This is a genomic window from Dactylosporangium darangshiense, from assembly GCF_039537565.1.
Taxonomy (GTDB): Bacteria; Actinomycetota; Actinomycetes; order Mycobacteriales; family Micromonosporaceae; genus Dactylosporangium; species Dactylosporangium darangshiense.
On record NZ_BAABAT010000004.1, the window covers coordinates 1 to 114,614 of the forward strand.

96 protein-coding genes, 2 tRNA genes, 3 pseudogenes and 1 riboswitch (1 of these 102 running past the window's edge) are annotated in these 114,614 nt (G+C 72.3%); of the genes and pseudogenes, 54 read left to right on the forward strand and 47 right to left on the reverse strand.

The window, feature by feature from the left end; genetic code table 11:
* From ABD901_RS09815 to ABD901_RS09825, 3 genes are all read left to right on the forward strand, one after another.
* A partial coding sequence (locus ABD901_RS09815) for a TCP-1/cpn60 chaperonin family protein (protein WP_345123630.1) occupies nt 1-331 on the forward strand: 331 nt, incomplete at its 5' end.
* Between the two features lie 468 nt (nt 332-799).
* Complete coding sequence (locus ABD901_RS09820; RefSeq protein WP_345123632.1) at nt 800-1,669, forward strand: GNAT family N-acetyltransferase; 870 nt, start codon at nt 800-802, stop codon at nt 1,667-1,669.
* A gap of 118 nt (nt 1,670-1,787) precedes the next feature.
* Entirely contained in the window at nt 1,788-2,867 is a 1,080-nt protein-coding gene (locus ABD901_RS09825; protein ID WP_345123634.1) for a dipeptidase, read from the forward strand.
* A 270-nt stretch (nt 2,868-3,137) separates the two neighbouring features.
* On the opposite strand, the gene ABD901_RS09830 is transcribed toward ABD901_RS09825, so the two are convergent.
* Nucleotides 3,138-5,465, reverse strand: a complete 2,328-nt coding sequence (locus ABD901_RS09830; RefSeq protein ID WP_345123636.1) for a S8 family serine peptidase — start codon at nt 5,463-5,465, stop codon at nt 3,138-3,140.
* Nucleotides 5,466-5,527: 62 nt separating this feature from the next.
* Here ABD901_RS09830 and ABD901_RS09835 point away from each other — a divergent pair, with 62 nt between their 5' ends.
* Entirely contained in the window at nt 5,528-7,099 is a 1,572-nt protein-coding gene (locus ABD901_RS09835) for a phytoene desaturase family protein (protein ID WP_345123638.1), read from the forward strand.
* Here the strand turns inward: ABD901_RS09835 and ABD901_RS09840 are convergent.
* Nucleotides 7,096-7,533 (reverse strand): SRPBCC family protein, encoded by a 438-nt coding sequence (locus ABD901_RS09840; protein WP_345123640.1) that lies wholly within the window; start codon nt 7,531-7,533, stop codon nt 7,096-7,098. The two genes, ABD901_RS09835 and ABD901_RS09840, sit on opposite strands and share 4 nt — an antisense overlap.
* Before the next feature lie 82 nt (nt 7,534-7,615).
* Here ABD901_RS09840 and ABD901_RS09845 point away from each other — a divergent pair, with 82 nt between their 5' ends.
* Both ABD901_RS09845 and ABD901_RS09850 read left to right on the forward strand, forming a co-directional pair.
* The gene (locus ABD901_RS09845) at nt 7,616-9,442 is read left to right on the forward strand and encodes a glycerol-3-phosphate dehydrogenase/oxidase (protein WP_345124559.1); all 1,827 of its coding nucleotides are present in this window, start codon (nt 7,616-7,618) and stop codon (nt 9,440-9,442) included.
* Nucleotides 9,443-9,496: 54 nt separating this feature from the next.
* Nucleotides 9,497-10,102 (forward strand): HD domain-containing protein, encoded by a 606-nt coding sequence (locus ABD901_RS09850; protein ID WP_345123643.1) that lies wholly within the window; start codon nt 9,497-9,499, stop codon nt 10,100-10,102.
* On the opposite strand, the gene bfr is transcribed toward ABD901_RS09850, so the two are convergent.
* From bfr to ABD901_RS09865, 3 genes are read right to left on the reverse strand one after another with little or no spacing between them, the layout of a single operon-like run.
* Nucleotides 10,080-10,559 carry a bacterioferritin gene (gene bfr / locus ABD901_RS09855; RefSeq protein WP_345123645.1) on the reverse strand — a complete coding sequence of 160 codons (480 nt, stop codon included), beginning with the start codon at nt 10,557-10,559 and terminating at the stop codon, nt 10,080-10,082. The two genes, ABD901_RS09850 and bfr, sit on opposite strands and share 23 nt — an antisense overlap.
* Nucleotides 10,560-10,589: 30 nt before the next feature.
* Complete coding sequence (locus ABD901_RS09860; RefSeq protein WP_345123647.1) at nt 10,590-10,775, reverse strand: (2Fe-2S)-binding protein; 186 nt, start codon at nt 10,773-10,775, stop codon at nt 10,590-10,592.
* 40 nt (nt 10,776-10,815) lie between these two features.
* Nucleotides 10,816-11,127, reverse strand: a complete 312-nt coding sequence (locus ABD901_RS09865) for a DUF4031 domain-containing protein (protein ID WP_345123649.1) — start codon at nt 11,125-11,127, stop codon at nt 10,816-10,818.
* 19 nt (nt 11,128-11,146) lie between these two features.
* On the opposite strand from ABD901_RS09865, the gene ABD901_RS09870 reads away from it, so the two are divergent.
* Nucleotides 11,147-12,550: an FAD-binding oxidoreductase gene (locus tag ABD901_RS09870; protein WP_345123651.1), complete on the forward strand. Its 1,404-nt coding sequence runs from the start codon at nt 11,147-11,149 to the stop codon at nt 12,548-12,550.
* 27 nt (nt 12,551-12,577) lie between these two features.
* Nucleotides 12,578-12,922, forward strand: a complete 345-nt coding sequence (locus ABD901_RS09875; RefSeq protein ID WP_345123653.1) for a hypothetical protein — start codon at nt 12,578-12,580, stop codon at nt 12,920-12,922.
* 90 nt (nt 12,923-13,012) lie between these two features.
* Here ABD901_RS09875 and ABD901_RS09880 read toward each other — a convergent pair.
* The 3 genes from ABD901_RS09880 to ABD901_RS09890 all read right to left on the reverse strand — a co-directional run bounded on the left by ABD901_RS09880 (nt 13,013) and on the right by ABD901_RS09890 (nt 15,230).
* Nucleotides 13,013-13,086, reverse strand: a tRNA-Pro gene (locus ABD901_RS09880).
* A gap of 84 nt (nt 13,087-13,170) precedes the next feature.
* The gene (locus tag ABD901_RS09885; RefSeq protein ID WP_345123655.1) at nt 13,171-14,340 is read right to left on the reverse strand and encodes an alpha/beta hydrolase family protein; all 1,170 of its coding nucleotides are present in this window, start codon (nt 14,338-14,340) and stop codon (nt 13,171-13,173) included.
* Nucleotides 14,337-15,230, reverse strand: a complete 894-nt coding sequence (locus ABD901_RS09890; protein ID WP_345123657.1) for a metallophosphoesterase — start codon at nt 15,228-15,230, stop codon at nt 14,337-14,339. Before ABD901_RS09890 ends, ABD901_RS09885 begins: the two co-directional genes overlap by 4 nt.
* Nucleotides 15,231-15,294: 64 nt before the next feature.
* Between ABD901_RS09890 and ABD901_RS09895 the strand changes: the two genes are divergently transcribed.
* On the forward strand, nt 15,295-15,747 hold the full coding sequence (locus ABD901_RS09895; RefSeq protein WP_345123660.1) for a GatB/YqeY domain-containing protein: 453 nt from the start codon (nt 15,295-15,297) through the stop codon (nt 15,745-15,747).
* A 95-nt stretch (nt 15,748-15,842) separates the two neighbouring features.
* On the opposite strand, the gene ABD901_RS09900 is transcribed toward ABD901_RS09895, so the two are convergent.
* A complete protein-coding gene (locus ABD901_RS09900; RefSeq protein WP_345124561.1) occupies nt 15,843-18,272 on the reverse strand; it encodes a transglycosylase domain-containing protein in 2,430 nt (809 codons plus the stop codon).
* A 397-nt stretch (nt 18,273-18,669) separates the two neighbouring features.
* On the opposite strand from ABD901_RS09900, the gene ABD901_RS09905 reads away from it, so the two are divergent.
* Entirely contained in the window at nt 18,670-18,975 is a 306-nt protein-coding gene (locus ABD901_RS09905) for a WhiB family transcriptional regulator (RefSeq protein ID WP_345123662.1), read from the forward strand.
* A 57-nt stretch (nt 18,976-19,032) separates the two neighbouring features.
* Here the strand turns inward: ABD901_RS09905 and bagB are convergent, their stop codons facing one another.
* From bagB to ABD901_RS09920, 3 genes are read right to left on the reverse strand one after another with little or no spacing between them, the layout of a single operon-like run.
* Complete coding sequence (bagB, locus tag ABD901_RS09910) at nt 19,033-20,175, reverse strand: ArsA family ATPase (RefSeq protein WP_345123664.1); 1,143 nt, start codon at nt 20,173-20,175, stop codon at nt 19,033-19,035.
* Nucleotides 20,176-20,203: 28 nt separating this feature from the next.
* Nucleotides 20,204-21,181: an ATPase BagA gene (bagA, locus tag ABD901_RS09915; protein WP_345123666.1), complete on the reverse strand. Its 978-nt coding sequence runs from the start codon at nt 21,179-21,181 to the stop codon at nt 20,204-20,206.
* A 30-nt stretch (nt 21,182-21,211) separates the two neighbouring features.
* Entirely contained in the window at nt 21,212-22,141 is a 930-nt protein-coding gene (locus ABD901_RS09920; RefSeq protein ID WP_345123668.1) for an Rv0361 family membrane protein, read from the reverse strand.
* A gap of 127 nt (nt 22,142-22,268) precedes the next feature.
* Between ABD901_RS09920 and sp36 the strand changes: the two genes are divergently transcribed.
* From sp36 to ABD901_RS58995, 5 genes and pseudogenes are all read left to right on the forward strand, one after another.
* Complete coding sequence (gene sp36, locus ABD901_RS09925) at nt 22,269-22,427, forward strand: Sp36 family protein (protein ID WP_345123670.1); 159 nt, start codon at nt 22,269-22,271, stop codon at nt 22,425-22,427.
* A gap of 1 nt (nt 22,428) precedes the next feature.
* Nucleotides 22,429-22,887, forward strand: coding sequence for a RidA family protein (locus ABD901_RS09930; protein WP_345123673.1), 459 nt, complete (start codon nt 22,429-22,431; stop codon nt 22,885-22,887).
* Between the two features lie 216 nt (nt 22,888-23,103).
* A complete protein-coding gene (locus ABD901_RS09935) occupies nt 23,104-23,889 on the forward strand; it encodes an MBL fold metallo-hydrolase (protein WP_345123675.1) in 786 nt (261 codons plus the stop codon).
* Nucleotides 23,886-27,374 (forward strand): annotated as a pseudogene (locus tag ABD901_RS09940) (adenylate/guanylate cyclase domain-containing protein); the annotation flags it as partial. The gene ABD901_RS09935 and the pseudogene ABD901_RS09940, both read left to right, overlap by 4 nt.
* Nucleotides 27,375-27,495: 121 nt before the next feature.
* Nucleotides 27,496-28,413: pseudogene (locus tag ABD901_RS58995) on the forward strand (serine/threonine-protein kinase); the annotation flags it as partial.
* A gap of 1,259 nt (nt 28,414-29,672) precedes the next feature.
* Here the strand turns inward: ABD901_RS58995 and ABD901_RS09950 are convergent.
* The 8 genes from ABD901_RS09950 to ABD901_RS09985 form a co-directional block, all read right to left on the reverse strand.
* A complete protein-coding gene (locus ABD901_RS09950; protein ID WP_345123677.1) occupies nt 29,673-30,833 on the reverse strand; it encodes an acyl-CoA dehydrogenase family protein in 1,161 nt (386 codons plus the stop codon).
* An 18-nt stretch (nt 30,834-30,851) separates the two neighbouring features.
* On the reverse strand, nt 30,852-32,873 hold the full coding sequence (locus ABD901_RS09955; protein ID WP_345123679.1) for an ATP-binding protein: 2,022 nt from the start codon (nt 32,871-32,873) through the stop codon (nt 30,852-30,854).
* Nucleotides 32,874-32,901: 28 nt separating this feature from the next.
* On the reverse strand, nt 32,902-34,479 hold the full coding sequence (locus tag ABD901_RS09960) for an acyl-CoA carboxylase subunit beta (protein ID WP_345123682.1): 1,578 nt from the start codon (nt 34,477-34,479) through the stop codon (nt 32,902-32,904).
* Nucleotides 34,480-34,482: 3 nt separating this feature from the next.
* Entirely contained in the window at nt 34,483-35,592 is a 1,110-nt protein-coding gene (locus ABD901_RS09965; RefSeq protein WP_345123684.1) for an acyl-CoA dehydrogenase family protein, read from the reverse strand.
* Nucleotides 35,589-37,283 (reverse strand): acyclic terpene utilization AtuA family protein, encoded by a 1,695-nt coding sequence (locus tag ABD901_RS09970; RefSeq protein WP_345123686.1) that lies wholly within the window; start codon nt 37,281-37,283, stop codon nt 35,589-35,591. The genes ABD901_RS09965 and ABD901_RS09970 overlap by 4 nt, the downstream gene beginning before the upstream one ends.
* The gene (locus ABD901_RS09975) at nt 37,280-38,086 is read right to left on the reverse strand and encodes a TIGR03084 family metal-binding protein (RefSeq protein WP_345123689.1); all 807 of its coding nucleotides are present in this window, start codon (nt 38,084-38,086) and stop codon (nt 37,280-37,282) included. The genes ABD901_RS09970 and ABD901_RS09975 overlap by 4 nt, the downstream gene beginning before the upstream one ends.
* Nucleotides 38,087-38,094: 8 nt before the next feature.
* Nucleotides 38,095-38,679 (reverse strand): TetR/AcrR family transcriptional regulator, encoded by a 585-nt coding sequence (locus ABD901_RS09980; RefSeq protein ID WP_345123692.1) that lies wholly within the window; start codon nt 38,677-38,679, stop codon nt 38,095-38,097.
* 171 nt (nt 38,680-38,850) lie between these two features.
* On the reverse strand, nt 38,851-39,528 hold the full coding sequence (locus tag ABD901_RS09985; protein WP_345123694.1) for a Crp/Fnr family transcriptional regulator: 678 nt from the start codon (nt 39,526-39,528) through the stop codon (nt 38,851-38,853).
* Nucleotides 39,529-40,074: 546 nt separating this feature from the next.
* On the opposite strand from ABD901_RS09985, the gene ABD901_RS09990 reads away from it, so the two are divergent.
* From ABD901_RS09990 to ABD901_RS10010, 5 genes are all read left to right on the forward strand, one after another.
* The gene (locus ABD901_RS09990) at nt 40,075-41,274 is read left to right on the forward strand and encodes a CapA family protein (protein ID WP_380139832.1); all 1,200 of its coding nucleotides are present in this window, start codon (nt 40,075-40,077) and stop codon (nt 41,272-41,274) included.
* Nucleotides 41,275-41,360: 86 nt separating this feature from the next.
* On the forward strand, nt 41,361-42,038 hold the full coding sequence (gene nth / locus ABD901_RS09995) for an endonuclease III (protein ID WP_345124565.1): 678 nt from the start codon (nt 41,361-41,363) through the stop codon (nt 42,036-42,038).
* Entirely contained in the window at nt 42,035-42,631 is a 597-nt protein-coding gene (locus ABD901_RS10000; RefSeq protein WP_345123698.1) for a TlpA family protein disulfide reductase, read from the forward strand. Before nth ends, ABD901_RS10000 begins: the two co-directional genes overlap by 4 nt.
* Before the next feature lie 85 nt (nt 42,632-42,716).
* Nucleotides 42,717-43,370, forward strand: a complete 654-nt coding sequence (locus ABD901_RS10005) for an NUDIX hydrolase (RefSeq protein WP_345123701.1) — start codon at nt 42,717-42,719, stop codon at nt 43,368-43,370.
* Nucleotides 43,371-43,374: 4 nt separating this feature from the next.
* Nucleotides 43,375-44,568, forward strand: a complete 1,194-nt coding sequence (locus ABD901_RS10010; protein WP_345123704.1) for a MarP family serine protease — start codon at nt 43,375-43,377, stop codon at nt 44,566-44,568.
* A gap of 86 nt (nt 44,569-44,654) precedes the next feature.
* Here ABD901_RS10010 and mycP read toward each other — a convergent pair whose 3' ends face one another.
* Both mycP and eccCa read right to left on the reverse strand, forming a co-directional pair.
* Nucleotides 44,655-45,902, reverse strand: a complete 1,248-nt coding sequence (gene mycP, locus ABD901_RS10015; RefSeq protein WP_345123707.1) for a type VII secretion-associated serine protease mycosin — start codon at nt 45,900-45,902, stop codon at nt 44,655-44,657.
* 701 nt (nt 45,903-46,603) lie between these two features.
* Nucleotides 46,604-50,620: a type VII secretion protein EccCa gene (gene eccCa / locus ABD901_RS10020; RefSeq protein ID WP_345123709.1), complete on the reverse strand. Its 4,017-nt coding sequence runs from the start codon at nt 50,618-50,620 to the stop codon at nt 46,604-46,606.
* A gap of 132 nt (nt 50,621-50,752) precedes the next feature.
* Here eccCa and eccD point away from each other — a divergent pair, with 132 nt between their 5' ends.
* Nucleotides 50,753-52,192, forward strand: coding sequence for a type VII secretion integral membrane protein EccD (gene eccD / locus ABD901_RS10025; protein ID WP_345123711.1), 1,440 nt, complete (start codon nt 50,753-50,755; stop codon nt 52,190-52,192).
* A 220-nt stretch (nt 52,193-52,412) separates the two neighbouring features.
* On the opposite strand, the gene ABD901_RS10030 is transcribed toward eccD, so the two are convergent.
* The gene (locus tag ABD901_RS10030) at nt 52,413-52,952 is read right to left on the reverse strand and encodes an inorganic diphosphatase (protein WP_345123715.1); all 540 of its coding nucleotides are present in this window, start codon (nt 52,950-52,952) and stop codon (nt 52,413-52,415) included.
* Between the two features lie 57 nt (nt 52,953-53,009).
* Here ABD901_RS10030 and dacB point away from each other — a divergent pair, with 57 nt between their 5' ends.
* The 7 genes and pseudogenes from dacB to folE all read left to right on the forward strand — a co-directional run bounded on the left by dacB (nt 53,010) and on the right by folE (nt 62,505).
* The gene (gene dacB / locus ABD901_RS10035) at nt 53,010-54,437 is read left to right on the forward strand and encodes a D-alanyl-D-alanine carboxypeptidase/D-alanyl-D-alanine endopeptidase (RefSeq protein ID WP_380137114.1); all 1,428 of its coding nucleotides are present in this window, start codon (nt 53,010-53,012) and stop codon (nt 54,435-54,437) included.
* Between the two features lie 88 nt (nt 54,438-54,525).
* Nucleotides 54,526-55,608 (forward strand): annotated as a pseudogene (locus ABD901_RS10040) (zinc-dependent metalloprotease); the annotation flags it as partial.
* Nucleotides 55,609-56,131: 523 nt separating this feature from the next.
* Nucleotides 56,132-57,214, forward strand: a complete 1,083-nt coding sequence (gene tilS / locus ABD901_RS10045; RefSeq protein ID WP_380137112.1) for a tRNA lysidine(34) synthetase TilS — start codon at nt 56,132-56,134, stop codon at nt 57,212-57,214.
* Between the two features lie 84 nt (nt 57,215-57,298).
* Nucleotides 57,299-58,909, forward strand: a complete 1,611-nt coding sequence (locus ABD901_RS10050; protein WP_345123719.1) for a gamma-glutamyltransferase family protein — start codon at nt 57,299-57,301, stop codon at nt 58,907-58,909.
* Nucleotides 58,910-58,979: 70 nt separating this feature from the next.
* Nucleotides 58,980-59,555 carry a hypoxanthine phosphoribosyltransferase gene (hpt, locus tag ABD901_RS10055; RefSeq protein ID WP_345123721.1) on the forward strand — a complete coding sequence of 192 codons (576 nt, stop codon included), beginning with the start codon at nt 58,980-58,982 and terminating at the stop codon, nt 59,553-59,555.
* 212 nt (nt 59,556-59,767) lie between these two features.
* The gene (ftsH, locus tag ABD901_RS10060; RefSeq protein ID WP_345123723.1) at nt 59,768-61,771 is read left to right on the forward strand and encodes an ATP-dependent zinc metalloprotease FtsH; all 2,004 of its coding nucleotides are present in this window, start codon (nt 59,768-59,770) and stop codon (nt 61,769-61,771) included.
* A 62-nt stretch (nt 61,772-61,833) separates the two neighbouring features.
* The gene (gene folE, locus ABD901_RS10065; protein ID WP_345123726.1) at nt 61,834-62,505 is read left to right on the forward strand and encodes a GTP cyclohydrolase I FolE; all 672 of its coding nucleotides are present in this window, start codon (nt 61,834-61,836) and stop codon (nt 62,503-62,505) included.
* Nucleotides 62,506-62,537: 32 nt separating this feature from the next.
* Here folE and ABD901_RS10070 read toward each other — a convergent pair whose 3' ends face one another.
* Nucleotides 62,538-64,589: a hypothetical protein gene (locus ABD901_RS10070; RefSeq protein ID WP_345123728.1), complete on the reverse strand. Its 2,052-nt coding sequence runs from the start codon at nt 64,587-64,589 to the stop codon at nt 62,538-62,540.
* Nucleotides 64,590-64,766: 177 nt separating this feature from the next.
* On the opposite strand from ABD901_RS10070, the gene ABD901_RS10075 reads away from it, so the two are divergent.
* Nucleotides 64,767-65,393: a hypothetical protein gene (locus tag ABD901_RS10075; protein WP_345123730.1), complete on the forward strand. Its 627-nt coding sequence runs from the start codon at nt 64,767-64,769 to the stop codon at nt 65,391-65,393.
* Between the two features lies 1 nt (nt 65,394).
* Here ABD901_RS10075 and ABD901_RS10080 read toward each other — a convergent pair whose 3' ends face one another.
* The 7 genes from ABD901_RS10080 to ABD901_RS10110 all read right to left on the reverse strand — a co-directional run bounded on the left by ABD901_RS10080 (nt 65,395) and on the right by ABD901_RS10110 (nt 73,860).
* Nucleotides 65,395-66,024, reverse strand: a complete 630-nt coding sequence (locus ABD901_RS10080; RefSeq protein ID WP_380137106.1) for a hypothetical protein — start codon at nt 66,022-66,024, stop codon at nt 65,395-65,397.
* Nucleotides 66,021-67,160 carry a M23 family metallopeptidase gene (locus ABD901_RS10085; RefSeq protein ID WP_425556683.1) on the reverse strand — a complete coding sequence of 380 codons (1,140 nt, stop codon included), beginning with the start codon at nt 67,158-67,160 and terminating at the stop codon, nt 66,021-66,023. The genes ABD901_RS10080 and ABD901_RS10085 overlap by 4 nt, the downstream gene beginning before the upstream one ends.
* 2 nt (nt 67,161-67,162) lie before the next feature.
* Entirely contained in the window at nt 67,163-67,447 is a 285-nt protein-coding gene (locus tag ABD901_RS10090; RefSeq protein ID WP_345123734.1) for a hypothetical protein, read from the reverse strand.
* Between the two features lie 264 nt (nt 67,448-67,711).
* Nucleotides 67,712-69,601: a DMT family transporter gene (locus tag ABD901_RS10095; RefSeq protein ID WP_345124571.1), complete on the reverse strand. Its 1,890-nt coding sequence runs from the start codon at nt 69,599-69,601 to the stop codon at nt 67,712-67,714.
* Nucleotides 69,602-69,642: 41 nt separating this feature from the next.
* On the reverse strand, nt 69,643-72,354 hold the full coding sequence (locus ABD901_RS10100; RefSeq protein WP_425556674.1) for an ATP-binding protein: 2,712 nt from the start codon (nt 72,352-72,354) through the stop codon (nt 69,643-69,645).
* 806 nt (nt 72,355-73,160) lie between these two features.
* Nucleotides 73,161-73,535 carry a hypothetical protein gene (locus ABD901_RS10105; protein WP_345123738.1) on the reverse strand — a complete coding sequence of 125 codons (375 nt, stop codon included), beginning with the start codon at nt 73,533-73,535 and terminating at the stop codon, nt 73,161-73,163.
* Nucleotides 73,536-73,545: 10 nt separating this feature from the next.
* Nucleotides 73,546-73,860 carry a hypothetical protein gene (locus ABD901_RS10110; RefSeq protein ID WP_345123739.1) on the reverse strand — a complete coding sequence of 105 codons (315 nt, stop codon included), beginning with the start codon at nt 73,858-73,860 and terminating at the stop codon, nt 73,546-73,548.
* Between the two features lie 330 nt (nt 73,861-74,190).
* On the opposite strand from ABD901_RS10110, the gene folP reads away from it, so the two are divergent.
* The 7 genes from folP (at nt 74,191) to ABD901_RS10145 (ending at nt 78,933) form a co-directional block, all read left to right on the forward strand.
* The gene (folP, locus tag ABD901_RS10115) at nt 74,191-75,018 is read left to right on the forward strand and encodes a dihydropteroate synthase (protein ID WP_345124573.1); all 828 of its coding nucleotides are present in this window, start codon (nt 74,191-74,193) and stop codon (nt 75,016-75,018) included.
* The gene (folB, locus tag ABD901_RS10120) at nt 75,015-75,395 is read left to right on the forward strand and encodes a dihydroneopterin aldolase (protein ID WP_345123740.1); all 381 of its coding nucleotides are present in this window, start codon (nt 75,015-75,017) and stop codon (nt 75,393-75,395) included. The genes folP and folB overlap by 4 nt, the downstream gene beginning before the upstream one ends.
* An 85-nt stretch (nt 75,396-75,480) precedes the next feature.
* Entirely contained in the window at nt 75,481-76,002 is a 522-nt protein-coding gene (folK, locus tag ABD901_RS10125; RefSeq protein WP_345123741.1) for a 2-amino-4-hydroxy-6-hydroxymethyldihydropteridine diphosphokinase, read from the forward strand.
* A 101-nt stretch (nt 76,003-76,103) separates the two neighbouring features.
* Nucleotides 76,104-76,613, forward strand: coding sequence for a DUF3180 domain-containing protein (locus ABD901_RS10130; RefSeq protein WP_345123742.1), 510 nt, complete (start codon nt 76,104-76,106; stop codon nt 76,611-76,613).
* A gap of 140 nt (nt 76,614-76,753) precedes the next feature.
* Nucleotides 76,754-78,109: an ABC transporter permease gene (locus ABD901_RS10135; RefSeq protein WP_345123743.1), complete on the forward strand. Its 1,356-nt coding sequence runs from the start codon at nt 76,754-76,756 to the stop codon at nt 78,107-78,109.
* Nucleotides 78,110-78,119: 10 nt separating this feature from the next.
* On the forward strand, nt 78,120-78,407 hold the full coding sequence (locus ABD901_RS10140; RefSeq protein ID WP_345123745.1) for a hypothetical protein: 288 nt from the start codon (nt 78,120-78,122) through the stop codon (nt 78,405-78,407).
* Nucleotides 78,408-78,510: 103 nt separating this feature from the next.
* Nucleotides 78,511-78,933 (forward strand): hypothetical protein, encoded by a 423-nt coding sequence (locus tag ABD901_RS10145; RefSeq protein ID WP_345123747.1) that lies wholly within the window; start codon nt 78,511-78,513, stop codon nt 78,931-78,933.
* Nucleotides 78,934-78,981: 48 nt separating this feature from the next.
* Here the strand turns inward: ABD901_RS10145 and ABD901_RS10150 are convergent, their stop codons facing one another.
* Nucleotides 78,982-79,995, reverse strand: a complete 1,014-nt coding sequence (locus ABD901_RS10150; protein ID WP_345123749.1) for an ABC transporter ATP-binding protein — start codon at nt 79,993-79,995, stop codon at nt 78,982-78,984.
* 2 nt (nt 79,996-79,997) lie between these two features.
* Here ABD901_RS10150 and ABD901_RS10155 point away from each other — a divergent pair, with 2 nt between their 5' ends.
* From ABD901_RS10155 to ABD901_RS10170, 4 genes are all read left to right on the forward strand, one after another.
* Nucleotides 79,998-80,681, forward strand: a complete 684-nt coding sequence (locus tag ABD901_RS10155) for an ABC transporter permease (protein ID WP_345123751.1) — start codon at nt 79,998-80,000, stop codon at nt 80,679-80,681.
* A gap of 136 nt (nt 80,682-80,817) precedes the next feature.
* Nucleotides 80,818-81,504 carry an ABC transporter permease gene (locus ABD901_RS10160; RefSeq protein ID WP_345123752.1) on the forward strand — a complete coding sequence of 229 codons (687 nt, stop codon included), beginning with the start codon at nt 80,818-80,820 and terminating at the stop codon, nt 81,502-81,504.
* A gap of 167 nt (nt 81,505-81,671) precedes the next feature.
* Nucleotides 81,672-82,652 (forward strand): glycine betaine ABC transporter substrate-binding protein, encoded by a 981-nt coding sequence (locus ABD901_RS10165; protein ID WP_345123754.1) that lies wholly within the window; start codon nt 81,672-81,674, stop codon nt 82,650-82,652.
* An 86-nt stretch (nt 82,653-82,738) separates the two neighbouring features.
* Nucleotides 82,739-84,583, forward strand: coding sequence for a hypothetical protein (locus ABD901_RS10170; protein ID WP_345123756.1), 1,845 nt, complete (start codon nt 82,739-82,741; stop codon nt 84,581-84,583).
* Between the two features lie 248 nt (nt 84,584-84,831).
* Here ABD901_RS10170 and ABD901_RS10175 read toward each other — a convergent pair whose 3' ends face one another.
* From ABD901_RS10175 to ABD901_RS10195, 5 genes are all read right to left on the reverse strand, one after another.
* On the reverse strand, nt 84,832-85,968 hold the full coding sequence (locus ABD901_RS10175; protein ID WP_345123758.1) for an NADH-quinone oxidoreductase subunit D: 1,137 nt from the start codon (nt 85,966-85,968) through the stop codon (nt 84,832-84,834).
* Nucleotides 85,969-86,219: 251 nt separating this feature from the next.
* On the reverse strand, nt 86,220-86,510 hold the full coding sequence (locus ABD901_RS10180; protein WP_345123761.1) for a type II toxin-antitoxin system PemK/MazF family toxin: 291 nt from the start codon (nt 86,508-86,510) through the stop codon (nt 86,220-86,222).
* Nucleotides 86,497-86,754 carry a DUF6364 family protein gene (locus ABD901_RS10185; protein ID WP_345123763.1) on the reverse strand — a complete coding sequence of 86 codons (258 nt, stop codon included), beginning with the start codon at nt 86,752-86,754 and terminating at the stop codon, nt 86,497-86,499. Before ABD901_RS10185 ends, ABD901_RS10180 begins: the two co-directional genes overlap by 14 nt.
* 50 nt (nt 86,755-86,804) lie before the next feature.
* Nucleotides 86,805-87,719: an SAM-dependent methyltransferase gene (locus ABD901_RS10190; RefSeq protein WP_345124574.1), complete on the reverse strand. Its 915-nt coding sequence runs from the start codon at nt 87,717-87,719 to the stop codon at nt 86,805-86,807.
* 17 nt (nt 87,720-87,736) lie between these two features.
* A complete protein-coding gene (locus ABD901_RS10195) occupies nt 87,737-88,945 on the reverse strand; it encodes an amino acid deaminase/aldolase (protein ID WP_345123765.1) in 1,209 nt (402 codons plus the stop codon).
* 193 nt (nt 88,946-89,138) lie between these two features.
* Here ABD901_RS10195 and tmk point away from each other — a divergent pair, with 193 nt between their 5' ends.
* Together tmk and ABD901_RS10205 are read left to right on the forward strand one after the other, a co-directional pair.
* Entirely contained in the window at nt 89,139-91,223 is a 2,085-nt protein-coding gene (gene tmk, locus ABD901_RS10200; protein ID WP_345123767.1) for a dTMP kinase, read from the forward strand.
* Nucleotides 91,220-92,422 (forward strand): DNA polymerase III subunit delta', encoded by a 1,203-nt coding sequence (locus tag ABD901_RS10205; protein ID WP_345123771.1) that lies wholly within the window; start codon nt 91,220-91,222, stop codon nt 92,420-92,422. The genes tmk and ABD901_RS10205 overlap by 4 nt, the downstream gene beginning before the upstream one ends.
* A 252-nt stretch (nt 92,423-92,674) precedes the next feature.
* Here ABD901_RS10205 and ABD901_RS10210 read toward each other — a convergent pair.
* Nucleotides 92,675-92,750 (reverse strand) — tRNA-Thr (locus ABD901_RS10210).
* An 87-nt stretch (nt 92,751-92,837) separates the two neighbouring features.
* Between ABD901_RS10210 and ABD901_RS10215 the strand changes: the two genes are divergently transcribed.
* Nucleotides 92,838-94,652 carry a metallophosphoesterase family protein gene (locus ABD901_RS10215; RefSeq protein WP_345124576.1) on the forward strand — a complete coding sequence of 605 codons (1,815 nt, stop codon included), beginning with the start codon at nt 92,838-92,840 and terminating at the stop codon, nt 94,650-94,652.
* Nucleotides 94,653-94,658: 6 nt separating this feature from the next.
* On the opposite strand, the gene ABD901_RS10220 is transcribed toward ABD901_RS10215, so the two are convergent.
* The 5 genes from ABD901_RS10220 to ABD901_RS10240 all read right to left on the reverse strand — a co-directional run bounded on the left by ABD901_RS10220 (nt 94,659) and on the right by ABD901_RS10240 (nt 98,435).
* Nucleotides 94,659-95,465, reverse strand: coding sequence for a WXG100 family type VII secretion target (locus ABD901_RS10220; RefSeq protein WP_345123773.1), 807 nt, complete (start codon nt 95,463-95,465; stop codon nt 94,659-94,661).
* A 105-nt stretch (nt 95,466-95,570) separates the two neighbouring features.
* On the reverse strand, nt 95,571-95,861 hold the full coding sequence (locus tag ABD901_RS10225) for a hypothetical protein (protein WP_345123775.1): 291 nt from the start codon (nt 95,859-95,861) through the stop codon (nt 95,571-95,573).
* Between the two features lie 233 nt (nt 95,862-96,094).
* Complete coding sequence (locus ABD901_RS10230; RefSeq protein ID WP_345123777.1) at nt 96,095-96,415, reverse strand: YbaB/EbfC family nucleoid-associated protein; 321 nt, start codon at nt 96,413-96,415, stop codon at nt 96,095-96,097.
* 99 nt (nt 96,416-96,514) lie between these two features.
* The gene (locus tag ABD901_RS10235) at nt 96,515-97,018 is read right to left on the reverse strand and encodes a hypothetical protein (protein WP_345123779.1); all 504 of its coding nucleotides are present in this window, start codon (nt 97,016-97,018) and stop codon (nt 96,515-96,517) included.
* 316 nt (nt 97,019-97,334) lie between these two features.
* Entirely contained in the window at nt 97,335-98,435 is a 1,101-nt protein-coding gene (locus ABD901_RS10240) for a S8 family peptidase (protein WP_345123782.1), read from the reverse strand.
* Nucleotides 98,436-98,517: 82 nt separating this feature from the next.
* On the opposite strand from ABD901_RS10240, the gene ABD901_RS10245 reads away from it, so the two are divergent.
* The 3 genes from ABD901_RS10245 (at nt 98,518) to ABD901_RS10255 (ending at nt 103,199) form a co-directional block, all read left to right on the forward strand.
* Nucleotides 98,518-101,175: a CHAT domain-containing protein gene (locus tag ABD901_RS10245; RefSeq protein WP_345123784.1), complete on the forward strand. Its 2,658-nt coding sequence runs from the start codon at nt 98,518-98,520 to the stop codon at nt 101,173-101,175.
* 141 nt (nt 101,176-101,316) lie between these two features.
* Complete coding sequence (locus ABD901_RS10250; protein WP_345123786.1) at nt 101,317-102,978, forward strand: cellulose binding domain-containing protein; 1,662 nt, start codon at nt 101,317-101,319, stop codon at nt 102,976-102,978.
* Nucleotides 102,969-103,199 (forward strand): hypothetical protein, encoded by a 231-nt coding sequence (locus ABD901_RS10255; protein ID WP_345123788.1) that lies wholly within the window; start codon nt 102,969-102,971, stop codon nt 103,197-103,199. Before ABD901_RS10250 ends, ABD901_RS10255 begins: the two co-directional genes overlap by 10 nt.
* A 66-nt stretch (nt 103,200-103,265) precedes the next feature.
* On the opposite strand, the gene ABD901_RS10260 is transcribed toward ABD901_RS10255, so the two are convergent.
* Nucleotides 103,266-104,102: a PSP1 domain-containing protein gene (locus ABD901_RS10260; RefSeq protein ID WP_345124577.1), complete on the reverse strand. Its 837-nt coding sequence runs from the start codon at nt 104,100-104,102 to the stop codon at nt 103,266-103,268.
* A 142-nt stretch (nt 104,103-104,244) separates the two neighbouring features.
* The gene (locus ABD901_RS10265; protein WP_345123790.1) at nt 104,245-104,484 is read right to left on the reverse strand and encodes a hypothetical protein; all 240 of its coding nucleotides are present in this window, start codon (nt 104,482-104,484) and stop codon (nt 104,245-104,247) included.
* A 194-nt stretch (nt 104,485-104,678) separates the two neighbouring features.
* On the opposite strand from ABD901_RS10265, the gene ABD901_RS10270 reads away from it, so the two are divergent.
* From ABD901_RS10270 to ABD901_RS10290, 5 genes are all read left to right on the forward strand, one after another.
* On the forward strand, nt 104,679-105,071 hold the full coding sequence (locus ABD901_RS10270; protein WP_345123792.1) for a winged helix-turn-helix domain-containing protein: 393 nt from the start codon (nt 104,679-104,681) through the stop codon (nt 105,069-105,071).
* A gap of 115 nt (nt 105,072-105,186) precedes the next feature.
* Complete coding sequence (locus ABD901_RS10275; protein ID WP_345123794.1) at nt 105,187-105,669, forward strand: MarR family winged helix-turn-helix transcriptional regulator; 483 nt, start codon at nt 105,187-105,189, stop codon at nt 105,667-105,669.
* On the forward strand, nt 105,666-107,222 hold the full coding sequence (locus tag ABD901_RS10280) for an MDR family MFS transporter (protein ID WP_345123796.1): 1,557 nt from the start codon (nt 105,666-105,668) through the stop codon (nt 107,220-107,222). The genes ABD901_RS10275 and ABD901_RS10280 overlap by 4 nt, the downstream gene beginning before the upstream one ends.
* A 136-nt stretch (nt 107,223-107,358) precedes the next feature.
* Nucleotides 107,359-109,008, forward strand: coding sequence for a fatty acid--CoA ligase (locus tag ABD901_RS10285; protein ID WP_345123798.1), 1,650 nt, complete (start codon nt 107,359-107,361; stop codon nt 109,006-109,008).
* Nucleotides 109,005-109,472, forward strand: coding sequence for a hypothetical protein (locus ABD901_RS10290; RefSeq protein WP_345123800.1), 468 nt, complete (start codon nt 109,005-109,007; stop codon nt 109,470-109,472). Before ABD901_RS10285 ends, ABD901_RS10290 begins: the two co-directional genes overlap by 4 nt.
* Nucleotides 109,473-109,577: 105 nt before the next feature.
* Here ABD901_RS10290 and ku read toward each other — a convergent pair whose 3' ends face one another.
* Nucleotides 109,578-110,501, reverse strand: coding sequence for a non-homologous end joining protein Ku (gene ku, locus ABD901_RS10295; RefSeq protein WP_345123802.1), 924 nt, complete (start codon nt 110,499-110,501; stop codon nt 109,578-109,580).
* A gap of 97 nt (nt 110,502-110,598) precedes the next feature.
* Between ku and ligD (ABD901_RS10300) the strand changes: the two genes are divergently transcribed.
* Nucleotides 110,599-111,528, forward strand: coding sequence for a non-homologous end-joining DNA ligase (gene ligD / locus ABD901_RS10300; RefSeq protein ID WP_345123804.1), 930 nt, complete (start codon nt 110,599-110,601; stop codon nt 111,526-111,528).
* Complete coding sequence (gene ligD / locus ABD901_RS10305; protein ID WP_345123806.1) at nt 111,521-112,408, forward strand: non-homologous end-joining DNA ligase; 888 nt, start codon at nt 111,521-111,523, stop codon at nt 112,406-112,408. Before ligD (ABD901_RS10300) ends, ligD (ABD901_RS10305) begins: the two co-directional genes overlap by 8 nt.
* A gap of 47 nt (nt 112,409-112,455) precedes the next feature.
* Here ligD (ABD901_RS10305) and ABD901_RS10310 read toward each other — a convergent pair whose 3' ends face one another.
* A complete protein-coding gene (locus ABD901_RS10310) occupies nt 112,456-113,643 on the reverse strand; it encodes an aminotransferase class V-fold PLP-dependent enzyme (RefSeq protein ID WP_345124578.1) in 1,188 nt (395 codons plus the stop codon).
* Nucleotides 113,644-113,665: 22 nt separating this feature from the next.
* A riboswitch (SAM riboswitch) is annotated at nt 113,666-113,783 on the reverse strand.
* A 314-nt stretch (nt 113,784-114,097) separates the two neighbouring features.
* On the opposite strand from ABD901_RS10310, the gene ABD901_RS10315 reads away from it, so the two are divergent.
* On the forward strand, nt 114,098-114,614 hold the 5' portion of the coding sequence (locus tag ABD901_RS10315; protein WP_345123808.1) for a PrsW family intramembrane metalloprotease. The gene runs 860 nt beyond the window's last position; only the first 517 of its 1,377 coding nucleotides appear in the window; it begins with the start codon at nt 114,098-114,100; its stop codon lies off the right edge, out of view.

Consider the following 114,614-nt stretch of genomic DNA (forward strand, 5'->3'; position numbering starts at 1 on the left):
CGGCGACGAGGCGACCGGCGCGAACATCGTCAAGGTCGCGCTCGACGCCCCGCTGCGGCAGATCGCCGTGAACGCCGGCCTCGAGGGCGGCGTCGTGGTCGAGCGCGTCCGCAACCTGGAGGCCGGCTACGGTCTCAACGCCGCGACGGGCGAGTACGTCAACCTCCTGGCCGAGGGCATCATCGACCCGGCCAAGGTGACGCGTTCGGCGCTGCAGAACGCCGCTTCCATCGCGGCCCTGTTCCTCACCACGGAGGCCGTGGTGGCGGACAAGCCCGAGAAGGAGAAGGCCCCGGCCGGCGCGCCGGGCGGCGGCGACATGGACTTCTGAGTCCGCTGACGCCACGGGCGGGCCGGCCTTCGGGCCGGCCCGCCTTTGCGCTTTTCGGCACTCTTTGCTCCCGACAGCTCTGCTGGAACTCGCTCGACGGCATCCTGCATCGCGCTCCGGCGCCTGGGCAGTCCCGCTCGACCAGCCTCTGGATCGCGCTTCGGCGGCTGGGCAGTCGTGCTCGACGGTCTCTTGGATCGCGCTCGACGGCCTTGCGCCCGTGCTCGATGGTCCTGGAGCTCAATATGTCGGGCGACTCCGTCGCCACGGCATATCGTATTTATCGCTTATTTCAGCATTCGCACATCCCGCACGGAATGCCCCTTTCGACGGGACCGCGCGGCGGGGCCGCCATCAGGGACAATGACTCCGGGCCTGCCGGGGGGGTCGGCCCGGGCCGCCGCGTGATTGCTCACATCCGTTCAGCGGACGCGCGGGGCCGCTGAAACAGTTAGGTATCTTAACCAAATGATCGTGGATCTCGAGGACCTCTCGAGCGCGGGGGAGCTGCTGCGCAGCGCGCTCGATCTGCCGGAGGATGCGGCCGAAGCGGAGGTGCTCGCCGACCGGCTGGGGGCGCCGCCGCCCGGGCGGGCCGTGGCGTGGCTGGCCGTCGACGACGGGTCCGGGCTGGCCCTCGCCTCGATCAACGCCGGCGACCCGACGCTCGGGCACGTCGAGATGCTGGCCGTGCGGCCCGAGGCGCGCCGCCGCGGGCTCGGCACCGCCCTGCTGCGCGCCGCCGAGGAGCGCCTCGCCGCCCTCGGCGCCGAGCGCGTCCGGCTCGGCGGAAACCCGCCCTGCTATGCCTGGCCGGGGATCGACGTGCGATACACGCCGGCGATCTGCCTGGCCCAGCGCTCGGGGTACAGCCAGAGCGACACCGCCTGCAACATGACCGCCGACCTGACGCTGCCCAGCGACGGTGAGGCCGTCGACGAGGCGCGCCTCGCCGCCGCCGGCGTCAAGGTCCTGCCCGCCGGCGACGACACGGCGGGATGGGTGCGCGCGATCTGGGGCGACGTCTGGGCGTACGAGGTGGACCAGGCGCGCGACCGCGCGGACGCCGGCTGCTACGTCGCCGTGCGCGACGGCGAGATCCTGGGCTTCGCGTCGTACGGCGCGAACCGCCCCAGCTGGTTCGGCCCGATGGGCACCGCCCCGGCCGCCGAGGGCCTCGGCGTCGGCCGCGTCCTGCTACGCCGATGCCTGGCCGACCAGCGCGCGGGCGGCCACGCGACCGCGCAGATCGGCTGGGCCGGCCCGATCGGTTTCTACGCGAAGGCGGTCTCGGCCCGCATCGAGCGCATCTTCTGGATCTACACGAAGTCGCTCTAGGACGCGCATGCGGGGCAGGTTCGACACGAGACCGCCCCGCACACGTGCCGCCGGCCATATGAGGACGGTTCGCGTGACGGGGGCAACGTGCATTTCGGAGATCGTTAGGGTCTTGACCATGGACGTGTTCGACGGGCACAACGACCTGCCCTGGCGCCTCAGGGTCCGCTATCCGGACGGCAGCGCCGGCGTCGACCTCACCGATGACCTCAGCGCCACCGGCCTGCACACCGACCTGTCGAGGCTGGCGCGGGGCGGGGTCGGCGCCCAGTTCTGGAGCGTGTACGTCCCGAACGACCGCCCCGAGCCACAGTCCGCCATCCAGGTCGTCGAACAGGTCGAGCTGGTGCGCCGGATCGTCGCGCGCTACCCCGACCGGCTGGCCATCGCCACCAACGCCGCCGAGGTGGAGCGGGCCCGCGCGACCGGCCGCATCGCCTCGCTGCTCGGCGCGGAGGGCGGCCACTGCCTGGACAACTCGCTCGCGGTGCTGCGTTCGCTGCACAAGCTCGGCATTCGGTACCTCACCCTCACCCACTCCCGCAACACCGCCTGGGCCGACAGCGCCACCGACGAGCCGGCGGTCGGCGGCCTATCCCCCTTCGGCCGCGACGTGATCCGCGAGCTCAACCGCCTCGGCATGCTCGCCGACCTCTCCCACGTGGCCGACACCACCATGCACGCTGCGCTGGACGTTTCGACGGCACCCGCGTTCTTCTCCCACTCGAGCGCCCGAGCCCTGTGCGGTCACCCCCGCAACGTCCCCGACGACGTCCTGCTCCGGGTCCGCGACACCAACGGCGTGGTGATGGTGACGTTCGTGCCGTTCTTCCTGACCGAGGAGTGCCGGTACTGGGGCGACGAGCTCAGCCAGGTAGAGGACGCAATGTCCCTGCCGTTGGACAGCCCGGAGTTCCTGCGCCGCCGCCAGTCCTGGATCGACGCCAACCCGTGCCCGCCCACGAGCGTGCGCAACGTGGCCGACCACGTCGAGCATGTACGCGAGGTCGCCGGCCTGGACGCCGTCGGCCTGGGCGGCGACTACGACGGCACCGAGGTGGTCCCCGAGGGCCTCCCGGACGTCTCCGCGTACCCGGCCCTGTTCGACGAGCTGTCCACCCGCGGCTGGACCGAGCCCGAACTACGCAAGCTCGCCTGGGACAACGCCATGCGAGTCCTGCGCGCCACCTGCGGCTGACGCGCAGCTCGGTGCGCGAGGTGGTCCGATGATGACGGCGTGATCCCACCGCCGCCGGCCCCCGACGCCGTGGTGTTCCGCATCTCCACGGCCCGGTCCCGTCGCGTTCCATGCCGGCGCGGCGGCCGGCAGGGCTACCCCGTGTGGGCCGGTCTCTTCCCGGGCGGCGTTGGTGTGGCTGGACGGTCAGGCGGAGCTGTGGCTGTGGCCGGGAGCGGGGGCCGGGGGCGGGGGTATTGGTTTGGCTGCGCCTGAGGGAGGGGGCGGCGGTCAGGGCGAGGTCAGGGAGACCGCCGTCTGGACCGCGGCCAGGGCGTCGACCAGGCCGGCGCCCGTCGTGTCGGCCGGCTCGCCGCAGTTCTTGCCCGTGGGCTCGGCCGGGTGGGCGGTCGTGGCGAGGATCGTGCGGGTGCGCTCGATGTCGCCGATCAGCGCCGGGTTGGCCGACCACATCAGGGCGACCACGCCGGCCACGTGCGGGGTGGCCATCGAGGTGCCGCTCAGCTGGCCGTAGCCGCCGCCCGGCAGGGCGGAGAGGACGTCGACGCCGGGGGCCAGGACGTTGGGCTTGGTCAGGCCGCCGGGGGCGGGGCCGCGGCTGGAGAAGCCGGCGACGCGGCGGCTGCGGTCGACGGCGCCGACCGTGAGAGTGCTGGCGTAGTTCGACGGCGGGTCGGTGATGGACTCGCAGCGCGGGCCGGTGTTGCCCGCCGCGGCGACGAAGAAGATGCCCGCGGCCGCGAAGGCGTCGATCGCCGGGCGCATCGAGTAGGTGTCGCAGCCCTCGACCTCCGGGCAGCCCCACGAGTTGGTCAGGATCTGCGGTGCGCGGTCGGGGTGGCCGGCGTGCCACGGGTCGGCACCGCGCGGGTAGGGCGCCAGCATGAACTGCAGGCAGGTCAGGTAGTTGGCCATGCTGCCGAGGTTGCGCGGGAGGTTTTCGCAGGCCATCCACTGCGCGCCCGGTGCCACGCCGACGCGCGCGCCGACCGCGGTCGCCATGGTGTGGGTGCCGTGGCCGTTGCCGTCCGTCGGGGTGCGGGCGTCGCCGAAGGGGTCGAGCCAGGAGTCGTCGCCGCCGCGGAAGTTGCCCTGCAGCGCCGGGTGGGTGCCGTCGACGCCGGAGTCCGAGCTGCCCACGACGATGCCCTTGCCGGTGGTATAGCGCTGCCAGACCTGATCGGCCCCGATCAGGACGAGGTTCCACGGCGTCTCGGTCGGCGCGGCCTCGGTGCCGTGCATCGGCTCCGCGGCGGCCGGCAGCGGGCGCAGGTGCGGGTTGAGCAGCACGTGCGCGACGTCGGAGCGGCTCGCCAGCCACTGCCGCGCGACCGGGCCGGCGTCGACCTCGATGCCGTTGACGAGGTAGAACGGCGTGAACGAGACGTGCCGGGACCGCAGCGCCGAGCGCAGCGGGGCCTGGGTGCGCTCGGCGGTGGACACGAGGCGCTCGTAGGTCTGGCGGACGCGGTCGGCGCGGTTGGTGATCGCCGGCAGGCCGGACAGGTCGGCCTGCTCGCGCATGACCACGAACAGCCGCTCGCCGGCGAGGCCGGGGTTGCCGAGCCCGATGTAGACGGCGGCGCCGGCGACGGCGACCACGGCGGCGAGGGCGGCCGCGAGCCAGGCGTGCCACCGCACGCGGCGGAAGACGACCATGACCACGATCGCGAGGAGCAGGGCGAGCGCGCCGGCCGCGGCGGCGCCGACCGCGCCCCAGAAGAGCCCGTCGCGCAGGCCGAGGATGAGCGAGGTCTCGTCGGCGTCGACCAGCCCGAGCGGGCCGAACAGGACCGGTGTGAGCAGCGCGGCGATCGACGGGCGGCCCAGGCGGCGCAGCGCGGCGAGCGCGAAGGCGACCGGCGGCACGCACAGCAGCGCCAGCAGCTGCACGGCCGGCTCGCCGACGCCGGCGACCAGCGGCACGAGGCCAACGCCGGCCATCAGGCCGCCGAGCGCGACGCGGCCCCAGGCGCGGCCGCCGGTGGGCACCCGGGCGGTCAGGGCGAGCATCGGGCGGGTCGCGAGCCAGCTCACCGCGAGCGCGGCGATCAGCGCGAGGACGCTCTCCACGGCGCCGCCGAGCGAGCCGACCCACAGCCAGGGCAGCAGGAGCACCAGGCCGGCGGCGAGCGAGAGCCAGAACACCCAGCGCTGCGGCGGGATGGGCCGCTCCAGCCGGCCGGTCACCGTCATGTGCACCGCCGCGGCGATCGCCGCCAGCGCGGCGAGGACGGCGAGATACAGCTCGTGGTAGGTCGGCGGGATCAGCCGGGCGAAGCCCAGCACGACGCCGAACACAAAGGCGAGCAGCCATTGCCGCCCGGCGGTGCGGGCGAAGCGCACGGGCGACAGCTGCGCGAGCAGCAGCGCCGGCAGGCCGGCCAGCAGCAGGGCCACCAGCGGCACCAGCGGCCAGATCAGCAGCGGCATCGACAGGCCCTCGATAACCAGGGTGTCGCCGATGAGCCACACGACGGCCTCGGGCACGACGACGACGGCCACCGTCCAGAAGCCGAGCAGGATGGTCAATGCGAGCGACCAACCCCAGGCGCGCCGCGAGGGCGCGGAAGGGACCGTGAACGCGGGATCAACCATGGTCGGGACTTTACGCGGCGGGTATGACAACTCGGGGCGGCCGGAGAAGGAGACTGAGGGGCATGACGGAGACGGTCGACGCGGTCGTTGTCGGGGCCGGGCACAACGGCCTGGTGGCGGCCAACATGCTCGCCGACGCGGGCTGGGACGTGGCGGTACTGGAGGCCACCGAGCACCTCGGCGGCGGTGTCCGCTCGGCCGAGGTGGCCGCGCCCGGGTACCTCAGCGACCTCTGCAGCGCGTTCTACCCCCTCGCCGCCGCCTCGCCCCCGCTGCTCGCCCTCGACCTCACCGCGCACGGCCTGCAGTGGACCCACGCGCCGGAGGTGGTGGCGCACCTGTTCCCCGACGGGCGGTCCGCGGTCATCAGCCGCGAGCTCGACCTCACCGCCGAGTCCGTCGAGCGTTTCGCGCCGGGCGACGGCAAGGCCTGGCGGCAGTGGTACTCCGAATGGCGCCGCCTCGCCCCCGACCTCCTCGCCGCCCTGCTCACCCCGTTCCCGCCCGTGCGCGCCGGCGCCCGCCTCGCCGCACAGGCCGGCCTCGGCGGCGCCCTACGGCTGGGCCGCCGTTTCCTGGTCCCGGCCCGGGTCCTCGGCGAGGAGCTCTTCGCCGGCGAGGGCGCCCGCATGCTGCTCACCGGCCTCGCCCTGCACACCGACCTCGCGCCCGACGACGCGGCCGGCGGCGGGTTCGGCTGGCTGCTGGCGATGCTGGCCCAGCAGCACGGCTTCCCGGTTCCCGTCGGCGGCGCGCAGCAGCTCACCGAGGCGCTCCTGCGCCGCTTCGACGGCGTCGTACACGGCAGCGCGCCGGTCGAGCGGGTCGTGGTCGCCGGCGGCCGGGCGCTGGGGGTGCGGTGCGCCGACGGGCGGCTCTTCCGGGCCCGCCGGGCGGTCATCGCCGACGTGCCGGCGCCCACGCTGTACCAGAGCATGATCGAACCCGGCCGACTGCCCGGACGGCTGCTCGCGGACCTCGGCGGCTTCCGCTGGGACAATCCCACACTCAAGATCGACTGGGCGCTGTCCGGACCGGTGCCGTGGATCGCGCCCGAGGTCGCCGGGGCCGGCACGGTCCACCTCGGCGCCGATCCGGCGCACTACGCCGCGGACCTCGCCCGCGGCCGGGCGCCGGAGGAGCCGTTCGTGCTGGTCGGGCAGATGACCAAGGCCGATGCCACCCGGTCGCCGGAGGGAACCGAGTCGCTGTGGGCGTACACCCACATCCCCCGCAACATGACCGCGGACCGGGTGGCGGCACACGTCGAGCGGGTCACCGAGACGCTGCGCCGGCACGCGCCGGGCTTCGACGACCTTGTCGTCGGCCGCTACGTGGCGGGCCCCGCCGAGCTGCAGGCGAAGAACCCGTCGCTCGTGCAGGGCGCGATCAACGGCGGCACCGCCGGCGCGTACCAGCAGCTCATCTGGCGCCCCACGCCCGGGCTCGGGCGCGCCGACACGCCGGTGGACCGCCTGTTCCTGGCCAGCTCCAGCGCGCACCCGGGCGGCGGCGTGCACGGCGCCGCCGGCGCGAACGCGGCGCGGGCGGCGCTGGCCCGCCACCGCCCCGTGCTCGGCGATGCCTACCGGGCGGCCGTCGCGGCCGCCATGAACCGGATCTACGCGACCTAGCGGCGCTCCGCCAGGTCGGCCAGGCGCTCGAGCACCTCGGCGTTGCGGAAGTGCAGGAACGCGTCGCCGACCTTGTTGCGCACGTTGAGCAGCGGCCCCTCGGTGAACTGCTCCTGCAGCGTCACCCGCGTCGCCTGGGCGTCGAGCGGGTCGAGGGTGAACTTCGCCTGCCCCTCCCCGAGCGGCCACACCTGCACCTTGAGCAGCAGCATCCGCCCGGGCTCGCAGGCCAGCGACTCGCTGCGGTCGCGGACGGAGACCGGCCACGGACCCGACTTGTGCCGCAGCTTGGCGCCGGGCGCGGGCCAGCCGGAGTCGACTTTGCGGATATGCGTCGTGCCGACCACCCAGTCGGCGTACGACCAGCCGTCGGACAGAACGGAGTACACCCGTTCGGCGGGCGCTCGGACGATGCGTTCGGTGATGGACACCATGCTGGGATTCCCCGCGCAACGCATCTCACACCAGCGGCGTGACGGGCGAGGCTACCTTGTAGTGGTGCGCCGTGAACCCTCAATGTCCCGCTTCGAGGCGTCGCGCCTGTCGCCCGGCCGTCGCGCCGCCGACGTGGCCCGCCTGCGCCGCGAGCGGTTCGACGTCCTGATCATCGGCGGCGGCGTCACCGGCGCGGGCGCCGCGCTCGACGCCGCCTCCCGTGGCCTCTCGGTGGCCCTCATCGAGGCGCGCGACCTGGCCTCGGGCACGTCCAGTCGCTCCTCGAAGCTGATACACGGCGGCCTGCGCTACCTCGAACAGCTCGAGTTCGGCCTGGTCACCGAGGCGCTGCAGGAGCGCGGCCTGCTCGCGTCGCGGCTGGCGCCGCACCTGGTGCGCCCGGTGCCGATCCTGGTGCCGTTGCCGTCGCACCGCGGCCTCACGGGGCTCGGCCAGCGGGCCTGGCAGCGGGCGTACTACGGCGCCGGCGTCGGCCTCTACGACGCGTTCGCCGCCACCGCGCGCCTGCGCCGCACGTCGCCGCGCGGGATGCCGCTGCACCGGCACCTGTCGCGCGCGGAGACGCGCCGCCGCTTCCCGTCGCTGCGCGAGGACGCGATCAGCGGCGCCATCCAGTACTTCGACGGCCAGGTCGACGACGCCCGCCTCGTGGCCACCCTCGCGCGCACCGCGGCGAGCCTCGGCGCGGCCATCGTGCCCAGCGCGCGGGCGGTCGGCCTGCTGCGCGATGCCCGCGAGGTGACCGGCGTGCGGGTGCGCGACCTCGAGAGCCGCGAGGAGTTCGAGGTGCACGCGCGCACCGTCGTGGCCGCCACCGGCGTGTGGATGGACGACATCGCGGGCATGCTGTCCGGGGAGGGGCCGCGCGAGTCGGCCGGGCTCCAGGTCCGCGCCAGCAAGGGCGTCCATTTGGTGGTACCGCGCTCCGCCATCAGCGGCGAGGCGGGCCTGATCCTTCGCACCCAGACGTCGGTGCTCTTCGTCATACCGTGGGGCGGCCACTGGATCATCGGCACGACCGACACCGACTGGAACCTCGACCGCGGCCACCCGGCCGCGTCCGCCACCGACATCTCCTACCTGCTGGGCCAGGTCAACGCCGTCCTCGACCGCCCGCTGGGCACCGGCGACATCGAGGGCGTCTACGCCGGCCTGCGCCCGCTGCTGTCCCGCGAGGCCCGCCAGCGCCAGCCGCACAGCCGCGACGAGCAGACCTCGGCGCTGTCGCGCACCCACGCCGTGGTCGAGCCGATGCTGGGCCTGATCCTCATCGCCGGCGGCAAGTACACGACGTATCGCGTGATGGCCGCCGACGTCGTCGACCGGGTCGCGCACCGCCTCGGCGGCCTGCGCCGGCACGGCGGCCTGGTGCCGGCCTCGCGCACCGCCGATCTGCCCCTGCTCGGCGCCGACGGCTACCATCCACTGTGGACCAACCGGGCCGATCTGGCCCGCCGCCACGGCATCCCGGTCGGCGTGTTCGAGCACCTGCTGGAGCGCTACGGCTCGCTCGCGTTCGAGGTGCTGGACCTCGACCCGCAGCTGCGCCGGCCGGTCGAGGGCGCTCCGGAGTACCTCGCGGCCGAGGTCGCCTACGCCGCCCTCGCCGAGGGGGCGCTGCACCTGGAGGACGTGCTGACCCGGCGCACGCGGATCTCGTTCGAGACCGACCACCGCGGCACCGCGTCGGCGGCCGACGCCGCGAAGGTCATGGGCGACACGCTGGGCTGGGACGCCGCGACGAGGGCCCGTGAGGTCGACCACTACCTGGCCCGGGTGGCCGCCGAGCAGGAGTCGCAGCGCATGCCCGACGACCTGACCGCGGACGCGGCCCGCCTCGGCGCCCCAGACGTGCGCGGCTTCCAGGTCGACCGCGCCAGCGTCTGACCCGCCGCAACGCCGGAGACCGGCTCGACAGCGCGTGTCACCTAAGCTCGTAGCGTGATCGAGGCCTGGCAGCGGATCTTCCCGGGCGAGGAGGCCGTCGGCCGCGACCTGCTGGCGCGGTGGTCCGAGCCCCATCGGCGGTACCACACGTTGCAGCACCTGTCGCTCATGCTGGGCGTCATCGACGCGCACGCCGGCCTGGCCGACGACGCCGACGCGGTGCGCCTGGCGGCGTGGTTCCACGACGCGGTCTATGAGGTGTTCGCGCCCGACAACGAGGCGCGCAGCGCTGAGCTGGCGCTGACGGCGCTGGGCTCGCTGGGTTTCGCGCCCGAGCGGGCGGCGGAGGTGGCGCGGCTGGTGCGGCTGACGGCCGGGCACGCCGTCGAGCCCGGCGACCGCAACGGTGCCCTGCTCGCCGACGCGGACCTGGCCATCCTCGCCGGTGACCCGCCGGACTACGCCCGGTATGCCGCCGCGGTGCGCGAGGAGTATGCGGCGGTACCGGACGAGGTGTTCCGGCCGGGCCGGGCCGCGATCCTGCGCAAGCTCGCCGACCTGCCGGAGCTGTTCCGGGTCGTCCCCGCACGGACGGAGTGGTCCGCCCGTGCGCGCGTGAACCTCGAGGCGGAGATCGCTACGCTTCTGGGTGCTCCGTGACGTTCTGGAGGTAGAGCTGCTCGCCCAGCTTCTCGATGAGCCCGAGCTGCGTCTCCAGATAGTCGACGTGACCTTCCTCGTCGGCCAGGATGTCCTCGAAGATGTTGGCCGAGGTCACGTCCCCGATCGAGCGCATGTACTCGATGCCCCGGCGCAGGCGGTCGACCGCCTCCAATTCGATCTGCATGTCGCAGCGGAACATCTCCGGCACCGTCTCGCCGATGCGCAGCGGGAACAGCCGCTGGTAGTTGGGCAGGGCCTCCAGGAACAGGATCCGATCGGTGAGCACCTCTGCGTGCTTCATCTCGTCGATCGACTCGTGTTTCGTGTACTTGGCCAGAATCGTGTATCCCCAGTTCTCCTGCATCTTGGCGTGTAGGAAGTACTGGTTGATCGCCGTGAGCTCGGCGGTGAGTTGTTCGTTCAGAAACTCGATGACTCGCGCATCCCCCTGCATGTTGGCAGGCTACGCCGTTAAGGTCGGTTTCTAGGTGAAAACGGGCACCGCACCCGCGTTTTCCGCGTCGATGAGGTCGGCGATGCGGTCGAGGCACGTGCCGCAGCCGGTGCCGGCGCCGCACTCGTCGCCGACGGCGTCCTCCGAATGCGCACCGGACTGGATGACCCGGCGGATCTCGCACTCGCGGACCCGGTGGCAGATGCAGACATACACGGCCGTACTCCTCGCTTAGCCTAACCTAAGCAAGGGTCACCTAATTTCTCCCGGGAAACAACCCCTGAGCAGCCTTTTTCTGGCCCTTGGAAGCGGACAAATGACGTGGACGACGCAGTCCGGCGGCAACCAGGCGGGCGACGATCTCGCGCGACGGGACCCGCCGCGCACCGAGCCATACGGCGATCTGCGCGCGCTCGGCCGACACGTCGTAGTGGTCGCGCTCGAACGCGCGCCTGGGCGCACCGATCAGCTCGGCGAAGGCATGCAGTTCCGCCGCGGAGACGTCGCTGATGAGATGCGCAAAGAGTCGCCCGTGAGCGGGCCACCGGGCTGTGTCGATGTAGAGCACACGCACTAGCGTGCCAGGTATGGATCTCAACATGGGTCTGGTCGACGACCTGCGGGCTGCGCTGCCTCACGAGGGCGGCGTGCTGACGGATCCGGACCTGTTGCGCTCGTACGAACACGACGAGGCCGACCTGGTGCCGTACGGCACTCCAGCGATCGTCGTGCGCCCGCGTACCACGGGCCAGGTGTCCGCGGTGCTGCGCGCCGCGAGCCGGTACAAGGTCCCGGTCATCCCGCAGGGCGCCCGCTCCGGCCTGGCCGGCGGCGCGAACGCGATCGAGGGCGCGATCGTCCTGTCCTTGATCGGCATGAACGAGATCATCGACATCGACGCCGAGAACCGCATCGCCGTCGTCCAGCCCGGCGTCGTCAACGCCCAGCTGCGCCGCGCCGTGGCCGAGAAGGGCCTGTACTACCCGCCGGACCCCGGCTCCTGGGAGCAGTCCACGATCGGCGGCAACGTGTCGACGGACGCCGGCGGCATGTGCTGCGTCAAGTACGGGGTCACCAGCGACCACGTCATCGGCCTCGAGGTCGTCCTGGCCAGCGGCGAGGTGCTCACGTGCGGCCGCCGCACCGCGAAGGGCGTCGCGGGTTACGACCTGACCAGCCTCTTCGTCGGTTCCGAGGGCACGCTGGGCGTGATCACCGAGATCACCGTCCGCCTGCGCCCCGCACCCGAGCCCTCGCTCACCCTGGTCGCCGTCTTCGACACCTTCCCCGCGGCCGGCGCCGCCGTCTCCGCGATCGTCGGCTCCGGCCTGCAGCCGAGCATGCTCGAGGTCATCGACCGGGTGGCGATGAGCGCGATCGAGGCGTACCGCCCGATGGACCTGCCCACGTCGGCCGCCGCTCTCCTGATCGCGTCGGTCGACTCCGGCGGCCGGGCCCCCGACGACCTGGCCCGGATCTCCGCGATGTGCCGCGAGGCCCGCGCGGCCGACGTCTTCGTGGCGGCGGACGCCGCCGAGGCCGACGCCCTGCTGGCGGCCCGCCGCCTCGCCCACCCGGCGTTGGAGCACTTCGCGGCCCACCTCTTCCCGCTGGGCGGCGGCATCATGGTCGACGACGTCGCGGTCCCGCGCACCCGCCTGGTCGAGCTCATCGAGGGCATCGAACGCATCGCCGCCGAGCACGGCGTCGTGGTCGCCACGGTCGGCCACGCCGGCGACGGCAACCTCCACCCGATCATCGTGATCGACCGCTCCGACCCGGTCAGCCTGTCGCAGGGCCAGAAGGTCTTCGACGCCATCATGTCGCTCGGCCTGTCCCTGGGCGGCACCTCGACGGGCGAGCACGGCGTGGGCCTGCTGAAGCGCGACTGGCTGGCCCGCGAGATCGGCCCGACGGGCCTGAAGGCCCACCGCTCGATCAAGGCCGCCCTGGACCCCGACAACATCCTCAACCCCGGCAAGATCTTCTGAGCTGTATCAAAGCTCGCTGCGCTCGCGGTGGGGGAGCTTCGCTCCACCCACACCCCCTCAAACCCCGCCGCCGCTCAGTTCTGGCCGGCCCACTTCGTCGCGGCCGTCGACGCCGCCCTGGTCAGCTACGAGCGGGACGTCGCGAGTCTGGACGCCTCGCCGGATGAGGCGGTCTGGCTCGCGGTGCAGCGAGTCGTGTTGGCCCTCAACGCGATCGACGACGAGGAAGGTCTCATCGAGACGGGCGAACGCGAAGAGCTGTACCGGTTCATCGAGGACGTGCTGACCGCCGCGGGTATCGACGTCGAGGCGCTCATCGCCCGTCGCGGGCTCGACGACGCCGAGCTGACATCTCCCTGGCGTCGCCGGTAGCCCGGCGCCGCCAGAATGCGCGGCACTGGCCGGAGAACCACTCAGGGCCGGTCTCCCTGTTGGAGGAGACCGGCCCTGAGTGTTTTCGAGTCGGGGTAGCCGGATTTGAACCGACGGCCTCTTCGTCCCGAACGAAGCGCGCTACCAAGCTGCGCTATACCCCGAGCGTGCCGAGTAATCGTAGCCCACGCTCGCGCCGCCGCAAACTCGGTATCCCCGGTCTCCGACAGAAGCGGGTTGAGCTGCGGTTATACGGATTTCAGGAACGTTGCGAGGTGGTGTTCGTATGCGGTCGGGTCCAGGTTCCAGCCGCGGCAGTGACCGGCCTCACGCGTTTCGACCAAGGTGACGTAGTCGGGGGAGGAGCGGGCGAACTCGACCGTGGGCGTTGGCGCCACGGTGCGGTCGTCGTGGTCGACGTACACCAGCGTCGGCACGTTCAGGCGGGACGCCACCTCGCGGTAGTCCAGGTCGGCGGCGCGCACGCCCAGGCGGTACTGGATCAGTTTGAGGGCCGTCCAGGTCCACGCGGGCGGGACGTTGAGCTGGCGGGCGTTCATGCGCAGCGTCGCGTTCCAGTCCACGACCGGGCAGTCGAGGACAAGGCCGCGCAGGAAGCCCTCGTGGTCCCAGTGGCGCAGCAGGTTGAAGATCGCGGCGCCGCCCATGGACCAGCCCATGAGGATGATGTCGCGGGCGCCCTCGGCGCGGGCGTAGTCGATCGCGGCGCGCACGTCGAGCCACTCGGTGTGGCCCAGGTGGAAGCGGTGGTCGGGGGAGGCGGGTGCGCCGAGGTCGTTGCGGTAGGACACGACCAGGGTGCGGTGGCCGGAGGCGGCGAGCGTGGGCAGGGCGCGCAGGGCCTCGCCGCGCGGTGCGCCCCGGCCGTGCACCGCGATGATCCAGGTGTCGTCGGCGGGACCTTCCGTCGGCGGGACGAGCCAGGCCGGGAGCGCGCCGAGCTCGCCCGGGACGACGACCTCGTCGAACGGCAGGCCCCGGGCGCTCAACGGGTCGCCTTCAAAGACATATCCCGAGGTGTACCCCCGGATGCCCGCCGCCAGCGTCCCGCGCGTCACGCTCTCGATCTCGCGCGTGACGGTCACGCGGTCCAGGGCGATCACGTCGCCGAGGCGGGCGTGGCCGGAGGCCCAGACGAAGGACAGCGGGATGGAGCGTGCGGTGTCGGGGGTCCTCGTCAGCGTGATGCGGTTGCCGGCGTAGGCGCGCACCCTCACGGGGTACACCCGCGGCCCATTGACGTTGAGAACCTGACCGGCCAGGAACCAGCCGGCGCCCGCGGTGCCCGTCGGCAGCAGCACGGCGAGGCCGGCGGCGCCCGCGATGCCCGCGTAGGCGGCCCGGCGCGGCCACACGCGCGGCGCCGTCTCCGGCCGTGGCTGGGTCTGCGCAGTCATCGCGGGATCAGCGTCAGGATCGTGGCCTCCGGCGGGCAGGCGAAGCGCACCGGCGCGGTCGGGTGGGTGCCCAGGCCCGCGGAGACGTGCAGGTATGACTCCGAGTACGGCCAGCGGTGCAGGCCCTTGGCCATGCTCCGGTCGAGGCCGCAGTTGGTGACGAGGGCGCCGTAGAACGGCACGGCGACCTGCCCGCCGTGGGTGTGGCCGGCCAGCAGCAGGTCGAAGCCGTCGTCGGCCATCCGGTCGAGGATGCGCGGCTCGGGGGAGTGCGTGAGTCCGATGCGCACGTCGGCGTCGGCCGAGGCCGGGCCGGCGACGACGTCGTAGTCGTCGCGGTCGATGTGCGGGTCGTCGACGCCCACGAGCTCGACGGTGCGCCCGCCGGCCTTGATCGTGGTGCGGGCGTTGTTGAGGTCGGCCCAGCCGGAGCCGGTGAGCAGGTCGCGCAGCTCCTCGGTGGGCAGTGCGGCGCCCTGCACGTAGGGCTTGCTCTTGCTGAAGTACCCGAACGGGTTCTTGAACACCGGGCCGCGGTAGTCGTTGGAGCCGAAGACGAAGGCGCCGGGGCGGTCCAGCAGCGGGGTGAGCGCCCGGACGACGCCCGGCACGGCGTCGACATGTGCCATGTTGTCGCCGGTCACGATGACCAGGTCCGGGTCGGTGCCGGCGAGCTCGGCCACCCAGCGCTGCTTGCGGTGCTGGTCCGGGGTCATGTGCAGGTCGCTCAGGTGCAGGATTCGCAGCGGCTCGGCGTCGGGCGCGAGCACCGGCACGTCGAAGCGGCGCAGCGTGAACATGTTGCGCTCGACGAGCGAGGCGTAAGCAAGGGTGGCGGCGCCCGCGGCGACGGTGCCGGCCGCGAGTCGCAGGATCGTCTTCGAGCGCATTAGCTCAGGGTACCGGCGGTCTTACAACGCAATATGCGCTACCGCAGACGGATAGACTTTTCTCATGTTGAAGGCACGCCTTGAGTCCGACCTGCGCGACGCCATGAAGGCTCGTGACGAGCTGGTGACGTCGACCCTGCGGATGGCGATCGCCGCGGTGCGCAACGCGGAGGTCGCAGGGGACGCAGCCCGCGAGCTCTCCGAGGACGAGGTCCTGTCGGTGCTGACCAAGGAGGCCAAGAAGCGCCGCGAGGCCGCCACGGCGTTCGCCGACGCCGGCCGCGAGGCGCAGGCCGCGAAGGAGCGCGCCGAGGAGGAGGTCCTCGCCGGCTATCTGCCCAAGCAGATCTCCGACGACGAGCTCACCGGCATCGTGCGCGACGCGCTCGCCGCGGCCGGGCTCAGCGGCGCCGCGAGCATGGGTCCGGCGATGAAGGCCGCGCAGGCGGCCGTTGCCGGCCGCGCCGAGGGCGGCCGCGTCGCGGCGATCGTCCGGGCGCAGCTCACTGCGGGCTGATATCCGGCCCAGATTTCCGGCACAGATTTCCGACACACCGAAAACGGCGGCCGTCCCGAATGCCGGGACGGCCGCCGTTGTTCGTGCTCAGGCGATCAGCACAGCCACGGTATCGGGCAGGCGTTCGGATCGGTCCCGTAGACGTTGTTGCCGAGGTATGGCGGCGCCTGGGCTCCGGGGCCCTTGCTGATGATCAGCTGGACGTCGCCGCCCTTGGTGGTAGCGCCGGCAGGGCTGGTCCGGTCGACGGTGCCGGGCGGGCACTGCGAGGCGACCTGCTGGTTGGAGACCGAGACGCCGAAGCCCGCGTTCTTCACCTTGTTGCGGGCCTGGTCGACGGAGAGGCACTTGACCGACGGGATGTCGACCAGCTTGCCCTGCGTCTTGTCCTTCGTCGGCGGGGTGAACTGGACCACCGGCTGGCCGGCGAGGCCGTCGCGCAGGGTCGCCAGCGCGGCGTAGTTGACCGGCGGGTGCTTCATGTCCTTGTTCGTCTCCGGCCAGTCCGGGTCGGTGAGGAACCCGGAGACCGCGAGCTGCTTGGTCATGACCGTGAAGGTCGCGCTCTTCTCGGAGTCGGTCGTGCCGGTCTTGCCGGCGATCGGCCGCTTCACGAAGTCGCGGGAGTAGCCGGCCGTCGCGCCACCGCACTTGCCGGTCGCGGACTGGTCGCCGACCGGGCAGCGGGCCATGTCCACGGCCGCGCGGGCGACCTCGGGGTCGATGTTCTGCTTGCACTTCGGGTCGAGCCCGTCGACCTTCTTGCCCGTGTTGTCCTTGACCTCGAGGATCGGGGTCGGCTCGCAGTACACGCCGTCGGCGGCCAGCGTGGCGTAGGCGTTGCCCAGCTGCAGCGGGGTCGTCGCGCTGACGCCGAGCGTGAAGGCGCCCCACTGCTTCGGGTTGGCGGCGTACTTCGCGTCGGACGGGGCGTTGAACTGGATGCCCATCCGCTTGGCCACGTCGACGACGTGGTCGACGCCGACCCGCTCCTCCAGCGGCACGAAGAAGGTGTTGATCGAGCTGCCGAAGCCGGTCCACATGTTGTACGGGCCGGACTGGCCGCCGGAGTTCTTCGGGCAGTAGTGCGGGCCGTTGCAGGCCGCCGGGCTGCTGGGGTCGATGACGAAGTTCGAGACGTACTGCTTCTCGGTGTTGATCGTCGTGGCCAGCGGCAGGCCCGACTCGAGCGCAGCGACGGCGGTGAAGATCTTGAACGCCGAACCGGCCTGGTAGCCGGGGATGTCCGAGTCGCCGGTGATGATCGGCACCGTCGTGTTTGGCCAGTTGCCCTTCTGGCCGCGCTTGTCCGGGTTGGTGTTGTTGCCGTTGTGCGTCTGGTCGTTGCTGAACACGCGGTTGGTGGCCAGCGCCTGCACCCGGCCGGTGCCGGGCTGGATCGCCGCCAGCATCAGCGCGTTGGACTGGCCCATCTTGACCTGCTGGTCCTTGGAGACGAGCGGTTGCTGCTGCGCGTATTTGAACGCCGCCGTCTGCGTCTGGACGTTGAGCGAGGAGATGATCGTGTAGCCGCCGGCGCGCAGCCGGTTGGCGCGCTGGTACTGGTCCTCGCCGAAGATCGGCTGGTCGATCCACCAGCGGCGCAGGTAGTCGCAGAAGAAGCCGGCGCCGAGTTCGGGGCGCTGGACGGACTCGCAGCCCTCGGGGGTGCGCTTGCCGATGATGTTGAGCTTCTCCTTGCCGGCCGCATCCGCGGTGGCCCGGTCGATGTAGCCCATCGAGACCATCTGGTTCAGCACGTACTTCTGGCGGTCCAGCGCGCGCGGCAGGCCGTCGGCCGTCGCGGGGTCGTTGGTGCCCGGCGCCTTCACGAGGCCCGCGATGAGCGCCGCCTCGGGCAGCGTCAGGTCCTTGGGGTCCTTCGCGAAGTACACGTGTGAGGCCGCATAGATGCCGTATGCGCCGTGACCGTATGCGGCGATGTTGAGGTACTTCTCGAGAATCTCCCGCTTGTTGAGCTTCTTCTCGAGATCGATCGCGTACTTCATCTCCTTGAGCTTGCGCGTCGGCGTCTTGTCGGTCGCGTCCACGACCTCCTGCGGCGTCTTCGCGGAGTAGGCGAGCGCCTGCCGGACGTATTGCATCGTGAGCGTCGAGGCGCCCTGCTCGGTCTGGCCGCCGGCGTTCTGGTTGGCCACGAATGCGCGGGCGACGCCCTTCACGTCGACGCCACGGTGCTCGTAGAACCGGTTGTCCTCGGCGGCGACGATCGCCTTCGTCATGACGTCGGCGACATCGTCGATTTTGACGTCACGGCGGTTCTCGTCGTACATCATCGCGAGGAGCGTTTTGCCGTCCGATGCAAAGACATAACTGATCTGCGGCGAAGGCAGTACAGACAGATCGGTCGGCAGGTTCTCGAACGTGTCGGATCCGGCCTTCGCGGCCAGTCCCGACATCGCGACCGCAGGGAACGCGGCCGCAGCGACCACCAGCCCTGCCAAGAGCCCACACAGCAGCAAAGAAGCTGCATTGGGCAGCAGGCCGTGCTCGCGTTTGCGCATCCAGGTCACCGCCTCAGACTACGGGACGACGTCATACGGCCGCGTCCAGATGGACGCGTCCTCGTTGTCCTAGACGCGTGACACCAAGCGTGAGGTTGACCCGGTTCCGATTCTGCGACCAGCGGCTTGAGGGCGTCGGCATTTCTGGGCAAATCGCACCTGCGAGTGACGCGGCGGCAGCACGGTCCGGGACCTCTGGTGGATCGCGAAAGGCCGGCCAACCTGGCGCAACAACGTTGCGTGACTGGACGGCTACGGAGCATGAGGTTTTGGGCGCCCTTTCGGGGTTGTCGGCGAACTGCACCCGAATGCCATGGGGGGATGTGGTTTGGGCGCTTTTCGCCGGGGAAAGACCGGCGGATGGACCCGGGGGGAGTCCAAGGGGGGAAGAGGGAATATGAGCATGGTCGTCGACTGGCCCAGCATCGCCGCGTGTCGCAATGGCGACCCGGACGCATTGTTCGTCCAGGGTGCCGAGCAGAACGTAGCGAAGCGGATCTGCCGCAGCTGTCCTGTGCGGTACGAGTGCCTGGCGGACGCCCTCGACAACCGGATCGAGTTCGGGGTCTGGGGCGGGATGACCGAGCGCGAACGCCGTGCGTTGCTGCGCCGTCACCCGCAGGTGCCCAGCTGGCGCAAGATGTTCGAAGCGGCCATCGACCGCAACGAGAAGGACACCAAGGAGCTGGTTCCGACCGGCTGAGCCAATACGAGCCCAATCGGCAAGAAACCAACTGCAACCGCCAACAGAACCGCAGTTTTACGCGAAGGTCGCACCGATCGCGCGCAGCCCGTCGAGGTCGTGGACGTCGGCGGGCTGTGCCGGGATCCGGACGACCGGCACGCCCGGATGAGCGCGCAAAAACCGGTCGGAGACCGCCGCCTGCCGGTTGTGCTGATCGGCCAGCTCGGCGTGGACCCGCAGGACGTCGGCGGTCGCCTGGTGCCCGCCCATCTCGTCGAGCCGGTCCGCGGCGGCGCGAGCATCGTCCGCCAGCAGCTGGGACGCCGCCACCGGTACCACCCGGTTGAGCACCAGCCCCGCCAGCGGCATCCGGTCGGCGCCGAGCCGGCCGGCGAAGTAGACCGCCTCGCGCACGGCGTCCGGCTCGGGGGCCGCCACGACCAGGAACGCCGTCTCGGGGGCCTGCAGCACGCGATACGTCTGCTCGGCCCGCTCGCGGAAACCGCCGAACATCGAGTCCAGCGCGCCGACGAAGCCCGACAGGTCGGTCAGCAGCTGCGCGCCCAGTATCTTCGTCACGGTCCGGCTGAACAGCCCGAACGAGGCCGAGACCAGGTTGAATACGCTGCGCCCGCCGGCGCGCGCCGGCGCTAGCAGCAGCCGCAGCATCTTGCCGTCGAGGAACCGCGACAGCCGGGCCGGCGCGTCGAGGAAGTCCAGCGCCGAACGCGACGGCGGGGTGTCGACCACGATCAGGTCCCACTCGTCGCGGGCCCGCAGCTGCCCCAGCTTCTCCATGGCCATGTACTCCTGCGTGCCCGAGAACGTCGAGCTCATGGCCTGGTAGAACGGGTTGGCGAAGATCTCTTCGGCCTTCTTCGGGTCGGTGTGCGTGAGCACGACCTCGTCGAAGGTCCGCTTCATGTCCAGCATCATGGCCTGCAGCTCGGCCGAGTCCGGCTGGAGGCCCTTGACCTGGCGGGGCGTGTTGTCCAGCTCGGTGAGCCCGAGCGCCTGGGCCAGCCGCCGGGCCGGGTCGATCGTCAGGACGACCGTGCGCCGGCCGTGGTCCTCCGCGGCCCGGAGCGCGAGCGCCGCCGCGGTTGTCGTCTTTCCGACGCCGCCCGAGCCGCAGCAGACCACGATGCGGATCGCCCGATCGGCGAGGATCGCATCCAGGTCCAAGTGCGGCGACCGCGGCTCGGCAGTGGGAGGCACCCTGCGAGCGTATCCGCTGGGGGCATCCTCAAGCAGACGCGAGGAGCAGATCACCGAGCGACTCGAGGGAGGCGGCCGTCACACCGTCGGGGACCACCGGCAGCTCGACCACCGGCCGGCCGAGTCCCTGCAGCTCGGCGCGCAGTGACGCCTCGGCGGCCACCCGCGTCTGGTATGCCCGCGCCTCGCCGACCAGCCCGGCGAGCACGTCCTTCTCGGCCGGCAGCCCGGCGGCGGTGAGCCCGCGGCGCAGGTCGGCCTGCGTGAGCTTGACGCCCGCCAGGACCGGGGGCCGCGTGGCGTTGACGATGACGGTACCGATGGGGATCCCCAGCCGCGTCAGCTCTTCGATCGCGTCGGAGGTCTCCTGGACGGGCATCTCCTCCAGGAGGGTGACCACGTGCACCGCGGTCATCGGCGAGCGCAGGATGGCCGCCACGCCCTCGCTCTGCGTCTTGATGGGCCCGACCTTGGCCAGCCGCGCAGTCTCGGCGGTGACGTTGAGGAACCGGCCGATGCGCCCGGTCGGCGGCGCGTCCAGCACCACGGCGTCGTACACCCGCCGGCCGTCGACCGTGCGGGTGACCGCCTCCTTGATCTTGCCGGTGAGCAGCACGTCCCGCAGGCCCGGCGCGACCGTGGTGGCGAAGTCGACCGCGCCGACCTTGCGCAGGGCCCGGCCGGCCACGCCCAGGCGGTAGAACATCTCGAGGTACTCCAGGAGCGCCTCCTCGACGTCGACCGCCAGCGCCCGCATCTCGCCGCCGCCCTGGGCCGTGGCGATGCGCAGCTCCTGGTAGGGCAGCGGATCGCGGTCGAAGAGCTGTGCGATGCCCTGCCGCGCCTCGACCTCGATGAGGAGGGTCCGCTTGCCATCGCGCGCCAGGGCGAGGGCGAGCGCCGCGGCGACCGTCGTCTTGCCGGTGCCGCCCTTGCCGGTGACCACATGGAGACGGGCGGGCCAGCCGTAGCCGCCCCGCCCGTCTGCAGACTCGCGTGCCGTCACGCCCTCGACGCTACCTGGTCGCGGGAAGGCTCAGGCCGCGGTGATCTCGCATACCCACCAGCCCTTGCTGTTGGTGGCGATGTACTTGTACTTCGTCTCGGCGACCTTCTCGTCGCTGGTCGACACCTTGATCGCCACGTTGAGCGTGGCCTGGTCCTTCTCCTGCTTCTCCACCGTCGGCGTGGGCCAGGTGTAGGTCGGGCTGCTCAGCGACGCGTCGTACCTGCGGATCTCGTCGACCCGCGCGGCGAGCTTGTCCTTGTTGCGTGACGAGGCGCACACGTACTTCAGGGCCTCGTCGCTGTTCTTGTCCTTGTAGACCGCGGTCAGGAAGTTGTTGACCGCATCGACCGCGCTCGTCGCGCCGGTGCCCTGGTTGTTCTGCACGACGTAATACGCGGCCGCGCCGCCACCGCCGCACAGCACCACCACCACGCCAAGCACGATCAGCGTGATCATCAGGCCGCGCTTCTTCTTCGGCGGGGCCTGCTGGGGGTACACCGGGTAGCCCGAAACGGGCATGCCGGACACCGGCGCCGGCGGCCCGGAGAACGGCGGCGCCATCGCCGGCTGCGGGAACTGCCCGGTCGGCATGGGCCCGGTCGGGAACTGCCCGGTCGGCGGCGGGAACTGACCGGTGGGCTGTCCGAAGGCGCCCGTCGGCGGCACCTGCCCGGTGGGCGGGCCGTAGGGAGCGGCATACGGCTGCCCGGACGTCGGCGGCGCCGAGGTGGGCGGCACGGCATACGGGTCCTGCCCCTGCTGCGGAACCGCGTAGGGGTCCTGCGACTGCTGCGGAATCGCGTAGGGGTCCGGCGGCACCGGCGACTGCACTGTGTATTCCTGGGCGGGCGGCGCCGCGTACGGGTCCTGGACCGGCGGTGGCGGCCAGCCCTGCCCCGGCTGGCCCGGCTGGCCTTGATACTCCGGCTGACCCGGGTACTGGGGCGGTTGCGTCATTTCTCCCACCTCTGTGCGACACATTCGCGACGGCGGCCCTCACAGTAGCGTCACGAGGCCAGCTGTGGTGTCCCCGATATCAGGCTGTGCCCGACGGACCCGTCCCGCGCGGCGTTACTGTCCCCACATGCAGAAATGGGAGTATCTGACCGCGCCGCTGCTGGTCCACAACACCAAGATGATTCTTGACAACTTCGGCGAGGACGGCTGGGAGCTGGTGGCGATCGTGCCCGGCCTCAACCCGGAGAACCTGGTCGCCTACTTCAAGCGCCCGAAGGCCGGCTGAGGTGGCCGACGTCCACGCGCGCCTGGCCGAGCTCGGGATCGAGATTCCGCCGGTGGTACCGCCCGTGGCCGCCTATGTGCCGGCGGTTCAGACCGGCAGCCATGTGTACGTGTCGGGCCAGCTGCCGATGGTGAACGGCGCCCTGGCCGCGACGGGCCTGGTCGGTGCCGAGGTGACCGCGGAGCAGGCCAAGGACCTCGCGCGCCGCTGCGGCATCAACATCCTCGCCGCCGTGGAGGCCCTGGTCGGCCTGTCCCGCGTGGTGCGGGTCGTGAAGATCGTCGGCTTCGTCGCGTCGGCGCCCGGCTTCACCGGCCAGCCGGGCGTGATCAACGGCGCGAGCGAGCTGTTCGGCGAGGTCTTCGGTAAGGCCGGCCAGCACGCGCGCAGCGCGGTCGGCGTGCCGGCGCTGCCGCTGAACGCCCCGGTCGAGATCGAGGCCATCGTCGAGGTGTCCTGACGGCGACCGCGCATATCGGATATGTCCGCCGAGACCGGGCGGACATATCCGTGCGGCCGGCGGGCATGTGACTATTTGCATGATTACCGTCCGTGTGCGGCGGAGGTGATCGCCGCGACGGTAGGACGGACGCACGGGGCGGAACAGCCGGAACGTGATTCCCACTGGCCGGTCGGGTGACGTGTCGGTCGAAGCGGCCCGCCGTACGATTCCTTCGTGGTAAGCCACGTCACCATCCCCGCCGCCGAAGTGCTCGAATCGTTGCCCGACTGGGTGACGCTCGTCCGCGCGCCCAATCCGGGGCCGATGACGCTGGAGGGCACCAACACCTGGCTGCTGGCCGCGCCCGGCGGCGGCAGCATCGTCGTCGACCCGGGGCCGCTCGACGAGGGGCATCTACAGGCAGTGGCGGCACACGCGCCCGTCGCCGCCATCGTGCTCACCCACGGTCACATCGACCACACCGAGGGCGTGGCGCGGCTGGCCGAGCTGACGGGGGCGCCGGTGTACCACCCGCCGGTGCTCGACGGGCTGGAGGCCGAAGGGGTCACCGTCGAGCCGCTGCCCACGCCCGGGCACACCAAGGACTCGGTCTGCTTCGTCGTGCGGTACCGCGGCGAAGAGATCGTGCTGACCGGCGACACGATCCTCGGCCGGGGCACGACCGTGGTGGCCTGGCCCGACGGGGACCTCGGCGACTATTTCGGCAGCCTGGGGCGGCTCGCCGCGCTCGACGGGCGGCCGGCGCTGCCCGGGCACGGGCCGGCGCTGACCGACACCGGGGTGGCCGCCCGCTTCTACCGCGCGCACCGCGAGGCCCGGCTGGAGCAGGTGCGCGCCGCCGTCGCCGCCGGGGCGGGCGACGCCGCCGAAGTGGTCGCGCGCGTCTACGTCGACGTCGACCGCAGCCTGTGGCCCGCCGCCGAGTGGAGCGTGCGCGCGCAGCTCGATTTTCTGCGACGGGAATCACACACACCCGTCGCTGGGTTGGATGCAACGTGACGTGTTCGGTGTGCGGGACTGTGGCCGTTCCCGGTGCGCGGTTCTGCCACCACTGTGGCTCGGCGCTGCCGGCCGCCGCCACCCTGCCCGCGGCCGAGCGGCGGATCGTCACCGTCCTCTTCGGTGACCTGTCGGACTTCACGGCCTGGTCCGAGGACCTGGATCCGGAGCGCGTCGGCGCCGTCACGGACCGTGTGCTCGCCGCGCTCGCCGGCGCGGTGAAGACGTTCGGCGGGCACGTCGACAAGCTCACCGGCGACGGGATCATGGCCGTCTTCGGCGCGCCGGTCGCGCACGAGGACGACGCCGAGCGGGCCGTGCGCGCCGCCCTGTCGATGCAGCGCGCGGTGCGCCGGGTGCTCGACGACGAGCGCGGCGGCGGCGCCCCGCTGGGGCTGCGCATCGGGCTCAACACCGGGCCGGTGGTCGCGGGCGTGCAGGCCGGGATCGAGTACACGGTCATCGGCGACACCGTGAACACCGCCGCGCGGCTGGCCGACGCCGCCGCGATCGGCGCGGTGTACGCGGGCGATCGCACCTCGTCGTCCACGCGTCGGCTCGCGTCCTGGCGCGCATTGCGACCCCTGCGGCTCAAGGGCAAGCGCGAGCCGGTCGAAGCGTTCGAGCTGCTGGGCCTGCTCGACGCGCCCGGCACCCGCTCCGGCCTCGGCGACGAGGCGCCGTTCGTCGGGCGCGAGGCCGAGCTCGGCCGCGTCTCCGGCCGCCTCGCCGAGATCGCCGACCGGCAGGAGCCGCGCGTGCTGGTCTTCACCGGCGAGGCCGGGCTGGGCAAGACCCGCCTGGCCGGCGAGATCGAGCGGTTCGCCGCCGGCTACCTGGGGGGCGCCGGCTACACACCGAGCGCCGGGTTCGCGCCCGGCGGCGGCGCCCGGGTGCTGTCGGTGCACTGCGCCGCGTTCGGCGAGCGGCGCCGCCTCGCGCCCCTGGCCGACCTGGTCCGCGCCGCGATCGGCCTCCCGCCCGACGCCGCACTCACCCGCGAGGCGGTCGAGGAGCGGCTGCGCCGGCTCGGGCAGCGCCTGGCCCGCGCCGCGCGGGGCCGCCCGGAGCCGCCGCGGTTCAACAGCGACCTGTTGCTGACCCTCATCGGGTACACCGAAGCCGTCGGCGACACCGCCTGGGTCGCGCCCGGCGGCAAGCCCGACGAGCTGGACCTGCACTCCGTGCCGCACGCCGTCGCCGAGCTGCTGTCCGGCCTCGCCGCGGAGACTCCGCTCGTGGTGATCGTCGACGACCTGCACGACGCCACCCCGGAGACCCTCGACGCGCTCGGCGCCACCATTGAGCGCCTGACCGGCCCGGTCCTCATCGTGCTGCTCGGCCGGCCCGAGCTGGTGCGCTCCGCCGGCGTGCTGACCCGCATCGCCGACGCCGAGGTCGTGCCGATCCCGCCGCTGCGGGGCGCGGACGCGGCGCGGCTGCTCACGGCGTACCTGACCGGCGGGCGGCTCGCGCCGCCCGACGAGGACCGGCTGCTGGCCACCGCGCAGGGCAACCCGTTCTACCTGGCCGAGCTCGTCACGCTGCTGCAGGAGCGCGGCGCGCTGACCACCGTGGCCGGCACCGACCCGCCCGGCTGGCGGCTCACGCCCGGCTCGCTCGGCGGCCGCCTGCTCTCCCGCGACCTCGCCGCCGTTCTCGCCGCGCGCATCGACGCGCTGCCCGCCGACACCCGCGCCGTGCTGCGCGACGCCGCCGTCATCGGCGACACCGTGCCGGCCCGGGCGCTCGAGGCGCTGCGCTTCAACCCGCCCGGCCAGCCGGCCCGGCCCGCGGTCGTGGCCGCGGTCGAGCTCGATCGGGCCGTCGAAGAGCTGCTGCAGCGCCGCATGCTGCGCCGCGGCCGGGGCGGGTTCGCGTTCGCCACGCCGCTGCTGCGCGAGGCGGCGTACGCCGGCATCGGCAAGGCCGACCTCGCCGAGCGGCACGCGGCGCTGTCGCGGTGGGCCGCGGCGGCGGTCACCGCCTACATCGCCGCCGGCGGCACCGGCAACGTCCCCGGGCTCAACCTGACCCTCGGCGCCGCGGACGCGTTCACCGCCGACCACGCCGAGCGGGCCAGCCGGCTCGCGGACGTGGTGGGGCTGCGCCCCGACTCGCTGGCGCGGTCGGCGGCGCCCCTGGGCGTACAGGCGCTCGGTCGAGCGGCCCGGGCGGCCCTGGCCAGCGGGGAACCGGCGCAGGCGGCCAATGCTGCCGAGCGCGCGTCGGCACTGGGCGGCGGTGCGCTGCCGCCCGCCGACCGGCTCGTGCACTCCCGCGCCTTGCTGCAGCTGGGGCGGGCGGCGGAGGCTCTGGGGTACGCCGAGAAGATCACCGCCAACGCCGGAGACGACGCCGCCGTCCGCGTGGGCGCCCTGCTCGTGGCCGGGCGCGCCTATCGAGGGATGGGCGATCACCAGCGCAGCTACCGGACGCTGACCGAGGCGTTGGACGCGGCGACGGCGGCGCACCTGACGTACGAGCGCGGCGACGCCATGCGCCGCCTCGGCATGGCCGACTTCCTCGAAGGGCGCCTGGCCGAGGCGGGCGGCCGGTTCGCCGAGTCGTTCCAGATCGCCGTCACCGCCGGCGACCGCCGCGCGCAGGCCTGGTCGCTGCAGCACCTGGCCTGGGTCACCACCACCCGCGGCGACTTCGCCGGCGCCGACGCGGCGCTAGGGCGCGCCGCCCGCCGCTTCGCCGAGCTCGGCGACCCGGTCGGGCGGGCCTGGCTGCGCGGCACGACGGCGTTCGTGCGGCTGCTCGCCGGCCGGCTCGGCGAGGCCCGCCGGCTGGCCAAGGCGTTCCTGCCCTTCGGCGAGCGGGTCGGCGACGCCTGGGCGGTCGGCACGCTGCGCGCGGTCGAGGCGTTCGCCGCGGCCGAGAGCGGCGACCTGGCCGAGGCCGACCGCGAGGCCCGCCGCGCCTACCGCGAGTTCGCCGCGGCCGGCGACGACTGGGGCCGCGGCCTGGCGCTGGTCGTGCGCGGCGTCGTCGCGCGCGAGCTGTCCGAGCCGGCGCACGCCTACGACCTGCTGTCCGACGCCACCGAGTACGGCGAGAAGACCGGGCACCCCCTCCTGCTCGGCATGTCGCGCACCATGCGCGGCTTCGTCAGCCTGGACCGCGGCGACCCGGTCGCGGCCGAGGTCGATGCCCGCGCGGTGCTGCAGGTGGTGGAGACCCACGACGTGCTGGAGTCCGCCAAGGTCGGCCCGCGCGTGCTCTTCGGCCTGGCCCGCCTGGCGCAGGGCGACCTGCCGACGGCCCTGGAGGTGCTCGGCTGCGTCGCCGCCGAGCGTCCCGGCGACTCGGTGATCTTCTCCCGCCGCCACGCGGTCGCCGCCTACGCCTCGGCGCTGCTGGCCGCCGGGCGCAACGCCGAAGCCCTCGACTGGGCGCGGCAGGCGCAGAGCGCACCCGGCGAGGACGTTCGCAGTCGCGATTATGCGGCAGCGGTACTCCAGGAGGCGCTCGACGCCAACGACTCCGTCCCCGTGGTTGCCGAGCCGTGAAACTCGGCTGTGGCCGATGCGTGACGGAGAAATGTCGGACCCCTGCCGTACCGTCTTAGCCGTGACCGCATCGACTCCGCTCCCCACGGTGCCCGGCCTGACCGGGTTCTCCGTGCTGGCCCGCGGCGGCTACGCCACCGTCTATCGGGCGGAGCAGGAGTCGGTCGGCCGGGACGTGGCCGTCAAGGTCGAGAACCGGACGCTGGAGACCGAGCGCGACCGCCGCCGCTTCCTGCGCGAGGCCCGCGCGGCCGGCCGCATGTCCAGCCACCCCCACGTCGTCGACCTGTTCGACGCCGGCGTGACGGGCGACGGCCACCCCTACCTGATCATGGAGCTCTGCGACGGCTCCTATGCCGAGCGCATGCGCAACGCCCCGCTCACCCCAGCCGAGGCCCGCGAGGTCGGCTTCAAGATCGCCGACGCCCTGTCCGACGCGCACGCCCTGGGGGTGCTGCACCGCGACGTCAAGCCGGCCAACATCCTCTTCAGCCGCTTCGGCGAGCCCGCCCTGGCCGACTTCGGACTGGCCATCCTCGCCGAGTGGCGCGACGTCTCGATCACCCTGGACGTGCTCACCCCGGCCTACGCCCCACCGGAGACGTTCCGTCACGCCCCGCCGGCCCCCGCCGCCGACGTCTACGCCCTCTGCGCCACCCTCTACGCGCTGATGCGCGGACGGCCGCCCCGCTGGCGCGAGGACCAGATGCCCAGCCTCCTGTCGCTGGTCGACATGTTCAACGATCACATCCCCGACCTGCCCGGCTGCCCCGACGACCTGATGGCCATCCTGCGCGCCGGCATGTCCAACGACGAGTCCGCCCGGCCGACGGCGCTGCAGCTGCGCGACGCCCTGATGGCGCTGCGGATGGCGCCCGCGCCGCAGGTCATCGTGCCGCCGCTCGGGTCGCCCCCGATCGAGCCGGTGTATACGTCGCCGCCGTTGCCCCCGCCCTTGCCGCCACCGCCGGCGGACCGGCTGCTCGACTCGCCGTTCCTGGGCGGGTTCCCGCGCGATCCGGAGCAGACCGTCCCGCACGAGGCCGGCCCCGAGGAGCCTCCTACCGATCCTCTTGCTCGTCCCTCCTCCGGCTCGTCCGCGTCCGGCTCGTCCGGGTCCGGCTCGTCCGGGCCAGGCCGCGTAGGGCTCGGCTCGTCCGGGTCCGGCTCGTCCGGGCCAGGCCGCGTAGGGCTCGGCTCGTCCGGGTCCGGCTCGTCCGGGCCAGGCCGCGTAGGGCTCGGCTCGTCCGGGTCAGGTTCGTCTGGGCCAGGTTCGTCTGGCTCAGGTCCGTCCGGTTTTGGCTCGTCTGGCTCCGGGGCGGGCGGGTCTTCGCTTTTCGCCGCGGCCGATGGCGGTCGTGGAAGTTTCGCGGCGGCGGGATCGGACGCCTCCGCCGGCCCTGTTGCGCCGCCGGCGGATCCGTTTGTCAATCCGGTCAAGCCCTCGCCGTTCGGGCGCCGCGGCGTGTGGATGGCCGTGATCGCGGGGCTGGTCGTGGTGGCCGCCTCGGTGAGCATCGCCATCGCCTACGGGTTCGGCGGCGACAACCCGAGCCCGGAGCCGTCCGCCCCGCCGCGCGCGGCATGTGGCGGGCCGGTCGACAAGCGCGCCTTGTGCTCGGACACCCCGGAGTGCTTCGACGCCAACCGGGCCCCGGCGGACTGTTCGGGCCGGCACACGTGGGAGGCGTTCGCGTACGGGGAGCTGGCGAAGGGCAGCAAGGTCTCGGACAAGAAGGACCCGATGGTCAACGCGGTGTGCAGCATCCCGACGCTGCTGTCGGTCAACATCGGCGCCGCGGCCTGGCGGATCGACGTGCTCCTGCCGACCCTGGACGAGCAGAAGGCCGGCCCGACGACGTTCCGTTGCCTGGCCGGCAAGGGGGACAACGCGTTGACCGGCGAGCAGCTGCACGGCTCGCGCTGACCCGCCGCGGGCTGCCGCGACGCCCGGGTTGAGCGACGTGCCGGTCATCGTGACGCGGCACCAGCGGGGGCGCGCGGGGGCGCGCGGGGGCGCGCGGGGGCGCTCGTGGACCCGGCGATGTTCCGGCCGTGCCGGTGCTGCTGTGGCGGCCGTCGGCGCCCCGCCGCGGCCCGCGGCCCGCGTTCTTCGTCGAGGTCGTCGGCGGCGGGCGTTCAGCACGGCGCTGGTGTCGGTGCAGGTCTTCTGGACGGGTCGGACGCCCGCATCTCGATGTCGGCGCTGTGGGCGGGGCGCCCCGCCATCCGATGGTCGGTGGGTGGCGGGGCGTCGGGCGGCCGTCAGTAGGACTTCTCCTGGCCCATGAGGTGCTGGGAGACGAAGTTCAGGATCATCTCGCGCGACACGGGGGCGATCCGGCCGGCCCGGACGGCGCCCAGCAGGGTGGCCACGCCGAACTCCGTCGTCATGCCGTTGCCGCCCAGGGACTGGATCGCGGTGTCCACCGCCAGGGCGGCCGCCTCGGCCGCCGCGTACTTGGCCATGTTGGCGGCCACGCCGGCCTCCAGGTCGCGGCCGGAGTCGTACAAGGATGCGGCCTTGGCGACCATGAGCCTGGCCAGTTCGACCTGGATGTGGGCGTGTGCCAGGGGGTGTGCCACGCCCTGGTGGCTGCCGATCGGGCGGCCCCAGACCGACCGCGTCGCCGTGTAGGTCGAGGCGCGCTCCAAGGCGTAGCGGGCGGTGCCGCAGGCCATCGCGGCCACCGTGATGCGCTCCGGGTTGAGGCCCGAGAAGAGCGCCGGGAGGCCCGCCTCGGGGTCCTCGCCGATGAGGGCGGCGGCGGGGACGCGGACGTCGTCGAGGTACACCAGGAACTGGTTTTCGGGGCTGACGATCTCCATGTCCAGCTTGGTCGCCGTCAGGCCGGGTGCGTCGGTGGGCACGACGAACAGGGCCGGCTTCAGCTTGCCGGTGCGCTCGTCCTCCAGGCGCGCGACGACCATGATCTTGTCGGCCTCGTCGACGCCGGAGATGTACACCTTGCGGCCCGTCAGGGAGTAGCCGCCCTCGAAGGGGCGGGCTACCGTCGTGAGCTTGTGGAAGTTGGAGCCCGCGTCGGGCTCGGTGATGGCGAAGCAGACCTTCAGGGTGCCGGCGGCGAAGCCGGGCAGGAGGGACTGGCGCTGGGACTCGGTGCCGTGCTTGGCGACGATCGTGGCCGCGATCGCGGGGGAGACCACGAGCAGCAGGAGCGGGGAGCCGGCGGCGGCCAGTTCCTCGCACACGATCGCGAGCTCGGTGATGCCGCCGCCACCGCCGTCGTACTGCTCGGGCACGCTGACGCCCAGGTAGCCCAGGCGGGCCGCCTCCTCCCACAGTTCGTCGGAGTGCTCGCCGGCCTTGGCCTTGCGCACGAAGTAGTCGTGGCCGTAGCGCTTGCCGAGCTTGGCCACGGCGTCGCGCAGGTCCCGCTGTTGAGGGGTGTAGTCGAAGTCCAACGAAGGCTCCAAACGAAACTACGAAGGGGAGAGCACCGCCAGGAGAGCGCCGGACTCGACCTGCGAGCCGGCCGCGACCCGCAGGTCGCTGATGACGCCGTCGGTGGGGGCGTGCACGGGGTGCTCGAGCTTCATCGCCTCCACCGTCAGCAGCAGGTCGCCGGCGGCGACCCGCTGGCCGGGCACCACGAGCACCCGGCCGACCGCGCCGGGCAGCGGCGCGATCAGGGAGCCCTCGGGCTGCTCGGCGACCGGCAGCGGGAAGCGCGGCAGCTCCGTCAGCGCCACCGAGCCCTCCGGGCTGTCCACGAAGGACACCCCGTCGACCTCGTGCACCGCGAACTGCAGCCGCACGCCGTCCACGTCGAGCACGACCCGCTCGCCGGTGGCACTGAGGATCGCCGCGGGCGGGTGGTCGGGTGCGCCGGCCGGGTCCAGCGCGGCGCCGGGCAGGCCGACGTCCTCGGGGTCGATGCTTCGCACCGCCCACGCGGCGAGGTCGTTGGTGCGGCCGAGCCGGTAGCCGACCTCGATCGTGCCGGTCGGGCCCTCGTACACCACGGTCTGCAGCGCGCTGGGCACGTTGCGCCAGCCCGACGGCAGGCCGGGCAGCAGGGCGGTCCTGGCCCGCCGGGCGGCGCCGGCCAGGGCCGCGGCCAGGCACGACAGGCGCACCGCGTCCACCGAGGACAGCAGCGGGGCGAAGACCTCCGGGTGGCGGTCCAGGAAGCCGGTGTCGGTCTCGCCGGACAGGAACGCCGAGAGGCGCAGCACCCGCACGAGCAGGTCGCGGTTGGTCGTCACGCCGTGGATGCGGGCCCGGGCGAGGGCGCCGCCGAGCATCCGGGCCGCCTCCGCGCGCGTCGGCGCCCAGGCGATGAGCTTGGCGAGCATCGGGTCGTAGTGCACGCCGATGACCGAGCCGCCGGCAACGCCGGAGTCCAGGCGCAGGCCGGGCGCGGGCAGCGGGGCGAACGCGTGCGCGGCGCCGGGGACGTCGAAGCGGTGCAGCGTGCCGGTCGAGGGCATCCAGGCGTTGGCGGGGTCCTCGGCGTACAGGCGGACCTCGATCGCGTGGCCGTGCAGCGGCGGCGGGCCGTCGAACGGCAGCGCGCCGCCCTCGGCCACGACCAGCTGCAGCCGCACCATGTCGACGCCGACGACGCACTCGGTCACCGGGTGCTCGACCTGCAGGCGGGTGTTCATCTCCAGGAAGAAGAACTCGCCGGTGGGCGCGAGCAGGAACTCGACCGTGCCGGCGCCGACGTAGGAGACGGCCCGGGCGGCGGCGGTCGCGGCCTGGAAGAGCCGTTCGCGCAGGGGCGCGTCGACGGCCGGCGACGGTGTCTCCTCGACGATCTTCTGGTGGCGGCGCTGGATCGAGCACTCGCGCTCGCCGAGGGGCACCACGTTGCCGTGCGAGTCGGCCATGATCTGCACTTCGATGTGGCGGGCGCGTTCGACGTACCGCTCGCAGAACACCGTGCCGTCGCCGAACGCCGACGCCGCCTCGCGCCGCGCCGACGCGACGGCCTCGGCGAGCGACTCGCGGTCGCGCACGATGCGCATGCCCCGCCCGCCGCCGCCCGCGGACGCCTTGACCAGGACCGGGAACGTGTCGACCTCGTCGGGCTCCAGGGCGGTGGGCAGCATCGGCACCCCGGCCTCGGCCAGCAGCGCCTTCGCCTCGAGCTTGGAGCCCATCATGGCGATCGCCTTCGGCGACGGTCCGACCCAGGTCAGGCCGGCGTCGATCACCGCCCGCGCGAAGTCGGCGTTCTCCGAGAGGAAGCCATATCCCGGGTGTACCGCATCGGCGCCGCACTTGCGCGCCGCCGCGATCAGCAGGTCGCCGCGCAGGTACGTCGCCGTCGGCGCGTTGCCGGGCAGGTGCACGGCGTAGTCGGCCTCCGCGACGTGCGGGGAGTCGGCGTCGGCGTCGGAGTAGACGGCGACCGTCTCGACGCCCATCGCCCGGCAGGTGGCGAACACCCGGCGGGCGATCTCGCCGCGGTTGGCCACCAGCAGCCTTCTGATCACTGTCGCTTACCCCCAGTAGCCGGAATACCTAGTGCCGGAACACGCCGAATTGGGCACGCTCGCCGCTCCCGACCAGCGCCAGGCACATGCCCAGCACCGTGCGGGTGTCCCGCGGGTCGATCACGCCGTCGTCGTACAGGCGGCCGGACAGGAACAGCGCCGCGGACTCCTGCTCGACCTTGTGTTCGACCATGAACCGCATCGTGCGGTCCTGCTCCTCGTCGTAGGCGTGCCCCTTGGCCTCGGCCGCCTGCCGGGCCACGATCGACAGCACGCCGGCCAGCTGCTGCGGCCCCATGACGGCGGACTTCGCGTTGGGCCACGTGAACAGGAAGCGCGGCTCGAACGCCCGCCCGCACATGCCGTAGTTGCCGGCGCCGTAGGACGCGCCGATGTTGACGGTCAGGTGCGGGACCCGCGAGTTCGCCACCGCGTTGATCATCAGGGCGCCGTGCTTGATGATGCCGCCCTGCTCGTACTCGCTGCCGACCATGTACCCGGTGGTGTTCTGCAGGAAGAGCAGCGGCGTGCCGGTGGCGTTGGCGAGCTGGATGAACTGGGCGGCCTTCTGCGCCTCGGCGGAGAACAGCACGCCGCGCACGTTGGCCAGCACGCCGATGCGGTGGCCGTGAATCGCGCCCCAGCCGGTGCACAGTGCCGCGCCGTAGGCGGGCTTGAACTCGTCGAACTCGCTGGCGTCGAGGACGCGGGCGAGGACGTCGCGGGGGTCGAAGGGCACGCGCAGGTCGGCGCTCGGGATGCCGAGCAGGTCGTCGGCGTCGAACTTCGGCTCCGGGCCGTGTGCCTTCACGGTGTCGTGGCCGAAGTTGCGGATGCAGGAGCGCGCGAGGCGGATCGCGTCGCGCTCGTCCTCGGCCACGAAGTCGGCCAGCCCGGAGCGGGTGGCGTGCATCGCGGCGCCGCCGAGCGTCTCGTCGTCGACGGTCTCGCCGGTGGCCATCTTCACCAGCGGCGGCCCGGCCAGGAACACCTTGGCCCGGTCGCGCACGAAGATCGTGTAGTCGGACATGCCGGGGATGTAGGCGCCGCCGGCGGTGGCGTTGCCGAACACCACGGCGACCGTCGGGATCGCCGCCGCCGAGAGCCGGGTCAGGTCGCGGAACGCGGCGCCGCCCGGTATGAAGATCTCCGCCTGCTGCGGCAGGTCGGCGCCGCCGGACTCGACCAGGTTGACCAGCGGCAGCCGGTTCTCCCGCGCGATCTGCCCGGCCCGCTGCGTCTTCTTCAGCGAGAACGGGTTGACCGCGCCGCCGCGCACCGTCGGGTCGTTGGCCACGATCACGCAGGGCACGCCCTCGACGATGCCGATGCCGGCCACCACGCTCGCCCCGACCGGGTAGTCGGTGCCCCAGGCCGCGACCGGGCACAGCTCCAGGAACGGCGAGTCGCGGTCCACCAGCAGCTCGATGCGCTCGCGCGGCAGCAGCTTGCCCCGCGCGTGGTGGCGCGCCACGTACTTGTCGCCCCCGCCGGCGCGCGCCTGGCGCAGCGCCGACTCGAGCTCGGCCAGCCGCTCGAGCATCGCCTGCCGGTTTTCGAGGTAGGCGGTCCCGCGCGGGTCGAGGTTGCTCGTCAACACCGGCATGCCTCAGACCCCCAACTGCTTCGCGATGATCTCGTTCATGATCTCCGTGGTCCCGCCGCCGATGCCCATGATCCGAGCGTCGCGGTAGTGGCGCTCGACCTCGGCGTCGCGCAGGTACCCCAGGCCGCCGTGCAGCTGCACGGCCTGGTCGACGACGAGGTCGCACGCCGCGACCGCGGTGTTCTTCGCCATCGCCACCTCCGTCACGAGCCGCTCGCCGCCGGCGACGCGGACCGCCACGTGGCGGACGTAGGTGCGCGCGACGTCGACCTGCCGCGCCATCTCGGCCAGCCGGTGGCGCACCAGCTGCCGGCTCGACAACGGCCGCCCGAACGTGTGCCGGTCCCGTACCCACGCGAGGGTGAGGTCCAGGCAGCGCTGCGCGATCGCGTAGGACTGCACCGCCAACGAGATCCGCTCGGTGGCGAAGTGGGCCATGACCTCGGCGAACCCGCCGACGACGTTGCGGCGCGGCACTCGGACGTCGACGAAGGCGAGCTCGGCGGTGTCCGAGCAGTGCCAGCCCATCTTGTCCAGCCTCCGGGTGACGGTGAACCCGCCGTCGACGACCAGCAGCCGGAACCCGTCGTCGGTCTGCACCGCCGTCGTGGCGAAGTCGGCGCGGGCCCCGCTGGTGATGAACGTCTTCGCCCCGTTGACCACGTAGTCGTCGCCGTCGGGCACCGCCCGGGTGCGCACGCCGGCCACGTCGGACCCGCCGTCCGGCTCGGTGATCGCCAGGCACCCGATGCGCTCGCCGGCGAGCGTCGGGCGCACGAACCGCTCGATCAGCTCGGGGTCGCCGGCGGCCACGATGTGCGGCAGCGCGATGCCGTGCGTGAACAGCGCAGCGACCAGCCCCGACGACCCGCCGGCGATGATCAGCTCCTCGGTGAGCACCACGCTGTCGAGCAGGTCCCCGCCGGAGCCGCCGACCGCTTCGGGAAAGCCGACGCCGAGCAGCCCGATCTCGGCCGCCCGCGCGTGCAGCTCGCGCGGCACCTCGCCGGCGCGCTCCCACTCGTCGAGGTGCGGCAGGATCTCCTTGGTCACGAACGCCCGGGTCAGCTCCCGCAGCCGGCGCCGCTCCTCGGTCTCGAACGGGTCGTTCACGACAGCAGCTCCTCGGGCACCTCGACCACGCGGGAGCGCAGCCACTCGCCGAGCGCCTTGCCCTGCGGATCGAACCGGGTGCTGGCCGCGACCCCTTGGCCGAGGATCCCGCGCAGCACGAAGTTGAGCGCCAGGAGGTTGGGCAGCTCGTGCCGCTCGACGTCGCCCGCCTCGGGCAGCAGCTCCTTGAGCCGCTGGGCGGTGAGCTCGGTCCTGAGCCACTCGTAGGCTTTGTCGCTGCGGGCCCACACCCCGATGTTGGCGTCCCCGCCCTTGTCGCCCGACCTGGCCCCGAACAGCCGCCCGAGCTGCGTCGGGATCCTTTTTGTCGCGAAAAATCCGGACGCTGGCGCGTCCTGATTTTTCGGACTTATCACCATATCCGTGCTCTCGGGCGAGTTGATGGGCTTGCGAGTGCCGTCCGGAAGGACCGCGATGTGCGGGATCGACGCCTGCGGCACCGAAAAGTCGGTAAAAATGCCGAAAGGCGTCGCATCGCCGGGCGGGGCAGTCAGGGAGAGGCCGGGGTAGGAGGCCAGCGCCAGCTCCACCGCGGCCTGCGAGAACGCCCGGCCGGTCCGCTTGGGGTCGGGGCCCTTGATGTGCGCCGTGAGCAGCGCGCTCGCCGACGCCTCGTCGGCGGCGTCCGGGTGGTCGGTGCGGGCCAGGACGAACTCCAGGCCGTCCGGGCCGAGCGCGTCTTCGAGCTGGGCGCGCACCAGCGCCGCCTTCCGCTCGATCTCGAGGCCGCACAGCACGAACGTCATCGCGTTGCGGAAGCCGCCGAGCGTGTTGACGCCGACCTTGAGGGTGGGCGGCGGCGGGGCTCCGCGGACCCCGTCGATGCGCACGCGGTCCGGGCCGTCGTCGCGCAGCCGGATCGTGGCGAAGTCCGCGACGACGTCCGGGCCGAGATACCGGGGGGCGCCGATCTCGTACAGCAGCTGCGCCGTGACCGTCTCGACCGTCACGGCGCCGCCGGTGCCCGGGTGCTTGGTGATCACCGCGCTGCCGTCGGCGTGCAGCTCGGCGAGGGGGAAGCCGGGGCGGCGGGCGCCGTCGGGCAGCTCGGTGAAGAACGCGAAGTTGCCGCCGGTGGCCTGCGCGCCGCACTCCAGGACGTGCCCGGCGACCGTCGCGCCGGCCAGGGCGTCCAGGTCGGCGCGGGTCCAGCCGAAGCGGGCGATGCCGGGCCCGACGACCAGCGAGGCGTCGGTGACCCGGCCGGTGACGACGACGCCGGCGCCGGCGGTCAGGCACTCGGCGATGCCGAAGGCGCCGAGGTACGCGTTGGCGGTCAGCGCTTCGCCGAGGCCGAGCTCGGCGGCCCGGGCGGTGACGTCGTCGCCCTCGACGTGCGCGACGGCGACGTCCAGGCCGAGGCGCCCGGCGAGCGCGCGGATCGCCTCGGCCAGCCCGGCGGGGTTGAGGCCGCCGGCGTTGGTCACGATGCGCACGCCGCGCTGCACTGCGGTGCCGAGGACGGACTCGAGCTGGCGCAGGAAGGTCTTCGCGTAGCCGGTCGCCGGGTCCTTGAGCCGGTCGCGGCCGAGGATCAGCATCGTCAGCTCGGCGAGGTAGTCGCCGGTGAGCACGTCCAGCTCGCCGCCGTCGAGCATCTCGCGCCAGGCCGTTGCCCGGTCGCCGTAGAAGCCGGAGGCGTTGCCGATCCGCAGCGGTGCGCCGGTCACCGGGCGGCCCTCGGCTCGCGGCCGGCGCCGGGCGGGCCGGCGAAGGCCTGCGCGAGGGTGAGCCACTCGGCCGCGGCGTCGCCGGTGGCCTGCAGCGCGAGGTCGGCGGGGTGGCGCCGCTGCGTGACCAGCAGGCAGAAGTCCAGCGCCGGGCCGGTCACGCGGTTGGGCGCGTCCTGCGGCCCGTACTCCCACACCGCACCGTCGACCGTGGTCAGCTCGACCCGGAAGGGCGCGTCCGGCGCCGGGCGGCCGTGGCTTTCGAAGCTGTGGCCGATGGTGCGGTAGCCGATGTGCGCCACGTGCCGCAGCCGGTCGGTCGGGCGCAGGTGCTCGCGCGCCCGCTCGTCGTCGGGGAACGTCTCGGCGATGTCGCGCCCGTGCGCCCAGGTCTCCATGACGCGGCCGGTGGCGCTGGACAGCGGCGACATCGAGGTGCCGAACCAGGGGCGCCGTTCGCCGGGCGGCACCTCCGTCAGGGCGCGCACGAGCGCGGCGCGGCCGGCCCGCCAGCGGGGCAGCAGCTCGTCCGGCGGCGCGACGCCGGCCGCGGCGGCCCGGTCGACGAACGTATATGGGTCCACGAAGGTCTCGCTGAGGCGGGCCAGGAACGCGGCCGGGTCGGCGTTGGCGAGGGTGGCGGCCTCGTCCGTCCAGTGCAGGTGCGAGATCTGGTGCGCGACGCTCCAGCCCGGCGCCGGCGTCGGCCGGCTCCAGTCCTCCGGGCTCAGGCCGCTGACCAGCCGGTCGAGCGCCTCGGACTCGGCGTGCAGGTCACGCAGGACCTCGTCGAGCTGCACCATCGCGCCTCCTAGATCATCTTGGCGAGTTGCTGCTTCCAAGCCGCGAGGAGCTGGGTGCGGCGCGGGGTGTCGTCGGTGAGCAGGTTGGCGACGCCGAGGCCGCGCAGCAGGTCGAGCGTCGCCTGGACGGCCTCGCGCACGCCCGGGCGCGACTCGTCGGCGCCGAGCAGCTCCACGGTCAGCCGGTGCATCTCGCGGCCGACCCGGGCCTCGATCGGCACGAGCGCGTCGCGCAGCTCGGCGTCGGTGCGCGCCGCGACCCAGACCTCCAGCGCGGCGACGAACAGCGGGCCGGTGAACGCCGAGGCGAGCAGCTCGATCACGCGGTCGAGGCGCTGCTCGCGGTCGCCGGTGAGCGCGGCGGCCTCGGTGCGGATCTCCTCGGCGCGCCGCTCGGCGAGGTGCTGCACGGCGGCGAGCACCAGCGCGGCGCGCGTGGGGTAGTGGTGCAGCTGGGCGCCCCGCGAGACGCCGGCCCGCTCGGCGATGACCGTGGTGGTGGCGCCGGACCAGCCGAAGTCGTGCAGGCACTCGACGGTCGCCTCGAGCAGGCGCCGCTGAGTGGCGCGGCTGCGCTCCTGCTGTGCCGTCATGGTTTCAGGGTGTACCGCGGGAAACAAACAGTCAAGCCTGATTGTTTTTTGCGGTCTTGGCACCACGGACGTCGGGATTCCTGGCGGGAGCAACGGTCGTCAGTTGCACGGACCCGAGCCATGAAAAGAAAAGCCGCCCGGAATCCCGGGCGGCTCTCGTCGGTCGGATCCTCAGACGCGCGCGCGGCGGGCGAGGCGCTCGGGGTCCATGATGATCACGCTCTTGCCGTCCAGGCGCAGCCAGCCGCGGGAGGCGAAGTCGGCCAGGGCCTTGTTCACCGTCTCGCGCGAGGCGCCCACGAGCTGCGCCATCTCCTCCTGCGTCAGGTCGTGGTTGACCCGCAGCACGCCGCCGTCGCGGGTGCCGAAGCGGCCCGCCATCTGCAGCAGCGTCTTGGCCACGCGGCCGGGCACGTCGGTGAAGATCAGGTCGGCCAGGGCGTCGTTGGTGCGGCGCAGACGCCGGGCCAGCACCCGCAGCAGCTGCTCGGCGATCTCCGGCCGGTTGGTCAGCCAGGGGCGCAGCGCCTGCTTGCGCAGGCGGGCCAGCCGGGTGTCGAGCACCGCGGTCGCCGTGGCGGTGCGCGGCCCCGGGTCGAACAGCGAGAGCTCGCCGACCATGTCGCTCGGGCCCATGACCGCGATCAGGTTCTGCCGGCCGTCGGCCGCGCGCCGACCGACCTTGATCTTGCCGGACAGCACGATGTACAGACTGTCGCCGGGCTCGCCCTCGCTGAACACGATCTCGCCCTTGCGGACGTCGATCGTCTCCATCTCCTTGGCGAGGGATTCTGCGGCGTCGGCCTCGACCCCTTGGAAGATGCCGCTGCGCGCCAGTACCTCGTCCATCGCGTCCACCTCAAATCCGTCGGCGCGTCGTTCGCTTCGAAAGCGATCGCGCGAACGTCAGTTTATGCATACGGGGTCGTGTTCCGGGCGTTGGGCAGCCTTTGATGATACTCGCCGACCTGGGGCGCGGCTGTCGCGCGCGAGGGCGGTACCCGCGTCGCCGGGGTGCGATATCTTCGCGTCGGACACGACCCGTTCACGCTCGCGGTGGGCGCGAGGGTCGCCGAGTGCTGGAGTGGGGTTCACATGACGGTGTACGGCGGACCGTCCCGCTGGCCGGACGAGCCGGAACGGCGGGGTGCCCCACGCGAACAACCGTCCGGCCCGGTCGGGGGTTACGACCAGAGCACGGGCGGTTTCGACGGTTTTGCGGCGGGTCGTACGCCTCGCGAGGAGCGGACCGGCTCCGTCTACGGCGCTCCGCCGGCCACCGGGCCTCTTTATGGGGGCGGCCGCGAGCCCATCCCGGGCCCGACCCGCCCGGAGGACCTCTACTCGGCCCGCGCCTACGAGCCCGAGGAGCGGGCCGGCCGGCGCAAGCTGCCGCTGCCCGGCGAGCCGCCGCCGACGCCCTCCGGCAACGGGCGGCGCACCGCGATCATCCTCGGCGTCGTCGCGGCCGTGGTCATCGTCGCCGGCGCCGCGGGCGCAGCGACCTTCCTGGGGGGCGGCGACGACAAGACGGCCGCGACGCAGGGCCCGACGCAGCAGGCGGCGGCCGGCGACGGCAGTTCGGCGCCCGGCTCCCAGCCGGCCGGCGGCGTGGCCGGGCCCGCCGACGGCATCACGCTGAGCGCCACCGGCGACATCGTCATGGGCATGGCGCCCGGCGGGCTGCCGCCGAACAACGGCAAGGGCTTCTTCGACCCCGTGAAGCAGTACCTCACCGCCGACTTCCAGATGGGCAACCTCGAGCAGGTGCTGACCGACGACACCGGCGTCGGCAAGTGCTCGGCCGACAGCGCCGGCAAGACCTGCTTCGCGTTCCGCACGCCGCCCGCGTTCGTGCAGAACCTCAAGGACGCCGGCTTCATGATGATGAACATGGCGAACAACCACGCCTACGACTACGGCGAGCAGGGCTACCAGAACTCGCAGAAGACGCTGGACGGCGCCGGGATCAAGTACACCGGCTGGCCGGGCATGATCTCGGTCGGCGAGGCCAAGGGCGTGAAGATCGCCGTCGTCGGGTTCGCCTCCTACAAGTGGTCGAACCTCTGCTACGACCTCGACGCCGCCGAGAAGGTCATCAAGGAGGCGGCGACCAAGGCCGACATCGTCGTGGTGCAGGTGCACCAGGGCGCCGAGGGCTCGGACAAGACGCACGTGAAGCCCGGCACCGAGATGTTCCTCGGCGAGAACCGCTGCGACCCGATCGCGTTCGGCCACCGGGTCGTCGACGCCGGCGCCGACCTCGTCATCGGCCACGGACCGCACGTCATGCGCGCGATGGAGTTCTACAAGGGCCGGCTGATCGCCTACAGCCTCGGCAACTTCGCCGGGTACAAGGCGCTGTCGTACAACGGCACGGTGGGCATCGGCGGGGTGCTCAAGGTCCAGCTGCTCGGCGACGGCACGTGGAAGAGCGGGTCGCTGACCGCCACCTACATGGTCGCGCCCGGCCTGCCCAAGCCCGACCCGAAGAAGCAGGCCATCCCGTTCGTCTCGAACCTGACCAAGCAGGACTTCCCCGGCACCGGGGCGAAGATCGCGGCGGACGGCACGATCACGCCGCCGTCTGGCTGATAGCTCGATCCGGGGCTCGGTCACGCGCGACGTATTGTCGTTGCGTGACCGAGACCGCGCTGGCGTTGAAGCGACGGGCGCGGCGGATGGGACGCGCCCTGGCGAATATCCACCCCGACGCGCATTGCGAGCTGGACTTCACCAGCCCGCTGGAGCTCGCCGTCGCCACGATCCTCTCCGCGCAGTGCACGGATGAGCGGGTCAACCAGGTGACGCCGAAGCTTTTCGCGCGCTACCCCGACGCGGCCGCCTACGCCGCGGCCGACCGCATGGAGATGCAGGAGCTCATCCGCCCGACCGGCTTCTTCCGCAACAAGACCGACTCGCTGATGAGACTGGGCCAGGCGCTCGTCGAGCGCCACGACGGCGAGGTGCCCGGCACGCTGGGCGAGCTCGTGGCGCTGCCCGGCATCGGCCGCAAGACCGCCAACGTCATCCTCGGCAACGCCTTCGACGTGCCCGGCATCACCGTCGACACCCACTTCAAGCGCCTCACGCGCCGGTGGCGCTGGACCGAGGAGACCGACGAGGTCAAGATCGAGTTCGCGATCGCCGCGCTCTTCCCGCCTTCGGACTGGACGATGCTCTCGCACCGCGTGATCTTCCACGGCCGCCGCGTGTGCCACGCCCTCAAGCCCGCCTGCGGCGCCTGCACGCTGCGGCGGGACTGCCCGTCGTACGGCACCGGCCCCACCGAGCTCGAGGTGGCGCTCAAGCTGCTCAAGGGCCCGCGCGCCGCCGAGCTCGCCGAGCTGGCGCTATGAGGCGGGTCCTGCTGGGCGTGGCCGCGCTGCTCTTCGGCCTGACCGCCTGCACCTCCAACCCCGGCGCGCCCGCCGACGCCGGCGCGCCCACGGGCCCGCGCTGCATCGAGCGCGTCGAGCCTTCGCCCTCGGCCGCTGCCGTTGCCTCCTCCGCGCCCGCGCTGCCGGCCATGGCGCTGCCGTGCTTCTCCGGTGGCCGGTACACGAACATCGCCGACCTCGGCGGCCGCCCGACGGTCGTCAACCTCTGGGCGTCCTACTGCGGGCCGTGCCGGGCCGAGCTGCCCGAGATGAACCGGTTCGCGGCCGCCGGCGCAGGTCAGGTGCGGGTCGTCGGGGTCGTGACGAAGGACCGCCACGACCAGGCGCAGTCGGTGATCGACGAGCTGAAGCTGACCTTCCCCATGCTCGAGGACCAGCGCCAGCAGCTGGCGATCTCGGTGAGCCCGGTGGTGTCGAAGGCGCTGGTCTCGCTGCCGGCGACGCTGTTCATCACGTCGTCGGGCCGGATCGCGTACGCCTACCAGGGCGAACCTCTCACCGAGGCGCGCCTGCGCGACCTGACGCGCCAGTATCTGGGGGTGTCCGTGTGACGGGCTTTCGTGCCGAAATGTCGGGCGCTGGCGCGCCGCGACATTTCGGATATTTCGTATATGCGCGGTTGGGGTGGTTGTGACCGTGACTGACCTGCCTGAGTGGTTCGAACCTTTGCTCACTCGGATCCGCTCGTCCGAGGCCGGCGACTTCACGCGGCTGCCCACGCCCGACGGCGAGGGGTACCGGCAGAGTGCCGTGCTCGTGCTCTTCGGCGAGGACCCGGCGACCGGCCCCGACGTGCTCGTCCTGCAGCGCGCCGACACCATGCGCAACCACGCCGGCCAGCCCGCCTTCCCCGGCGGGGCCGTCGACCCCGGCGACGCCGACTCGATCGCGTGCGCGCTGCGCGAGGCGGAGGAGGAGGTCGGCCTGGACCCGAGCACGGTCGAGGTCGTCGCGACGCTGCCGACGCTGTGGATCCCGGTGAGCAACTTCCTGGTCACGCCGGTGCTCGCATGGTGGCGCGCGCCGCACCCGGTCGGCCCCGCCGACCCGGGCGAGGTGGCCCGCGTCGAGCGCCTCCCCATTCGTGAGCTGGTCGATCCCGAGCACCGGCTGCGTGTTCGCCACCCGAGCGGATGGATCGGCCCGGCGTTTCGGATACACGACATGTTGGTGTGGGGATTTACCGCCGGCGTGCTGTCTACGCTGCTGGAACTCGGCGGCTGGGCGGTCGAGTGGCCGACCGGCCGGGTTGAGGAACTGCCGACTTCTGGTGCCACCCCCGTACATTGAATGCGTGTCTGGCAGCGTGATCGATATCCTCCTCTTGCTCCTCATGGTGATGTTCGCCGTCAACGGCTATCGCCAGGGGTTCCTTGTTGGTCTGCTGTCATTCATCGGGTTCTTCGGCGGAGCGCTACTGGGCCTGCAGCTTGGCCCGCTGATCGCCGAGCACTTCTTCACGTCCGACCCGGCGCGGGTGGTCATCTCGCTCTCGGCCGTGTTCGGTCTCGCGGTGGCCGGCCAGGCACTGGCCAGTTTCGTGGGCAACCGGTTGCGCAGCGCGATCGTCAACCGCAACGCCCAGGCCGCCGACAACGCGGGCGGCGCCGTCGTTTCGGTTGTTGCGGTACTCCTCGTCGTCTGGCTGGTCGCCGCCCCACTGAGCGCCTCGTCCCTGCCGTGGCTGGCCCGCGCGGTGAGCAACTCGATCATCCTGAACGTCGTCGACTCCGCCATGCCGACCCAGGCCGACGCCCTGTCGCAGGCACTGCGCGACACCGTGGACACGCGCGGCTTCCCGGACGTCTTCGACGGGCTGTCGCCGACCCGGGTCAGGGAGGTCTCCCCGCCGGACCCGAAGCTCGCCGGCTCCGAGGTCGTCAAGAACGCCAAGAAGTCCGTGGTCAAGGTCCTCGGTCAGGCCCCGAGCTGCTCCCGGCGCATCGAGGGCTCCGGCTTCGTCTACGCACAGAACCGCGTCATGACCAACGCCCACGTGGTCGCCGGCACCAAGACCGTCAACGTCCTCGTCGACGGCTCCTCGCGCCAGCTGCCCGCGACCGTGGTCGCCTACGACCCGGAGCGCGACATCGCGGTCCTCTACGTCAAGAACCTCAACGCGCCGGTCATGCCGTTCGCCGCGAAGAAGTCCGAGTCCAACTCCGACGCCATCGTCCTGGGCTACCCGCTCGACGGCCCCTACGACGCCCAGTCCGCGCGCATCCGGGACCACCGCAACATCACGGGCCCGGACATCTACGAGGACGGCAAGGTCACGCGCGAGATCTACACCATCCGCGCGCTGGTCCGCTCCGGCAACTCGGGCGGCCCGCTGCTCTCCACCGACGGCAGCGTCCTCGGCGTCATCTTCGCCGCCGCAGCCGACGACCCGGAGACCGGCTTCGCGGTAACGGCGGACGAGGCCTCAGTGGTCGCCGAGGCCGGCAAGGCCCACACGGACGCGACGAGCACCGGCAAGTGCGCTTAGCCCTCGCCCTGCCGATCACGCCGGCCTGCGACGGCCCGGATTCCGCCCGCGCCAGCCTCGGCTCGACTTGATCGGCAGGTCGGCGCCTAGCTGCGCCTGCGATGGAGCAGCACGCCGACCGAGCCCCCGATCAGGATCAGCAACATGGCGGTCAGCCCCGCGACCGTGCTCGCGCCGGCCCGATCGTCCTCGGCGGTTGTTTCCAGCTGTGGTACGTCGGATTCGCCCGCCGGCATCGGCGCCGCCCCGCCCCGGGGCGTCCCCGTGCCGTCCTCGGCCGGCTCGGAGGCACTGCTCGTCACCGCCGGCGCCGCCGCCATCAACGGGTTCGCGGCCACCTCGCCGAGGTTGTTGCGCAGCGCCGCGACGGGGTTCACCTCGCCGTACCCGAACCGGTCGTCCCGCCCCGCAACCCCGAGATCCCGCGCCGTCCCGATCAGCCGGTTGATCACGTTGGCCGCGCTCATCCGCGGGTACCGCGCCCGCACCAGCGAGGCCGCCCCCGCCACCAGCGGCGTCGCGAAGCTCGTCCCCTGCACCTGCCAGTACCCGCCACCCGGCCGCGCCCCGGTGAGGTTCACCGCAGGCGCCGTCAGCACCGTCTCCGGCCCGGTCAGCGACCCCGACCACAGCGCCTCGGTCCCGCGCGCCCCCAGCCCCGCAACCGCGATCACCCCCGGCTCCCGCGCCGGGTACCACACCTGATGCGTGTTGGGATCGGTAGCCACATTCCCGGTACACGCCACAACCACGACATCGTGCGCCGCCGCGTACCGCAGCGCCTCCGCAATCGCCTCACTCCGCAACGCCCCACCGAGCGACAGGTTGATCACCGTCGCCCCATGGTCCACCCCCCACCGAACCGCCCGCGCGACAATGTCCGGATCGTTGTATTTGTTCGCCTTGTCCAACACCCGAATCGGCAGAATCTTCGCCCCCGGCGCGATCCCTTCCACCCCGACGCTGTCCTTGCCACTGCCCGCAATCAACGCCGCGACGGTCGTCCCGTGCCCGACGGGATCCACTGCCCCCGAGTCGTTGGCCCCCGGATCGACAAGGTCAATCCCTGGCAGCACCTGCCCCACGAGATCCGGATGCTTGGCATCGACCCCACTGTCGACAACGGCGACGACAACCCCTTTGCCGGTCGACAACTTCCACGCATCGCGCGCATCGAGCGCCGCAAGCTGCCACTGGTCGGCCCGCACCTGATCGGCCGCCGCCACCCCAGGCGCCGCACCCACCCCCACCGCACACGCGAGCGCCGCCGACAGTCCAGCAACAAGGACACGGCCAGCGGCGCGGGCAAGGGAGGTAAGCGCGATGGAGCCCATTCTGGACCGTGTTGCCCCGATCTGTCAGTCCGGTACGCCCACCCTCGCCGAAAGGTGGTTACAGGCAACGTACCGCCCGCTGGCAACCACCCCTACCGCTCACCAGTGCCATCCCACTCCCGCGGTCCCGAGGCTGAACGAAGCCCACGCAGGCCGGTGGCACCGCTCCCACCGCCGTGGTCGGGGCGCTCGTGTGGGCAGCGCGTGCACGACCGGCTCTCACGGGCCGGCGGTACGTGGTGGCCGCTGCCCACCGCGCGGCTCGAGGTCCACGGCCTACGTGCTGCGTCCGCCCCGCGCTCACGGCCCGCGCCCCCGCGCTCACGGCCCGCGCCCGCAGCCCACTAACGCGCCGCGTGGTCCCCGGCGCGGCCGAAACCGTACGGCGCGGCCCGCCGCCCACCTCCGCGGGCTCGCAGCCAGTCGCGCGGCCCGCCGCTCACTCACGCAGTGCGCGGCCAACGGCCCGGGCGTGCGGCCCAGGGGCGAGCCGTGAGGGCGCTCCCGGAGCGGCCGCGATGCGATGCCGGCGGGTGGGTGTGTCGGCCCGCCCGGTGTGACCGCGGTCTGCGGTGCTCGGCCTACGGCCGGGCGCGAGGCCTGCCGCTGAGGCGTGCGGCCTGCGGTGCGCGCCGGCGAAAGTGCGCTGCGCGGGCAATAGCGTGCGGCAAGCGGCGGGGTGCCAGGTGGCCGTGGGTTGGTCAGGTGGCGGGGAGGTCGGCGATCTGGATCAGGGTGCCGTTCTCCTTCCTTGTCACCAGCCGGCCGCGGCCGGCGGGGAGCGGGCCGAACCTTACGTCGCCCAGCACAGCGCCGTCCTCGCGGTCGCCGGACATGACCAGGCCCGGGGTGGCCAGTTCCTTCAGGCGCTGGATCACCGGCTCGTAGAGGGCGCGGGTGGCGCCGCCGCTGCGGCGGGTCAGGATCAGGTGCAGGCCGATGTCGCGGGCCTGGGCCAGGTAGGGCAGCAGCGGCGACAGCGGGTTGGTGCCGCCGGTCGGCACCAGGTCGTAGTCGTCGACCAGGACGAAGCACTGCGGGCCGGCCCACCAGCTGCGGCTGCGTAGCTGGTCCTCGGTGACGTCGGGGCCGGGCATGCGGCGCTCCATGTAGTCGGCGACGGACGCCATGAGGTCCTCGGTCTGCTGCGTCCCGGTCCCGTATCCGATCAGGTGCTCCGTCCGCACCGCGCCGAGCAGGCTGCGCCGGTGGTCGATCAGCACGATCCGCGCCTCCTGGGGCGTGAAACGGGTGCTGATCATCGTGGCGATCACCCGCAGCAGGGTCGACTTGCCCGACTCCGGGCCGCCGAAGGCCATGAAGTGCGGCTCGCCGGCGAAGTCGATCCGGACGGGGCACAGGTCGGACTCCGCGATGCCGATCGGCAGCGCGAACCGGTTCGCCGGGTCGGCGTCGTCGGCGATCGCCGTGAACGGAACGGCCGCGGGCAGCAGGCGGATGGGCTGTGCCGGTGCGCCGGTCCAGGCCGCCGCGATCGCGCTCACCAGGTCGGCCGGCTCGCCGCCGGTCAGCTGTGGCCGGACGACCAGCAGGTGCAGGCCCTCGGGCGTGATGCCCCGGCCGGGCGCCTCGTTCGGCACGGTGTTGGCCGCCTTGCGCGTGGCCATGCTGTCGGTCGCGTCGCCGAGGCGCAGCTCGACCCGCGCGCCGAAGAGATCGCGGAAGTTGGACCGCAGGTCCATCCAGCGCGACGCCGACACGATCATGTGGATGCCGTATGAGAGGCCGCGCGCCGCGATGTCGAACAGGACGGGCTCGAGCTCCTCGTAGTCGTTGCGCACGCTCGGCCAGCCGTCGATGACCAGGAACACGTCGCCCCAGCCGTCGTCGGGGCTCCCGGCGCCGCCGGCCGCGCGTCGCCGCCGATAGGTGGCCATGCCGTCGAGCCCGGCAGCGGCGAAGCGTTGCTCCCGGGCCTCGAGCAGCGCCGCGACCTCGCCGACGGTACGCCGCACGAGTGCGGCGTCGAGCCGTCCGGCGACTCCGCCGACGTGCGGCAGGTCGCGCAGCCCGGCGAGCTGGCCGCCGCCGAAGTCCAGGCAGTACACCTGCACCTCCTGCGGCGTGTGCGTGAGCGCCAGCGCCGCGACCAGCGTCCGCAGCGTCACGGACTTGCCGCTGAGCGGGCCCCCGACGACCGCGACGTGCCCCTGTGCGCCGTCGAGCCGGAACCACATCGCATCGCGCCGCTGCTCCAGCGGGTTGTCGATCAGCGCGGCCGGGACATGTAGCGCGCCGTGCAGTTGCGCGTCGGTCACCGTCAGCCCGCGGCTCGGGTCGACCGCCACCGGCCCGAGCACGTCGTCCAGCGGCGCCGAGCGCGGCAGCGGCAGCAGCCAGACCTGGTGCGCCGGCATGCCCCGCCCCGCCAGCCGGTCGACGACGATGTCGAGCAGGCTCTCGCCCTCGGGCGCCTCCGCGGGCTCGGCCGTGGCCACGGGCGCCGGCGGCAGCGGCACGTATCGCGACCCGTACGGCATCACCCGCGGCCGCCCCACGCCGCCGGACACCGCGGCGGCCGGCCCCGTGCGCCGCCAGCGCCCGCCGACGTAGGCGCCCTTGAAGCGGATCAACGGCTCGGTGCCGGACTTGAGGATGCCGTGCCCGCCGGGCTTGCGCGGCAGTTCGTGCGCATCGGGCACGCCGAGCACGGTCCGCGACTCGAGGGAGTTGAACGTGCGCAGCGCGATCCGATAGGACAGGTGAGTTTCGAGCCCCCGCAGCCGGCCCTCCTCCAGCCGCTGCGAGGCGAGCAGCAGGTGCATGCCCAGGGACCGGCCGACCCGTCCGATCTGCACGAACAGGTCGATGAAGTCGGGCTTGGCCTCGAGCATCTCGCTGAACTCGTCGACGATGACCAGCAGGCTCGGCAGCGGGGGCAGCGGCGCGCCGCCGGCCCGGGCCCGCTCGTGGTCGCGAACCGAGTCGTACCCCAACCTGCGCAGCAGCTCCTGCCGGCGGATCACCTCGCCGGTGACCGCCTGGGTCATCCGGTCGACCAGCAGCAGCTCGGTGCGCAGGTTGGAGATGAACGCGGCCACGTGCGGCAGCCGGTCCATCCGCGCGAACGTCGCGCCGCCCTTGTAGTCGATCAGCACGAAGTTGAGCGTCTCGGACGAGTGCGTCGCCGCGAGCCCGAGCACCAGCGTGCGCAGCAGCTCGGACTTGCCGGAGCCGGTCGCGCCGATGAGGAGCCCGTGCGGCCCCATCCCGTCCTCGGAGGACTCCTTCAGATCCAGGTCGACCGGCTGCCCCTGCGGCCCGACGCCGATCGACACCCGCAGCCGGTCGCGGTGCGGCCGGGGCGCCCACGCCCGGGCGACGTCGAGCGTCTCGGGGTCGCCGATGCTCAGCAGCGTCGGGAAGTCCAGGTCGGCGCCGGGCTCCCGGGCGTCGGCGGGCTGCTGTTCGGCGGCGCTGGTGACCGCCAGCCGCAGCGGGGCGAGCCGCCGCGCGACGGCCTCCACCTCGGCGAGGTCGAGCGAGTCGGCGACCCCGATCGGCGGCTCCGGCTCGGCGATGTCGTTGTCGGACGAGATCGTGGTCAGCCGGCCGCCCGACGAGTCGAGCACGATCGCGGACCGGTCCAGCAGGCGCGGCGGCTCCCGGTCGAGCTCGACGAGCGTCACGCCCTCGATTCCGCCGTCGGTGCCCAGGTGGGCGCTGCCGGACAGGTCGCCGCCGTCGAGGATCACGACGAGATGCGGCGCCGACGACGGGCCGTGCGCCTCGTCGGCGTCGAACCGCCCGCGGCTGCCGAGCAGGTCGTCGAGGCGCTCCTCGAGCTCCTTGGCGGTGTCGGCGAACAGCCGGACAGGGCCGAGTGCGTCGACGCGTGTCGGGTGCAGCGCGTGCGGCAGCCACTTCGTCCACTCCCACCACTCGCGTCGCTCGGGCGCGGCGCACACCGCGACCAGCAGGTCGTCGGGGGCGTGGAACACCGCGAGCTGGGCGAGCATGGCCCGCGCGAGCGCCCGCGCCGGGTCGCGCGGCTCGGGAAGTCCGGCGTGCGATCCGTCGCCGGGGCGTGAGGGCCCGCGGTCGGCGCGCAGGTGGATGCGCGCGAAGCTGCGCAGCGAGATCGCCACCGGCAGGTCGGGCACCACGGAATAGGCGTCCAGGAATCGGCGCAGGGCCGCAGCGGTCATCGGCTCGAGGTCCTCCAGCGGCCTGGTCAGCGGCGGGATCAGCGGCGTGGCGAGCGTCTGCGGGCCGACCGCGACCCGCACGATCGCGAAGTCGCCGTCGGTCGGGCGCCGTTCCCACAGCCGGAAGCTGTCGACCGAGGACCACAGCGAATGCGGGTCCGGATGGCGATAGTGCAGACCCGTGCGCTGCTTCGCCGCCGTCTCGCGGACCCGTCGGCGCAGCGTCGCCAGATGCCGCAGGTACTCGCGGCGGGCCGCCATCATCTCCGCCTTCTTCGGCGTCCCGGCGCCGGCCGAGCTGAACAGCATGCCCAGCGTGGAGAAGCCGAAGACCGCGCCGATGACATAGGAATAGGTGCCGCCGTCGCGCCCCGCGAACAGCATCGCCGTCGCGATCGTCCCGGTCAGCATCGGCACGACCTGGAGCATCTGCTGCCAGCGCGACGCAGGCGCCTGCGGGATCTCCGGTGGCGCCTGCACGACCAGCTCCCCGCTCGGGATTTCCGGAGCGGGGCGGCGCGGGAGTCTTTTGACGACGACCGATGTCACGCCGGGGACTCTAGGCCGGGGGTACGACAGTTCGCGCCCCCGCCGAACGAATTCGTGACGAGTTCGTCACTGTCTGAAATCAAAGGTCGAGCGGGACGACGAGGCCCCGGACATCGTGGTACGTGTATTTCCATGTCCTCCTCAGCGGCCGGTCTGGCCCGCATCACGATCAACGCGCCGAAGAGGCGCGTCGATGTCGCGGTGCCTGATGCCGTACCGCTGGCTGAACTGCTCCCCGAACTGCTGCAGCATGCGGGGAACGGGCTCGCCGACGACGGGGAGCGGCACGGGGGCTGGCTGCTGCGCCGCTCGGACGGCACGACCCTGTCGGCGGCAGCGGGCCTGGCGGGACAGGGCGTGCACGACGGCGCCGTCCTGCACCTGGTGCCCGCGCGGGCGGGCTGGCCAGAGCTCGAGTACGACGACGTGGTCGAGGCCATCGCCGCCGGCGCACGACGACAGGGGCTGCCGTGGAGCCCGGCCGCGACCCGAGCCACCGCACTGTCGATCGCCGGCGCCGGCTTCGCCGTTGCGCTCCTGGCGATCGTCCGGGCCGACATGCCCCTCGCCGCCGCGGCCGTCGCCGCCGGGCTGGTCCTGGCCGGCATCGCGGCCTCGCGCGCGTACGGCGACGCGGTGGTCGGCTCGGCGCTCGCCGCCTTCGGGCTGCCGTTCGCGGCGGCCGGCGGCTGGCTGGCCGCGCCGCAGCCGGCGACGCCAGCCGGTCGCAGTCTGCTCTGCGCCGTCGCGCTGCTGCTGGTGTCCCTGGTCGCCGCGGTCGGCGTCGCGCATCTCGTGCGGATCTTCGTCGCCGGGATGACCGTGGGCATGATCGGCGCGCTCGGCGGGCTGCTCGCCACGGTCACCCGCCCGGCCGCCGCTGCGGCGATCGTCCTTGCCGTCCTCGCCGCCGGCGTCGCAGGGCTGCCGCTCCTGGCGATCCGGCTCGGGAAGCTGCCGATGCCGGTCGTCGCGCTGCCCGGCGATCTGGCGTTGGGCGGTCGAGGGCCGAGCGGTGCGGTCGTGCCACGCGGCGACCTTGCGTCGGGCGGTCGAGGGCCGGGCGGTGCGTTCGCGCCACCCGGCGACCTGGCGTCCGGCGGTCGCGGGTCGGCCGGGTCGGTCGAACGAGCGCGGATCTTCGCCGCAGTCGCACGGACCGACGAGATGCTGACCGGGATGCTGCTGGGCCTCGCGATCGCCGGGACCGCCGCGTCGGTGGTGCTCGCCCGGTCCGGCGACGTCTCCGGCGGGGTGCTGGTCGCGGTCGCCGGCACGGCGCTGCTGCTGCGGGCGCGGACCTTCCTGACCGTCCGTCAGCGCCTGCCGCTCATCGTCACGGGGGCGGTCGGGTTTGCCCTGGTTGCCCTGTTCGCAAGGGTCGACGCCGGGATCATTGCCGCGGCGGTACCGCTGGCCGCGCTGATCGTGGCCGTCGCGGGTGCTCGGGCGGCGGTGCGACCGGCCTCGCCGTACGTGGGGCGGGCGGCCGATCTGCTGGACACGCTGTGCGTGGTCGCGGTGATCCCGCTGGCTTGCGCGGTGGTGGGGCTATACGGCCTGTTCTTGTAGCGCCGCAACGACGGACGTAGGGCCGCAACGACGGACGTAGGGCCGCAACCACCGGCGTAGGGCCCGGTAGCAGCGGGCGGGTAGGGCCGTGACAACGGACGTAGGGCCGTAACAACTACGACGATCTCGCGGCGCACGGCCCCGACGGGCGCAAGAAGCCGGAAACGCAACGAGCGCCCGGGCCGTTGACCGGCCGGGCGCTCGTGAAGTCGCTGCGTGCCTACTCGATCGGACGGGCGATCGGGGCGACGCCGGGGTCGTGGTACGTGCCGGCGGCGATCGCTTCCTGGTAGCGACGGCGGGACTCGACGATCTCCGCCTCGGCCTCGACGCGGCCGACCCACGTGGCGCCCTCGACGCTCTTGCCGGGCTCGAGGTCCTTGTACACCTCGAAGAAGTGCTGGATCTCCAGCCGGTCGAACTCGCCCAGGTGGTGGATGTCGCGCAGGTGCTCGAGGCGCGGGTCGTCGGCGGGGACGCAGAGGACCTTGTCGTCGCCGCCCTTCTCGTCCGTCATCCGGAACATCCCGATCGCCCGGGAACGGATGAGGCAGCCGGGGAAGGTGGGGGACTGCACGAGCACGAGCGCGTCGAGCGGGTCCTCGTCCTGGCCGAGGGTGCCCTCGATGTAGCCGTAGTCTGCCGGGTACTGCGTGGAGGTGAACAGCGTTCGGTCGAGCCGGATCCTGCCCGTGGCGTGGTCAACCTCGTACTTGTTGCGCTGACCCTTGGGGATTTCGACCGTGACGTCGAAGTCCATCTGATGACTCCTCACCCTCGCACCGCTGCGCCGACCATTAGTCTCGCGTACGGCACGATGGGGCGAAACGGGGAGGGTCCGGTGTCGAGGGAAACACCACAGCGTGGCGGGCGGGCCGGCCTGATCGGCGCCATCGTCGCGCTGGTCGTGGCGCTCGCCCTGGCCGGGGTGGCCGTGTTCGCCGGTTCCGGCGTCGTGAGCGCGCTCGGGCTCGACGGCGGGCAGAAGGCGCGCTGGCGCGCCGGTACGACGCCGCCCGCGCCCCCGCCGGTGCTCGCCGCGATGGACAGCCAGGCGCCGCTGCCGACGGAGTCGGGCGTCTCCACGGCGCTGTCGCCGCTGCTGCACGTGCAGGCGCTCGGGCCGCATTTCACGGCTTCGGTCGTCGACGTGTCCACCGGGCAGTCGATCTACTCGTCGGAGCAGGACGCCGGGATGACCCCGGCGTCGACCACCAAGATCGTCACCGCGGCGACCGTGCTGGCGGCGCGTGGCCCGGCGTACCGAATCCAGACGCGCGTGGTCGCGGGAGCGCAGCCGGGCGAGGTCGTGATCGTCGGGGGCGGCGATCCGACGCTGGCGGTGTTCCCGACGTCGTACTACCCCGGCGCGCCCCGCATCGACGACCTCGCGACGCAGGTCAAGCAGGCGCTCGGCGACACCGCGCCGACCAAGGTCATCTACGACACGTCGCTGTACCAGGGGTCGGGCATCGGGCCGGGCTGGGACTCCGACGCGACGACCGGCGGTTCCGGCGCCGTGATCACGCCGCTCATGACCGAGGGCGGGCGGACGAAGTCGCAGCCCTACTCCGACCGGTACGCCCAGCCCGACGTCCAGGCCGCGCAGGCGTTCGCGAAGGCCCTCGGGGTGCCCGCCAACGCCGTCGCCGCCGGCACTGCGCCGCAGGGCGCGAAGGAGCTCGGCAAGGTCGAGTCGGCGCCGCTGGCCCGCATGGTCGAGTTCATGCTGCAGGAGAGCGACAACGTGCTCGCCGACTCGCTGGCGCGCCAGGTCGCCCTGGCGAAAAACCAACCGGCGTCGTTCGAGGGCGCCGCTTCCGCAATGAAGGGTGTACTCGAGGAGCTCGGCCTCCCCGTCACCGGCTACGGCCTCTTCGACGGTAGCGGCTTCTCCCGCAACGACCGGCTCTCGCCGGCGTTGCTGACCGGCATCCTCGCGATGGCCGCGCGCGCCGACCGCGGCGACCTGCACGCGATCTTCAGTGGCCTGCCCGTCGCCGCCTATTCGGGCACTCTCGCCAAGCGGTACACGAAGTCGCAGGAGGGCTCCTCCGCCGCCGGCCTGGTCCGTGCGAAGACCGGCACGCTCACGGGCGTCAACTCGCTCGCGGGCATCCTCGTCGATGCCGACGGGCGGACCCTGGCGTTCGCGTTCATGGCCGACCAGACCACCAACGCGAACCAGGCCGTGACCGCGCTCGACCGCGTTGCCGCAGCTCTCGCCGCATGTGGTTGCCGCTGAGCACATCCTCGATCACGCAGCGTCGATCAGGGTGTACTCAGGGTTTCTTCTTCCCGCGGCGCTGGCCGAGCGCGGGTACGGTTGGTTCATGGCGCAGTTCGTCGATTGGGATCTGGCCGCAGCAACCGCCGCGGCGCTGGGCAAGAGCGGCCCCGCCGTGTCCTACGAGGAGGCCGCGGACGCGGTCACCGACCTTCGTGAACTGGCCGAAGAAGCGGCCGGGCACGTCACCGACTTCACCGGCCTGCGGGCCATGATCCAGGGCCCCCCGGTGCGCGTCGTCGATCGCCGCGACTGGGCCGCCACCAACATCGAGGGCCTCCGCGAGGTCATCCAGCCGCTGGCCGAGCGGCTCGCGGGCGGCAAGGCGCCGGGCGCCATCGTCGGGGCCATCGGCTCGCGCCTCACCGGGGTCCAGGCCGGCACGGTGCTTGCGTACCTGTCCGGCAAGGTCCTCGGTCAGTACGAGGTCTTCTCCGCCGATCCCGGCCAGCTGCTCCTCGTCGCGCCGAACATCGTCGAGGCCGAGCGCAAGCTGGGCGCCGACTCCCGGGACTTCCGCCTCTGGGTGTGCCTGCACGAGGTGACCCACCGGGTGCAGTTCACGGGGGTGCCGTGGATGCGGGGGTACTTCCTGGGCGAGGTCGGCGCCTTCGTGGACGCCTCACAGCTCAACCAGGACCAGCTCGCCGAGCGCGTGCGCCGCGGCATCAGCGCCCTCGCCGACGTCGTGCGCGACCCCGACAGCCGGGTCTCAGTGCTCGACCTCGTCCAGACGCCCGGCCAGAAGGCGGTGCTCGACCGGTTGACCGCCCTGATGACGGTGCTGGAGGGCCACGCCGAGTTCGTCATGGACGGCGTAGGCCCCGACGTGATCCCGAGCGTCGAGGAGATCCGCAGCAAGTTCAACCGCCGCCGCGAGGCCGGCAACCCACTCGACCGCGTCCTGCGCAAGCTGCTCGGCGTCGATGTCAAGCTGCGCCAATACGCCGAGGGCCGCAAGTTCGTCCACGCGGTCGTCGAGCGGGTCGGCATGGCGAGCTTCAACAAGATCTGGCAGTCGCCGCTGACCATCCCGCGCCTCGACGAGCTCGGCGACCCCGAGGCCTGGATCGTGCGCGTGCTGGGTGAGAGCGCCCTGCACCGTCCGGCTCCGACGCCGCCGCTGCCGATCACCGCGCAGGCCGCGGTGACGGAGGCGCCGCCCGCCCCGGTCCCGGCGGTGCCCGAGTCGGTCGACGAGTCCCCGGCGGAGGCCGGCGTCGCGGAGCCGACGGAGGTCGCCGGCCTGGCCGCCGAGGAGCTGGAGACGGCCGCGGTCGCCGAGCCCGAGCTCGAGCCGGAGGCTGTGGCTGTGGCGGAACCCGAGGCTGACGCTGAGCCGGCCGAGGTCGAGCCCGGTCCGCCGCCTACGCCCGTTGACGCGTTCGATCCCGCCGAGGCGGCGGGGCCGGTGCCCGCGGAGCCGGACGCTGGAGAGGCGTCGGACGAAGAGCCGGTGTCCGAGGCTGCGGCGGTCGAGGACCCCGTGGTCGAGGATGCGACGGCTGAGGAGCACGCTGCCGACGAGCCGGCTGCCGAGGAGTCGGCCGCTGCGGAGACGGCGAGCGCGGAAGTGAGCGGTGCGGAGGGCGACGAGGACGAGCGTGGCGCGGTGGGTGGTCCCGCCGCGTCCGCGAGCAGCGGCTGATCGAGTGGCCGCCCTCGCGCCGGCCGTTGCCGCGGTGAGAAACGCGGTGCGGCGCAGCCTTGCCGGGGTTGCGCCGGCCGGACGCGTGGGCGGCCCGATCGAGGACCGGCTGGCTGACGGACGCGACGCCGCGGGCCACGGGGGCAGCGCGATCGGCGATGACCTGGTGGCCGGGCCGGTGCTCGTGGCGTGCTCGGGCGGGGCGGACTCGATGGCGCTGGCCGTGGCGGCGCGGTTCGTGACGCGGCGGATGGGGGTGCGCTGCGGGCTCGTGACCGTCGACCATGGGCTGCAGGAAGGGTCGGGGGAGCGGGCCGAGCGGCTGGCGGAGTGGGCGCGCGAGCGCGGGTTCGAGCCGGTTGACGTGCGGGTCGTGCGGGTCGGCGAAGTCGGCGGGCCGGAGGCGGCGGCCCGGGAGGCGCGGTATGCGGCGCTGGAAGAAGCCGCGATCGAGCATCGGGCCGCGGTCGTGTTGCTCGGGCATACCCGCGACGATCAGGCCGAGACGGTGTTGCTCGCGCTCGCCCGGGGGTCGGGGCCGCGCGGGCTGGCGGGGATGCCGTGGCGGCGGGAGCGGCGCGGGGTGGCGTTCGTGCGGCCGCTGCTCGACGTGAGCCGGGCCGACACTCGGGCCGCGTGCGAGGTGGACGGGCTGCCGGTTTGGGACGACCCGCACAACAGCGATGCGGCGTACGCGCGGTCGCGCATTCGACCCCTTGTCGATGCGCTGGGGGCTGCGGTGGTGGACAACCTGGCGCGGACGGCTCGGCTCGTGGGCGCCGACTCCGAGTATCTGGACGAGCTCGCGGGCGAGGCGCTGGAGAAGGCCCTGGGCGGGGGTGGCGCCGGGGGAGCCGGGCTTGCGGTCGACGACCTGGCGCGACTGCCCGATCCGATCCGGACCCGGGTGCTGCATGCCTGGGCGCTGCGGCTCGGGGCGCCCGGGTCCGCCCTCTCGCATCGGCACGTCGGCGCGCTCGATGCGCTGGTCTCGAACTGGCACGGGCAGGGAGCGGTGGCGCTGCCGGGCGGGATCTCGGTCGTACGAGCCGCCGGAAGGCTGCAAGCCGAACACTGCCACCCCTGAGAAAACCGCCGAGGGTTGACCGCGCGTGCGGTCTGCGCCGAGGGTCTGGAGACGGGCCGAGGGCGGGGGCGAGGGGCGAAGCACATGGCGTACCAAATCGAACGCTGTTCGGTTTTTGTCCCGAACGGGGTCGTGGCCACGAGCCAGGCGTTGGCGGCTGGGGCGGGGCTCGACGTGCTGCGGCGCGGCGGGAACGCGATCGACGCCGCCATTGCCACTGCCGTAGCGCTCACGGTGGTGCAGCCGGGGTCGAACGACATCGGCGGAGACCTGTTTGCGCTGGTCTGGGACGGGGAGCGGCTGCACGGGCTGAACGCTTCGGGGCGTTCGCCGGCGCTGCTGAACCGGGAGCTGGTGCTGTCGAGGGCGCCGAGGGCCGCGGCCTCCGCCGCGCTCGGTGGTCATCAGGCCACCGTCCGTAGCGCCATGCCGGACCGTGGGTGGCTGCCGGTGACCGTGCCGGGGGCGCCGCGCGGGTGGCGAGACCTGCACGAGCGGTTCGGGTCGCTGCCGTTTGCTGACCTGTTCACCGATGCGATCGGGTACGCCGAGCACGGCTACCCGGTGTCGCCGGCCGTTGCCGCCTCGTGGCGGAGGGCGGCCGAGGTGGTCTACCCGGCGTTGCGCGGGCCGGAGTTCGCGGAGTGGGGTCGGGTCTTCACGCTCGATGACCGGGCGCCGGCGGCGGGGGAGCGGTGGAGCAATCCGGACGCCGGGCGCACGTTGCGTTCGATCGCGGGGACGTACGGTGACTCCTTTTATCGCGGCGAAGTCGCGGAGGCGATCGTCGCGCACGCGGAGCGGACCGGCGGGCTGCTGCGGGAGGGTGACCTGGCGTCACACTCGTCGGACTGGGTGCAGCCGATCTCGATGCGGTACCGCGGGCACGAGGTCTGGGAGCTGCCGCCCAACGGGCAGGGGATCGCGGCGCTGATCGCGCTCGGTGTGCTGGACGGCTACGAAGGGTCGCCGGGGCTGCACGAGCAGATCGAGGCGGTCAAGCTCGGGTTTGCCGACGCACACGCGTACGTGGCGGACCCGCGGGTCGGCGCGCCCGTGGCGGAGCTGCTGGACTCCGCGTATCTGGACGGTCGCCGGGCGTCGATCGGACCGCGGGCTGGGCTGTATGTGGCGGGGGAGCCGACCCGGGGCGGGACCGTATATCTGTGCACTGCGGACCGTGACGGGCGGATGGTGAGCCTGATCCAGTCCAACTACATGGGGTTCGGCTCGTTCGTGGTGGTGCCGGGGACCGGGGTCGGGCTGCAGGACCGCGGGGCCGGGTTCGTGCTGGACGAAGGGCACCCGAACGTGGTCGGGCCCGCGAAACGGCCGTACCACACGATCATTCCCGCGTTCCTGACCCGCGACGGCGAGCCGGTCGGGCCGTTCGGGGTGATGGGCGGGCACATGCAGCCGCAGGGCCACGTTCAGGTGGTTCTGTCGACCGTCGACGGGCGGCTGGACCCGCAGGCGGCGCTCAACCGTCCGCGTTGGTACTGGCACTCCGGGTTGGATGTGCAGGTCGAGCCGGGGTTGGCGGGCGAGGCCGACGAGCTGCGACGGCGCGGTCATCGAGTCTCGATCGCCACCGAGCCGGGGGTGTTCGGGGCGGGGCAGGCCATATGGCGTACCGCATCCGGATATGTCGCAGGATCGGAACCCAGGGTCGACGGGGCGGCAGTGGGCCATTAGCGCGAGAGACAGTTCTCTCATCCGCCGACCCGGCATCGATCCGGGGCCGCCGATAGTGCAGGCTTGTCGCATGGCCGACGGCACCACCTGGCACTCGTCCGACATCGACCACGTGATCGTCAGCGAGGAGCAGATCCGCGAGAAGACCGCGGATCTTGCCAAGCAGGTCGCGGCGGACCACGCGGACGCCGAGTCGATCCTCTTGGTCGGCGTGCTCAAGGGCGCCGTCATGTTCATGGCGGACTTCGCGCGGGCGCTCGGGAGGGTCGGGCCGCCGGTCGAGATGGAGTTCATGGCCGTCACGTCGTACGGGCAGGGCACGACCTCGTCGGGGGTCGTTCGGATCCTCAAGGACCTGGACCGGGACATCGCCGGGCGGCACGTGATCGTGGTCGAGGACATCGTCGACTCCGGGCTGACGCTGTCGTGGCTGCTCAAGTACCTGGAGAGCCGGTCGGCCGCGCAGGTCGACGTCGTCGCGCTGCTGCGCAAGCCCGACGCGCTGCGGGTGAGCATCCCGGTGCGATATGTCGGATTCGACATCCCCAACGAGTTCGTGGTCGGATATGGTCTCGACTACGCGGAGCGCTACCGCGATCTGCCTTTTGTCGGCGTGCTGAAGCCCTCGGTGTACGGGCGCGGCTGACCTGCGCTTTCCTGAGAGTCTGCTGAGAGCACACCCTCCCCGGCCTACGCCGATCCGCGACTGTCGTACCCACGGTGTACCGTCAAATGGTCGCAAGCGTCAACTGAGCCCAACCTTGGCGGCGCTTTCGGCACCGCGTCGGAATGTGGGTCCGGCGCGGTCGACGGCCTTACGGATGGAGGGGCCGGGCGCCAAGTGCGCCCGACGACAACATGGAACGTACCCGTTTGTTCCGCCGGCCGGTGGTCTGGATCCTTCTGGTGATCATCGGTGCCATTGTGCTCAGTTCGCTGTTCACTGGTGGCCCGAACTACACGAAGGCCGACACGTCGTTGGCACTCGAGCAGCTTCGCAACGGCAACGCGAAGAAGGCCGTGATCCAGGACAAAGAGCAGACCATCAACCTGGATCTCAAGAACAAGGTGCCGGTCAAGGGCACGGAGACGAACAAGATCCAGGCCCAGTACCCCACGGGGTACGCCGACGAGTTGCAGAACGAGATCAGCACGCTGAAGAACCAGGGAAAGCTTGACGAGTACAACGTCAACGTCACCCAGGACAACATCTTCATCAGCCTGCTGATCAACCTGCTCCCGATCGCGGTGCTGGTGGTCCTGCTGCTGCTGTTCATGTCGCAGATGCAGGGCGGCGGCTCACGCGTGCTCAACTTCGGTAAATCGAAGGCGAAGCTGATCTCGAAGGACACCCCAAAGACGACGTTCTCCGACGTCGCGGGGTCCGACGAGGCCGTCGAGGAGCTGCACGAGATCAAGGACTTCCTGCAGGCGCCGGCGAAGTACCAGGCGCTCGGTGCGAAGATCCCGAAGGGCGTGCTGCTCTACGGGCCGCCCGGCACCGGTAAGACGCTGCTGGCCCGCGCGGTCGCCGGCGAGGCCGGGGTGCCGTTCTACTCGATCTCCGGTTCGGACTTCGTCGAGATGTTCGTCGGTGTCGGTGCCTCCCGCGTCCGCGACCTGTTCGAGCAGGCCAAGGCCAACGCGCCCGCGATCGTGTTCGTCGACGAGATCGACGCCGTCGGCCGCCACCGCGGCGCCGGCATGGGCGGCGGTCACGATGAGCGCGAGCAGACGCTCAACCAGCTGCTCGTCGAGATGGACGGCTTCGACACCAAGGGCGGCGTCATCCTGATCGCCGCGACCAACCGGCCCGACATCCTCGACCCGGCCCTGCTGCGCCCCGGCCGCTTCGACCGGCAGATCGCCGTCGACCGGCCCGACATGGAGGGCCGCAAGGCCATCCTGCGGGTGCACGCCAAGGGCAAGCCGTTCACGCCCGACGTCGACCTCGACTCGGTGGCCCGGCGCACGCCCGGCTTCACCGGCGCCGACCTGGCCAACGTCGTCAACGAGTCGGCGCTGCTGGCCGCCCGCAACGACAAGCGGGCGATCACCAACGACTTCCTCGAAGAGGCCATCGACCGGGTCATCGCCGGCCCGGAGCGGCGCACCCGCGTGATGAGCGAGCACGAGAAGAAGGTCACCGCATACCACGAGGGCGGTCACGCGCTCGTCGCCTGGGCGCTGCCCCACTCAGCACCCGTGCACAAGGTGACCATCCTGTCCCGCGGCCGCTCGCTCGGGCACACGCTGGTCCTGCCGACCGAGGACAAGTACACGCAGACCCGCTCCGAGATGATCGACACCCTGGCCTACGCGCTGGGCGGTCGCGCCGCCGAGGAGCTGGTCTTCCACGAGCCGACCACCGGCGCCGGCAACGACATCGAGAAGGCGACAGCGCTCGCCCGGTCGATGATCACGGAGTACGGCATGAGCGCCAAGCTGGGCGCCGTCAAGTACGGCACCGGCGAGGGCGAGCCGTTCCTGGGCCGCACCATGGGCCACGAGCGGGACTACTCCGAGAAGGTCGCCGCCGAGATCGACACCGAGATGCGCTCCCTCATCGAGATCGCGCACGACGAGGCCTGGGAGATCCTGGTCGAGTACCGCGATGTCCTCGACAACATCGTCGAGGAGCTCATGGAGAAGGAGACCATCTCGCAGGCGGACATGGCCCGCATCTGCGCCCGCGTGGTCAAGCGCCCGCCGATGGCCCCCTACAGCGGCAACGGCCGACGCCGGCGCGCGCTGCCCGAGTCCGGCGCCAACGGATCCGAGATCACCCAGCCCGTCGGCGTCACCGGCGACGAGCACGTGCGGATCATCAGCGGCGGCGAGACCCCGGACGGCGCACACTGAGCGAGATCAGCAGCACCGAGCCCGACGCCGATGACGGCGTCGGGCTCGTTGCTGACCGCGAAGTGGTTGGCCGCGAGTTTGTTGACCGCGAAGTTGCCGACCGCGAGCTCGACCACGTCGCCGCCCGCCTGGTCAGCGGCAAGCTCGGCGGCGTCGAGGTCGAGCGCAACGTCGACCTCAAGCGCATCGAGGACGCCGTCCGGGAGATCCTGGTCGCGATCGGCGAGGACCCGGACCGCGATGGCCTGCGCAAGACCCCGTCCCGCGTAGCCCGCGCCTACGCCGAGCTCTTCGCCGGCCTGCGCGTCGACCCCTCCCAGGTGCTGCTCACCACGTTCGAGGCCGACCACGAGGAGCTCGTGCTCGTCCGCGACATCGAGGTCCAGTCGATGTGCGAGCACCACCTGCTGCCCTTTCACGGCGTCGCGCACATCGGCTACATCCCCGGCGCGGACGGCCGCATCACCGGGCTGTCGAAGTTGGCGCGGCTCGTCGAGGTGTACGCGCGGCGCCCGCAGGTGCAGGAGCGCCTCACGTCGCAGATCGCCGACCTGCTGATGTCGCAGCTCGATCCGCGCGGCGTCATCGTGGTCATCGAATGCGAGCACATGTGCATGTCGATGCGCGGCATCCAGAAGGGCGGCTCCCGGACCATCACGTCCGCGGTGCGCGGCCTGCTCCGCGATGACGCGAAGTCGCGGTCCGAGGCAATGTCACTGATCCTGCACGGCTAGCCTTCCCCCCGATTTGGTACCGCGGGAGCTCCCTAAAAGAAGATCAGGACTCCGCCGAACACCAATACGGGTATCAGAGCCAACAGGCTGATGACGATGCCGAGCACCGGCGTCCGCGATGTGCTCTTCCGCGTCATCGCACCGATCGTGAGCCACCCGAGGCCGAAGGCGATGGCCGGCAGTACCAGCGCGCAGGGCAGCGCCAGCAGCCCGATGCCGTCCGTGTCGCCGGCCATCATCATCGGGATCTGCACGATCGCGGCGAGGAGCGCGAAACCGAAGTAGATCGCGGCGTTCACCCACACCCGGCGGTTGGACGCCGCCTGCCGCCCGGGCGCCGCCAGGTCCGCCTCAGACTGTTTCAGGCCGGCAGCGGCGATGCGCAGTGCCCTGGACACCCTCCCGGGCACCGAGTCCGGCACGGGCGGGCTCAGCGGTTGCACGACCCCCGTGCCGACGACCCCGACGGCCCCGGAGACGGGGATACCACTGACCCGGTGCGGCACGCCGCTCACCGGCACGCGCGGGATCGCACCGGTGTTGTGCATCCCGGGCGGCCCGCTGCGGGGCACCACCACCGGGTACCCACCGGTCTGCGGCAACCCGGGCGGCGCGCTGCGCGGCACGACGATCGGGTATCCGCCGGTCTGCGGCATCAGCGGCGCTCCCGCAACGGCCGGCGTCCCCGGCATCGCAGAGGTCGGCGCCCCAGGCGGGGCGGGCGGCGCGCTCGTCGGCGGCCACGGCGGCGCGCTCACCGGCGGGATGGCGACGCGCTGCCCCTGCGCCCAGGCGCCCGCGGGCCCGCCGAGCATCGCGGGCGGCGGGGGCGGTGCCATCGGCGCGCCGCGGCGCGGGTCGACCGGCTGCGGCCCGGCCGTCAGCGCGGCGTGCGCGGCCTGCGTCTCCTGCCACGACGGGATGACGTCGACCGGCCGTCCGCCGGCCTCGCCGACCACCTCGTTGAGGTACGCCTGGTGGTGGGACAGCTTCCCGCGGATCGCCGCCAGGTCGGCCTGCGCGGCCTTCAGCGCCGCCTTGTGCTCGGCGACGATCGCGATGACCTCACGCCGTACCGCGTCCAGCCGCTGCCCGGCGGCGACGTAGTCCAGCCACGCCTTGCGGCTCGGCTCCCCGACGGGCACCGGCGGCGCCGTCCACGGCCCGGTCAGCTGCGCGCACACCCGCCGGACGAGTTCGGCGGGCGGGTCGGGATCGAGGTACACGGGCGCGTTGAGCCGGCTCGGCCCGGTGCCGGTCCCGGAGAACGTCGCCCCCGGCGGGTCACCGACCCACGCGTGCGGGTTGCGGATCGCGATCTGCGTGGCGTGCGGCAGCGGCGCCTGGGTCGTCTCCTGCGTCAACGGCGGCGGCGGCCAACCGGCGGCGATCAGGTGCAGCCGCCCCGCGGGCCCGGCATGCGCCAGCCCGGCGATCCGCGCCAGGTCGCGCCCCTCGGTGAGCTCGGGCAGCGAGGCGATCACGATCAGCAGCGTCGGCGCCGGCCCGTCCGTGCGGGCCGCGAGCCACCGCTCCCCTTCATCCAGGACCGCGCGCAGCCCTTCCGCGTCCGTGGCGGGCGGCGGCATGATCGCGTCGATCCCCGTGAACCACCCGAACGTGGACCCGTCCACCACCGCGTCGATCGTGCGGATGCGCACCGACCCGGGCGGCGAGGAGGCCAGCAGCCGCAGCACCAGGCTGCGCAGCAGCCCGGCCACCCGACTGTCCCGCGCGTCCGCGTCGATCGCGATGTGCCCGGCCCGCAGCAGCGGCACGATCACCGGAAAGCGCGCGTCGTCGAGCGGATGCGCCTGCCCGACTCTCACGAACGTGGGCGGCAGCGGCCCTCCGAGCGGCGTAGCGGGCGCCATCGCGTCCAACTGCGCCCCGAGCCACCCCGGCGCGAGCATGGCCGCGTTGGCGCGCAGCCCGGCCGCAAGGTCATGCTGCTCGGCGTACTGCTCGGCGGGCGCGGCATTGGGCGAGTACCCGTCGAGGATCGGCCCAGCGGCACCGACCAGCGCCGCGGCGTGCCGATGCTGCGCAGCCGCTCGCTCGATCCGTGCCCGCAGGCGTGCCACCGTGCCCCTTCCATTCCAAGCCAGATGCGGGAACGGTAACGCAGACTGCGAACCCCGTCAGCAGGCACACGCCCACCACCACGTTGTCGCAGGTAGCCGCCCCCGCCTGAACACGATCGTCCCCCACCCCGGCGCGGGAATGTGCCCACACGCCGCGGTGCGGCTAGCCTCGTGAGCGTGGACCCATCGAAGCCGAACGACCCGCGGGTGGATTACGGGCAGCCGATCCCCCGTCCCCGCAAGGCCGGCGATGATGAGGTCCTGGAAGGCGAAATCATCGACCGCGGCGTCCCCATCGGCCGCCCCAGCCCCAGCACACCCCCGCCACCCCCACCGAAGAAGAAGCCAGCCGCCACCCGCCGAACGATCCTCTGGACCCTGTTAGGGATAGCTGCCTTCATATGCCTTGGTGGCATAGCGGCGACGTATGTGTTCTACAGAAAGGCCGCCGAGCCTGATCGGGGCAGCCCTACCGTCACCCTAGTGCAGTATGTTGAGGCGAAGTTCAACAGTCGTGACGCCATCCACGCGGCCGACTTTGAGTGCTCATCGCCTCATCTGCAGGCCATAGATCAGGCAATTAATGCGATTCGCGCGCTCGAGGTTAAATACAACATCGCGATCAGCGTCTCAGTGTCCGATCTGCAGCCGGCGGTGAGAGGCGCCACTGCCGACGTCAGCGCTCATCTCAACGTGGCGATCCCCGAAAGCAGCGGTGTGGACTCAGTCCAGGTTCAAAAGTGGTCGTTCCATTTCGTCAATGACGGAGGCTGGCGTATCTGCGGTGCCGATCGGCTCGGTTGAGCTACTCCACCCACAGGAGGTGGATGGGGACCTCCAAAGTCTTTGGGGGCTGGCCGCTCCACGCCCACCTGTACCAGTCCAACTCCCGGCACACGCGGATGCAGATGTCGCCCTCGGCCCCGCTGTACGCCTCAGTCACCGCCCGCAAATCCCTCTGATCGCGGCCGGTCTTGTCCTCAGGCCCCGGAACCCGCACAACCCGCAGGCCGGTGACGACCCGAACGTCCCGCGCGGGGCGCGGCGGCCGCGAGGGCGGTGCGTCGAGCGACACCAGCCCGAGATCGTGTCCGGCATCGGGGGAGGGCGGCGTGACGGCGCTGGAGACGCGCTCGACCCAAACGCGCTCGAGGGGAACGAGCGGCGCGAAAACCTCGGTCTGCTCGGATTCCGCGCGGTACCACTCCTGCTCCGGCAAAGCCGGCACGAAGGTTCGGCTCGCCTGGATGACGGTGTCGTCGATGCGTAGGTCGCAGCGCCAGCCCAGGCCGGGCACGCCGACCACTGCCCGGCGGCCGCGCAGGTCGCGCAGCGTCGAGGCGGGGACCAGTTCGATGCCGGCCGGCGTTCTTGCGGTACCGCTGGACAGAAAATCCCAATCGGGGAAGTCCGCGTCGCCGGGGTCGTCGCTCACGGCTTGATGCCCAAGGGTGCCCCCATCCGCTGCATGAACGGTACCGGGTCGATGGCGCCGTTGCTGCTCGGGTCGCTGTTGATGTGTACCTCGAAATGCAGGTGCGGGCCGGAGGAGTGGCCGGTCGTGCCGGAGAAGCCGATCTCCTGGCCGGGCGCGACGTGCTGGCCGACGACGACGCTCGGCTGCTTCACCATGTGGCAGTACCGCGTGAGCAGGCCGTTCGCGTGCTGGATCTCGACGTACCAGCCGCACCCGAGTACCGACGGGGAGCCGTCGCGCCAGCAGCCCCATTCGGTGCCGTTGGCGAGGTGGGCCTGGCAGCGGACCTTCACCACGATGCCCGCGGCGGCGGCGCGGATCAGGGTGCCGCGGTCGACGATGAGGTCGACGCCCTGGTGCGTGGGGCGGGAAGCGGTGCGGAAGCCGGAGCCGACCTCGCCGTTGACGGGTGCCGTCCAGCCCGAGGCCGCGACCTGCTCGCCGCTGACGCACTGCAGCTTCGTCGAGCCGCCGGCCGCGCGCGCCGCCCCGCCAGTCAGCGAGTTGACGACGGTGCTCGCGAGCTGCTCGTGCTTGGCGTACGCGTCCGGGTACGCACTGCGCTGCACCTTCTGGGCGGCCTGGGTGAGGCTCATGCGCTCCCACCCAGGGATGGTCAGCAGCTTCTCGTAGAACTTCCGCGCGGCGTACTGCGGATCCATGACCTCCGCCGGCGTACCCCACCCCGAACTCGGCCGCTGCTGGAACAACCCCAGCGAGTCATGATCGTTGCGCGCGCCGAGGTTCGGCAGGTTGTGCAGGTCCGACTCCTGCATCGCGGTGGCCACGGCAATCACCCACCCCCGCGGCGGCACGTTCAGGTCCTGCCCCACCCGCACGATGATCGCGGCGTTGCGGACCTGCTCCTCGGAGAGCTCGTGGTGGTTCGGCATCTTGGCGGCGGCGTCGACGAGCTGCCCATTGCCGCACCCGGCGTCGTAGGTCTGCGTGTTGTTCTTCGCATCGAAGAAGAACGCTACGACCCCGCCCACGCAGCACACGAGCAGCAGCAGGGTGCACAACGCCACCAGCAATGCCGAACGAATGACGCCTTTCCGCTTTGGTACCGCAAAATCTTCGCCTTCCCCAACAATGCTCACGCCGCCTCCCAGTCCAGCGAGGTGACCTGCCACCGCCCGCCGGCGACCTGCAGCTCGAGCACGATCGCCCCGCCCTCCGCCGGGAACTTGGCCACGGTCACCGCCCCGGTACCCTGCAGCTGCACCGGCCCCGTGATCGTCGCCGTAGGCACGTCCGCCGGATCGGTCTCGGCGAGCGAGGCCATGAGCTCCGCCGAGGCATCGGGCTTGAGCGCCGCGCGCCACTGATCCCCGCTGATCCCCGGCTTGCGCAGCCAGGCTTTGGCAAACCGAGTGGCCACGGCGGAAACGTCCGCCGCCCCTTTACTCAGCGACGGCGCCGCCACGACCGACTCGTCAACCCCGTCATCCCCGAGCGAGGAATACGGATCAGCCGACGTCGGCACAGGCGCAACGGTGGGCCCGAGCGCATCGTTCGCCGACCGCCCGCTCCCGTCGTCGAGCACAGTCCGCCCCAGCCCGACGGCCACCAGCACAACGACAACCAAAACCAACGCGATGCCGTACCGCGTCCCGAGCAGCCGCAGGACCGTCCGCATCGCCGCCTACCCCGGCATACTCGCCGACTCAGGCCGCCGAGCAGGCGCCCGCCCGCCGTTGGACCGATCCGAGTCGGGCCGATAGATCGAGTACGAGGGCACGTTCTCCGCCGGCAGATCCGGCTCCTCCCACGACGACTCCCGCCGCCGCCGAGCCCCTTGCGCCCGCCCCGTCTCGGGCCGCTCCGCGCCCCCCGAGCCCACACCAACGCTGACCGAGTCCTCACTACGAGCCTCGGGCCGCTGCGACGTCTCGAGCTCACCCCCACGATTCCGCGGCTCCCTGGTCCCCCCGGAATCGACAACCTTGAGCACGGCAGCCTGCCGCACGTCACGCATGAACAGCCGATGCCAACTCCCCGCAGACGTGAGCGCGCGGGAAGAGTCCTTACCTCCAAGCTGGGTAATCCGCCGATATGGCCGAAGCAACAACCACCCAACGACCCCGGTAAGCCAGATCAGCAGTACTTGGAGCCAAGGCGCGAGCGTGGCCGTCTTTAGAATCAGCGTTACCGCAAAGAGGTAGATCGCCGACCCGGTTCCAAATATGACGATGTTGAACATTGCGGCGATTACAGCGTTTCCGAGGCGACGCAGGCCCGCATTTGCTGGTCGCAACAGTCCGAACGTGCCGAGGATCGGTGCGGCTATGACCGCCCAGCGGAAGAGCAGGAACCCTAGAATCACCAGAATGGACGACGTTAGGTCGAACAGTGCAAAGAAAAGTGCCGAGAGAATGGCAAGAAATCCCGCGCCGATTCGATCCATTCCCTTGCTGCCTTGAAGGTGTTCATAGGCTTCGGGATCTTCGGTCTTGATCTGTTCGGCGATCTTCATCCACCGTTGCTGCTTTTGCTCGATCATGACCTTGCGCATGGTGGACTCGATCGGTGGTCCAGGGCGATTCTCGCGAATTCGCTCCTCTTCGTCATTGGCTGCGCGGCGCTCGTCGGCGCGAATCGTCTCGATTTCCTTCCACGAGAACGACCTAGCGTCATACAGGGCCGGGCCGTACTTCTGGGCAGTCTCGCTGTCGGACGACCCGAGCGTTCCGCGGAGCCAGTTGTCGTACAGGAGGCCCTCAACGACCGTGTCGCTCGCGCGAACAGCAGGGGGTCGAGGATCCTCGCAGGCCTGCCGGTCGGGATTGCGGCACTCGTCCGGGGGGACTGCCTGAGACGGTGGCCCGACCGCCTCGTGGATTATTCCGAGACTTGATACCAACCCGTGGTCTGCCAGGCTGGCCGACCACGTGGGCCATCGCGCGATGCCGGTTATGAGGACCATCACAAAGATCGCCCAGCCGGCGGTCGTTACGGCGTTTGAGAGATCCGACTGCCGTGAGCGCCATAGTAGGTATAGGCCTACAATTGCAAGCGTGATTCCGCCGAATACGGTGAACACCTTTTCGTAAACGGCCTTCGTGGCTTTCTCGACTAGGGGATCTGCCCAGCCCCACATATACGATGGATCCCATGCGCGTTCACGCACGGCGTTCGAGGCACCTATGATTGACGTAGCGAATAGGAATTCGCCGTTGGCGACAGTATTTTCGAGATCGGCGCTGGGATTGGTGACGGTTGACGCACACTTGAGATCGTAAGTCGAGAAATCGTATCCAGCGTAGCCATATGTGCTGTAGCGGAATCGAAGCCGAGATACGTCAGGAATGTCTGGTTCTTTGGCGAACCAGCCTGCCATCCCTGAGTCCGGTGCGCTGGGTGTCGGGGCGTCGAGGCAGCTTAGCCGTTGTTGAATATCAACACGCAGCCGATCGGTGCAGCTTTGGAAGTTACCCGGGACACGCCAAGCTTCGGCTGTGCAGAGGGGGTCGCCGGGGGCTTTGGTGGGGGAGGCCGTTGCGGCGGAGGTTGGGGCGCCGAACAGTGTGGCCATTGCCGTGACGAGGACCACGGCCACGTACACGGGCAGGCGTCTCACCGATCATCCTCCGGGTCGTCGTCGCGGATGTCCACGACCTCGCCGCCGACCGTGGTCGAGGGGGTTTGGGAGCCTGGGGTGGTGTCCAGGTAACGCAGGAGGTCCTGTACGTACGACACGTCCACGCGGACCTTCTGGACGCGGCCGTCCACGTCGCGCATCACGAACTCGCGGAAGCCCAGGCGAGACGAGGAACTCGTGTCGACCTGGGAGAGGGCTGCCAACGTCTGCTCGTAGCCCACATCGGTGGGGACGCGCAGGAGGCGGAGGGCCTCGGCGGCGATCTCGGCGTCCTCGGCGATTCGGCCGACGAAGACCGTTGAGACCAGGTTTTGCACGTCCAGGCCGAGGATGTCCTTCGGGTTCTGGGAGGCGACCAGGGCGGCCAGGTTCCACTTGCGGGAGTCGCGGGCCAGGCGGACCAAGAAAGAGCGGCCGGAGCGCCAGCCCTCCATGAAATGGGCCTCGTCCAGGCCGACGAGTTTGCGCTGGGACATGTCGCCGCCGTAGCAGCGGCGCACGGCCAGGCGGTGGGCGGTGTGGAGCATGGGGAGGGCCAAGGACTCCTCGGCGGACCAGTACTCGCGCTCGATCTTCAGGTCGGGCAGGCGCAGGCCGGCCATGGTGATGACGGTGAGAGCAGCGTCCGGGCCCAGCAGGCCGCTCGGCGGGGAGCCGAAGAAGAGCATGGCCAGGGGCATCTCGGCGGTGTCGAGCAGGAGGTTGCCGAGCTCGGCGGCGTCGTGGTCGCCCGTGTCGCGCAGGGCTCGGATCACGTCCTCGAGCGTCGAGGACTCCTCGGCGGGGACCTGGCGGACCGCGTGGCGCAGCATCGTGGCCGTTGACGCCTCGCGGGCCACCTGTGGGGGTACCAGCATCATGCAGATGTCCTGCACGAGCATGCGGCGCTCGGCGCGGGCGTTGGAGACGGCGATCTCGAACTCGCGGTCGCCGGGTGGGCCGGGGGCGTAGTGTGCCCGCTGCGGGGTCGGGATCAGCGCGTACGGCGCCAGGGTGCCCTGCTCGGAGCCGGTCAGGTTGAGAACGCGCGAGTACGGTGCCAGCTCCGGCATGCTGCACAGCCGGGCGAGCGGGCCCGACGGGTCCAGCAGGGTCACCTGCACGCCGCGGCGTGTGGCCAGGTAGCCCAGGGCGCCCATCAACGTCGACTTGCCGCCGCCGGGCTCGGCGACGAAGACGGCCAGGCCCGAGCGCTCGCGCACCTCCATCGGGAAGTGCAGGTCCAGGAAGACCGGGCGGCGGGAGGTGCCGGCGGTGCGGCCGATGAGGTCGCCGCGGCGGTCACCGACGGTGGAGGCGGCCTGCGGCAGGGCGGCGGCGAAGAGCTTGACCGGCATGCGGCGCAGGTAGCCGGTGTTGGCCAGCGGCTCGCCGGGGATGAACTCGCGGGCGAGCCAGTCCTGGTTCTTGGGGTGCTGCAGCGCGACGCGCATCTCGCGGGAGTACAACTGCGTGACCCGCCGGGCGCGCTCCAGGCACTCCTCACGGGTGCGCCCGCCGACGGCGATGCGGTGCCAGCCGTGCGCGCGGGAGGAGTCGACGGGCAGGCCGGTGCTGATCTCGTCGCCGATGGTCAGGGCGCGCTTGGCCAGCCGCTCCAGCTCCGGCGGGGCGTCGATGCCGTGCTCGGTGTAGTCGGCCTGCTGGGAACGGATCAGCCGGAGCCGGTGCTCGAGGTTGCGGAAGGAGTCGCCCGGGCCCAGGATGTCGATCCGCGAGGAGAGCTCCATCGGCCACGGCAGGCGCTCGTGGAAATGCAGCCAAGGTTCGTGGCGCTCGGGGATCTCCAGCGGCTCCATCCGGCCGACGGTGAGCACGGCGACGTGGCGCTCCTCGCCGGTGACCCGGTTGACCAGCTTCACCGTGGAGCCGTAGGGCGTGCGGTACCGCTCGACGGCCTCGGTCAGCGCGAGCAGGTCGCCGGAGTCCCACGCGCCCTCGAGCGTCGTGATCTGGCCCGGCGGTGACATGCACAGCGCGACCGACCGGTACAGCAGCCACTCCAACTCGGCCGAGGTGACCCGCCGCCCGCGCATGCCGAAGGCGCCCAGCACCTCGTCGAACTGCTCGACGGTGCGCGCCATGCGGCGCCGCTCGGCGTCGCCGACGCCGCGCTTGAACAGTGCGCCGATGCGCTCGGCGAAGGTGTCGCCCAGCGTGCGGCGGGCGAAGGCGATCCCGAGGTACGTCTGGCCCTCGGCGTGGTTGATCGACAGCAGGTGCTTCTGCGCGGCGACCAGGTGGTCGGCCCACGTCGGGCCGGCGCCCGCGGGCAGCGGGTGCGGCGTGTTGCCGTCGACCACGCGGGCCCACTGGTCGGCCGGGAACGGGCGCGTGGTGCGCCGCAGGTGCAGCCGGAAGCCCGCCAGGCCGGCGAACTGCTCGGAGATCGCCGACAGCAGCGCCTCCCGCTCGGCGTCGGGCCGGAACGCCCAGCGCACCTCGGGCAGCCAGTACCAGGCTGTGACCGTGTTCGGCGTGAACGTCAGGTGCCCGGCGATCTCGGTGATCGCCAGGTCGATGGACGAGCCGCGGTCCTTGTGCTTCGGGCGCGGCGTGCGGTCCAGCGGCGTCTTTTTGCCCCGCTGGGGCGGCGGCTGCATCCGCGGCGGACGCGGGGGCTGCTGCACGGGCAAGGCGCGGTCGGGCGCGGTCCGCCGGGCCGGCGGCGGTGGCGCGGTGGTCACCGCCGAGACGTTTTTCCGAGGTGTACCGCTGGTGCCCGCCCCACCGCTGCGCCCCGGCGGCAGAGAGCGCTCCGGAGCGCGGGCCGGCATCCGCTGGGACGGTAGCGCGGGCCGCTCCGGCGCGCGGACCTGATCGCGCGGCGCGCGATCGTCTCGCGCCGGCCGGTCGTCGCGAGCCGGCCGGTCGTCTCGCGCCGAGCGGTCGTCACGGGCCGATCGGTCGTCACGGGCCGATCGGTCGTCACGGGCCGATCGGTCGTCACGGGCCGATCGGTCGTCACGGGCCGATCGGTCGTCACGGGCCGATCGGTCGTCACGGGCCGGGCGGTCGCCCAGCACGGGCCGGGTCGCCAGCCGTTCGCCGTTGGTGCGCGGCGGCTCGACGGGCCCCCGCGTGGACCGCTTCGGCGCGCGCAGGTCCTCCGGGGCTCGCGGCGCGCCGGACGTCGGCGCGGCCGAGACCGGAATCCCCGAGATCGGGCGCACCCGATCGGCGCGCCCGGCGCCGGGCTCGAGGGCGCGGAGGCGGTCGCGCGGCGGCCCGCCAGGCGAGTCGTCGAACAGCCCCAGGAAGGGCGAGTCGACGTCGGGCGCGGGCTGGCCGCTCACAGGCCGCTCGGCGCCGCCGCGGGGCGGACGGGGACCCTGTGCCTGCGGCCCGGGGGCCCCGGTGCCGCGGAACATCGCGACGCGGCCGCCCTCGGCCGCCGCGCGCAGTCCCCCATCGTAATCGGTTGACTGCGCAGCGTCGTCATCAAGGTCCGGCCGGTCCTGGTAGCCCCCGGTCTTACGGGGCGGCGGAGTGGTCATACGAGATCACCGGTGAGTTCCGGGCGGATGCGCACCTTCGAGGCGACCAGGCGTGCGTCGCGCAGCTCGTTGCTGGGCTCGCGAGTGTGACGCCAGTCGGTCAGGGCGGTGCGGACCACCATGCGGGCAGGTCGATCGGGGTCGACGTAACGGAAGATCAGCGACGTCGCCACGATCGCGAGTGCGATCTCGTAGGCGGGGAAGTAGTCGACGTGCAGCGTGATCAGGTAACGGATGAACATGAACAGCGGCACCAGCAGCGCAAACACCCCGTACTGCGCGTAGGGCAGCTGCACGGGCAGTGTGTAGCCGGGCGGTCCGAGGTAGACCAGACGGGCCCGGTAGATGTCGTCGTCGGTGCGCAGGCGCATTTGGGTCCGCCTACTTGAAGATCAGGCTGACCAGCGAGTCACCGAAGAAGAACAGCGACGCGGCGCCGGCGACGAAGGCCAGACCGATGATCGCGATCGCCGAGCTGGTGAGCACGCGGGACACCTCGCCCTTGCTGGCCCGGCCGATGAAGATCACGCCGAGCACCGCGAGCAGGATCGGCACGATCTTGGTCGTGAAGAAGTTCAGGATGCCGTCTGTGTTGATCGTCTTCGGTTCGGGCGTCGGTGTCGGAGCGAGGGCGATCGCATCCACGGCATGTGTGGCGGAGCCCCACAACGCCTGGCCGATCTCCATCAACATCATCAGACCTCCCCGGAGGCGCGACGGGCGAGGTGCGCGCCGCGCGTTAAGCCTCGCCGAAAAGACGACCCTGCGGTATCACCGCAGCTGCTGTGTCGCTCCCCAGCGGAACCTTATCCGGGCGTTTGTCCTGCTAAATGCCCATTGTCGGGTTTAACGGTCCGAATAACGTTCACTTGCAGAGAGTACGGTGCAGCCCTCTTTCCAACAAGCTGACCGATGCGTGGTCAGTGTGCACAGTGTGCCTCGTGTGACGTTCCGGCGGCGTCCCTCGGAGGTTGTCGCAGGTCGCCACCGAGTGTCTCCGTTGAGTTGAGTACCTTCATTCAAGTGATGCTCCTTCGAGGTCTCTCCCCGGTGGTCATGGGAGTGCTGAACGTGACGCCGGACAGCTTCTCCGACGGGGGTCGCTACGCCGGCCTGGACGCCGCCGTCGAGCACGCGCTGCAGATGCGCGACGAGGGCGCCGACGTCATCGACGTGGGCGGGGAGAGCACCCGGCCGGGCGCCGACCGCGTCGACGCGCCCACCGAGCTGGCCCGGGTCCTGCCGGTCATCCGCGCGCTGGCCGGCGAGGGCGTTGCCATGAGCATCGACACGACCCGCGCCGCCGTCGCCGCGGCGGCGCTGGAGGCCGGCGTCGAGCTGGTCAACGACGTCTCCGGCGGGCTCGCCGACCCCGACATGGCCCGGGTGGTCGCCGACGCCGGGTGCCCCTGGGTGCTCATGCACTGGCGCGGGCACTCCCGGCGCATGGCCGACCTCGCGGTGTACGACGACGTGGTGAAGGAGGTGTCGGCCGAGCTGCTCGAGCGGGTCGACGCGGCCGTCGCCGCCGGTGTGGCGCCCGACCGGCTGATCCTCGACCCCGGCCTCGGCTTCGCCAAGAAACCGGAACACACCTGGCGGCTGGCGGCCCACCTGCCCGACCTCATCGGCCTGGGCCACCCGGTGCTCGTCGGCTCCAGCCGCAAGTCGCACCTGGGCCGCCTGCTCGCCGACGCCGAGGGGCACGACCGGCCGACGTCCGAGCGCGAGGCGGCGACGATCGCGACCACCGTGCTGTCCGTCGCCGCCGGCGCCTGGGGCGTGCGCGTGCACGAGGTGCGCGGCAACGTCGACGCGATCCGGGTCTGGCAAGCCACGCGGGCGGCGCTGTGAAGCCCGGCGCCGACCGCATCGAGCTGCGCGGGCTCAAGGTCCGCGGGTACCACGGCGTCTTCGACTTCGAGCGCCGCACCGGGCAGGACTTCGTGATCGACGCCGTCCTCGAGCTGGACCTGCGCCCGGCCGCCGCCTCCGACGACGTGAACGACACCGTGCACTACGGCGAGCTGGCCGAGCGCCTGGCGGCGGTCGTGTCCGGCGAGCCGGTGAACCTGATCGAGACGCTCGCCGCCCGCCTCGCCGAGGTCTGCCTGGCCGACGCCCGGGTGGCCGCGGCCACCGTGACCGTGCACAAGCCGCAGGCTCCGATCCCGCTCGAGTTCGCCGACGTGGCCGTGGTCGTGCGCCGCACCCGGGAGGAGAGCGCGTGACCGGTCCGGAGCGAAGCGGAGGGGCCGGTCACCAATCGGCACAGTTTCCAAGTCACGCGACCGACGAGCGCAGCGAGGAGGGCTCGTGACCAGGGCGCTGCTGGCGCTGGGCAGCAACCTCGGCGACCGGGAGGCACACCTGCGGGGCGCCGTCGAAGGGCTGGGCGACGCCGTCGTGCTGGTCTCCGGCGTCTACGAGACGCCGCCGTGGGGCGACCCGGACCAGCCGCACTACCTCAACGCCGTGCTGCTCGCGGTGGATCCGGCGGCCGGGCCGCGGGACTGGCTCGCCACGGCGCAGCGCCTGGAGGACGAGGCCGGTCGCGTGCGTGACCCTGCGCGCCGCTTCGGCCCGCGTACCCTTGACGTTGACGTGATAGCCGTGTGGAACGACGACGGGGAGCCGGTGACGTCCGACGATGCGGAGTTGACGTTGCCGCATCCACGCGCTCACCTGCGGGCGTTCGTGCTCCGGCCGTGGATCGACATCCAGCCGTATGCCCAGTTGCCGGGACACGGCTGGGTCAACGATCTGCTCCGAGCCGACGAGGTCGCCGGTGACCTCGCAGACCTTCGTCCAAGAGTTGACGTCCACCTCGATTCGTGATCTGGAGCGGAAAGACGATGGCCACGCCGTCACCCGAAGACCCGAACGGACCAAACGCCAACGGACCCAGAGACAGCGGGCCAAACGGACCCAAGGGCCGGATGGAGCCGACCCGCCCGGCGACGCTGGTCATCGCGGCCCTCGCCACCACCGCGCTGGCGTGGATCGTCATCAGCAACTTCTGGAACAGCCTGCCGACCTTGCCCTGGCTGCCGCCGCTCACGCTGATCGGCCTGGCGATCTTCGAGGGCATCGAGGCGTACTCCACCCGTAACCGGATCCTGCGCAAGGAGGGCGCCGGGCCGCTGCAGCCGCTGGTCGTGGCCCGCTACGCGGTGCTCGGCAAGGCCTCGGCGCTGGTCGCGGCGCTCTTCGGCGGCATGTACATCGGCCTGTCGTCCTGGCTGCTCACGCAGCGTGGCGTCCTGGCGAAGGTCTCCGAGAACCTCCCGCAAGCCCTCCTCGGCGTCGCCGGCTCCATCGTGCTCATCGCCGCCGCCCTGTGGCTGGAGCGCTCCTGCCGGGTCCCGCCGAACGGCCGCGACAAGGATCAGCCCAGGCAGAACCGCCCGGACGGGGCCGACCGAGCGCCGGACGACCAGATCGCCTGAGCCGCCCGGCGGGCGCGCACGCACCGATCGGCGCGGGATCAACACAAAGTCCCCGCTTTGGGTGCTCCGGGGACTGTCGCAGGTCACCATCCGCGGTTACTGTGCGACCCGTACCGGTCGGTTGGCAGGAGGCGCGGGCCATGGCGTACGACGACTCACGGTTCCGCGGCGAGCCCGGGTTCCGGGAGGAGCCCGACTTCCGCTCCAGCGGCGTGCCGGAGGACGCACCCACGCTGGGCGTCTCCAACCAGTCCGTGTACACGCCCGGCAGCTTCCCGGTCTCGCCCGCCTACGGCCCCGCGCCCACCGAGAGTACGCTCGGGCTGGGCGAGGGCCGCCGCCGCGCACCCACCCCTCAGCAGCTCGGCGACGTCTTCGACGACCCGGAGCACGGCGAGCCCGGCCGCGACCGGCTGGCCGTGCACGCGCTGTGGGAGATGGTGCTGCTGCTGGCCGCCGGTGCACTGCTGTACCTGCTGCACGACGCCCGTTCGGCCGCGCTGCGCGGCACCGAGCTGCAGTCGCTGCTGCTCTACGGCGCCGAGCTCGGCCTGCTCGCCGCCGCGATGGGGCTCACGCTGCGGGCCGGCGCGGTCAACCTGGCCGTCGGGCCCATCGCCATCGCCGCCGCCCTGTTCTTCGCCGACAACTCCGACCGCGGGCTGGCCATGACCGCCAGCATCACCGCGCTGATCGCGCTCGGCGTCGGCGTCGTGATCGCGGTCCTGGTCGTGGCGTTCCACGTGCCCGGCTGGGCGGCGAGCCTCGCCGTCTCGCTCGCGCTGGTCGCCTGGATCGCCGACCAGCACACCCAGAAGACCGTGAACGGCGCCTACGACCCGCACCACCACGCCGTGTGGTGGGCGCTCGGCGTGGTCGTGATCGCCGCCGGCGGCGCCGCGTTCGGGCTGATCCAGCCGTTGCGCCGCTCGCTCGGCCGCTTCCGCCCGGTCCGCGACCCGGCCGACCGCCGCGGCGGCGGCGCGGCGACCTACACGGGCCTGTCGATCGCCGGCTCGGCGCTGCTGGCCGCGGTCGCCGGCGTGCTCCTCGCGCTCGACCACCGCGAGGTCCTCGCCGCCGACGGCTCGATCGGCGGCCTGGCGTTCACCGGCCTGGCCCTCGGCGCCGCGCTCGTCGGCGGCACGTCCGCCTTCGGCCGCCGCGGCGGGGTCTTCGGCACGATCCTGGCCGTCGCCGGCATGACGCTCCTGCTCCGGTACACCGACGCCGAGGGCTGGAAGCTGCAGCCCTTCACGCTGGCGGCCGGCGCCATCGCGGTCGGCCTGGTGGTGACCCGGCTCGTGGAGACCTTCGGCCGGCCGCGCAGCGTGACCGGCGAGGCCGGCGAGGAGAGCTGGACGCCGCCGTCGATCGTGAGCGCGGCCGAGCCCGAGGACTCGTGGCAGCCGCCGTCGAGCCGCACCAGCGGCTGGTCGACCAACGGCAACGGCGACGGGGGCTGGGGCGTCGAGGAACGCTGGGGCACCCGATAAAATCTTGTCCATGACGGACGCCACGCTGGCCCAGCTCGACGCGCTGCCGACCGAGGAGCTGCGGGACCGCGCATTCGCCCTCGCTCGGCAGCGTCGCGACATCAAGTTCTTCTGGGACCTGTTCACGCACGTCACCTACAGCGACGACGACACGCAGGACGGATGGATCGGGTCGCTCGACGCGACGATCGACGACGCCGTCGCCCTGTGGCGCGAGGTGACCGGCCACAAGTACGGTGAGAACGAACCCCTGGTCAGGGCCGCTTTCATCGACTACATCATCAACCACGGAAGCTGACGCGAGCACCGCCGGTTTAGTTTTTGCGCCGGCCGGGCCTAATCCCGGCATGGCAGTTACTACGCGATCTCGCTACCGCACCGCGACGAGTGCCGGTACACTCGTGGCCTTTCTGTTGGTCCTGATCTTCGGCAGCCCCTGGTACGGCCACTGGGTGCAATCCGGCAATCGGGGCGTCTTCCTGGAGACCCTCGCCTGGCCGGCTTGGACCGTCGACGACGACGCGTCCCTGCGCGACCTGCTCGGGGCCGATCTCAAGGCCATCCTGGTGGTCGTCTTCACGGCCATGTTCATCACCGTGCTCGCCGGGGCCGAACTCGCCAGCGCCCGGGGCACCGTCGCGGCGATCCTGTCGGGCTGGGCCGCCTACATGTTCGCGGGGGCGCTCGCCGCGTTCATCACGACGTTCCTGCTGGCCAACGCCTCGTTCTCCGCGGCGACCGTCAACGCCGCCGGCGGGGCGGGCTACGGCCTGATCGTCGGCTGGATCGTGGGCCTGGCGTCGATGGCCGGGCGCCGGCCGTAGCCGGCGCGGACGCACCGCGTCATGCAGTACCACATCGGAAAATGCGAATCAGGCCGCCGAATCCACCGCCGCGGACGCCAGGGCCACCTGCACGTCGGCGGCGGTGAGCGCGCCGATGGCCCCGTCTGTGTCGCGCACCACCACGGCGCCGCGGCCGGCCGCGAGCATCGCCCCGAAGGCCTCCCGCAGCGTCGCGCTCGCCGGGACCTCGGGCGCGCCCTCGCCCGCCTCGGCGACCGGCCGTAGCCCGTCGCGCGGGATCGGCGTCACCGACAGCCGCATGATGCCGCGGTCCTCGCCGACGAACCGTTCCACGAAGTCGTTGCCCGGCCGGGCCAGCAGCTCCGCCGGCGTGGCGTACTGCTGCAGCTGGGCGTGATCGGAGAGCACCGCGATCCGGTCGCCGAGCTTGATCGCCTCCTGCAGGTCGTGCGTGACGAGGATCGTCGTCTTGCGCACCGCCGCACGCAGCCGCAGGAACTCGTCCTGCAGCCGGCCCCGGTTGATCGGGTCGACCGCCGAGAACGGCTCGTCCATGAGCAGCACCTTCGGGTCGGCGGCCAGCGCGCGGGCGAACCCGACCCGCTGGCGCTGCCCGCCCGACAGCTCGTGCGGGTAGCGGCCCGCGTACTGCTCCGGGGAGAGCCCGACCAGCTCCAGCAGCTCGTCGGTGCGCTCGGCGATGCGCCGCCGGTCCCAGCCGAGCATCCGCGGCACGGTGCCGACGTTGGCCCGCACGGTCTGGTGCGGGAAGAGCCCGACGTTCTGGATGACGTAGCCGATGGTGCGCCGTAGCTGCACCGGGTCGGCCGCGGTCACCTCGGCGCCGTCGATGAGGATGCGCCCGCCGCTGGGCTCGATGAGCCGGTTGACCATGCGCAGCACGGTCGACTTGCCGCAGCCGGAGGGGCCGATGAGGACGGTGACCTCGCCGCTGCCGATCTCGAGGCTCAGCTCGCCGACCGCCACCGTGCCGTCCGGATACACCTTGCGGAGCCGATCGAGCGCGATCGGCGCGGCATCGTGCTTCGCGTTGGCGCCGTGATTCCCGGTAACGTCCACGCATGTCCTTCCTGGCTCGCGGTGAGGCGGGCAACCCCTGGTTCTCCTGGTCGTACGTCCAGGACAACTACGACACCTTGCGGGATGCCCTCCTCGACCACGTGGTCATCACGGTCTGGTCGGTGGCGATCGCGGTGGTCATCGCGATACCGCTGGCGGTGCTGGCGTACTGGGTGCGCCCGCTCGCCACGCCGATTCTGACATCAGCCGGCGTGCTTTACACGATTCCGTCCCTGGCGCTGCTGGCCTTCCTCGCCCCGTTCATGGGCACCGGGCGCTCGCCGGTCATCGTGGCCCTCACGTCGTACGCGCTGATCGTGCTCATCCGAAACGCCCTCACGGGCCTGCTCCAGGTGCCCGATGACGTGCGCGAGGCGGCGACGGCCATGGGGTACACGCGGCTGGCCCAGCTCTGGCGGGTCGAGCTGCCGCTGGCGTTGCCGGGCATCCTCACCGGGCTACGGCTGGCGACGGTCTCGACCGTGGCGTTGGTCACGGTCGGCGCGATCGTCGGGTCGCAGGGCGGCCTCGGCGGGCTGATCCTCGCCGGCTTCCGCAACAACTTCTACAAGGCCGAGATCACCACCGCCGCCGTGCTCTGCGTCGCGCTGGCCCTGGTGCTCGACCTGGTGCTGATCCTAGTGAGCCGGTCGCTGACCCCGTGGACGAGGAGGCGGGCGGCATGAGCGGTACGGAGCGAAGCGGCGCCTGGTCCGGGTCGACCGCCGCGCAGCCTTGTCGAGCCGGACTGGGCGTTGGGGCCGCTCATGATGGGCGCAGGTTCAGCTCATGCCGCTGCCGGAGCGAAGCGGAGGTGACGGCATGAGTGTGATCAACGACGCCATCGTGTGGTTCAACGATCCCCTGAACTGGACCAATCCGGGCGGGATCATCGACCGCCTGCAGGAGCACATCGAGATTTCGGCGTTTGCGGTACTCCTGGGCTGCGCGGTCGCCTGGCCGCTGGGCATTGCGCTGGGCCGGCGCGGCGCCGCCTCCGGCGTGATCGTCCTGCTGTCGAACCTGACGCAGGCGGTCCCGGTGATGGCGCTGCTGACCATCCTCACGCTGACGCCGATCGGCCTGGGCATGCCGGCCGTGGTCATCGCGCTCGCCGTGTTCTCGCTGCCCGCGCTGCTGGCCAACGCCTACACCGGGATGCGCCAGATCGACCCGGAGGTCAGCGAGGCGGCCCGCGGCATGGGCATGACCTCGCTCCAGCGGCTCCTGCGGGTCGAGCTGCCCCTGGCCGTGCCGTTCCTGGCCACCGGCCTGCGCATCGCGACCACCACGGTCGTGGCCACCGCGACCCTGGCCACCGCGGTCAACGGTGGCGGCCTCGGCATGATCATCTCGGCCGGCTTCGGGCTCGGGCCCGGTCACGGCGGGCAGATCCTGGCCGGCGCCATTCTCGTCGCGGGCCTCGCGCTGCTCATCGACGCAGTGATGGCGGTCATAGAGCGCAAGCTCACACCCCGCGTTCTCAGGCGTGCAGCGGGCCGTATGTAACCGGTCGTTACGAAAACGTGCCTGCCTGCGGTTGCCGAATTTCCATCCCCAGGGTTGCCTATTTGGAAGCGGGCGGGCTTCTTAGCCGATAGCGCCGTCCGTCGGACACGCGGCCGGTCACAGTGATCGCGCCGGGACACGGAAGGCGGGCCATCTTGCGTACAGCCATGCGCGCCACGCTTGGCGTACTTCTCAGCTTTTCCACCTTGGGCCTCGCCGCCTGTGGCGACGAAGGCAGCTCGGGCACCCAGGCGCCGCCGAGCGTCAGCGGTGCCGGATGCGCCGGGGTCGCCGGCGAGAAGCTCGTGGTTCTCGACGACGACAAGAAGCTCCAGCTGGCGGACAACATCATCCCGGCGATCAACACGAAGGTCGCCGACCCGGCCCTCGTCGCGGCGCTGGACAAGGTGTCCACCGCGCTGACCGTGGACAAGCTCATCGCACTGAACAAGGCGGTCGACGTCGACCGCAAGACTTCCAAGGTCGCGGCGGAGGACTTCGCCAAGGCCGAGAACCTCACCGCCGGCATCGAGAAGGGCAAGGGCGGGGCCATCAAGATCGGCGCCGCGGACTTCTCGGAGAGCGCCACGCTCGGCGCGCTGTACGAGATCGCGCTCAAGGCGGCCGGCTACGACGCCACCGTCCAGACGATCGGCAAGCGTGAGGTGTACTACGGCCAGCTCACCAAGGGCGACATCCAGGTCGTCCCCGAGTACGCCGCGACACTGACCGAGTTCATCAACCAGGCCGTCAACGGCAAGGACGCCGCCGCGCTCGCGTCGGGCGACGTCGACAAGACCGTGACCGCGCTCAAGGAGATCGGCGGCAAGCAGGGCCTGTCCTTCGGCAAGGCCTCCACGGCCACCGACGGCAACGCGTTCGCGGTGACGTCGGAGTTCGCGACGAAGTACGGCCTGAAGACGCTCAGCGACTTCGCGTCGAAGTGCTCGGGCTCGGCGACCGTGCTCGGCGGCCCTGCGGAGTGCCCGCAGCGGCCGTTCTGCCAGCCGGGCCTGCAGAAGACGTACGGCATCCAGTTCGGCAAGGTGCTGAGCCTGGACGCCGGCGGCCCGCAGAGCAAGGACGCGCTCAAGAAGGGCAACGCCTCTCTCGTGCTCGTGTTCTCCTCCGACGGCTCCCTGGGCTAGTCCGATTTGGTCCCCTCGTCCCGCTTCGTTGGAGTGGGACGAGGGGACATTTCGTTTGCGCTGAAGAGCGGGTAAGTTCTCTGCTCATGCCGGCCGCGGAGACCACCGGAACAACCGGGGTAAAGCGGAGCACCAAGCTGCTCCAGCTCCTGTTCTGGGCCGGCGTCGGCCTCTCGCCGCTGGCCGCCCTGCTCCTGCTCGTCGGCAGCGGCTTCGTGCTGCAGGTCGCCGCGGTCCTCGCCGTCCTCGTCGTGCTCCTCATCGGCCTGTCGATCGCGCTGCGCCGCGACGGCGAGGCCGTGCGCGGCGACGTCGAGGAGCTCGTGTACGAGGAGATCGACAACCTCCGCGAAGACATCCGCGGCGACATCACCCACGCCGCCCGGGCCACGCACGGCCAGCTCGTGGAGCGCATCGGCGTGCTGCACGAGACCGTCGACGCGCTGCGCAACCAGGTCGACATGATGCGCGGCCAGATCGAGCGCGCTGCGGCCCAGCCGCCGCCGGCGCCGCACCCGAGCGCGTCGGCCGCCGTGCCGCAGGGCGTGCTGCGGCACACCGAGACCGTGCAGGTCACCACCAAGACGATGGTCGTCGACCCGACCGAGGCCCGCTCCGGCACCGTGTACGGCGCGCCCCCGGCCGGCGGGCGGCCCGACATCCCGCAGCAGCGCCGCCCCGACCGCTCCGAGCGCGTCTCCGTCCGCCCCGACGAGCGCGAGCGCCCTCGCGGTTACGACCGCCCTGACGAGCGCGAGCGCCCCCGCAGTTCTGACCGCCCCGACGAGCGCGAGCGCCCTCGCGGTTACGACCGCCCGGAGCGGACCGGCCGCACGGAACGCAGCGAGTGGGTCGAGCGCAGCGAGCGTTCCGAGCGCAGCGAGTGGGTCGAGCGCGGCTCCCGCGACTCCTCGCGGGCCCCTCGGGAGCGCGCTCGCGACGACTCGGGCGAGCAGTCGTGGACCGAGCAGTTGCTTCGCGAGCGGATGGCCCGGCAGGAGAGCGGCGACTGGCCCCAGCACCGCCCCGGCGGCGCCGACGTCGAGCGCCGCGGCGGCGGCCGGCGCCGGGCCCCCGAGCCCGAGGACGAAGACGGCGTCACCGGCATGCGCACCACCGACCGCTGGGCCGAGGTGCACAGCGACGAGCGGGGCGGCCGGGAACTGCGCATGGGCGAGCGCCGCGAGGCCGTGCACGCCGACGAGACCGGCACGCATGTGCGCATCGAGGATCGTTGGGCGAGCGTGCGGTACGAGGACGAGCCCAGCACCGGCGGTCACCGCGCAGCGATCGAGTCCTCCGCCTCCTCCGGCCGCCGCGGCGGCCGGCACGGCTCCGCCGACGACCGCGACGAGGAGCGCTACGACCAGCGCCGCGACCCGCGGTACGACTCGGGCACCGAGAGCCCGCGCCGCTCGGAGGCCCGCCGGGAGCGTGAGCGGGACTACGCCCAACGCGACATGGAGATGAGCGACGGCGGCCACCGGCGGGCGGATGCCCAGTGGTCGGAGACGTCGTACGAGGAGGCCCGCCGCGACGAGTCGGGCGCGACGCGGTGGTCGGAGGTGCGGCGTTCGGAGCGCCCGGCCCTCGGCTCGACACAGGCGGCCCTGCCCGCCTCCCCGGCCGAGCCCGCGTCGCGCTGGACCTCGGGCATGTCCACGGGTTCGTCCGGCCGCGAGCACGCCGGCTCCTCCTCGGGCGGCCGCGAGTACGGCAGCGGCTCCTCCTCAGGCTCCCGCGATCACGGCGGCGGATCTTCCGGCGGTCGCGAGTACGGCGGTGGCCGAGAGGACGAGCGTGGGTCGCGGCGTTCCCGCTCGGCCGATGATGACGACGACTACGGCTGGAACGGCGGCCGCGACGAGCAGCGCAGCCGGTCCGCCCGCCAGATCGTCGACTTCGAGGGCTCCGACGACCGCTGGCGCTGACCCCCGCCGCGGCCTGACCCTGAGCGGCTCGCCTCCGCTCCGGCCCGTCTCTGACCTGGCCTGACCCTGCTTGCGGCTTCGCGTCCGTGCGCCCTGCACTCTGCGGCCTCGCGCCCCTGCGCCCTACGCTGCGTGCCCTGCGCTCTGCGGCCTCGCGGACCTGCGGCTTGTGCCCTGGCGCCTCGCGCGCCTGCGCCCGATTCGCCAGGAAATTTCGGAAATTCCAGCTTCTCGGCGGCCTTATCGCGTTATTTGTCGATATCTCCGACAACGAAGAACATCGAGCCCAAGATCGCGATCAGATCCGGCACCAACGTGCCCGGGAGCACTGTCGACAGCGCCTGCACGTTGGCGTACGACGCGGTCCGCAGCTTGAGCCGCCACGGCGTCTTCTCGCCGCGGGAGACCAGGTAGTACCCGTTGATGCCCAGCGGATTCTCGGTCCAGGCGTACGTGTGGCCCTCCGGCGCCTTGACCACCTTCGGCAGCCGCACGTTGACGGGCCCGGTGAGCTGGTCGACCCGATCGAGGCACTGTTGCGCGAGGTCCAGCGACACGTACACCTGATCCAGCAGCACCTCGAACCGCGCGTGGCAGTCGCCGGCGGAGTGCGTCACGACGGGCACCGACAGCTCGCCGTACGCCAGGTACGGCTCGTCGCGGCGCAGGTCGATGTCCAGGCCCGACGCGCGCGCGACCGGGCCCGACGCGCCGTAGGCGGCGGCCTCCGCGGCGGTGAGCACCCCGACGCCGACCGTGCGGGCCAGGAAGATCTCGTTGCGGCGGATCAGCGAGTCGAGGTCGGGCATCCGGCGGCGCACCTGGTCGATCGCGGCCCGCGCGCGGCCGGTCCAGCCAGCCGGCACCTCTTCCTTGAGCCCGCCGACCCGGTTGTACATGTAGTGCATCCGGCCGCCGGAGGCCTCCTCGATCACCGCCTGGATCGTCTCGCGCTCGCGGAAGGCGTAGAAGACCGGGGTGATGGCGCCGATCTCCAGCGGGTAGGAGCCCAGGAACATCAGGTGGTTGAGCACCCGGTTGAGCTCGGCGAGGGCGGTGCGCAGCCAGACGGCGCGCTCGGGGACCTCGATGCCCATCAGGCGCTCGACGGCGAGCACGACGCCGAGCTCGTTGCAGAAGGCCGAGAGCCAGTCGTGGCGGTTGGCCAGCATGATGATCTGGCGGTAGTCGCGCACCTCGAAGAGCTTCTCGGCGCCGCGGTGCATGTAGCCGATGATCGGCTCGGCGCTGATCACGCGCTCGCCGTCGAGGACCAGCTTCAGGCGCAGGACGCCGTGCGTGGACGGGTGCTGCGGGCCGATGTTGAGCACCATGTCGGCGGTGTCGAGGCCCGCGCCTGTGCCGACCGTGAGCTCGGACGTCATACCGTCACCCTAGATCCCGCAACCACTGAGACGCTCATCAAAAACCCGCGCCGACCCGTGCAACGCGCGCGGGCGGCGGGGTCGGACCTCGTGAGGCCGCAGCTCAGGGGCCATGTCATCGATCGATTCGCGTGTTGGGCGTGGCGGTTGACGAGGAGACTCCGGCGGCGGCGCGCTCGTTACTCAGCACCGTAACATGCGTTTGCAAATCGCCCCTGCGGAGCGTGACTCGCTGTTGCGGAGCGTCATTCCTACAGGTCCTGCAGGATGCGCAGGGCGCGCGAGACGTTGTGCATCGTGCTCGTGTCGGCCACGGCCACGCGTTCCGTGAACCAGCGCTTCAAGGGCGAGGAGAGCCGGTCGGGCATGACGACCAGGTCGTCGAGCTCCACCGCCAGCGGCGAGTCCCGCAGCTCCTCGGCGTCGGTGACCTCGGCGACGATGACCACGGGGACGTCGGTGCTGTTGAAGACGTCCGAGCTGACGATCAGGCCGAGGCGCTCTCGCGCTCCCTTGATGAGCCACACTTCACCGCGACGCACGCCGTCCACGGTATAGCTCGGCGTTCACGAGCGCGATCTCCTCCTCGTCGGCGAGTGCCGTGGCGTCGAGATCGATCTTGGCGCGGCGCACGGCCTCGGCGTGGGCCGAGAAGATCTCGCGCAGCGCCCGTTCCTGGGTGGCGCGGTCGATCCACGCGCTGAGTGACACGCCGTCGCGCTCGGCCCAGTGCCGGGCGTCGGCGATGGTCTGGTCGGAGAACGAGAGGGTCACCTTCGTTGTCATAGCAGATATGGTACCGCGGGTATGACCGCCAGTCATACCCAAACGCCGAATCAGACCCAGTGCATGATCCAGTGGTGCCCGCCCAGGCCCGACGGGTCGGTGAGCTCGGCCGCCGCCGAGGCGCTGGCCAGCGCGCGCACGTATCGCGCCGGGTCCGACGACGCCATTGCCAAGGGCGGGCGCGTGCCGTCGACGCCGAGCAGGCGCAAGGCGTCGCGCTGCGGCAAGGTCGGCGATCCGAGGGAGTCCAGGGCAACGGAGACAGTGAGGTCGCAGGAGCCGTCGGGCACAGGCGGCACCTCCCGGCCCGCGCGGAAGCCGGTCAGCGACCCGAACAGTGGACGGTCGGCGGCGAAGTGGCCGTAGTCGACGGCCAGCGCCAGGCCGCGCCGCACCGATGCGACTGCGCTCGCCCACGCCTCGTCGCGCGGCGCGCCGATCTCGGCCCGGGCGCCCGGCGGGGCGCCGTCCAGGGGCCACCACCGGTCCAGCCAGGCGGCGTCGGCCGCGGAGGCCTCGGCGCCGAGGGATTGGACGCCGTCGGGGGAGCACTGGAGGTACCGACGGCGAAAATGCTCATCGAGCTCGACTATGTCGACGGGGACGTTGTCCAGCCACTCGGTGGCCATCAGCAGGCCGGTGACGCCGGTGGGCACGCTCGCGCGCCACTCGATCGTGGACGGCAGTTCACCCGGTCGGGGCGCCTGCTCCACGCCAGTGGCGCGGACCCGGGCGCGGACCTCCGCCGGTAACGCCGCCAGCACGCCCACCAGCAGCTCGCCGCGGCCCGCGCCGACGTCGACCAGGTCGAGCGGGTCCGGGCGGCCCAGCGCCTCGTCGAGGCGGCCGAGCAGGGTTGCGATCGCGCTGGCGAACAGTGGCGAGGCGAGCGCGCTGGTGCGGAAGTGATCGGCGGGCGCGTTGCGGACGAAGAAGCCGTCGGGGCCGTAGAGCGCCGCCTCCATCGCCTGCCGCCACCGGGTCACAGGAACACTCTGCCCTCGCCCCGGTACGTCGGCACCGTGTCCACGATCCGATCGCCCTGCACGAGGTGTACCTCGTTGACGTGCTCGCACAGCTCGCCCGCCTTGGAGTGGCGGAAGTACACCCGGTCACCCACCCGCAGCGCGCCCGCGCCCGGGCCGACCAGCGGCGTCTGCACCTCGCCCGCGCCCTCGGTGCCGATGAGGCGCAGGCCATCCGGCAGCCACGGCAGCGGCTGGCGGGTGGGAGCGGTCTCGCCGGAGGCGATCCAGCCGCCACCGAGCGCGGTCGCGGTGGTGGCGTTGGGCCGGCGCACGATCGTCAGGGCGAAGAACGCGGCCGGTTGGGGGCGCCATTTGCGGTACCCGTCGAAAAGCCACGGCCCGAAGAGCCCCGATCCCGCGGCGACCTCGGTCACGGCCGGGTCGGCGGCCGTCGCGGCGACGCTGCCGGTGCCGCCGCCGTTGACGAACTCGAGCTCGGCGTGGCGGCGGACCTCGGCGACGACGGCGCCACGGCGGGCCACGATCTCGGGCATGGAGCGGGCCTGGATCGCCCGGATGAGCGCGCCGCGCACGGGCCGGCCGGGCGGTGCGTCGCCGAGCCCGGCGATCTGCGCCTCGTACGACATCACGCCCACCAGCCGGAACCCGGGCCGCGCGGCGATGGCGGCGGCGAGCGCGCCGGCGTCGGCGGCGCTGTGCACCGGGGAGCGCCGCACGCCGATGTGCACGCCGGAGACCGGCCGCCAGGAGGCGTCGAGGTCGATGCACACGCGCACGGGCGCGGCGCGCTGGGCGGCCGGCACGAGCGCGTCGACGAGGTCGAGCTGGTCGGGGCCGTCCATCATCACGGTGATGGTGCCCGCGAGCTTCTCGTCGGTGGCCAGGCGGCGCAGCGCCACCCGGTCGGCGGTGGGGTAGGCGACCAGGATGTCGTCGGCGGTGCCGTGCTCGGCCAGCCAGATCGCCTCCGGGAGGGTGTACGCCATGATGCCGTGCCACCCGGGCCGCGCCAGGGTCCGGTCGATCAGCGCGCGCACCCGGACCGACTTGCTCGGCACGCGCAGCGGCTTGCCGGCCGCGCGGGCCTCCAGAGCCGCTGTGTTGGCGTCGAAGGCGTCGAGGTCCACGATCGCGAACGGCGGATCGAGATCGGCGGTGGCCCGGTCGTAACGGGCCCGCTGGGCGGCACGGGAGCTGGACACGCCTCACCGTACCGAGACGGACGAGAATATGAAAGAACCTCGCGTACCTGGCCGCGCTTCCGGAATTGTCAGAGGTGACCTGTAGCGTGAGACCCGAAGAGAAGGGGGTCCCGCCATCGCCACCAGCGATCTCTCCGGGTTCGGGGAACTCCAGGCGGTACTGCGCATCCGGCCCTTCCGCCGGCTCTGGGCGGTGCTGGGCCTGTCGTCCCTCGGCGACTGGCTCGGCCTGCTCGCCGCCTCGACGTTCGCCGCAGCGCAGGTGTCCGACTCGGCCGCGCAGGGCGTGGCGTTCGGTTCGGTCATCGCGGTGCGCCTGCTGCCCGCGCTGATCCTCGGCCCGGTCGCGGGCGTCTTCGCCGACCGGTTCGACCGGCGGTTCACGATGGTCGTCTGCGACCTGCTGCGCTTCCTGTTCTTCGCCTCCATCCCGGCCGCGGCGCTGTTCACCAGCGACGGCGCGCTGATCATCGCCTGGACCGCCATCGCCACGTTCGTCATCGAGACCGTGGCGATGATCTGGACGCCGGCCAAGGAGGCGTCGGTTCCCAACCTGCTGCCCCGGGCCCGCCTGGAGACGGCCAACCAGCTGACCCTCGCCACGACCTACGGCATCACGCCGGTCGCCGCCGGGCTCGTGCTCATCGGGCTGCAGTGGGTGGTGGTCGGCGTCTTCGGCAAGGACGGGCCGCGGTGGGCCGAGCCGAGCAACATCGCGCTGTGGTTCAACGCGCTGACGTTCCTCGCGACCGCGGCGACCGTGTTCTTCGGCATCCGCGAGATCAGCGGCCGGCGCACCGCCGGCGTCGAGCGCAAGCCGGGCATGATCCGCGAGTTCACGCAGGGCTGGGCCTTCGTCAGCAAGACCCCGCTGGTGCGCGGCCTGGTGCTGGGCATCTTCGGCGCGTTCGCCGGCGGCGGCGTGGTCGTCGGCACCGCCAAGTTCTATGCGGTCTCGCTGAGCGCCGGTGACGCCGCGTTCGCGCTGCTCTTCGCCGTGCTCTTCCTCGGCCTGGGCGTCGGCATCGCGGCCGGGCCGAAGCTGGTCGGCGCGCTGTCGCGGCGCCGCTGGTTCGGCCTGTCGATCATCCTGGCCGCCGGTTCCGTGCTGATCCTGGCCCTCGCCACCCACCTCGCGATCGCGGTCGGCGGCGCGCTACTGGTCGGCGTCGGTGCGGGCATGGCGTTCCTGTCCGGCACGACGCTGCTCGGCGGCGAGGTCGCCGACGACATGCGCGGCCGGGCGTTCGCCTTCGTGCAGATGGGCACCCGCGTGGTGCTCATGCTGACCATCTCGCTGTCCAGCGTCATCGTCGGCGCCGGCGGCACCCGCAAGATCAACCTGGGCTTCTATGACTTCGAGGTCTCCAGCACCCGGCCGCTGCTGGCCATCGCCGGCGTCCTCGGTGTGCTCGCGGGCCTCTTCGCCCTTCGCCAGATGGACGACAAGAGGGGCGTGCCGCTCCTCGCCGACGTGCTCGGGTCGATCCGCGGCCGGCCGCTCAGCCCCGCCGAGCCCAAGGCGGCGCAGGGCCTGTTCATCGTGTTCGAGGGCGGCGAGGGCGCCGGGAAGTCGACCCAGGTCGGCCTGCTCGCCGAGGCGCTGCGCCGCATCGGACGGGACGTCGTGGTCACCCATGAGCCCGGCGCCACGCCGATCGGCGTGCGCATCCGCGGCCTGGTGCTGGACCGCCCGGCCGACGGCGCCGAGGCCGTGACGCCGCGGGCGGAGGCGCTGCTCTACGCCGCCGACCGGGCGCACCACGTGGCGTCGGTCGTGCGACCGGCCCTGTCGCGGGGCGCCGTGGTCATCAGCGACCGGTATGTGGACTCGTCGCTGGCGTACCAGGGCGCGGGGCGCACCCTGCCGGTCGACGAGGTGTCGTGGCTGTCGAAGTGGGCCACCGGCGGCCTCAAGCCCGACCTGGTCGTCCTGCTCGACCTGGACCCGTCCGCGGGCCTGGCCCGGGCGGGCCGGCGCGGCGACGCGGACCGCCTGGAGAGCGAGTCGCTGGCGTTCCACGAGCGCGTGCGCTACGCGTTCCTCGACCTGGCCTCCGCCGACCCGAGCCGCTACCTGGTCCTGGACGCGACCAACCCGATCGACGCGCTGGCCGCGGGCATCCTGCAGCGGGTCCGCCACCTGATCCCGGAGGAGGAGTCGGCGATCGACACCGTCCTCCACGACGCCGCGGAGGTCGCCACGGCCCTGACCGGCGACGAGCTGACCGACGAGTCGGACTTAGCGGACCCGTCTGACAAGGGCACCCGGGTATGACCCCGCCACCGATCTTCGACGAGCTCGTCGGGCAGCCTGATGCCGTGGCGACGCTGTCGCGGGCGGTGGAGGCCGCGGGCGCGATCGTGCGGGGCGAGGTGCCGGACGCCGCGGGGCAGCAGGCGATGACGCACGCGTGGCTGTTCACCGGGCCGCCGGGGTCCGGGCGGTCGGTGGCCGCGCGGACGTTCGCCGCGGCGCTGCAGTGCCCGGAGGGCGGGTGCGGGCGATGCCAGGCCTGCCACACGGCGCTGGGCGGGACGCACGCGGACGTGCGGTTCGTGGTGCCGGAAGGGTTGTCCATCGCGGTGGGGGAGATGCGCGCGCTGGTCCTGCGCGCGGCCAGCTCACCGACGCAGGGGCGCTGGCAGGTGCTGCTCGTCGAGGACGCCGACCGGCTGACCGAGGCGGCCGGCAACGCGCTGCTCAAGGCGGTCGAGGAACCGCCGCCGCGCACGGTGTTCCTGCTGTGCACGCCCAGCACGCACCCCGATGACATCTCGGTCACCATCCGCTCGCGCTGCCGGGTCGTGCCGCTGCGCCAGCCGCCCGCCGACGCCATCGCCGCGGTGCTGCACCGGCGCGACGGGATCGACGAGCAGACCGCGACCTGGGCGGCCGCCGCCTCGCAGGGGCACGTCGGGCGGGCCCGCCGGCTGGCGCGCGACCCGCAGGCCCGCACGCGGCGCGACGCCGTGCTCGCCGTGCCGCGCCGGCTGACCGGGATCGGCGCCGCGTTCGACGCCGCGAGCGCGCTCATCGAGGCCGCCGAGGCCGAGGCCGCCGCCTCCGTCGTCGAGACCGACGCCAAGGAGCGCGCGGCCCTGGAGACCGCCCTCGGCGCCGGCGGCACCGGCAAGGGCGCCGCGGGCGCCGCCCGCGGCTCGGCGGGCCAGCTGAAGGACCTGGAGCGCCGCCAGAAGTCCCGCGCCACACGCGCCCAGCGCGACTCGCTCGACCGCGCCCTGGTCGACCTGGCCGGCTTCTACCGCGACGTCCTAGTGCACTCGTTCGCCGCCGGCGTCGACCCCGTCCACGGCGACGTCGATGAGCTCGCCGAGGCGGCCGCCGGCAAGTGGCCGGCGGAGAGCGCCCTGCGCCGCCTCGAGGCCGTCCTGGAGTGCCGGGTCGCCATCGAGGCCAACGTGAAGCCCCGCATCGCCGTGGAGGCGATGATGCTCGCCCTCTGGCGCGGCTGACCGTCCCCGACGATCTCGCCGAGGCCGCCGTCGGCAAGCGGCCCGCCGCATCGAGGCCGTCCTCGAATGCCGGGTCGCATGCTCGCCCTTAGGCGCGGCCGACCAGCCTTTTCCGATGCTTGGGGCTGGCGATTTGTCCGCATTTGCGCCGCGTCTGCCTCGGTTCCTAGCGCGCGGCCAGTGGCCGACGGCGGAAAGGCGCAGGGCCCGGGAGTCACCTCCCGGACCCTGCGTTTTGGCTTGTCAAGCCGGTGGAGCCGCCTGACGGAATCGAACCGTCGACCTATTCATTACGAGTGAATCGCTCTGCCGACTGAGCTAAGGCGGCAACGGCTTCCGAGTGTACGGCACGGACCCGGGGGGTGCGCGAGGGGATTCCCCGTCGTGGCGCGCGAGGGTAACGTCACGGGCCGTGATGCCCGACGACATGCCGCCCGCGCCCGGTGAGCTTACCGCCGAACCGGGTGAGCCGTTGATGTTGTTGCCGCAGCAGGATGACGATGCCGGGCCCGCCGTCGGGGGGCGGCCTACCGGGCTCGATCCGGAACAGATGGGGTTCACGCCGCGGCGAGCCGTGCCCTGGCTCAGTCCGGTGCTGCTGAGCGGGACCGCAGTGCGGGTGCTGCTCGCCGATCTCTTCGGGGCGTACCTCGACAAGCGGGAGCTCCAGGACGCGCTGCCGGCCCGGATCCTGCGCGAGAGCGCCGGGTACTCGGGGCAGGTCAACGACGACGACTGGCCCGACGGCGGGGAGCTGTGGGTCGACTACGCGGCCGACACGGGGGACGGGTTCAACGCCACGTACTCCGTCGCCTACCTGCTCGCGCAGCCCGAGCTCAGCGTCGACGGGCATGAGCTGCCGCGCGGCGAGGTGCTGGTGCTCGGCGGGGACCAGGTCTATCCGACGGCCAGCGGGCAGCAGTACGAGGACCGGTTCAAGGGGCCGTTCCGGGCGGCGCTGCCGGAGCGGCCGAGCGACGGGACGCAGCCGCGGATGTACGCGGTGCCGGGGAACCACGACTGGTACGACGGGCTGACGGCATTCCTGCGGCTGTTCGTCCGCGGTGACGAAGGGGCCGTCGGGGGGTGGCGGACCCGGCAGGACCGCTCCTACTTCGCCGTCGAGCTGCCGCACCGGTGGTGGCTGCTGGGCCTTGACGTCCAGGCGGGGGCCTACATCGACGATCCGCAGCTGCGGTACTTCCGGTCGGTCGCGGCCCGCATGGGGCCCGGCGACCGGGTCATCATCTGCCCGCCGTCGCCCAGCTGGGTGGAGTCGACCGACGACCGCAAGGCCTACGACAGCCTCGACTACTTCGTGCGCACGATCATCGCGCCGACTGGGGCCGACGTGCGGGTCATGATCTCGGGCGACCTGCACCACTATGCGCGGTACTCCCGGCCGGAGCGCGAGCTGATCACCTGCGGCGGGGGCGGCGCGTACCTGTACCCGACGCACGAGTTGCCCGAGCAGATCGCGGTGCCGCCGGTGCGCACGCTCGTGCGCAAGGCGACCCCGTCGCGGACGTTCGCGTTGCAGCGCACGTTCCCGACGAAGCCGCAGTCGCGCGGGCTGGCGCTGGGCGTGTTCTGGCGGCTGCCGTGGCGCAACCCGGTGTTCCTGGGGCTGCTCGGCCTGCTGCAAACGCTGACGATGCTCGCGTTCGTCAACGCCGCCGATCGCGTGGTGTCGGGCGTGGAGCAGCGGTTGGTGACGGTGCCGGCGATACTCATGGTGGTCCTCGACGTCATGGGCACCTGCCTGCTGGCCATGCCCCGCGCTGCCGGGCAGCGAAGGCCCCGGCACTGGCTGCTGGGCCTGCTGCACGGTGCCGCGTTCGTGGGGCTGGCGACGCTGGGCACCTGGGCGTGGCTCAGCCTGCCGTTCGTGGACCTGAAGTGGCCGCTGCCACTGCTGCTTTCCATCGTGTTGTACCTCCCGCTGTCGGCCGTCGCCGCCGGCGAGCTCTTCGCGCTCTACCTGGTTCTCGCGTCCAAGTTCGACGTGAACGTGAACGAGCTGTTCGCGGGGCAGGGCATCACCGGTTACAAGGGCTTCCTGCGGATGCATTTCGGCGCGGACGGCTCGCTGACGATCTACCCGATCGGCGTGCGGCACACCGCCCGCGGCTGGCGCGCCCGCCCGGCCGCGGCCCCGGATGCGTCCTGGTTCGAGCCGCGCCACGCGATGGAGCTGCACCTGATCGACGGCCCGATCCGGATCCAGTGAGGCCGCTCAGAGGTTGACGCGCGTGACACCGGAGATCAACGCGGGCCCTTGCGGCACCAGGGGCGGGTGGTACTCGAGCTCGGCCAGCCGCCCCGCCCACCGCCCGCGAAGTTCGCCGGCCGCCTCGATCGCCGCGACGGCCGACCGCAGCACCAGCACGGCAATGCGGTTGGCCGCCGCGCCAACCTCACGATCGGCGGCGGCGGCGACCGCGGCCGGGCCGACGACGGCACTCAGACCGGCCGAACCGACGGCGGCGGTGACTGCGGCCGGCCCGACGGTGGCGCTAAGGCCGGTTACCCCGCCGGCGGCGCTGAGGCCGGTCGGGGCGGTGCGCACCGTGACGGCCTCGGCGGAGGTCGCGACCCGCGCGATGACCTCGGCCAGGTCGTAGCGGAACCCGGCGGCCCACCCGGCAAGGGCGTCGAGGTAGGAGGCAGTGACGGCGAGCCGCCCGGCGATCGTGCCCGGGTCGCCGCCATCCCCGATGTGCTCGGCGAGGGCGTTCCAGACGACCCCGAACGCCTCGGCGCCGCTGCCCTCCCAGGCGCTGCGCCCGACGTCGGCCTCGAGCCGCTCCGGCAGCGCCCCGAACCGCTCGGCGACCCCGTGCAGCTCCGATGCGGCGGAGCGCAGCCCGTCCACGTCGAGGCTCAGCGCATGGTCGAGCACGTCGCCCGGCAGCGCGCCGACCCGTCGCAGCAGCTCCCAGACCGGTCCGTCCTCGGGCACCCCGCCGCGGACCAGGACACCTCCTACCCGCCCGAGCAGGTCCTCACCGACGGCGGCCAGCCGATCGAGCGCGTCAGTCATGCGACCGCCCGCCTCTCACGCCCGCCGCGGGCGGTCGTGGCGTCCTCCGGCCGGTCGAGTGCGTCTGTCATGCGACCGCCCGCCCCTCATGCCGTCCGCGGGCGGTCATGGCGCCCTCCGGGAGTCTTCCTCGGCGGCGCGGTAACCCGACGCGACCTGGCGCAGGGCGTGTGCGGTCTCGGCCAAGCGCGCGCCATGGGCGGCGGCCTCGGCGCCGCGGGCTGTCAGGGCGGTCGCGAGCAGGCGGTGCAGGTCGCGGGCGGAGCTGCCCAGAGCGCCGGGGCCGTCGGCGCCCAGCGCGCGGGAGCCCGGGTCGATGAGGCTCAGTGTGGTGCTCGCGCCGGCCAGTTCGTCGGCGGCGGAGTCCAGCCGGTGGGCAAGGTCCTCGAGCCGCATGGTCACCCCCGTTCGTCCGCGCGGCCGCGGATCGGTTCGACGCACGCTCGGTCGAGCGTGCGGTGGTCCGCTCGGGCGAGCGTGTCGTCGCGCGTTCAGCCGAGCGTGTGCTCGGGCGAGCCTGCCGTGGCCCGCTCGGGCGAGCTGTGCGGTTGGCCCGCTCGGGCGAGCGTGCCGTTGTGCGTTCAGCCGAGCGTGCAACCACGCGCTCGGGCGAGCGTGTCGTTGCGCGTTCAGTCGAGCGCGCGGTAGTCGCCGAAGGTTTCGGCGTGCAGCTTGCTGCGGGCCCAGGCCGCTGCTTCCGCGGCGGCCGTGACCGCCTCCCGGACCGAGCGCGACAGCGTCTCGCTCGTCCGGTCGTGCAGCGGGCCGTCGATGCGGACATCGCGGATCGTGCCGTCGGCGGTGACCAGCACCTCGACCAGGCCATCGGCCGAGCGGACGGTCACCTCGACGGTCTTCACCGCCTTGTCGAACTCGGCGTGCAGGGCCTCGATGCGGCGGTAGCGCTCGACCGCCTCCTCGATCCACGCCTCGTCGATCTCACGACCCATCGATCCCACGCCCCATGCAACCTCCCTGCGTGACCGTACGGCACCCCCCGGTCACCACGGAAGACCGAACCTCCCCCTGTGGATAACCCGCCGCGTGGGTCAGTCGTGGGCGCGGCGGGAGTCGGCCAGTTGGTTGTCGCGGGCCGTCTGGTCGCGGATCGTGGGTGTGACGCAGACGTGGTCGGCGTCGTTCGCGCCGCGCCAGACGTAGCCCGAGACGCAGGTGTCCTTGCCGTACGGGCCGCCGTCAGGGCTGCGGCGCTGGTCGGCGGCGGCGTTGTCCTGGCGGACCTGCTCGCGGGTGGCCGGGGTGACGCAGACGTGGTCGCCGGAGAAGGCCTCGCGCCAGACGTACCCGTCGGCGCACGCGTCGGCCGGGCGGGTCTTGGTCGCCTTCTGGGCGGTGGTCTCCGGGGCGGGCTGCTCCGGTTGCTGTTGCTTCTGCTGCGGCGGATCCTCGCGCGCCGCAGTGGCCGGCGTGTCGGGCCGGCACATCGATTCGGGACACAGTTCGTGGTACGCGCCCGACGTCAGGCATGCGGCGACGATCACGCCGATCGTGCCCACGACCGCGACGGCGAGCCCGGCCTCCCTGGTAGCCAACGATTCCCCCTCGAGCGTCCTGTGTGGATGACGCCCTACGGAGCGGCTGGCGCGAGAGGAAATACAACCGGATCAGGTCTTGGTGATGCGGCCGCCGTCGCGGGTGCCGAGGCCTCATCCGCATCCTGAATCGAGAGGCAGAGAGTAGGACCGCCGCCGATCCGCGGTCGATCGGAGCGCCGCAGCGGCGGCGTCGTGGGGCCCGCGGGAGTGGGCGAGCCGGGAACGAGGCGTAAAGAACAGGGGCGCCGTCGGCCGGGCGGCTCCCCTCGTCCGCAGCGGTGCGGGCGAGGGGAGCTTTGCTGCAGGAGATCTGCTAACGGTGTACGTAGGGGTGTACCGGAGAAGGCTTTGCAAGCAGGTCTTTCAGGGCGTCGGCCGCGGTGTGCTCGCCCGGGACGGTGGCCGCGGCGACCATGCCGGAGACCACTGCGGCGGCGAAGGACGTGCCGCTCCAGCGGGCGTGGCCGGTGAAGGGGACCAGGTCGGTGTCGACCTGTACGTCGCCCTGGAGGTAGTCGCCGATCAGGTCGACGCCCGGGGCCTGGCAGGTCACCCACGGCCGGGCGGGGCTCCACGGCGCCTTGACGCCGTGGCTGTCGTCGGCGCCGACCGCCACGACCGGCGGGATCGCCGCCGGCCAGCACGCGGAGTCGTGGTTGCGCCCGTTGATCAGGCCGTCGGCCGCGCCGTGGTTGCCGGCCGCCGCGATGATCAGCACGCCCTTGGCGGCGATGCGCTCGACCGCCCGGGCGATGACCAGCGGCGGGCCGCCGCCGGCGGTGAAGCAGCCGAACGAGAGGTTGAGCACGTGCAACTCCTGCTCGCCGGTGGCCAGGCGCACCATGGCCTGTGCGGTGTCCCAGGAGGTCGCGCGGCCGATCTCCGGGTCGAGCACGCCCTCGAACTCGATGTGGGCGGCCGGGGCGTAGCGGTGGATGAGGCTCTGCACGAAGAGCGCGTGGCCGGAGCGGTACGGCTGCGAGCCTGTTGTTGCGGCCAGCGTGTCGACCACGCCGACGCGCACGTTGCGCCCGTCGTCGACGCCGCCGACCGGTCCCGGCGCCCGGTGGGGTCCGACCGGCATCGGCAGGGATCCGGCCATCGGCTTGTGGCTCTCGATGCCGATGACGGCGTCGACCATGCGGTTGAGCCCGATCGTCGGCGTCCAGCCGTCGCGCTCGGCGGCGGCGCGCTGGCGCACCAGCGACAGGACGTCGCCGACGTCGAGTACGACGTCGCCGGCGTGCAGCCCGCGCAGGCGGGCCAGGCCGAGCCCGTCGTCGTGGTCGCAGCCGATGGTCGCCGCGGGGCCGATGCCGAGCCCGCGCAGCAGGTCCATGACGGCGTCGAGGTGCAGCTGATCGACCACGAGCTCGTCCGGTTGGTACGAAGAGTTGCCCGCTTCGAGACCCATCTCGATAGTGTCCTTCCCGGAACAGGGTTTGCGACCCGTCCGAACACGAACGTTCCTGCGACAGAGTCCCGGGGGCACGGCGGTGATACAGCGCGAGCGCGAGATTTCGCCGCCGGAGGATCTGGTGCTGGCCGAGGCGGAGGCGGCGCTGGCCGCCGTCGACCGCGATCCGCGCTCGGGCCTGCCGCTGGCCGAGCGGGCCGCGCGCCGTGCCGTGCGGGCCGGGCACGCGGCCGGGGCGTCGACGGCGGAGCGGGCCTGGGGCCACGCGTTGCTGCACATGGGGGACCTGGCCGGCGCGGTGCGCCACCTCGGCCGGGCCGCGGCCTGGGGCGCCCGCGCCGGTTCGCCGCAGCTGGCCGCCGAGGCTCGGCACAAGCTTGCCTTTGCGGTACTGCAACGAGGCCGCCCGCAGGCCGCACTGCGCGAGATCGACGCGGCCCTGCCCGACCTGCAAGGCGCGCCGGCCGCCCGGGCGCGGGCCCAGCGCGCGATCGTGCTGCACGTGATGGGCCGCATCGACGAGTCGCTCGCGGAGTACGACGCCGCGCGGCGGGTGCTGCGCCGGGAGGCGGACCTGCTCGGCGTCCAGCGAATGCTGGTCAACCGCGCGCTCGTGCACGCCGACCGCCACGCGTTCGCCGTGGCCGGGCGCGACCTCGCCGAGGCCGAGGCGCTCGCCCGGGAGCTCGGCCGCCCGCTGACCATCGGCCTCATCGCCAACCACCTCGGCCTGCTGGAGACGCTGCGCGGCGACGTGCCGGCGGCGCTGCGCCACCTCGACCGGGCCGAGCGGATCATCGCCGCGCACGGCGCGCAGCTCGGGACGCTGTACCAGGACCGGGCCGAGCTGCTGCTGTCCGTCGGGCTGATCGCCGAGGCGAAGGCGGCGGCGGAGCGGGCCGTGGCGACGTTCGGCCGGGAGCGGCGCCGCCTCAAGGTGCCCGAGGTGCAGCTGCTGCTCACCCAGGCCGAGCTGCTGGCGGGCGACCCGGCCGCGGCCGGGCGGCACGCGGCGGCCGCGCTGCGCCGCTTCCGCGCGCAGGACCGGCGCGCCTGGGCCGAGCTCGCCCGCCTCAACCTGCTGCGGGCCCGGCTCGCCGCCGGGCGGCGCCCGCGCGTCGCGCCCGCGGTCGTGGACGCCATGGTCGCCACCCTCGACGCCGCGGGCTGGCCCGGCGCCGCGCTCGACGCCGCCGTCGTGGCCGCGCTGCTGGCGCCACCGGGCGGCGAGCGCGAGAGGCATTATCTCGACCGTGCCGCCGGCGCCGCCCGGTCGCGGGGTCCGGCGCTGGTGCGGGCGCGCGGCTGGTACGCCCGGGCGCTCCAGCACCGCGCCGCCGGCGACCTGCGCGGGGTGCTGTCCGCCGCGCGCGCCGGGCTGCGCATCCTCGACGAGCACGGCTCGGCGATGGGCGCCACCGACCTGCGGGTGCACGCCGCCGCGCACCGCGCCGACCTCCTCGCGCTCGGGCTGGACGCGGCGCTGGACACCGGCCGGCCGGAGACGCTGCTGGAGTTCTCCGAGCGCGCCCGGGCGAGCCGGCTGCTCGCGCCGCCGGTGCTGCCGCCCGAGGACCCCGAGCTGACGGCCTTGCTGGCCCGGCTGCGCACCGTGACCCGCGAGCTGTCCGCGGGTGCGTCCACGGCCCTGGTGGGCCGGCAGGCGGCGCTGGAGCGGCGCATCCGGGACCGCAGCCGCCACATCGGCGCCGCGGCCGGGGGCGGGCCGGCGCGCCCGGTCGCGGCCCGCGAGCTGGGGGCGGCGCTCGGGGAGTGGGCGCTGGTGGAGTACGTGCGCCGGGACGGGCGCCTCCATGCCGTCACCGTCGTCGACGGCCGGGTGCGGGTGCACCGCCTCGAGACGCGCTCCCCGGCCGAGCTCGGTGACCTCATCGAGCGGGTCACGTTCGCGGTGCGCCGCCACGCCCGCCGCTCGGCCGCGGCGCAGGCCGCCGCGCGGGCGCTGCTGGCCGACACCGCAGCGCGGCTCGACGCGCTGCTGCTCGGCCCGCTGTCCGAAGTGGACGAGCGGCCCCTGGTCGTCGTGCCCACCGGGCCTCTGCACAGCCTGCCGTGGTCGCTGGTGCCCTCCTGCGCCGGCCGGCCGGTGACCGTGGCGCCGTCGGCGTCGCTCTGGTACCGCTCCCGAGCCCGCCGTCCCGCCGCCCGCTCGGTCGTGGCGGTCGCCGGTCCGCGCCTGCCCGCCGCGGCGCCCGAGGCGGAGGCGGTCGCCGCGGTACACCGAGGCGCCGCCCTCACCGGCGCGGCGGCCACGGTCGGCGCGGTGCTCGCCGCCCTGCCGGACGCCGGCCTGGTACACCTCGCCGCGCACGGCCGCCTGTCCGCGGAGAACCCGCTCTTCTCGGACATCGAGCTCGCCGACGGCCCGCTCATGGTGTACGACGTGGAGCGCCTGCCGCGCGTGCCGCACACCCTGGTCCTGGCGGCCTGCGACAGCGGCCGGCCGGTCGTGCGGACCGGCGACGAGCTCATGGGGCTCGGCGTGGCGTTCCTGGCGCGCGGGGCGGCTCAGCTCGTCGCCTCGGTGCTGCCCGTGCCGGATGCCACGACTCGGCCGCTGATGGTGGCGTTCCACGAAGGGCTTGCCGCCGGGAGGTCGCCGGCGGCGGCGTTGGCGGAGGCGCAGGCGGCGCTGCGGCGGGCCGATCCGGAGGCTGCGGCGGCCGCGGCCGGGTTCGTCTGCATCGGGGCGGGCATCGACCCGCTGTTCGCGTAACGCTTGTTCCCAGCAGCCCAGCGGCCCTGCGCCCGGGCGACGTGCGCTGGGCCGGCCGAGCTGCAGCGCTGGCCGCCGGCCGGTGACCTGTCGCGTACGAGGCCGAGATCCGGGGACCCGGGGTGTGATACTCGACGGGCCATGGGTGATCACCTCCGCCTCCGCCTGTGCGCGGCGCTCGTTGTGGCGGGCGCCGCCGTGGCCGCCGCCGCGACGGTGCTCGCGCCGCTGCCCGCCGCGATCGGGCTGATCCTCGCCGCGGCGTTGGGCGGCGCGCTGCTGTACTGGCCCGGCGCGCTGCTCGCGTTGCCCCTGCTGCTCTTCGCCGACGGGGTCGAGGCCAAGGTCGCCGTGGCGGCCGCCGGCGCGCTGCCGGTCGCCGCGCTCTACGCCTGGCGGCGCTGGTCGGCCCGCGGCGAGCGCGTCCGCGCGGCGGCCGCCGCCGACGAGCGGGCCCGGCTGGCAGGCGAGATGCACGACTCGCTCAGCAAGACCCTCGACGCGATCGCGCTCGGCGCCGCCGCGCTGCCCGACGGCCTCGACGAGCCGGACCGAGCCGGCCGCCTGGCCGCGAAGCTGCCCGACGGCCTCGACGAGCCGGACCGGGCCGGCCGCCCGGCCGCGACGCTGCCCGACAGCCTCGACGAGCCGGACCGAGCCGGCCGCCTGGCCGCGACGCGGCGCGACGGCAGGCGCGAGGCGGCCCGCGACGCCCGCGGCCTGATCGAGGAGCTGCGCACCAGCCCGGCCGACGCGCCGCTGTCCGACCTGGTCGCCGCGATCAGCCAGGAGTGGTCGGCGCGCACCGGCATCGGCGTCATCCTGCACAGCGCCGGCCTCGACGACGCCGGCGACGCCGACCCGGCGCCGCAGGCCGGCATCGAGCTGTGCTGGATCCTGCGCGAGGCGCTGCGCAACGTCGCCGCGCACGCGCGGGCCGAGACGGTGGCGGTGACGCTCGGGCGCGACGGCGACGGGATCACGCTGGAGGTCCGCGACGACGGCGCCGGGTTCGCCGTGCCGGACGGCCTCGCCTACCTGCAGCGCGACGGCCACCACGGGATCGTCGGCATGCACGAGCGGGCGCGCCTGTGCGGCGGGCACCTGAGCGTCTGGTCGCGCCCGGGCGGCGGCACCCGGGTCACCGCGACCGTGCCCGCCGCCGTGGTCGCGGGCACGCGCCGGCCCTCGGGGCGGGTGCGGTTGATCGTTGCGGCGGCGGCTTCCTTGGTACCACTGGCGGCGGTTCTGATCCTCGCGACGCCCGACGGGCGCACCATGCCGTTGGCTGCGCAGGAGACCGGCCTGCCCTTCGACCCGCGGGCGACGCACGGCCCGGCGACCGCGGGGGTCTCTCCCGCGCCTGGGCGCTCCCCGTCGGCGGGCGGGGCGAGCCCGACCGCGTCGCGCGGCGCGTCCGCGCGCCCGCCCGCCGGCAGCAGCGCACCGGCCGCGCCCGCCACGGTCGGCACGACGGTGGCCGAGACGCGCACGTGCCAGGTCGTGTACGTCAAGCGCAGCGAGTGGAACAACGGCTTCGTCGCCGACGTGACGCTCACGAACACCGGCTCGGCGCCGATGCGGGCCTGGTCGATGACCTTCAGCTACACGGCCGGGCAGAAGCTGCTGAGCTACTGGAACGCGGTCGCGAGGCAGGACGGCGCGGTGCTGACGGTCGGCCCGACGGGCGACCAGCCCGTGCTCGACGCCGGCAAGTCGCTGACCTTCGGCCTGCAGGGCACCTGGGCGGGGCGCAACCCCAACCCGACCGCGTTCGCCGTCAACGGCTCCCCGTGCGGCTGAGCCAGTGCACGATCTGGCTGACCCGGTTGCGCACCGTCTTCTCGGCGAGGTCGAGCCGGTCGGCGATCGCGGCGTTGGGCGCCCCGGCCGCGCTCAGCGTGGCCGAGCCCGCCGGGGAGCTGGCCGCCGCCCGCCGCCTGGTGCAGCAGCTCCGCCGGCGCGAACTGGCCGTGCACGAGGAACCCGTGCGCGCCGGTTCGGACCGCAGCGGCATCCGATGAACCGGTCCGTATTCAGTACCGCAAGGAGATCAAGCCCGCGCTGCGGGTGGTCGACGCGGCGCCGGCCTAGCCGTGGCGCTCCTCGTAGGCCTGGCGCGATCCGCAGACCGAGGCCCGGCTGCACGAGCAGCGGGAGCCGTCGGCGTCCATGCGGACGATGACCGAGTCGCGAGGCACGCTGTGGCCGACCACGCGGCCCTCGCCGTCCGGGGTGCTCACCCGCGCCCCAACCGCGGGGGCCGTCGCCTGAAATGCCTGATATAGAGGATGTTCGTACTTCAAGCAGCACATGAGCCGGCCGCAGGCGCCGGAGATGCGCAGCGGGTTCAACGGCAGGTCCTGGTCCTTGGCCATGCGGATGGTGACCGGCTCGAAGTCGTTGAGGAACGTGGCGCAGCACAGGTCGCGACCGCACGAGCCGATGCCGCCCTGCACCCGCGCGGAGTCGCGCGCCGAGAGCTGGCGCAGCTCGACCCGGCAGTGCAGCGTGGCGCCCAGGTCCCGCACCAGGGACCGGAAGTCCACCCGATGGGGTGCGGTGAAGTAGATCGTCGTCCGCGCGCCGGCGCCGCCCGCGGAGTCCAGGACGTGGTCCACGGCGACGACCTTCATCGGCAGCTCGTGGTCGCGGATGAGCCGCTTCGCCGCGACCTTGGCCTCGGCCTTCCGCTTGCGCAGCAGCTCGTCGCGGCGCAGGTCGTCGTCGCCGGCCAGGCCGACCAGGCGCGGAAAGCCTTCGGTCTCCTCGGTGACCCACTGGGCGGCCCATACGCACTCGGCCACCTCGGGCCCGTCGTCGGTCGGCACCAGCACCCGGTCGCCGACCTGCGGCTTCAGGTCACCGGGGTCGAAGTAGAACAGCCGCCCGTAGCGATTGAAACTCACCGCGCACAGCATGCCCATGGCGATCACAGTAACGCGGGTCACGGCGGGCGCCTATGGGTGACCGCAGATGACGGAGCTGCCGGGCGGACCTGCGGAGCATGAAAAAGCCGCCCTGGGACAGCCAGTGGCGACGTGTGGGGTGCGGGGCGGGCGAGCCGGGCTAGCTCGGGCCGGGGCGCCGGCGAACTATGGCGGCGTACTCGAGGGCCGTCGAGGCCAGGCGCTGTGCGCCGACGATGGCCTGCTCCCAGCTGCCGTTCATGCCCGACGTGAACTCGATCTGCACGTCGCCGTCGTCGACGAGCAGGATCGGCTCGCCCTCGTCCTCCGTGATGACCGCGTTCAGGAAGCGGAGGTCGATCCCGGCGATCGGGGTCAGGGGCTCTTCCTCGACTGCCATGGGTTCGTCCTTTCGGGTTGGGGGGTGTGGCGCCCGCGCGGCTCGCAGCAGTGGAACGGGCGCCACACCCCGTCTCGGGGGATGAGCGCGGGGGCGGACCGCCCAGCCCGGCCCCGCGCTCGTCCACAAGGATACTATGATGGGCCCTAAGGCTACAGAAACCGCGGCCGATTGACATTCGTATGGTCGCCAGCATGATCTCCCGGAGTTCGGGCCTGTCTCTCTATCGACAGGTCGCGGACGCGATACGGCAACAGATCATCAGTGGTGAGCTCCCACCAGGGAGTTTGCTGCCCTCGGAGAAGTATTTGGCCGAGGAGCATGACGTCGGTCGCGACACCATCCGAGACGCCATGGCGCACCTGCGCAGCGAGGGACTTGTAGAGAGCAAGCGCGGATATCGCAGCCGCGTTCGCTCCCTTCAGCCCCGCGAGCGCATCTGGTTGCACCCCGGCGAGGTCGTCACCGCCCGCATGCCCACGCCGTCGGAGAAGAAAGAGCACAGCATGCAAGAAGGCGTGCCTGTGCTCGTCCTCGGTGACAAGGCGTATCCGGCTGATCGCTATGAGTTCGGCCGCGAGGAATAGATCTGCAGGTCGCGAACCGCAGTAACGCTCATCACGCCTTAATAAGTTGATGTAGGCCGCCCGGGATACCGATGCTTGTGACAAGCAAGTATCGACCGACGGGGGAGCCACGAGCGTGGACGAGGACAGCGAGCACGCCGCCATCGGGCGGCAGGTCGGCCGGTTCATCCGGCTGTCCGAGCGGCTCTTCGCGACGCTCAAATGGAACGAGGCCGGTCGCGGCCTCGAGCGCCCCGCCTACGTACTGCTGAGTCGGATCGCGGTCGACGGACCGTTCCGGCTGTCGGCACTCGCCACCGACGTGAGCCTCGACCTCTCCACGGTCAGCCGGCAGGTCGCCGCGCTGGAGAACGCCGGGCTGGTGCGCCGCTTGCCGGACCCGTCCGACAAGCGGGCGAGCCTGGTCGAGGTCACCGAACTGGGGCGCGAGGTCTTCGCCGAGAACCGGGACCGGTGGCTGGCCATCTGGGAGGAGCTCCTCGCCGGGTGGACACCGCGGCAGCGGCAGCTCTTCGCGGAGCTCTTCACCCGGCTCAACGAGTCGATCGCCGAACGACTCCCGCAGACTGGCACAACCTTCGAAAGGGACGCTCGATGACCACCGCGCCGCCGGAGCAACAGGCCCGGCCGACTCTCGCCCATCGGCAGATCATGCTGCTGATGGGCGGCCTGATGACCGGGATGCTGCTCGCCGCGCTCGACCAGACGATCGTGGGCACCGCGCTGCCGACGATCGTCGGTGACCTCGGTGGGCTCGACCACTACTCCTGGGTCGTCACGGCCTACCTGCTCGCCTCGACGGCGTCGACGCCGCTGTACGGCAAGATCAGCGACCTCTACGGCCGCCGGCCGGTCCTGCTGTTCGCGATCGCGACGTTCCTCGCCGGCTCGCTGCTGGCCGGCCTCTCGCAGAACATGACCGAGCTGATCGCCACCCGCGCGCTGCAGGGCATCGGCGCCGGCGGTCTCATGACGCTCGCGTTCACGATCGTGTCGGACGTCGTCGCGCCGCGGGAGCGGGCGCGGTACCAGGGCCTGTTCGGCGCCGTGTTCGGTATCTCCTCGGTCGCCGGGCCGCTGGTCGGCGGCTACTTCGCCGAGAACGACTGGCGCTGGATCTTCTACATCAACGTGCCGCTGGCCATCTTCGCCCTGTATGTCTGCGGCCGCGTGCTGCGCCTCGTGCCGCACACCCGCCGCGAGCACCGCGTCGACTACCTCGGCGCCACCCTGATGGTCGCCGGCTGCAGCGCCCTGCTGCTCGCGCTGTCGTGGGGCGGCAACGAGTACGCCTGGGACTCCGCCACCATCATCGGCCTCTTCGCCGGCTTCGCGGTGCTGGCCGCGCTCTTCGTGATCGTCGAGAACCGCGCCGACGAGCCGATCCTGCCGCTGCGGCTGTTCAAGCGGGCCACGTTCTCGCTGGCCAACGTCTCGACGTTCATCCTGGGCTTCGCGATGTTCGGCTCGATCATCTACGTGCCGCTGTACCTGCAGATCGTGAAGGGCGCCACGCCCACCCGCTCCGGCCTGCTGATGCTGCCGATGATGGCCGGCGTCATCGTGACGTCGATCGTGGCCGGCCGGGTCATCTCGAAGCTGGGTCGCTACAAGTGGTTCCCGGTCGCGGGCACCGTGATCATGGGCACCGGCCTGCTGCTGTTCACCAGCCTCCAGGTCAACACCCCGCTGTGGCAGGCGTTCATCTACATGACCGTCATCGGCGTGGGCCTGGGCCTGGCGATGCAGCCGCTGATCCTGGCCGTGCAGAACTCGCTCGAGCTGCGCGACATGGGCGCCGGTACGTCGGCGGCGACCTTCTTCCGCTCGCTGGGCGGCTCGGTCGGCGTCGCCGCGCTCGGCGCGGTCATGAACAACCAGCTGGCCAAGCAGATGCACGGCGCGGCCGGCGGCGTGTCGATCAACGCTCCGGCGCAGGTCCGGGCGCTGCCCCCGGCGCAGCTGCAGATGGTCGAGCACATCTTCGTCAACGCGCTGCACCCGGTGTTCATGTCGGCGGCGGTCGTCGCGCTGGTCGGCACGCTCATCACGGTGGCGCTGCCGAACAAGGCCCTGCAGGGCGCCGCGCCCGCACCGGCCGACGGCGAGGAGGCGGCCGCCGAGATGGAGGCCAAGGTCGGAGCCTTCTAAGCGGGCGGATACATAAAAATCACGATAAGTCCGAAAAGTCCGGCACCGGAGGTGCCGGACTTTTCGTATCAAGGGCGGTTACCGACGAGTAAGCGCGGGGTTCCAATGTGGCGCAGGGCACATTAGCGTGCAACTCATGCGCAGCACGATGATGAAGACACCCCTCCTGATCTCCCGCATTCTGCAGCACGGCAGCACCGTCCACGGCGACTCCGAGGTCGCGACCTGGACCGGCGAGGGCTCCCGCCGCACCAGCTATGCCGAGGTCGGCCGCCAGGCCGCCCGCCTTGCGCACGGCCTGCGCGAGCTCGGTGTGACCGGCGACGAGCGGGTCGGCACGCTGATGTGGAACAACGCCGAGCACCTGGTGGCGTACCTCGCCGTGCCGAGCATGGGCGCCGTCCTGCACACGCTCAACCTGCGCCTGTTCCCCGAGCAGCTGATCTACATCGCCAACCACGCGGAGGACCGGGTCGTTATCGTCGACTCGACGCTGATCCCGCTGCTGGCCGGCGTGCTGCCGCACCTGACCACGATCCGGCACATCGTCGTCGTGGGCGACCAACAAGATTGGCAGACTGTCACCGCGAAGCTGCAGAAGGACGGCGTCGCGGTGCACCGCTGGGACGAGCTGCTGCAGGGCCGGCCGGACACCTTCGACTGGCCGGCCGTGGACGAGGACGACGCGGCGGCGCTGTGCTACACCAGCGGTACCACCGGAAACCCCAAGGGCGTCGCCTACTCCCACCGCTCGATCTACCTCCACTCGATGGAGGTGTGCATGGCGGAGAGCTTCGGCCTCGGCCCGCAGGTGCGCGACCTGTGCATCGTGCCCATGTTCCACGCCATGGCCTGGGGCCTGCCCTACGCCGCCCTCATGAGCGGCGCCTCGCTGGTCATGCCGGACCGGTTCCTGCAGGCCGCGCCGCTGGCCCAGATGATCGCGGCCGAGCGGCCGACCTTCGCCGGCGCGGTGCCCACGATCTTCACGGATCTGCTGGCGTACCTCGACGCCAACCCCACCGACACGTCCTCGCTCAAGGAGGTCGTCATCGGCGGCTCGGCCTGCCCGCCGGCGCTGATGCACGCCTACGCCGACCGCTACGGCATCCAGGTCATCCACGCGTGGGGCATGACCGAGATGTCCCCGCTCGGCTCGATCGCCCGCGCTCCGCACGGCCTGGAGGGGCCGGAGATGTGGGCGTACCGGTACACCCAGGGCCGCGTCCCCGCCGGCGTCGAGGGGCGCATCGTCGGCCCGGGCGGCGAGGTCATGCCGAGCGACGGCAAGTCCGTCGGCGAGCTGCAGGTGCGCGGGCCCTGGATCACCGCGCAGTACATCGGCGAGGACGGCCCCGACCCGGACAAGTTCGAGGACGGCTGGCTGCGCACCGGCGACGTCGGCACGCTCACGCCCAACGGGTACCTCACCCTCACCGACCGCGCCAAGGACGTCATCAAGTCCGGCGGCGAGTGGATCAGCTCGGTCGACCTGGAGAACGCGCTGATGGCCCACCCGGCGGTGCTCGAGGCCTGCGTGGTCGGCGTGCCCGACGACAAGTGGGGCGAGCGGCCGCTGGCCACCGTCGTGCTGCGCGAGGGCGCGAGCGCCGACGCCGCCGTCCTGCGCGAGTTCCTGTCGGAGAAGGTGGCCCGCTGGCAGTTGCCCGAGCGCTGGTCGTTCATCGAGGCGGTGCCGAAGACGAGCGTCGGCAAGTTCGACAAGAAGCGGGTCCGGGCCGACTATGCGGGCGGGACCCTGGAGGTGGTACAGATCAACGGGTGACCCGCCCGGCAAAGATCGCGCTGTTCGTCACGGCCGCCGTCATCGCGTGCGTGGTGGCGGCCTGCGGCGTGGCCTCGGTATTCAAGGACTGGGTGCCGGGGCTCGCCGGCTGCGCCGACCCGACCAAGCCGACGAAGACCGCGGTGTTCACCGAGCCGGCCCGGATCCGCCAGATGTACCCCGAGCTGGAGCCGATCCAGTCCGTCCACTGGCAGGAGCACGAGGCCCGGCCCCGCGCGTGCCCGGAGATCGGCCCGATGGACTACGAGATGAACGGCCTCGTGGTCGTCACCGACGCCAAGGCCGCCGAGCTGTCCACGACCGCGTCACCGGCGCCGTCCCCCGACATCCCCGAGGACCTTCGCCCCTTCGCCCCGCCGTCACCGCAGTGGCAGCAGATCGGGCCCGGGCTGCTGCTCGACCGGGCGTCCAGGACGGTCTATTTCACGCACGCCACTTCGTAGTGGAAGCTCACCGTGGTGACTGGACCTCGCGACCATGGTGTGAGCCGGCGGCTGCCCTACTGGGAAGATCCGCCGGAGTTCCGGATGCCTGCCCTCTAGGCCCCTCTAGGCCGACTTCTTCGCCGCGGTCTTCTTGGCCGCCGTGGTCTTCTTCGCGGGGGTGGCCTTCTTGGCCGCGGCCTTCTTGATCGGGGTCGGCTTCTTCTCCCCCTCGTCCTCCTCGTCCGACGACGCCGCGGCGGGCTCCTCGCCGCGGGCGGCGCGGGCGCGCTCGACCGAGGCGCGCAGGGCGGCCATCAGGTCCACCGCGGCGGCCGGGGCCTCCTCGGCCTCCTCGGGCTGGACGACCTCGCGGCCGGCGACCTTCGCGTCGATGACCTCCTGCAGGGCCTCGCGGTAGTTGTCGGTGTAGGTGGACGGGTCGAAGTCGGCGGCCATGGACTCGATCAGGGAGCCGGCCATCGCGAGCTCGGCCGGGCGCGCGGTGACGTCCTCGTCGAGGATGTCGAACTTCGCGGCGCGGATCTCGTCGGGCCACAGCATCGTGTTGAGGACCAGCACGTTGTCGCGCACGCGCAGGGTCGCCAGCTGCTCGCGCTGGCGCAGGGCCACCTTCACGATCGCGACCCGCTCGGTGTTGGTCAGCGCGTCGCGCAGCAGGGCGTAGGGCTTGGCGGCCGTCTGCTCCGGCTCAAGGTAGTAGGCCTTGTTGTACAGGATCGGGTCCACCTGCTCGGTGGGCACGAACTCCAGCACCTCGATCGCGCGGCTGGTGGTCAGCGGCAGGTCGGAGAAGTCGTCGTCGGTCAGGATCACCATCTCGCCGCCGCCCAGGTCGTAGCCCTTGGCGATGTCGTCGTAGGCGACCTCCTCGCCGTCGACCGAGCAGACCCGCTTGTACTTGATCCGTCCGCCGTCTTCGCGGTGCACCTGGTGGAACCGGATGTCCTTCTCCTCGGTCGCCGAGTACAGCCGCACGGCGATCGAGACAAGCCCGAAGGAGACCGCGCCCTTCCAGATCGCGCGCATGGGAAGAACCCTTTCCGCAGGATGTCGACCTTCGTAACCAGAATCGCATCGTTTCGAGCCGGGCGCGAGGAACTCGCAGGCGAACTATGGTGTGGACATGGCCGGCCCGCCCTCTCCGATGCTCGCCTCGCCCGGCGTGCTGCCCACCGGGCCCGGCTGGGCCTATGAGTTCAAGTGGGACGGCATCCGCGCGATCGCGGTGGTCCTCGAGGGCCGGACCAGGCTTTTCGCGCGCAGCGGGGCCGAGGTGACGGCCGCATACCCGGAGCTGGCCAACGTCGGGCGGGGTCTGTCGGACTCGGTGCTCGACGGCGAGGTCGTGGCCATGGACGAGGCCGGTCAGCCGTCGTTCCAGGTGCTCGCGGAGCGCATGCACGTGCGCGAGCCCAACCGGGCCGCCCGGCTCGCGGCCACCGTCCCGGTCACCTACCTGGTCTTCGATGCGCTGCGGGCGGAGGGCGAGGAGCTGGTCTCCTTGCCGTACCGAATCCGCCGGGAACGCCTCGAGCGCCTCGCGCTGGGGCCCCGCGCGGTCGTGCCGCCGTCCTTCGACGACGGCGCGGCGACCGTGGCCGCGAGCCGGGAGAACCGCCTCGAGGGCGTGGTGGCGAAGCGGGCCGACTCGCTGTACCACCAGGGAGTTCGCACGGCCGACTGGATCAAGGTGAAGCTGGACGAGAGCCGGGAGTTCGTGGTCGGCGGCTGGCGGCCGGGCAAGCGCGCGCTGGGCGCCCTGCTGGTCGGCGTGCCGACCCCCGACGGCCTCGCCTACCGGGGCCGGGTCGGCGGCGGGATCTCCGGCGCGGCCGAACGGTCGCTGCTGTCCGCGCTCGAGCCGCTGTCGACGAGCAACAACCCGTTCGGCGCATCGGTACCGCGGGAGGACGCCCGCGGCGCCGTCTGGGTCGACCCGAGCCTCGTCGTCGAGGTCAAGTTCGGCCACCGCACGCGCGACGGCCGGCTGCGCTTCCCGCGGTTCCTGCGGATCCGCCCGGACCTCGCGCCGGAGGAGGTGCACGATGCCTGACCGGCTGCGGGTCGAGGTCGCCGGCCGCCAGCTCGAGATCTCCAACCTCGACAAGGTGCTGTATCCGCGGGCCGGCTTCACCAAGGGCGAGGTCCTCGACTACTACACGCGCATCGCGCCGACCCTGCTGCCGTACCTCGAAGGCCGCCCCCTCACCCGCACCCGCTACCCCAACGGCGTCGACGGCGCCAGCTTCTTCGAGAAGAACGCGCCCGCCGGCACGCCCGACTGGGTGCGCACCGTGCGCCTGCCCGTCCCCGGCTCGTCGAAGAACCGCGAGAAGATCGACTTCATCGTGGTCGAGGAGCTGGCCACGGTCGTGTGGCTGGCCAACCTCGCCGCGCTGGAGCTGCACACCCCGCAGTGGCGCGTCGACGACGAGGGCCGGGCGCTCGACCCCGACCAGCTCGTCGTCGATCTCGACCCGGGCCCGCCGGCCGGGCTGCCCGAGTGCTACCAGGTCGCGCTGCTCATGCGCGAGCGGCTGGCCGAGGACGGGCTGTCCGCCGTGGCCAAGACCTCGGGCCGCAAGGGCATGCAGCTCATCGTGGCGCTGCCCGGCGACGAGCCCGCCGACGAGGTCAGCGGCTACGCGAAGGCCCTCGCCGAGGAGCTGGCCGCGGCGCACCCGCGCCTGGTCGTGGCCAAGATGGCCAAGCAGCTGCGCCCCAGCAAGGTGTTCATCGACTGGAGCCAGAACAACGCGTTCAAGACCACCGTCGCGCCCTACTCACTGCGTGCGGGCGAGACGCCGACCGTGAGTGCGCCGCTGACCTGGCAGGAGGTCGAGGCCGGCGAGCTCACCGCCGCCGACCTGACCCCGTCCGCCGTCCTCGACCGGGTCGCCGCGATGGGCGACCTACTGCAGGGCGGCGAGTAGCCGATCGATGTGGGCTATTTTCTCTACCGTCGCTTACACCAGGCGATCTATCGCAATGCGGCCAGGAGCCGGTCGATGTGCTCCAGGGTCGTACCGATGCCGATGCTGGCGCGGATCGCCTGAGCAGGTGCCGCGGCGGCGCCCTTGCGCGCGGCGGCCTCGGCCAGCAGGCGGCGGGTGAGCGGGTGCGCGCAGAACAGCCCGGTGCGCACGCCGATGCCGTGGTCGCGGCCCAGCTCGTCGGCGAACGCGCCCGGGTCGCGGTCCAGCAGCGCGAAGGACACGATGCCGACCCGCTCGGCATCGGCCGGGAACAGCCGCAGCTCCTCGGCGTGCGGCAGGGCGGCCAGGCCGGCCCGCAGCCGCCGGACGAGGGCCTGTTCGCGGTCGCCGTGCTCCCGCTCGCGCAGCGCGCGCAGGGCGGTGGCCAGCGCGACCGCGCCCAGCAGGTTGGGCGTGCCGGCCTCGTGGCGGGCCGGGCCGCTCGCCCAGCGCACCGCGCCGTCGTCGGCCACGTGCGCGCTCGCGCCGCCGCCGGCCAGGTAGGGCTCCGCGGCCTCCAGCCAGTCCGACCGGCCGGCGAGCACACCCGCCCCGAACGGCGCGTACAGCTTGTGCCCCGAGAACGCCACGTAGTCGGCGCCGAGCCCGGCCAGCGCGCCCGGTGCGTGCGGTGCGAGCTGCGCGGCGTCGACCGCGATCCGGGCGCCGTGGCGGTGCGCGACCTCGGCCAGCCGCCCGACCGGGAAGACCTCGCCGGTGACGTTGCTCGCCGCCGTGACGCTGACGAGCACGCTTCGGCCTCGGGTGGACCGCAGGTGCTCCTCCAGGGCCGCGACCGCCTCGTCCGGGGTGCGCGGCGCGGCAAGCCGGGCCGTGTCGCGCCAGGGCAGCAGGTTGGCGTGGTGCTCGGCGTCGAACGTGACGACCGTGGTGTCCGCGGGCAGGGCGCGCGCCAGCAGGTTGAACGCGTCGGTCGTGTTGCGCGTGAAGATCACGGTCTCGCCCGGGCCGTGACCGAGGGCGTCCGCGACGCTCTCCCGGGCCAGCTCGTACTCCCGGGTGCAGCGCTGCGACAGCGCGCCCGCGCCGCGATGGACCGAGCCGTAGTAGGGCAGCAGGTCGGCGACCGCGTCCGCGACGACCCGCAGGCACGGCGCGGTGGCGGCGATGTCGAGGTTGGCGAAGTCGACGGACCGGCCGTCGCGCAGCTTGACCTCGCCGGGGGACAGCACATCGGACACAGGGAGCACCCTTCGCTCGCGCTTGCCCGGGCACACCGCGTGCCGGGCCGGGTCATCACCCGGGGCACCCCGCCGCGAACGCGAGGGTTGCCGGCCAGCAAGCCGGGGCTTGTGCGCTGGCACTCATGACCTGAGCCGACGGTACCGCGGATAAGGTTGCGTCATGAGCGAACTCCCGCCGAATGGGACGCCCAACTCGCCCTGGGCCTCGCCGAGCGGCGCGCCCGACGGGCCGCAGCCCGAGGGGCCGCAGCCCGCGCCGGACCGTCCGTGGGGGCGACCGGACCAGCCCCCGGCGGCGCAGGAACAGCCTCCTCCCGCGGCTCCTCCTCCTCCCGCGGCTCCTCCTCCGGCGGCGGCTCCTCCTCCGGCGGCGGCCCCTCATCCGGCTGCCGCGCCGCCCTCGGCCTGGCCGTCGGCCCTGCCCGGCCTCGGGGTGCCCAACGTGACCTCGGCGGTGGAGCCGAGTACGGGGCAGCAGGAGTACCCGACGGCCGCGCTCGCGCTCGCCGCCGCGCCGCCGGCCAAGCGCTCCGACCGGCGCCGGCTGTGGACGCTCATCGGCGTCATGAGCTTCATCGCCCTGTGCGGCGTGGCCGTGCTCGCCTTCTTCGGCTTCAGCGGCGGCTGGACGGCGCTGCTCGTCGGCGTCGGCTCGGCCGTCATCCCGGTGCCGGTGCTCGTCACCTGCTTCCTGTGGCTGGACCGCTACGAGCCGGAGCCGGTGAAGTACCTGGTCTTCGTCTTCGGCTGGGGTGCCTGCGTGGCCACCGGCGTCGCGCTGGTCGTCAACACCGCCGGCAGCTACTTCGCCGAGCAGGCCGGCATCAAGGACAGCCTCGTCGCGGTGCTCCTCGCCCCGCTGATCGAGGAGAGCATGAAGGCGCTCGGCCCGGCGCTGCTGTTCTGGCGCCGCCCGCGCGCGTTCTCCGGCATCATCGACGGCATCGTCTACTGTGGAC

Excerpts from the sequence above, each read along its gene's own strand:
- ABD901_RS09820 (WP_345123632.1), top strand. The coding sequence starts at position 800 with ATGATCGTGGATCTCGAGGACCTCTCGAGCGCGGGGGAGCTGCTGCGC.
- ABD901_RS09825 (WP_345123634.1), top strand. The coding sequence starts at position 1,788 with ATGGACGTGTTCGACGGGCACAACGACCTGCCCTGGCGCCTCAGGGTC.
- ABD901_RS09830 (WP_345123636.1), bottom strand. The coding sequence starts at position 5,465 with ATGGTTGATCCCGCGTTCACGGTCCCTTCCGCGCCCTCGCGGCGCGCC.
- ABD901_RS09835 (WP_345123638.1), top strand. The coding sequence starts at position 5,528 with ATGACGGAGACGGTCGACGCGGTCGTTGTCGGGGCCGGGCACAACGGC.
- ABD901_RS09840 (WP_345123640.1), bottom strand. The coding sequence starts at position 7,533 with ATGGTGTCCATCACCGAACGCATCGTCCGAGCGCCCGCCGAACGGGTG.
- ABD901_RS09845 (WP_345124559.1), top strand. The coding sequence starts at position 7,616 with ATGTCCCGCTTCGAGGCGTCGCGCCTGTCGCCCGGCCGTCGCGCCGCC.
- bfr (WP_345123645.1), bottom strand. The coding sequence starts at position 10,559 with ATGCAGGGGGATGCGCGAGTCATCGAGTTTCTGAACGAACAACTCACC.
- ABD901_RS09870 (WP_345123651.1), top strand. The coding sequence starts at position 11,147 with ATGGATCTCAACATGGGTCTGGTCGACGACCTGCGGGCTGCGCTGCCT.
- ABD901_RS09885 (WP_345123655.1), bottom strand. The coding sequence starts at position 14,340 with ATGACTGCGCAGACCCAGCCACGGCCGGAGACGGCGCCGCGCGTGTGG.
- ABD901_RS09890 (WP_345123657.1), bottom strand. The coding sequence starts at position 15,230 with ATGCGCTCGAAGACGATCCTGCGACTCGCGGCCGGCACCGTCGCCGCG.
- ABD901_RS09895 (WP_345123660.1), top strand. The coding sequence starts at position 15,295 with ATGTTGAAGGCACGCCTTGAGTCCGACCTGCGCGACGCCATGAAGGCT.
- ABD901_RS09900 (WP_345124561.1), bottom strand. The coding sequence starts at position 18,272 with ATGCGCAAACGCGAGCACGGCCTGCTGCCCAATGCAGCTTCTTTGCTG.
- ABD901_RS09905 (WP_345123662.1), top strand. The coding sequence starts at position 18,670 with ATGAGCATGGTCGTCGACTGGCCCAGCATCGCCGCGTGTCGCAATGGC.
- ABD901_RS09920 (WP_345123668.1), bottom strand. The coding sequence starts at position 22,141 with ATGACGCAACCGCCCCAGTACCCGGGTCAGCCGGAGTATCAAGGCCAG.
- sp36 (WP_345123670.1), top strand. The coding sequence starts at position 22,269 with ATGCAGAAATGGGAGTATCTGACCGCGCCGCTGCTGGTCCACAACACC.
- ABD901_RS09960 (WP_345123682.1), bottom strand. The coding sequence starts at position 34,479 with ATGCCGGTGTTGACGAGCAACCTCGACCCGCGCGGGACCGCCTACCTC.
- ABD901_RS09975 (WP_345123689.1), bottom strand. The coding sequence starts at position 38,086 with ATGGTGCAGCTCGACGAGGTCCTGCGTGACCTGCACGCCGAGTCCGAG.
- ABD901_RS09980 (WP_345123692.1), bottom strand. The coding sequence starts at position 38,679 with ATGACGGCACAGCAGGAGCGCAGCCGCGCCACTCAGCGGCGCCTGCTC.
- ABD901_RS09985 (WP_345123694.1), bottom strand. The coding sequence starts at position 39,528 with ATGGACGAGGTACTGGCGCGCAGCGGCATCTTCCAAGGGGTCGAGGCC.
- nth (WP_345124565.1), top strand. The coding sequence starts at position 41,361 with ATGGGACGCGCCCTGGCGAATATCCACCCCGACGCGCATTGCGAGCTG.
- ABD901_RS10000 (WP_345123698.1), top strand. The coding sequence starts at position 42,035 with ATGAGGCGGGTCCTGCTGGGCGTGGCCGCGCTGCTCTTCGGCCTGACC.
- mycP (WP_345123707.1), bottom strand. The coding sequence starts at position 45,902 with ATGGGCTCCATCGCGCTTACCTCCCTTGCCCGCGCCGCTGGCCGTGTC.
- eccD (WP_345123711.1), top strand. The coding sequence starts at position 50,753 with ATGTCCTCCTCAGCGGCCGGTCTGGCCCGCATCACGATCAACGCGCCG.
- ABD901_RS10030 (WP_345123715.1), bottom strand. The coding sequence starts at position 52,952 with ATGGACTTCGACGTCACGGTCGAAATCCCCAAGGGTCAGCGCAACAAG.
- dacB (WP_380137114.1), top strand. The coding sequence starts at position 53,010 with ATGGGGCGAAACGGGGAGGGTCCGGTGTCGAGGGAAACACCACAGCGT.
- ABD901_RS10050 (WP_345123719.1), top strand. The coding sequence starts at position 57,299 with ATGGCGTACCAAATCGAACGCTGTTCGGTTTTTGTCCCGAACGGGGTC.
- hpt (WP_345123721.1), top strand. The coding sequence starts at position 58,980 with ATGGCCGACGGCACCACCTGGCACTCGTCCGACATCGACCACGTGATC.
- ftsH (WP_345123723.1), top strand. The coding sequence starts at position 59,768 with ATGGAACGTACCCGTTTGTTCCGCCGGCCGGTGGTCTGGATCCTTCTG.
- ABD901_RS10095 (WP_345124571.1), bottom strand. The coding sequence starts at position 69,601 with ATGGCCACACTGTTCGGCGCCCCAACCTCCGCCGCAACGGCCTCCCCC.
- ABD901_RS10105 (WP_345123738.1), bottom strand. The coding sequence starts at position 73,535 with ATGCGCCTGCGCACCGACGACGACATCTACCGGGCCCGTCTGGTCTAC.
- ABD901_RS10110 (WP_345123739.1), bottom strand. The coding sequence starts at position 73,860 with ATGATGTTGATGGAGATCGGCCAGGCGTTGTGGGGCTCCGCCACACAT.
- folP (WP_345124573.1), top strand. The coding sequence starts at position 74,191 with ATGCTCCTTCGAGGTCTCTCCCCGGTGGTCATGGGAGTGCTGAACGTG.
- ABD901_RS10130 (WP_345123742.1), top strand. The coding sequence starts at position 76,104 with ATGGAGCCGACCCGCCCGGCGACGCTGGTCATCGCGGCCCTCGCCACC.
- ABD901_RS10135 (WP_345123743.1), top strand. The coding sequence starts at position 76,754 with ATGGCGTACGACGACTCACGGTTCCGCGGCGAGCCCGGGTTCCGGGAG.
- ABD901_RS10140 (WP_345123745.1), top strand. The coding sequence starts at position 78,120 with ATGACGGACGCCACGCTGGCCCAGCTCGACGCGCTGCCGACCGAGGAG.
- ABD901_RS10155 (WP_345123751.1), top strand. The coding sequence starts at position 79,998 with ATGTCCTTCCTGGCTCGCGGTGAGGCGGGCAACCCCTGGTTCTCCTGG.
- ABD901_RS10160 (WP_345123752.1), top strand. The coding sequence starts at position 80,818 with ATGAGTGTGATCAACGACGCCATCGTGTGGTTCAACGATCCCCTGAAC.
- ABD901_RS10165 (WP_345123754.1), top strand. The coding sequence starts at position 81,672 with ATGCGCGCCACGCTTGGCGTACTTCTCAGCTTTTCCACCTTGGGCCTC.
- ABD901_RS10170 (WP_345123756.1), top strand. The coding sequence starts at position 82,739 with ATGCCGGCCGCGGAGACCACCGGAACAACCGGGGTAAAGCGGAGCACC.
- ABD901_RS10175 (WP_345123758.1), bottom strand. The coding sequence starts at position 85,968 with ATGACGTCCGAGCTCACGGTCGGCACAGGCGCGGGCCTCGACACCGCC.
- ABD901_RS10185 (WP_345123763.1), bottom strand. The coding sequence starts at position 86,754 with ATGACAACGAAGGTGACCCTCTCGTTCTCCGACCAGACCATCGCCGAC.
- ABD901_RS10190 (WP_345124574.1), bottom strand. The coding sequence starts at position 87,719 with ATGGAGGCGGCGCTCTACGGCCCCGACGGCTTCTTCGTCCGCAACGCG.
- ABD901_RS10205 (WP_345123771.1), top strand. The coding sequence starts at position 91,220 with ATGACCCCGCCACCGATCTTCGACGAGCTCGTCGGGCAGCCTGATGCC.
- ABD901_RS10215 (WP_345124576.1), top strand. The coding sequence starts at position 92,838 with ATGCCCGACGACATGCCGCCCGCGCCCGGTGAGCTTACCGCCGAACCG.
- ABD901_RS10220 (WP_345123773.1), bottom strand. The coding sequence starts at position 95,465 with ATGACTGACGCGCTCGATCGGCTGGCCGCCGTCGGTGAGGACCTGCTC.
- ABD901_RS10225 (WP_345123775.1), bottom strand. The coding sequence starts at position 95,861 with ATGCGGCTCGAGGACCTTGCCCACCGGCTGGACTCCGCCGCCGACGAA.
- ABD901_RS10230 (WP_345123777.1), bottom strand. The coding sequence starts at position 96,415 with ATGGGTCGTGAGATCGACGAGGCGTGGATCGAGGAGGCGGTCGAGCGC.
- ABD901_RS10240 (WP_345123782.1), bottom strand. The coding sequence starts at position 98,435 with ATGGGTCTCGAAGCGGGCAACTCTTCGTACCAACCGGACGAGCTCGTG.
- ABD901_RS10250 (WP_345123786.1), top strand. The coding sequence starts at position 101,317 with ATGGGTGATCACCTCCGCCTCCGCCTGTGCGCGGCGCTCGTTGTGGCG.
- ABD901_RS10260 (WP_345124577.1), bottom strand. The coding sequence starts at position 104,102 with ATGGGCATGCTGTGCGCGGTGAGTTTCAATCGCTACGGGCGGCTGTTC.
- ABD901_RS10265 (WP_345123790.1), bottom strand. The coding sequence starts at position 104,484 with ATGGCAGTCGAGGAAGAGCCCCTGACCCCGATCGCCGGGATCGACCTC.
- ABD901_RS10270 (WP_345123792.1), top strand. The coding sequence starts at position 104,679 with ATGATCTCCCGGAGTTCGGGCCTGTCTCTCTATCGACAGGTCGCGGAC.
- ABD901_RS10280 (WP_345123796.1), top strand. The coding sequence starts at position 105,666 with ATGACCACCGCGCCGCCGGAGCAACAGGCCCGGCCGACTCTCGCCCAT.
- ABD901_RS10285 (WP_345123798.1), top strand. The coding sequence starts at position 107,359 with ATGCGCAGCACGATGATGAAGACACCCCTCCTGATCTCCCGCATTCTG.
- ku (WP_345123802.1), bottom strand. The coding sequence starts at position 110,501 with ATGCGCGCGATCTGGAAGGGCGCGGTCTCCTTCGGGCTTGTCTCGATC.
- ligD (WP_345123804.1), top strand. The coding sequence starts at position 110,599 with ATGGCCGGCCCGCCCTCTCCGATGCTCGCCTCGCCCGGCGTGCTGCCC.
- ligD (WP_345123806.1), top strand. The coding sequence starts at position 111,521 with ATGCCTGACCGGCTGCGGGTCGAGGTCGCCGGCCGCCAGCTCGAGATC.